Here is a 113,673-nt window from a genome sequence, read left to right on the forward strand (position 1 = left end):
TCGGGTCGAGTACGTGATCCCCGTCGCTGACGATCCCGGCCGCTGGATCAGCATCAATTTCTCCACACCCGGCGACGGCGATCTCGACAGCGAGTTCACCGACGTTCTTGTCGATCTGTTCGACGCGGTGGTCGGAACCTTCAAATGGAGTTATGAGTGAGCTGGCTCAACGTCAAGCACGCCATGCGCTTGGCACCGTGGATTCGTGTCCCACTCATGTGGCCGGAACCGGGCCTCGAAGACGTCGAAGAGGCGCAGTCGCCGGAGGCGTGGGCACGCTACTTCGCAGAAGGCCTCTGGGAGGACTTCGCGGCGAAGAAGCCGGAACCGCACGAGGTCGACCTGCTGACCAACATCCTGGCGATGTATGCCAGGAAGGCGCCCCCGGCCTTTCCGGGATTCGAGGTCTTCCTGCACCTCCCGCACCCCAGGGACATTCCGCTTCCGGCTTACGTCGACCTGGTGGAGATCGAGGAGGGCGAAGACCGGGAAACGGCACTGCGCGAGCTGACCCACGCCGATGCGAGCTACGCCATCGAACCCCCCATCGTCGAGGACTTCGACTCTCCGCACCTGGGAACCGGATTGCGGGTGCTGCGCTATTACCAGGACCCGGATCCGGGCAGCAACGAAGTACACGTCGGCCTCCGTTACGCCTGGCGCTACGAGAAGGGCACGGAAGCGGCGGACGTCCTGATCATCCTGTCCGACCCCTCCGCCAGCCGAATCCTCCAGGCCTTCGAAGACGTCGACGCATTCGCCCGCACCATCCGGATCAGCCCGGACGAAGAAGCGGACACCTGGAACTCCTGATCCTGTCGATGGAGCACAGAATGAGCACGACGTACGCACTCGACTTCACCGAAGACCCGGCGGACGGGTGGATCGCCGTCCCCATCCTTGAGGGAAGGGGCGCCGGCCGGCAGCGGCGGAAGTGGGCGAAGAAGTACGCCGAGTTGCACTGCGCCCTTCTCGTGGACGGGGTTCGCGACAAAACGCAGGAGAAGGAGCTGGCGCGCGTTCTTGCGGGGATCTCCGAGCAGTATCCACAGAGGATCCCCATGCAGTTCCTGTTCGCGTACGCTCCGGACCTCCGCAGGCAGCTCGTGCCGTTCTTCTGCTACGCGACCGCATCGCAAGGGCCGGTGGATCAGGTGCTGGACACGCTGGTGCAACGCGACGAGCCCGGAGCCGTGCAGGGTCCCGAGATCGTGGATTTCACCACCGACAACCTCGGCAAGGGGCGACGCTCCGTCCGCCGCTTCGTACCGAGCGGCGGTGAATCTCTCGGCATCTCGGTCAACTACGGGTGGCGCGTCGACCCCTACGGCATCGACCTGTCCCTGCGCACCGTCAGCGACGACATCGAGTGGGTGTCCGCGAACATCGACGCGTTCGACGCGTTCGCCCGCAACTTGAAGGTGGTGCACCCGGACGACGTCACCGCCGATTGACCGTGCGTGGCAGCCGGTGCCGTCATGCCCGTGTGGGGTGCGGAGCACGGGCGCCCCGCTGCGAGGGGAGTGGCCGTCGCGAGCGAGGCGCCGGCGCGTACCCGGCAGTGGGGTCCAACCCGCCGGGCTGTTCGTTCGGCGCCGTTCCTTCGGTGCGTGGTCGTCATAGCGCGGCTGTCAGTTCCTTCGCCGGGGCCGGGCGGGCGAAGTCGCGGTCGTGGTAGACGAGGGGGGCGCGGGCGGTCACGCCGGTCGCGTCGACGTGGCCGACCAGGATGCTGTGGTCCCCGCCGTCCAGGACGTCGTATCGCGTGCAGGCCAGCCGGGCCACGGCCGAGGGCAGGCCCGGCAGCCCGAATTCGCACGGCACCATCTCGCCGCCGGCGAACTTGTCCGTCCCGGCGCGGGCGAAGCGGGCGGCGATGTCGGCCTGGTCGGCCGCCAGGACGTTGACCATGAAGCGGTCCGCGGTGACGAAGGCGCGGTGCGAGCCGGCGGACTTGGCCGGGCACACCAGGATGAGCGGCGGGTCGAGGGAGAGCGACGAGAACGAGCTGGCGGTGAACCCCCAGTGCCGGCCGGTGGCGTCGGTGGTGGTGACGACGGTGACCGGGCTGGGGACTCTGGACAGGGCCAGGGTGAAGTCGGTGGCAGGGGCGGGCAATGTTCCTCCTCTGGTGGGGCCGGGTGCGCCGGACACGCCGGGCGGACCGGGCACGCCGGCGGGCCGGTGAGGTGCCGGGGAGGGGAGGGGCGGGGTTTCAGGGGTTTCCCCTCCCCGACCGCTTCAGCCAGCAGTGGGCACAGTGGTGGGCAGGCCCGGCACGGCGGGCTCGGCGTCCAGCCAGATGCCCGTGGGGGTGCCGAACCGCTCGCCGTCGCGGCTGTCGTAGATGACCTCACCGCGGCGCACGGTGGCCAGGACGCGCCCGGTGAACGTCCAGCCCTCATATGCCGACCACCCGGCCTTCGCCTGCACCTGACCGGCGTCCATGAGCCAGCCGGCCTCGTCGTCGAAGAGCGTGAGATCCGCATCCATCCCCACCGCGATCCGGCCCTTGCGCCCGGCCAGTCCGAACAGCTCGGCAGGCCGCTCGGCGAGCAGCTGCGCGATCCGCAGCATCGCGTCCTCGGCGGGCAGTTGGGGATAGCGGCGCCGCATGCCGGTGTGCAGGGCGGTGAGCATCTCCTGGGTGCCCGGCAGCCCCGGCGGCGCGTCGGCCGCGGGGAGCAGCTTCTCCTCCTTGGTGTGCGGCGCGTGGTCGCTGCCGACGGTGGCGACCACGCCGTCCATCACCGCGTCCCACAGCCTGCTCTGGTCCTTGAGGCAGCGGATGGCCGGCCGCAGCCGGATACGGGCCCCCAGCCGCTGGGTGTCCGGCGCCGAGAAGGAGAGGTGGTGCGGCGTCACCTCGTAGGTCAACGGCAGCCCGGCCCGGTGTGCGGCCTTGAGCAGGTCGGCCTCCTCCGAGGAGGAGACGTGCAGGATGTGCGCCGCCGTGCCGTACCGGCGGACCAGTTCGATGACCCGGGACACCGCGACGATGCCGCCGCTGCGCGGATGAGCGGACTCGTACGCGTCGTATCCGGTGGGGGGCTCCTGGGTGTCCTCCAGGAGTGAGAAGACTCCGTCGTCCTCGGCGTGCAGCACGAGACGGATGCCCTTCTCCGCGGCGATCGCGAAGATGTCCGCCAGTACCGCCGGGTCGCGGATGATGTGGGGGGCGGTGTGGTGACCCGTCATGAAGACCTTCACCGAGGTCGCCTGGCGCGGTTCGAGCCGGCGCAGATTGTCCACGCCGTCCGCGGTCACCCCCATGTGGAAGCGGTAGTCGACCAGCGATTCGCCCGCCACCATGGCGGCCTTCTCGGCAGCGGCCTCCGGTTCGACCAGCGGCGGCTGCGTGTTCGGCATGTCGATGACGGTGGTGATACCGCCCGCGGCGGCGGCCCGGCTGCCGTGGTGCCAGTCCTCCTTGTGGGTCAGGCCGGGGGTTCGGAAGTGGACGTGGGAGTCGATCAGGCCCGGCAACACGAAGCGTCCGGCGGCGTCGATGTGGCGCCGGGCCTCGGGCCGGTCACCGGGTTCGAGCAGCGCGGCCACGCGCTCGCCCGAGACGGCTATGCCTCCGTGGTGCACGCCTTGCGGGGTCACTACACGGGCGTTGGACACGACCAGGTCGTACGTGACTGTCATCGTTCCTCCGGAGCACTCGTACGGGGCGGAAGGTGAGGTACGGCGGGGGCGGCGGCCCCCGGTGGCGGCGCGGTGGCGCGCGGTCCGGTCAGTCGGCCCACTGCGTGCTCACCAACCGCCGGCACAGGTCGTTGACCGGCCCCATCAGGCCGACCGCCCGAGCGTCCCTGGCCAGCTTGTTCAGCGGGTGCTCCCGCAGGAATCCGGCGCTGCCCAGTAGACGGAGGGCTTCCTGGACGACGTCCTCGCACGTCTGCGAGGCGACGAGCTTGCTGTGCAGCGTGAGGGTGCCGGGATCCGCTGAGTCGCGGCGTCCGGCACTGTCGACCAGGGCGCGGGCCGCCGCCACCTTCGAAGCGAGGTCGACCAGCCGGTAGGCGACGGCCTGTTCGCCGGCCAGCCCGCGGCGCCGGGCGTGGGCCAGGGCGAGGGAGCGGGCCGCCTCGGCGATGCCGAGGGAGACAGCGCCCAGCGTGGCCCCCGACTCCCGCACGCCCGAGATGATCCGTACCGCCTCGCCGACCGGGCCCAGCACGGCGGAGTCGTCCACGCGGCAGGAGCGCAGGTCGACGAAGCCCGTCGCCGAGGCACGCATGCCGACCAGGTCCATGCCGGTGTCGGCGACCAGACCCGGGTTGTCCGACTCGATCAGGTAGAACGTCTGCCCGTCACTGCCGTACGTCGTCGCCGCGCCTGCCGGTTCGGAGGACTGCGCGAGAACCAGGTAGAGGTGGGCCAGTCCGGCGCCCGTGGTGAATGCCTTGGCACCGTCGAGCACCCAGCCTCCCGCGGTGCGGGCGGCCTTGGTCGACAGGTTGCGCTTGTCGGCGGCGGCGCCGCTCTCGCTCCACGCGGACGCCGCCAGCCACTCCCCACTCGCCAGCCGGGGCAGGTAGCGCGCCTTCTGCGCGGGAGTCCCCCACTCCTCGATACGCGCGCTGACCGCGTAGTGCTGGAAGAGGATGATGGCGACCGCCGGGTCGGCGGCTGCCACCTGCTCGATCAGCCGGTTCGTCAGCCGGGCGTCGCCGCCGAGGCCACCGTGCTCGATGCTGATCGCAGCGCCGAGCACGCCGGATTCGCGCAGCGCGGTGAACACCTCGGCCGGCAGCTCGCCGGTGGCATCGGAGGGCAGCGCCCAGCTCTGCAGGGTGGCGTACAGCCCGGCGTACTGCTGGGCGAGTTCGTGGCGCGCGGGCACCTCCGCGGGGATCACACCGCCAGCGGTTGCCATGCCGTTTCCTCCTTGTAGTCGTAGTCCTTCAGCGAGGCGATGCACGCCGGCTCGTCCAGGTGGGCGAGCTTGCGGCTGACGCTGACCCAGTGCAGGGTGTCGGCGCCGTCACCACGTCCGGCGACGGATGCGGCGGCCGCGGTGGAACCGCTCGGGGTGTCGATCTCGATGACTCCGCGGGACAGCCCCGCCGCACGTGCCAGCCGATGCGTGACCGTCCCCGGGACGGCGGTGGCGGCGGCCAGGCACGTGGTGCCCGTCAGCGCGAAACTGGGGTGCCACTTCGGTACGGAGATCGCCCGCACGGCGAGCCGGCCAGGGGTGAAGGCACCGACCGCGGCGATCTTCGGGAAGACGCTGTCGACCGGCCACTTGAGTGCTTCGGCGGCCGCGGCACGGATCTCCAGCATCCGGGCGAACAGGTCGTCGCCCGCGGCGAACAGCTCCTCCTCGTCCGCCATGCCCAACTCCGCGGCGTCGACGAAGACGTACGGGTTCCCCATGGACACCAAGGACGCCTCGTACACGCCGGACCCGGTCAGCAACTGGTCCGTCGCGTCCCGCGTCAGCAGCAGGTCGTTCAGCCGCACGCCGGTGTCCTGGAGGAAGTGCACGGTGAAGCTGCCGCTGCGCCGGCGCGCCTCGTCGACCTCGCACACCACGTGGTCGCCGTTGTTCAGGACCCGTACGCGGACCCGGCCGCCCGGTGCGAGGCGGGGGAGCCAGGCGGCCTCCCCGTCCGCCGCGACGACCGAAGCGAGGATGGAGTGCCCGCAGCTGCCCTGGAAGTCGAAGCGGTCGTTGCCGGCGGCCAGCCCCTGCACGAACCGGTAGTCGAGGTCGAACATGGGGTGGTCGGAGGGCTCCACCAGGGCGAACTTCAAGATGTCCGACCGCCCCTTGAGCTCCAGCCAGTCCCGGACCCGGGTGAGCACCGAGCGGAGCTCGTCCTCCCCGCGCGGCAGCCGCCGCTGGTCCAGGACGAGGGTGGGCGTCGGTGCGCCGATGGCGCGTGCGATGTAGCCGATCATGCCGCCACCTCCTGGCGCTCGCGGCCCGTCGTGGCACAGAACTGGTCCAGCCACAGTTCGTGGATCAGCAGCGACCAGATGGCCATCGCGGCGCGGTCGTCCGGTGCCTGGGCCTGGGTACGGAAGAGCTGGTCCACCTGGGCCGGGTCCAGCTGGCCCCGGCGGCGCAGCCGGTCGGCGCCGAGGACGTCCCGCGCCATCTCCATCAGCGGCTGTCCGGGACGCAGCATCGCGGTGACGGGCAGCGTGAACGGCTGCTTGGGGCGGTGCAGGACGGACGTCGGCAGGTGCTCGGCGGCGGCCGTGTAAAGCACCTTCTTGCGGCGTTCGGCGTCCACCTTCAGAGCGGCCGGCAGCGAACGGGCGTAGCGCTCCACGCTGGGCTGGCAGAACGGCAGGCGGACCTCAACGGAGGCCGACATGCTCAGGTGGTCGACGCGGCGCAGGTGGTAGGCGGGCAGGCGCCGCTCGATCTCGAAGCGGGTCAGCCGATCCATGGTGTCGCCGGCACCGGTACGGAGCTCGCGGACGATGTCGTCCCGGGCCGGGCCGTCGGCACGGACGAAGTCCCGGTAGGCGGGCGCGTACAACTGCTCGCGCAGGGCGTGCGGCACGGCGGCCAGCGCGTCCACGTAACCGGGTATCCAGTCGGTGCCCGGCGGTGCGGTCACGGCCTTGCTGATCCGGTCGTAGCCACCGAAGAGTTCGTCGGCCGCGTCGCCGGTCACGGCCACCTTGAAACCGGCGTCCCGCACCGAGGCGAACAGCGCGTAGGTGGAGAGCGTGATGGGGTCGGCGTTGGGCTGGCCCAGGTGCCACACCACGTCTGGCAGGAGGGCGGGGAACCCGGCGGGGTCGATCTCGACCTGGTGATGCACGGAGCCGGCGCGATCGGCCACTTCGCGTGCGAAGTGGCGTTCGTCCCCGGGCCAGGTGCCGGTGTAGGCGATGTTGAACGTGTGCAGGTCCGCGACCCGTTCGGCCGCGAGCATCGTGACGAAGCTGGAGTCCAGGCCGCCGCTGGTGATGGCGGACACCGGCACGTCGGCCTCGGTCAGCCGATGCACCTCGGTGGTCAGCAGCTGCCGTACGTGGTCCCCGGCCTCCTCCTCGGTGCGGTGCGGGAAGTCCGGGGCCGGCCGGCTGCGGCGGGTGATCCGCAAGCCGTCGGCGCGGGTGACCCGCACTGTGGCGGCGGCGGGCAGGACCTGCACGCCCTCGAACATCGTCTGCTCGCCGAACGGCGTCTTGGTGGTCAGGTAGCTGTCCAGGCCCGCCTCCCACGGAACGGCCGGGACGTCGCGGAAGGAGAGCAGCGCGGGCAGCTCGGACGCGAAGTGCAGCCGGCGGCGCGCCGGGTCCCAGTGGTAGTACAGCGACTTCATGCCGATGTCGTCGGTGGCCAGCCAGAGGGTGGGCTCGCCGCGCAGGTCGATCACTGCGATGGCGAACATGCCGTCGAGGTGCTCCGCGAAGGCCGGTCCGTACTCCGCGTACAGGGCCGGGATGACCGACCCGTCGCACGTGTCGTGGAAGGCATGGCCGCGGGCGCGGAGTTTCTCGCGCAGCTCCTGGTGGTTGTATATCTCGCCGTTGAACACGGCGATGATGTCTTCGCCGAGCGTGTACGGCTGGTCGCCGCCGTCGAGGTCCATGATGGCGAGCCGGTTGTTGCCCAGCGCCCAGCCCTGGCCCACCCGGTGGGTCTGCGCGTCCGGGCCGCCGTGCCGCTGGGCGGCCGCGACGGAGCGCAGCTCGTGCGGGGTGGTCTGGGCGTCGAAGTGTCCGAAGATCCTGCACATGCCGAGAGTTCACCGAACCTTGGTCGGGACGCCGGCGCGCTCGTAGAGCACCGGGTCGAACGGGGTGGGGCCGCCGCACGTCGCGAAGCGCGCGCCGGCGGGGTCGGTCTGCGGGTGCCGGGTGCCGTGCGGCACGCCGGGCGGCGCGAAGAGCACGTCGCCGGGCACGGCGTCGTACCACGTGCCGTCGAGATGGAGCTGGCCCTCGCCTTCGAAGGCGATGAAGGCCTCTTCGCTGCTGGGGTGGACGTGCACGTTGAAGTACTCACCGGGGGCCATGAAGCCGCAGTGCAGGCACAGTTGCGGTGAGCCGGTGCCCGGCCAGAAGAGGAAGTTCATGGTGGCCGTCCGCGCGTCCGGCGCGCTCTGGCCGGTCCCGGTGAAGCCCTTGAGCTGGGTCTCCTCGTTCCACAGCCGGGAGAACCTGCGGGGCTGTGTGCCGGGGGAGCGGTCGGGGCGCAGGACGGTGCGCCACACGTACGCGGTCAGGCCGTCGTCCGCGGCGCGCAGCTCGTACCCGTCGCCGGTCGGTGCGTAGACGGTGTCGGCTCGCCGCACGGGTGCCGACCGGTCGCCGGAGGCGGCGGTGCCGGCGCCGGCGAACACCACGACGACGTTCTCCTCGTCGACGGCTCCGGCGGGATTCCACACGGCGCCGGCGGGCACGCGGACGACGTCCAGCCGGACGATGTGGGCGCCTAGATGTGGGCCGACCGCCTGGGCGACCTGGCAGCCGTCGACGGTGCGGAAGGTGAGGTCGGTGGCGCGGATGATGGTGCCCCGAGTGGTGTCCGTGGGGGCAGTGGGCATGGAAGTGCCTCTCGTTCGATGACGTGCGGGGGGAGTGGTGGGCCGGGCGGTGCCGGCGCGAGCGCGCCGGGGCGGGGCGCGGCTGTCGGACCGGGTGGCCGGTCAGCGGGCGCCGGTCAGCTCGCCCGGGTCGGCTGCGGGGGTGTCGGACCCGTCGCGCGGGCCGGCCGGCATGGTGGCCACGGACCCGGTGACCGCGGGCTTCCGGGAACGGCACAGTCGGCGCATGACCGGCATCTCGACGTAGCGGTAGAGCAGGTACGCGACGCCCAGGGTGGCCACCATCAGCACGGCCGCCACGGCCAGTCCCTCGGGCAGCGTCCAGGCGACTCGGTCGCCCAGCGCCTTCAGGGTGAAGTGCAGGACGAGGTAGTGGACCATGTAGAAGGCGAAGGAGACCTCGCCGAGCCAGATCATGACGCGGCCGCGGAAGGGCGAGCGTCCGGCCTCGATGTCGGCGGCGGCGGCCTTGGCGATGAGCAGGCCCAGCGGGGCGGCGGTCACGGCCATCATGCCGAATTCCGGCGGGACGACGACCATGGCCGCGTAACCGGCGACCATGCCGGCGATGGCGGTCGGCCAGCCGATCCTGATCCAACGGCCCGAGATGACGACCTGGGCGAGCAGCATGCCGAGCAGGAAGTCGAGCATGCGGACCGGCGGCGGGTTGTAGATCGCGAAGAAGTGCCAGAACGGCATGGGCGCCCAGATGATCTCGGGCTCCTTCGGCAGGGCCACGTAGACGAACCCGGCCCAGGCGGCGATGGCCGCCACCACGCCGATCGCCCAGGCCCAGAGTCGTGCGGGCCGAATCTTCCGGACGAGGCGGTGCACGAACGGGAATGCCAGGTAGAAGACCAGTTCACAACAGAGGGACCAGCTGGGCCCGTTGGTGCCGGTCAGCGCGTCCATCCGGGGTATCCAGGTGTGCACCAGGAAAGCGCTCGGGATGACGTAGAAGGCGTTCAGCACCTCACCCGTCACGGCCATCAGGAGGAATCCCGCAAGCCAGGTGACGAGGTGGTTGGGGAAGATTTTCGCGAGCCGACGGCGCCAGAATCCCGTGACCGTGTCGCCCTCCCTGGCGGACCAGGTGAGGACGAACCCGCTGAGGATGAAGAAAAAGCCTACGCCGAGCCAGCCGGCCGGGTTGAACAGGTCGAAAAACCAATTGTTGGTCTGCCCATCGGCGAAAATGCGGTTACCGGCGACATGGGAGACGAACACCAGGGCGGCGGCCACGAAGCGCATTCCGGTCAACGACGGCAGCGCGCAGCGTTTCGCCTGTGGGGTGTAACTGTTCATACGGACACGGACCTTTCGGTACGGGCGCCCTCGACCGGCTGTCGGTCAGGGGCGATATCTGTACTGATCGAATCTTTCGGCGAACTCCGCCAGCTCGTCCTCGGTCGGCAGGTCATCGCGTTCGAGCAGATCGCCCAGGCCGCGGAAGAAACCCTCCCGGCCGCCGCCGGGCGTGAAGGCGATGAGCAGTTCGGCCGGTTGGTCGGAGACGTTGGCGAAGCCGTGGGGGGTGTTGGGTGGCACGTACAGTGCGCTGCCCGCGTGCGCGGTGACCGGTTCGGTGCCGCGCATGAGCTGAACCTCTCCGGAACGGACGATGAAGACCTCGGTCATCTCCTTGTGGAAGTGCGGAGACGCGTACGGGCCGTTGGGCGGCATGCTGAGGGAGAAGAGGCCGAGTTCGCCGCCGGTGACCGTCGTGGGAATCAGCATCCGGCAGGTGTTGGAGCCGATGGTCACCGTTTCCGCGGTTTCCGGAGTGCCCAGGTGCGTGTCGCCGGGCTGGGCGAAGAGCGTCATGCCGTCCCCCGGTCCGCCGCATCGGCCTGCTTGATCTGGACGTCCAGTGGCGTGGGAGCCGGGGTGTCCGGTGCCGGAACGCCGTGCCGGAAGGGATGGTTCTGCGGCACTTCGACGACATAGATCTGGATGCCGTCGGGATCGGCGAGGTGCATCTCCCACAGGCCCCAGGGCTCGGCCTCGGCGTCGCGCGCCGGGGTGACGCCGCGACTGAGCAGCCGGGCGCGGGTCTCCGCGAGGCTGCGGACCTGCAGCCACATGGCGGGTTGGCTGCTCATGGGTTCGGCGGAGCGCCCCACCAGTTCCAGGAACCCGCCGCCGAGGTGGAAGACGGTTCCGCGCTCGGGGCCGCTGCCGAACTCCTGGTACACGGCCAGGCCGAGCAGCTCGCGGTAGAAGGTGCGGCTCGCTTCGGGATCGGTGGGCCGGATGACGATCCGGCTCGCCAGGATTTCCATGTGCGTCTGCCTTTCGGTGGGGCAGTGACGGGGGTGGGAGCCGCCGGCCTTCCGTGCGGGGGAGGCCGGTCGGCCGGCGGCTCGCGGGTTGCCGGCGGACCGGCGGTTCGGGGTGGTTCAGCCGGCGGTGCCGGCCGTCGGCTTGCGCATGCCGATCGCGGCGACGACTGCGCCGACGGCGGCCGCGACGCTGGAGAAGACGAAGGTCGTCAGGTAGTTGCCGGTGCCCGGGTCGGAGCCCAGGATCAGGACGAGCACAGCGAGGCCCAGCGCGGAGAACACGTACTGCGTGGTGGTCAGCATCGCGGCGCCGACGCCCTGGTTCTCGCCGGGGATGTCGGAGGTGGCGGAGATGAACAGGGCGGGGAAGGCGATGCCGTTGCCCACGCCGGACAGCAGCAGGCCCGGGAGCATGCCGAGCACGTAACCGTCCGCGTGCGCGCCGAGGGCGAGCAGGGCCAGCCCCACGGCGGCCACCAGCAGACCGGTGACGACCATCGGCTTGGGACCGCTTCGGGCGATCAGCTTGTCGGTGATCGCGTTGCCGACGATCACCGTGGCGGTCAGCGGCAGGAACGCCAGGCCGGCGCTGAGCGGGTTGAACCCGTGCTCGTTCTGCAGGAACAGGGTGACGAGGAAGAATTCCACGCCGATGCTCAGCACGTAGCACGCGTCGATGAGGCAGGCGACCATCAGGGACCGGGTCTTCCACAGTTGCCGGTCGATCAGCGGGCTGCGGCTGGTGCGTTCCCGGATCACCCAGGCCGCGCCGAGGACGACGAACCCGCCGAGGCCCAACCAGGTGGAGGCGGCACCCGGGCCGACGTCACCGAGCCGGGACAGGCCGAGGACGAGGAGCAGGATCGCGCCGGTACCGAAGACCGCGCTGAGGGCGTTCAGCGGGGTCGGCTCGCCGGCGTCGGAGCGGCGCCCCGGCAGCAGGAAGAAGCCGAGGACGATCACCAGCACGACGAACGGGACGTTGACGAGGAACACCCACTGCCACGCGATGGCGGTCAGCAGGCCGCCCAGCACCACACCGCCGACCAGTCCGATCGCGCCGACCGCACCCCAGACCGTCATGGCCCGGTTGCGCTTCGGTCCGGCCGGGAAGATCTGCTGGATCAGGCCGAGCGTGGACGGGTCGAGCAGGCCGGCGCCGATGCCCTGGAGGGCACGGGCGATGATGAGCGTGGTGAAGTCGTCGGTGAGCGCGGCGGCCAGCGAGCTCGCGCCGAACAGCGCGGTCGCGCCGAGGAAGACCCGGCGGGCGCCGAAGCGGTCGCCGATCCGGCCGCCGGTCAGCAGGAATCCGGCGAAGAAGATCGCGTAACCGCTGACCACCCACTGCAGCGAGCTCTCGCCCAGCTTGAGCGCGTCGCCGATGCTGGGCAGTGCCACGTACACGATCGAGAAGTCGAGAGTGGCGAGGAAGAGCCCGCAGCTCAGCGTGATCAGAGCCCAGATCTGCTTGGGGCTCATCTTGGCCGAGTCGTCGGACGACGGGGCCGGCCCTGGTGGTGCGTCCTGCGGCGCACCTGCCTTCTGCGGTGTCACTTCTGTTGCTTCCTGGGTCATGAGACTTCCTTGTCGGGAGGGGTGGGGGAGGGCGCCGGGGCTAGTGCCCGGCGACACCGGTCGGTTCGGAGACGGAGAGGGCCGTGACCACCTCGGCGAAGGAGCGGCAGAGGCGCGCCGCGTGCGGGGACAGCTCGTCGGCGAAGCCGACGCCATAGGTCACGGCAATCGGAGTCATGCCGGCGGCCGCAGCCATCCGCAGGTCGCCGACGGTGTCCCCGGTGTAGGAGCACCGGTCCACCGAGACGCCGAGCCCGGCGGCGGCCAGGATGCCCATCTGCGGGTCCGGCTTGCCGCGCTCGACCATGTCGTTGCCGATGACGGGGCCGAACAGCGTGCGGATGCCGGTGGCCGCGAGCAGCTTCTCCGCGCTGGCGGAGATCTTGGAGGTGGCGACGGCCAGGCCGAAGCCCTGTTCACCGAGGGCCCGCAGCCCGTCGGCCACGCCCGGGTACAGCAGGTCGGGCCCCAGGGCCAGCACCTCCCGGTCGAAGAGCTCGCGGTACCGGGCCACCGTGTGCACCGTGGCCGAGTCCTCGACCGGGCGGCCGATCAGCCGTGCGACGGAGGGTTCCAACGGCTTTCCGATGGTGGGCGCCACCTGCTGGGGCGTGACCTCGAAGCCGGCCTCCGCGGTCACCCGGACGAGCAGCCGTGCGATGGCGGCGGGGGTGGCGGCGAGCGTGCCGTCCAGATCGAAGATCGCGGCTCGGTTCACTGCTGCTCCCGATTCAGGTCGGCGTAGGCGACGGCCAGTTCGCCGGCCACCCGGGCGGTGCTGATGAGCACGGCTCGGTTGGCCGTCGCGCTGGCGCCTTCGGTGGCCTGCGAGACGGCCTTCATCAGGTACGGCGTGATGGCGGGACCACGTACGCCCGCCGCCTCGGCCGCGGCCAGGGCCTCGGCGATGACCTGCTCCATGTGGTCGCTGTCCAGCGCGTCGGCCTCGCTGATCGGGTGGGTGACCAGCGCTCCGCCGGGCAGGCCCGCGTCCCAGTGCCCGCGCAGGGCCGCCGCAATGGCGGGGAGGTCGTCCAGGCGCTGCGGGTTGGCGAAGCCGGAGGACCGGCAGTAGAAGGCGGGGAAGTCGTCACAGCGGTAGCCCATGACCGGCACCCCGAGGGTCTCCAGGTACTCCAAGGTCAGGCCGAGGTCGAGGATGCTCTTCGCGCCGGCGCAGACCACGGCCACCCTGCTGCGGGTGAACTGCACCAGGTCGGCGGAGATGTCGAAGGTCTCGCCGGCGCCGCGGTGGACGCCGCCGATACCGGCGGTGGAGAAGACCGGGATGCCGGCCAGGTCCGCCGCGACGATGGAGGAGGCGACCGTGGTGGCGCCCAGCCCCCCTCCTGCGAGCACCGGACCGATGTCGCGGCTGCTGACCTTCGGGATCCGGCCGGCGGTGGCGAACTCCTCGATCTGCGCGGAGTCCATGCCCACCACGAACTTTCCGCGGGCCAGGCCGATGGTGGCGGGCACCGCTCCGGCGTCGCGCACGGCCTTTTCGATGGCGATCGCGGTCTCCGCGTTCGCGGGGTAGGGCAGACCGTGCGCGATGACGGTGGATTCCAGGGCGACCACGGGGCGGTGTTCGGCGAGGGCGTCCGCCACCTCTTCGCCGACGTCGATCAACTGCTTCATTTCTTCATCCTTCGTGGGATCGCTGATTTCGGTCCGGGCTTTACCGAAATAGATCCTGCAGGTGTTCGGGTGAAGAAATCCAGTGATTGGCGTGGCTGGTAGTCGCCTGGCGAAAGGTCGCCATCGAACGAGCGTCGAGGTGCCTGACGTGCAGCTCAGAAGGGGTCGCCGCGGTACGTCCAGAGCGTGGTGTTTCCTTTGGCGGGTATTCGCCAGAAGTCGGCGGCCGGTCGCCAAAGGGGGGTCGCGGGAGAATCCCGGGATCTTATTCTTCGGGAATCGGAAACGCATTCCGATGGCCTACCGCGAAATCCCGAGGAGGTACGTCATGCACGAAACGCCACGTACGGCGCAGCAGTCCGCCCGGGACGTCCCGGAGGAGCTCTCCCGGGCGTTGCGCACCATCGAGAGCGCCGACCGGGCGTTCCTCGTCAGTACCGGGCGACCCGAATTGGAGACGCTGGTGTGGCTGTTGCGCAGAGACCTCAAGGAGCTGGTGGCCGCGTACGGTTCGGCGGTCGTCGGCAGGGACGCGCCATGAGGCGCCGCAGTCAGCGCAGCAGCCCCAACTCCTGTGCCTTCGCGCCGGCCTCGAACCGGCTGATGGCGCCCAGGGTGTCCATCGCTCCGGCGACGAGCCGGCTGAGTGTGCGCGGGGAGATCTTCATGACGCGCGCGATCTTGTCGTCCTTCATCCCCGAGCTCATCAGCTGCACCGCGGTGAGCTGCGGACCGGTCAGTACGGCGGTCGGGCCGGCGGGGAACTCCCGGGCCGACCCCCATGACCGCTCGAAGGCCTCGACCAGCAGGGCGACCCCTGCCGGGGTGCGGAACACCTGCTCGCCGATGCCGCCGGCGCCCGACTCCATGGCCATGAAGACGGTGTGCCGGTCGATCACCGCGGTGAACACCGGGTGGGTCGGCAGGAGTCGGCACCGCACGCCCATGGCCGTGGCCCGCTCCATGTGCGCCGCGGCGCCCGGAAGTTTCAGCGCGGCCTCCGGGTACACCGTCCGCACGGTCACTCCGATCGCCCGCAGCTCCTGGTACCACTCCTCGACCTCGTCGAGGCGGTCCGGTGCGGTCGGCACCGAAAGAGTGAACGCCACGTCGGAGCGGGCGGCGAGAACGGCCCGGCGCCCCGACGGATGGCCGGTGCGTGCCGGACGCGGGTGAACCGCGAGGGCCGTCCGGCGGCCTGCGGTCAGCACGCCCGTCTGTCCGGCTGTTCCCTGATGGCCCGTCATGTTCTCCCCCTCTGCTGTGGTGCGTCGTATGCGTCCGCGCTGCGGTGCGGTGCGTGCGGCGTCCCCGCCGTCGCGTCCAGCAGTCCAGCGGCGGTGGAGCCCCAGCATAACAAAAATAATATTCGCTATGTTCTATGCTTGCCCGACCCGGACCTCAACACACGGAGGCGTCATGCCTGTTGTCACGATCGACTGGTGGAGCGGCAGCTCCGCCGCTGCCCGGGCCCGCACCGTACGGCAGGTGACCGATGCCGTCGCCGAGGGAGCCGGCTGCCCGCACGAGGCGGTCACCGTCATCCTCCGCGAGACGGATCCCTCGTTCTGGGCCCGCGGCGGCGAGCTGGCCGGACCGGCACCCGACGAGCCCGCCGCCGGTACCGCCGGCCCCACGGCGTGAGCGCGTGTACGCGAAGCAGGCGCGCGCCGAACAGACTCAGCGGCGGCTGCTGGGAGCGGCCGCCGCCGAGCTCGCCCGGCACGGATACGCCGGTACGTCCCTCTCCCGGGTCTCCGCCCGCGCAGACGTCACGATGGGCGCGCTGACGTTCCACTTCCCGTCCAAGGCCCACCTCGCGGAGGCTGTGCACCGACAGGGGCACGAGGCCACCCGGGCGCTGGTCGGCCGGGTGGCGGCGCGCGGCCTGTCTCCGCTGCAAAGCATCATCGACCTCAGCCATGGTCTGCTGGCCCTGCTGCGGGAGAACGACGCGGTGCGCGCCGCCTGGCGATCCTCCCGGGACGGGGCCGCCCGGGAGGACTGGTACGACGGTTGGCTGCCGTGGACGGAGCAGCGGGCGGTGGTCGCCGGGCGGGAGCATCAGCTCCGGCCCGGCTGCCGCCCGGATCTTCTGCCGCTCTTCGTGGAATGTCTCGTGCCGGGGGTGGCCGAGCGCCTCGACGGCACGTCCGCGCACCATGACCTGCTCACCGCTCTGTGGGCCGGGTTGCTGCCGGGTATCGCGGCGCCCGGGTGCCTCGACTTCCTGCACCCGGGCGGCGCCCCGCCCTGAGGCGCGCGGCGTGTCACTGCGCCGTCCAGCCCCCGTCCACCGGCACGGCGGCACCGGTCACGAAGGAGGCCCGGTCGCTGCACAGCCAGGCGGCGGCGTGAGCGACCTCGGTCGGATCGGCCAGCCGCTGCTGGACGGCGCGCCGGGTGAACGGCTCGGTCAGCGCAGGGTCGTCGGTCAGCACCTGGTCCATCAGCTCGGACCTGGTGCTGCCCACGACGAGGGCGTTGACTCGGATGCTTTGCTGCCCGTACTCCGAGGCAGCTGCCCGGGTCAGGCCGAGCACCGCGTGCTTGGCCGCGATGTACGGTGCGGCCGCCCCGGTGGCCAACATTCCCGCCACGCTCGCCGTGTTGACGATGGCGCCGCCGCCGAGTTCGAGCATGGCGGTGATCTGGTGCCGCATGCAGTGCCAGACGCCCCGTACGTTCACGTCCATGATGCGGTCGTACTCGGCTTCGTCCATCTGGTGCAGTGGAGTGCCGGCCGAGGTCCACCCGGCGTTGTTGAAAGCCGCGTCGAGTCCGCCGAAGGCGTCCACGGCCTGGGCCACCGCCCGCTGAACGTCCTGCGCGCGGGTGACGTCACCGCCCACCGCGAGCGCCCGGCCCCCTGTGGCGTGGATGCCGGCGGCCACCTCCCGCAGCCGCTCCGCGCGCCGGGCCATCAGCACGACCGCCGCCCCCTCGGCCGCGAACAGGCGCCCAGCGGCGGCCCCGATGCCGCTCGACGCGCCGGTGATCATCACGGTTCTGCCGTTCAACAGTCCGCCTTCGGGCCGGTGCTGCGGGCGGTCTCTGTCGGCGAACATCACATCGGTCATCAGATCCCCCGTTCCGAAAATGGTGTGCAGGCATGCTCCGGGCCACGCCCGGAAAGCGCCCGACGCCCTGTCGAGGGCCTCGGTTGCGCCGCTCATTATCTGCGTCTACGCGTCGCTGCGGGGCGACTTCGCACTCCTGGCGAGCGCCTCGACCGTGCGCCCGAGTCGGCTGCGCGGCCGGGAGGCGGGCACGTCGCGGCCCGCCGTCCCGGCTGCTCCGCTCATTCGGGACGCCCCCTTTTCGGGTCGATCTCGATGGTCGCCGCGACCTCCGGGAGGGCGATTCCCGGCAGCAGGTACCGCCACATCCGCACCGTGCGGTCCATGAGGTCGGCGCGCTCCGACGCGAGCTGGGAGTGGAACTGGATGCCTGTGCAGGCGCCGACGACGAACTGGGCGACCTCATCGGGCTGCACGCCGGGCAGCAACTGTCCCTGTTCGCGCGCCTCTTCCAGGTGCGTCGCCATGATCTGCTGCCAGTTCTCGAAGGACGTGTCGTCCTTCATGCCGAACCGGCCCTGCTCGACGGCGAGTCGGACCCCGGCCCGCAGCAGCGGGTCGACCTTCAGTCGCTGTGCCCACACCAGGGTGATGTCCACCAGCCGCTGCACCCCGCGGGAGTCCAGCAGCGGTTCGATCACGTCCGGCTGGGCGTTCATCACCTCCCTGGCCAGCGCCTGCTTCGACGGGAAGTGGAAGTACATGGCGCCCAGGGTCAGTCCGGCGCGTTCCACGATGCGCACCACGCTGGTGCCCTCGTAACCGCACTCGTCGAACAGCTCGGCTGCCGCACGCATGAGGTGACGCCGCGTACGCAGGGCCCTCTCCTGTTTCAGATCTGCCATCTCGTCTCCTCATTCTGCTTATGGACAAAAAAAATAACCACTTTTATGTTAACTCAAGTTCGCAGCACGCGAAGCCGTTCAGGCTCACTGCCCAAGGGGGAAAACGCACATGGTTCCGACTGCACCCGCTCTGGCGACCGCCACTGTGCCGCGGCAGTACGTGCACAAGGCCTCGCACGCCGAGGTGCTGCTCACCGGTCGGCACAGCCGGTCGAGCGATGCTCACATGGTGACGGCCCAGTGGCCCCGCACCCACAGCTTCTACGCACCGACCCACGGCCTGCACGACCCGCTGCTGTTCGCCGAGACCGTGCGGCAGGTGATCCCGCTGCTGTCGCACACCTGCTACGACGTACCGTTCGGCCATCACCTGATCTGGGACAACTTCCGGTACGAGGTCGTGCCCGGGGCCATGGCGGTCGGTGGGACGCCCGCGGAGCTGCTGATGGACATCCAGGGCGTCGACGTGGTGCGTCGCCGCGGGTGCATGTCGGCGATGACCCTGAACGTGGCAACCCGGCGGGAGGGGGTGGTGCTCGGGACGGCGGTGGCCCGGTTCACCGCACACGCCCCCGCCGTCTACCGCAGGCTGCGTGGCGCCCGGGCCGACATGGGGGCCGCCGACGCCGTGCCGCTGAGCGAGCCGGTTCCGCCCGCCCAGGTCGGACGGGACCGTACCGGGGACGTGGTGCTGTCCGCCACCGACCGGGAGGACCAGTGGCTGCTGCGCGTCGACACCGGACACCCGATCCTTTTCGACCACCCGGTGGACCACGTTCCCGGCATGCTCCTGCTGGAGGCCGCCCGCCAGGCCGCGAACGCGATCGCGCACCCGTCCGCCGTCCTGGCAGCGGGCATGAGCACCAAGTTCCACCGGTACGTCGAGCTGGACGCCCCCTGCTTCATCGAGGCCCGAGTGTCGCTGGACTGCGTGCCCGACCGCGTCTGCGTGCACGTCGCGGCGCGGCAGCACGGGGAGGTCTGCCTCTCCACCACCGTCCAGCTGGCCACCGAGTGGTAGGCGTGAGTGGGTGAACCGCCGGAACAGGGGCTCGGGGCTTCGGCTCCGAGCCCCTGAGCCGTGTGATGCACGGGTCCGTCGGCACACCGCCACCCGATCGTCTGCACAAACCCGTCTCCACAACTGCACGAAAACGAGCGGCGGCGCAGGGGGACGGGAGCAGGGCCTCAGAGAAGGAACGGCGTGGAGAGGCCCAGGGCGATCATGCCGGTGCACAGGAGCCAGAAGCTGATGCGGGTGCGGCCGCGGCGGCTCAGTTCGGCGGAGACGGCGCAGAGCGCGATCAGGGCCAGGTACGCGGCGACGGTGTGGGACGAGGTGTGTGCGTCGACGTGTTCGACCAGGGCGCCGATGCCGCCGGCCAGGAAGAGAAGGGAGACGACGAGCTGGGTGATGCGGGCCTCGCGCGGGGTCGACGGCCGGTGGCGACGGCGGCGCAGGATGGCGCGCCGCTCCCGGGGCGTGGCGGACTCCAAAAGGAGCGCAGTCCCTTGGTCATCCAGGTCGTTGTGGGGAGGCATGCGCGGGATCGTACCGAGCGGTCGGCGGATGTGGGGCCCGGCGCGAAAGGGGCGGTGGAGGATGTCGGGGCGGGGTGTGGGGGACGTGTGACGGGGGTGTGAGGGCACGTCGGGGCGGCGGTGCGGGGGCCAGTGCCCCGGTGCGCCCGCCCGTGCTCCGTTGCGGTCCATCGGCCCCGGCCCCAACGGCTCCTGGCCCCCGATCCCAACGGCTCCTGGCCGCCGCCTCAGCGGCTCCTCAGCCCCGCCCGATGAACGGCATGGTGGTCGCCATGACCGTGGCGAACTGGACGTTCGCCTTCAAGGGGAGGGCGGCCATGTGGAGGACGGTGCGGGCCACGTCCGCCGCATCCATCACCGGCTCGACGGCCAGTTCGCCGTTGGCCTGGAGGATGCCGGTCTGCATGCGGCCCGTCATCTCGGTCGCGGCGTTGCCGATGTCGATCTGGCCGCAGGCGATGTCGTACGGACGGCCGTCCAGGGACAGGGACTTGGTGAGGCCCGTCATGGCGTGCTTGGTCGCGGTGTACGCGATGGAGTGCGGGCGCGGCACGTGGGCCGAGATGGAGCCGTTGTTGATGATGCGGCCACCCCGCGGCGACTGCTCCTTCATCGCCCGGAACGCCGCCTGGGCGCACAGGAACGCGCCGTTGAGGTTGACGTCGACGACCGACCGCCAGTCCTCGTAGGAGAGGTCCTCCAGCGGTACGGGCGGGCCGAACGTGCCGGCGTTGTTGAAGAGCAGGTCGACCCGGCCGAAGCGGTCGCGTACCGAAGAGAAGAGCGCGGCCACGTCGTGCGCGTCGGAGACGTCGGTGGGCACGGTGAGGACGGTCGCGCCGTCCCCGGCCAGGGCGGCCGTCTCGTCCAGGGCCTGTGCGCGGCGCCCCGCCAGCGCCACCGACCAGCCGGCGGCCGCCAGCGTCAGTGCCACCGCGCGTCCGATGCCGGAGCCCGCGCCGGTCACCACTGCCGTCTTCGTCGTCCCGGTCGTCGTCCCGGCCGTCGCGCCGGTCGTCGTATCGCTCATGGCCGCAGGGTAAGGCGCGAGCCCCGCCGTGCCGCCGCCGACCTGGCGGTTCCCGCGCTTCGCTGAGCGCCCGGCGGCCGTTCGTCCGCATAAGGCGTCCCGGGCGGGAATTGTCCGTTGCGGTCGCAGTCCTCATCCGGCCGTCATCGTTGCGTCGTACATCCGACGCCACGGCGCCGCCCCCTGCCCCTGCAATCACTGCTGACACCGAGAAGTCCGAGACCACTTCAGGCAGGGCAGGGGCAGATGACTCAGCACTCCGAGCACGACCAGCAGATGCGGGCCGCGGCCGAGCACCTCGGCCGCCGTCGCTTCCTCACCGTCGCCGGGGCCGCGGCAACCCTCGCGTTCGCGACCAACCTGCCGCTCGGCGGCGCGGCGTACGCTGCGGAGGTGGACGGTAAGCGGCTCGCCGGGAACCCCTTCACGCTCGGTGTCGCCTCCGGCGACCCGCTCCCCGGCTCGGTGGTCCTGTGGACGCGGCTGGCGCCCAGCCCCTACGAGCCGGGCAACGGCATGCCGGACGCGCGGGTCACGGTCCGCTGGGAGATCGCGCACGACGAGAAGTTCCGGCGGATGGCCGGCCGCGGCAAGGCCGACGCGCATCCGGAGTTCAACCACTCGGTGCACATCGAGGCGACCGGCCTCGGCCCGGACCGGGTCTACTACTACCGCTTCCGCGTCGGCGACTGGATCAGCCCGGTCGGCCGCACCCGTACCGCGCCGGCCCCCGGTGCGCAGCTGCGGAGCCTGCGGCTGGGCGCCGTCTCCTGCCAGGCGTACCACGACGGCTACTTCACCGCCCACCGGCACCTCGCCGAGGAGGACGTGGACGTCGTCTTCCACCTCGGCGACTACATCTACGAGTACCCGGTGAACGCCGTCGGCGGCGCCCGCAACTACACCGACCGCACGCTGCCCGCGCTCTTCAACAAGGAGACGGTCACGCTGGAGGACTACCGGCTGCGGTACGCGCTCTACAAGTCCGACCCGGACCTGCAGGCCGTGCACGCCGCGCACCCCTTCATCGTCACCTGGGACGACCACGAGGTGGAGAACAACTACGCCGGGGACATCAGCGAGGACGGCCTGCCGCCCGCCGAGTTCCTGGTCCGCCGCGCCGCGGCCTACCGCGCGTACTGGGAGAACCAGCCGCTGCGCCGCCCGCAGCTGCCCCACGGCTCCGACGCACAGCTCTACCGTCGGGTGAACTACGGCCGGCTCGCCCAGTTCGACATCCTCGACACCCGCCAGTACCGCTCCGACCAGGCGTACGGCGACGGCTGGCACGCGCCGGGCCCGGAGTCCACGGACGAGAGCCGCACGCTGACCGGCGCCACCCAGGAGCGCTGGCTGATCGACGGCTGGCGCAACTCCAAGGCGCTGTGGAACGTCGTCCCGCAGCAGGTCACCTTCTCCGAGCGGCGCTCCACCCCCGCCGACACCTACAAGGTGAGCATGGACTCCTGGGACGGCTACGCCGCCTCCCGGGACCGGGTGCTGGCCGGGGCCGAGGCGGCGGGCGTGGACAACCTCGTCGTGCTCACCGGTGACGTGCACGTGCACTACGCCTTCGACATCAAGAAGGACTTCGCCGACCAGAACTCGCGGACGCAGGGCGTGGAGTTCGTCACCACCTCCATCGCCAGCGGCAAGGACGGCGCGGACAAGCCCGCCAACTACGACGCCTACATGGCGGCCAACCCGCACATGAAGTTCTACAACGGCCGCCGCGGCTACGTGACGGTCGAGCTGGACCAGGAGAAGGCGCGGGCCGACTACCGGACGGTGTCCGCCGTGACCACCCAGGGCGCGCCCGTCGCCACCGCCGCGTCCTTCGTCTCCGAGGCCGGCGACCCGGGCCTGAAGCCCGCCTGACCGGGTCCGTACGGAGCCTGCCCGGCCGGGCTCCCGTACAAGGGGCCCTGGGGGGCGAAAAGGGGTCGGAGTCCGCGAGGACATGACACCATGGTGCGTACATCTACAAACCATGGAGACACTCATGTCGGACCCCGGCCCCGCCACGGCCGAGAGCCATCAGAGCCGCCCCAGTCCCCGAACATCCGCCGCGAGCGACGGCCCCACGCCTGCTCCAGTGCCCGCCGCGGCCCGCCGCACCGGCCTCCTGGTCACCCTCATCCTGGGCGGCCTCACCGCGGTACCGCCGCTCTCCATGGACATGTACCTGCCGGCCCTGCCGGCGGTCACCAGGTCCCTGAACAGCCCCGCCGCCACCGTCCAACTGACCCTCACCACCTGCCTCGCCGGCATGGCGCTGGGACAGCTGGTGGTCGGCCCGATGAGCGACAAGTGGGGGCGCCGCCGCCCGCTGCTCATCGGCATGGTCGTCTACGTGCTGGCCACCGCGGTGTGCGCGGTCGCCGGCAACGCCGAGTTCCTGATCGCCGCCCGGCTCGTCCAGGGCCTGGCCGGCGCCGCCGGCATCGTCATCGCCCGGGCCGTGGTCCGCGACATGTACGACGGCGTGGCGATGGCCCGCTTCTTCTCCACCCTGATGCTGATATCCGGCGTCGCGCCGGTCGTCGCCCCGCTGATCGGCGGGCAGATCCTCCGGGTCACCGACTGGCGCGGCGTCTTCGTCGTGCTCACCGTCATCGGGGTGCTGCTCACCCTCGTCGTCTGGCGCAAGCTGCACGAGACACTGCCGCCCGAGCGGCGGCACGCGGGCGGCCTCGGCGCCGCGCTGCACACCATGCGCGGGCTCATCACCGACCGGATCTTCGCCGGGTACCTGCTGGTCTCCGCCTTCGCCTTCGCCGCGCTCTTCGCCTACATCAGCGCGTCCCCGTTCGTGATCCAGGAGATCTACGGCGCCTCCGCGCAGACGTACAGCATGCTCTTCGGCATCAACTCCGTCGGCCTGGTCCTGCTCGGCCAGATCAACGGAAAGGTGCTGGTCGGGCGGGTCTCACTGGACAAGGTGCTGGCGATCGGGCTGGGCCTGATCACGCTCGCCGCCGTCGCCCTGCTGCTGATGTCCGCCGGCGTCTTCGGGCACGTCGGGCTGGTGCCGATGGCCGCCGGGCTGTTCGTGCTGATGGCCTCGATGGGCCTGGTCATGCCGAGCACCAACACCCAGGCGCTGCTGCGCACCTCGCACGCGGCCGGCTCCGCCTCGGCCCTGCTCGGCACGTCCACCTTCCTGATGGGCGCGGTGGCCTCCCCGCTGGTCGGCATCGCCGGCGAGCGGACGGCCGTGCCGATGGCCGTCGTCCAGTGCTCCTGTGCACTTCTGGCGCTCGCGTGCTTCCTGGGACTGTGCCGTCCGTGGCAGCGTAGGGGGGAGTCCATGGAGGACGGCACGACCGGCGAAGGGAACCGGCTCTGAACGCACCCGCACCACTGCGCCACGGCACCCCCGCCCAGGCAGGGCTCGATCCGGCCTGGACCCGGCGGCTCGTCGCGGAGATCCGCGCGCTGCCCGAAGGCCCGGCGCCCTGCTGCGCGGGCGTCGTGGCGGTGGCCGGGCGCGGCCCCGTCGTCGCGGTCGAGGAGGCCGCCGGGTGGGCGCTGCGGTACGGGTCGTACGACGTGGCACGCGGCCGCGGGGTACCGCTGGCCCGCGAGCGGTGGGAGCCGGTGCGGGCCGGCACGGTCTTCGACCTCGCGTCGCTGTCGAAGCTGTTCACGGCCGTCGCGGTGCTGCAGCGGGTGGAGCGCGGGGCGCTCGGCCTGGACGATCCGGTGGCCCGGTATCTGCCGTCCTTCGCCCCTGCCGTAACGATCCGCCACCTGCTCACCCACACCTCCGGGCTGGCCGCCGAACTGCCGCTGTACGACGGTCCCGTCGACGGCGTCCCGGGCGGCCGGCTCGGGCCGCTGTGGGCCGAGGCCGCCGGTGCCGTACCGGGCCCGTTCCGCTACTCCGACCTCGGCTTCATCGCGCTCCAGCTGCTGCTGGAGAAGGTCGAGGGGGAGCGGCTCGACGCCCTCGTCCGGGACGGCATCACCGGCCCGCTCGGCATGATCAGCACCTCGTACGGGCCGCTGGCCCCGGCCGGGGTGGCCGCCACCGAGGCCGAGGCGCTGCTCAAGGCCCGGCGGCCGTCCTGTACGGGCGGCGTGGTGCGCGGCGAGGTGCACGACGAGAACGCGTACGCGTTGGGCGGCGTCGCCGGGCAGGCCGGGCTCTTCGCCACGGCACAGGACCTCGCGGTGCTCTGCCGGGCGCTGCTCACCGGGGGCGGGCCGGTCCTGCGCCCGGAGACCGTGGACCTGATGCTCTCCCCGCCCGGCCTCGGGTTCCGCGTCGCGCAGCCCGGCTTCATGGGCGAGCTGGCGGCGCGCGGCGCCGCCGGACACACCGGCTTCACCGGCACGAGCCTGGTGCTGGACCGGGCGTCGGACACGTTCTTCGTGCTGCTCACCAACGCGGTGCACCCGCGCCGCGGCGGCGAGCCGGTTCCCCGGGCGCGGCTGGCGACCTGTCTGGCGCGGGCGTCGGCGGGCTGACCGCCGGGACGCTCAGGAGCCCCCGCTCCCGGCCCCCTTGTCGGTCCAGCGGGCGTCGTTCTCCCACTCGGCGTTCCGTTCCCGGGCCGTCTCCATCGCGTGCGCCGCCTCCTCGCGGCTCGCGTACGGGCCCATCCGGTCGGCAGCCCGGCACTCCGGGCCCTCCTCGACGGTGCCGTGCTTGAGGCAGTAGTACCACTCACCGGGCTTCCCCGCCGTACCCCGCTTGAACAGTGCCATCCCGGCCTCCTCCGCCAGTGGGCGCCTTGCCTGACGCCATCCTGCCCGATGGGTCGCGGATACACTCGCTGGCATGTCTGGCCAGTCGCTTCTTGTCCCGGGGACCATCTCCCCGCCGCGCCCCGTCCCCGCTTCCATCCCGCGCCCCGAGTACGTCGGCAAGCCCGGGCCCACCCCGTACACGGGCCCCGAGGTGCAGGACGCCGACACCATCGAGCGGATGCGCATCGCGGGCCGGATCGCGGCCCAGGCGATGGAGGAGGCGGCCAAGCTCATCGAGCCGGGCGTGACCACCGATGAGCTGGACCGCGTCGCGCACGAGTACATGTGCGACCACGGCGCCTACCCCTCCACGCTCGGCTACCGCGGCTTCCCCAAGTCGCTGTGCTCCTCGGTCAACGAGGTCATCTGCCACGGGATCCCGGACTCCACCGTCCTGCAGGACGGCGACATCGTGAACCTCGACGTGACCGCCTTCATCCACGGCGTGCACGGCGACAACAACGCCACCTACCTCTGCGGCAACGTCGACGAGGAGTCCAAGCTCCTGGTCGAGCGGACCCGCGAGTCGCTGAACCGCGCCATCAAGGCCGTGAAGCCGGGCCGGCAGATCAACATCATCGGCCGGGTCATCGAGTCCTACGCCAAGCGCTTCGGCTACGGGGTCGTCCGCGACTTCACCGGCCACGGCGTGAACACGTCCTTCCACTCCGGCCTGATCGTGCCGCACTACGACAGCCCGCACCACACCACCGAGATCAAGCCCGGCATGACCTTCACGATCGAGCCGATGCTGACGCTGGGCACGTACGAGTACGACATGTGGGAGGACGGCTGGACGGTCGTCACCAAGGACCGCAAGCGCACCGCGCAGTTCGAGCACACCCTCGTCGTCACGGACAGCGGCGCCGAGATCCTCACGCTGCCCTGAACGAGGGGTCTCCGAGCGCGACCACGGGTAGGCTTTTACCGACAAGCTGTCGGGAACCGATTGACTTAGGTAAGCCTAAGTTGCCACAATCGGTTCCCGGCCGCCACCCACCGGTCCCTGGAGGCCCGCCATGGACGCGCACAGCCCCGCCCTGCCCACGCCCTTCTCGACGCTGATCCGCACGGCGTCGCACGAGGCCCACACCGAGGCGGAGAACTCCTCGTTCATGGGTGACATGCTCGGCGGGCGGCTCGGCGTCACCGCCTACCGCCGCTACACCGAGCAGCTGTGGTTCGTCTACCGCGCCCTGGAGCGATGCGCGGACACCCTCGCCGCCGACCCGGTCGCGGGCCCCTTCATCCAGCCGGAGCTGACCCGCACCCCCGAGCTGGAGCGCGACCTCGCGCACCTCGCCGGGCCCGCGTGGCGCAGCGAGGCCCGGCCGCTGCCGGCCACCGAGGCGTACGCGGCACGGGTCGCCGAGTGCGCCCGCGACTGGCCGGCCGGCTATGTCGCCCACCACTACACCCGCTACCTCGGCGACCTCTCCGGCGGTCAGATCATCCGCGGCACGGCCGAGAAGACCTGGGGCTTCGCGCGCAAGGGCGACGGCGTCCGGTTCTACGTCTTCGAGGGCATCGGCAACCCGGCCGCGTTCAAGCGCGAGTACCGCGCGCTGCTCGACGCGCTGCCGGTCGACGACCTGGAGAAGCAGCGGGTGGTCGACGAGTGCAAGCGCGCGTTCGCGCTGAACACCGCGGTCTTCCGCGAGCTGGGCGAGGAGTTCGGCGGCGACGGCCGCAGCCCGCTGAGCGCCTGAGGCCCGCCCGGCGGCGCTAGGGCAGTCGTCGTACGTCGCTCAGCACGACCCGCCCGCCGAGGTCGACCCACCCGCCGGGGAGTGGTCGGGTCAGGAGCTGCGAGCCGCGCCCCTGCCGGATGTCCAGCGCCCGCCCCAGCGCGTGCGTGAGCTGCAGGGCCGCCGCGCCCGTCGCCTCGTCCTCCGCGATGCTGTCGCCGCGCCGCGGGAAGCCCCGCGCCCGCACCCGCCCCGCGCCCTCGTCCTCCCATGCCCAGGCGTACAGCCACCCCTCGCCCGGGGGTGGCGCGGGCAGCGCGGCCACCTCGGCGGGCGAGGCGTACTCGTGCGGCGTGCGCCCCGTGGCCCACTCCGCGCGGCCGCGCACCCAAGTGCGCTCCTCTTCGTACCGCACCGCCACCTCCCCGGCTGGTGGCCGCAGCGTGTCCACCGGCTCCCCGAGGTGGCGCAGCAGCCAGGCGGTGCCGACCAGCGGATGCCCGGCGAACGGCAGCCGCAGCGTGGGCGTGCGGATGTCGACGGTGCCGCGGCCGGCGTCGTCGACGAACACCGTCTCGCTGAACCCCAGCTCCGCCGCGAGCGCCTGCCGCGCGTCGTCTCTCGGTACGGCCGCGCCGTCCCGCACCACTCCCAGCGGATTTCCGCCCCCGCCGGCCGGCCCGCAGAACACTCGCATCACGTGAAGTTCGGTCATGCGGTCATTTAAGAGGAGTGACAGCTCACCGGGGACTGCGGCCCTTACCTTGACCGACCCATTACCTGTTCGTGGAGCGGCGTTGGGCGGCCCGTTATGGGGCCGTTCTTCATGAGAGGGGGATCACTGGACAGTCGGGTTGTGATCAGGTAAGCCTCAGATAAGTTAGGTGCGCCTTAGTGGAAGAACCGACGCGCGCCGGGCCCGTCCCCCTTGTCCGAGCGCCACCCGAACCTGCCTGGAGCCCGCATGCGAGCCCTCCGCTCCTCGACCATCGCCGCGATCACCGCGGCCGCCGCCCTCACCGCAGCCGGCTGCGCCGCGAAGAGCGAGGTGGCGGGAGCCGGGAAAGCCGGTGCCGTGCAGGTGACGGCGTCCGACGACGCCTGCAAGCTGTCGCGTACGAAGTTCCCGGCCGGGCACGTCCGGCTCGCCGTCGAGAACAAGGGCAGCAAGGTCACCGAGGTGTACGTCTACGCGCCCGGCGACCGCATCGTCACCGAGCGGGAGAACATCGGCCCCGGCACCAAGGCCGCCATCACCGCCGAGGTGAAGGCCGGTGCGTACGAGATCGCCTGCAAGCCCGGCATGAAGGGCGACGGCATCCGGCAGAAGATCACCGTCACCGGCAAGGGCGCCGCGGCGCAGCGGAACCCGAAGCTGGACGCGGCGGTCGCCGAGTACCGCAAGTACGTGCAGCAGCAGGCCGATGAGACGCTGCCCAAGGCGAAGAAGTTCGCCGAGGCAGTCAAGAGCGGCGACCTGGACGCGGCGAAGAAGGCGTACGCGCCCTCCCGCATCGGCTGGGAGCGCACCGAGCCGGTCGCGGAGTCCTTCGGGGACATCGACCCCAAGGTCGATGTCCGCGAGGACGGCCTGGAGGACGGCCAGAAGTGGACCGGCTGGCACAAGCTGGAGCAGTCCCTGTGGAAGACGAAGAAGATCTCCGCGGACGACAAGAAGCTCGCCGACCGGCTGATCACCGACCTGAAGGACTGGCAGCAGCGGGTCGGCAAGGCCGAGATCACCCCCACCAGCATGGCCAACGGCGCCAAGGAGCTGCTGGACGAGGTCTACACCGGCAAGGTCACCGGTGAGGAGGAGCGCTACAGCCACACCGACCTGGTCGACTTCGAGGCCAACGTCGAGGGCGCGAAGAAGGCGTACGACCTGCTGAAGCCGGTCGCGAAGAAGAACGACCCGGCCCTGGTCAAGGAGCTGGACAAGCAGTTCGAGGCCATCGGGAAGCAGCTGGACGAGTACCGCGAGGGCGACGGCTTCGTCGCCTACGACACCGTCTCCAAGGGCGACCGCAAGGACCTGTCCGACGGCGTGAGCGCGCTGGCCGAGCCGCTGTCGAAGCTCGCCGCCGCCGTGGCCGAGTAGGAGGACCACATGGCACCGGAAACCGAGGAGACCACCCGGAGCACGGAGGACGCGCGGGAGACGACCGCGCGTACCCCGTCCCGCCGGGCGCTGATCGGCTGGGGCGGCGCCGGGCTCGCGCTCGGCGCGGTCGCCGGCGGCTCCACCGCCGCGGCGCTGAGCGCCGACCCCACACCGGCCGCCGCGGACGGCGGCGCCGCCGTCCCGTTCCACGGCGCCCACCAGGCCGGCATCGCCACCGCCGTCCAGGACCGCCTGCACTTCGCCGCGTTCGACGTCACCACCGACGACCGCGAAGCACTGATCGACCTGCTCAAGGAGTGGACGGCCGCCGCCGCGAAGATGACGGCGGGGCGGCCGGTCGGCGAGGGCGCGGTCGGCGGCCTCGCCGAGGCGCCGCCGGACGACACCGGCGAGGCGCTGGACCTCAAGCCGTCCCGGCTCACCCTGACCTTCGGCATCGGCCCGACGCTCTTCGAGAAGAAGGGCAAGGACCGCTTCGGCCTCAAGGACCGGCGGCCCGCGGCGCTGATCGACCTGCCCAAGTTCCCCGGCGACAACCTCGAAGCCGCCCGCAGCGGCGGCGACCTGTGCGTCCAGGCCTGCGCCGACGACCCGCAGGTCGCCGTGCACGCCATCCGCAACCTCGCGCGCATCGGCTTCGGCAAGGTCGCGGTGCGCTGGTCGCAGCTCGGCTTCGGCAAGACCTCCTCCACGACGCCGGACGCGCACACGCCGCGCAACATGTTCGGCTTCAAGGACGGCACCCGGAACATCGCCGGCACGGACACCGGCGAGCTCGACAAGCACGTCTGGGTGGGGAAGAGCGACGACAAGGGAGCCGGGGCGTGGATGGCCGGCGGCTCGTACCTCGTCGCGCGCCGTATCCGCATGCACATCGAGACCTGGGACCGCACCTCGCTCAAGGAGCAGGAGGACGTCTTCGGCCGCAGCAAGGGCGAGGGCTCACCCGCGGGCAGGCAGCGGGAGTTCGACGAGCCGCACCTGAAGTCGATGCTGCCGACCGCACACGTACGGCTCGCGCACCCCGACTCCAACGGCGGCACCCGCATCCTGCGCCGCGGCTACTCCTTCACCGACGGCACGGACGGCCTGGGCCGGCTGGACGCGGGGCTGTTCTTCCTCGCGTACCAGCGGGACGTACGGGACGGCTTCGTGCCGCTGCAGAAGAATCTGGCGCGCCACGACGCGCTCAACGAATACATCCAGCACGTGGGTTCGGCCGTGTTCGCCGTCCCGCCGGGCGTCCGTGACAAGGACGACTGGTGGGGCCGGACGCTCTTCGCCTGACACCCGTCGCACACGAGAGGGAACCGACGTGTTCGGTAACTACCTGATCGGACTGCGCGAGGGGCTGGAAGCCAGCCTCGTCGTCTGCATCCTCATCGCCTACCTGGTCAAGACCGACCGCCGGGACGCGCTGAAGCCCATCTGGCTCGGCATCACGGCCGCCGTCGTGCTGGCGCTCGCCTTCGGCTCCGCGCTGCAATTCGGCTCCCAGACGCTGACGTTCGAGGCACAGGAGGCGCTCGGCGGCTCGCTGTCGATCATCGCGGTGGGCCTGGTGACGTGGATGGTCTTCTGGATGCGGCGCACCGCGCGGCACCTGAAGTCCGAACTCCACGGCAAGCTGGACGCCGCGCTCGCCATGGGCACCGCGGCGCTGGTCCTCACCGCTTTCCTCGCGGTGGGCCGCGAGGGCCTGGAGACGGCGCTGTTCGTCTGGGCGGCGGTGCAGGCGAGTTCGGACGGCACGCCCAAGCCGCTCATCGGGGTCGTGCTCGGCCTGCTCACCGCGGTCCTGCTGGGCTGGCTGTTCTACCGCGGCGCGCTGAAGATCAACCTGGCGAGGTTCTTCACCTGGACCGGCGGCATGCTCGTCGTGGTCGCCGCCGGCGTCCTCGCGTACGGCTTCCACGACCTCCAGGAAGCGCGCTTCGTCCCGGGCCTGGGGAGCAAGGCTTTCGACATCAGCGAGCAGATCCCCGCCGACAGCTGGTACGGGACGCTGCTGAAGGGCGTCTTCAACTTCCAGCCCGATCCGACCGTTGTCCAGGTGGTCGTCTGGTGCCTCTATCTGATCCCCACGCTCCTCTTCTTCTTCGCCCCCGGTAGGGTTGCGCAGAATCGAGCCACCCCGGCGGCCGCGGACGCCGCCCCGGTCGCCCAGAAGGAGCCCGAGCCCCATGACACGCAGGTCGCCGTTCCGGGTGCCCGTCGCGATGATGACCGCGAGCGCGGCACTGCTGACACTGAGCGGGTGCATGACGGTGCACGGCGAACGGGAGAAGATCCCGGCCCTGTCGAAGGCTGAGGCCGGCAAGGCCCTGAAGCAGTTCGTCGCCGGGTACAACGAGGCCAACACGGCCAAGGACCCGGCGGCGACGGCCACGTACGAGACGGGCCCGCTGCGCGACATCGACCAGGCCGTCATCAAGGTCGAGCGCCGGAAGGGCGTCGGCTTCGGGCCGCTGGAACTGAGCGACGCGAAGTTCGTCATCCCGAAGATGGCGGGCTGGCCGAAGTTCTTCGTGGCCGACGCGCTCAGCAACCGCAAGAACACCCGCTGGACCCTGGCCTTCACCCGTAACGGACCGCAGGAGAAGTGGAAGGCCGCCTACCTCCTGACGTTGCCCAAGAACCGGACGCCGGAGTTCGCCACCGACAAGGACGGCTACGCCGAGGCGGTACCGGCCGGCAAGGGGAGCGGCGGCCTGACGATCGACCCGGCGAAGCTGAGCTCGACGTACGCGACGTACCTCAAGGCCGGCGAGGGCGACACCTTCGCGCCCGGACCGGCCACCGACGGCCTGCGGCGCGACCGCGCGGCCGAAGCCGACGGCCTGGGCCGGCACATCGACACCGTCGACCAGCCGTACAAGTTCCCGGCCATGGCGCTGCGCACGAAGGACGGCGGTGCGCTGGCCTTCTTCGGCACGCGTTACTACCAGCGCAAGACGCTCTCCGCGGGCAGCACGATCGCCTACACCCCCGAGACCGAGGCACTGCTGCAGGGCCAGAAGAAGAAGACCAACAAGATGACCTACACGACCGTCTCCGAGCAGGCCGTGAAGGTACCGGCCGAGGACGCGGGCGGCCGGGTGGCCTTCCTTAGCCGGCTGGAACAGAAGACGGCCGCCAAGGCGGAGTAGGCCCCGGCCTCAGCGGCCGATGGGCCAGGCCGCCGACTCGTGCTCGTTCTCACCCGCGTACGCGGCGCAGGAGTCGGTCAGCGCCTCCAGGAGGGTCAGCGGGTCCGGCAGCGGGCGCTCCGGGCCGCGCAGCCAGGACACCGGCGGCTGATCCCCGCCGAGCCGGGAGGGCGGCAGCAGGACGTAGCTGCCGCGGCAGTGCCAGCGCAGGCCCGGATGCTCGTCCATGGTCTCCGGGTGGCAGTCCAGCTCGCACGGCCACCACTCGTCCTCGTCGTCCGGGGTGCCGCGGGTGGCGGTGAAGAAGAGCATCCGGCCCTGTCCGTACCCGGCGCCGCTCAGCGCGACCGGGCCGACCTCGACGCCCTCGCCCTCCAGCCGCTCCAGCGCCGCGCGCCCGGCGTCCAGGGGCACGTCCAGTACGTCATGGGCGATGCCGGTGGCGGTGACGAAATTGGCCTGCGGGTGTTTGAGCAGCCACTGCCGGACCTTCTCGCGGTCGGTCGTGGCGACCGTCTGCCAGCCGAAGGAGATCGGATGGCGGCCCGGGGTGGGACAGCCGATGCGTTCACAGGAACAGCCGTAGCCGGACGGGTGCGCCGCGGGGGCCAGCGGGAAACCCGCATCGGCCGCTGCCAGCAGCAGGTCCTCGCGGCCGCCGGCCGCGGATCCCGTGTCCGTATCGACGCCGTCCGAACCGCTCCTCGGCCGGCGCAGCCACTGGGAGAACCTGCTCTTGCGTTCCATCTATCCCCTCACTTCGAGCGGTGGTCTGGGATCAATGCTGCCACCATCCTCCTCCTAGGGTGACCGGAGCGGAGATTCGGGGTGTACGGGACGCGTTGTAAAGGGGGCGCATCCGGCGCTCAAGAGGGGCGCGGACGGAAGCCCGCGAGCGCCGTATCGACAAGGCTGTCGGTGAACGCGTACGTCAATTCGCCGGTCCGCATCAGCCAGCGCTGTGAGAAAGGACTCAGTACCATCTCCGCCGCGATCCGCGGGTCCACCCAGGCCGCGATCTCCCCGGCCTCCTGGGCCGCCCGCAGCCGCTCGACGTAGGCCCGCATGCCGGGCTCCAGCAGCCGCTCGACGAAGCGCGCCGAGAGCTGCTCGTCGGCCGCCCCGGCGGCGGCCAGCGCCCGGTACGGCGCCTGGAAGGCCGAATCCCGGAACTCGTCCACCGTGGCCCGCAGCACCGCTTTCAGATCCGCCGCGAGATCCCCGCTGTCCGGCAGCCCCGCCGCGTACCCCTCGACGTCCGCGTCCGCCGTGAAGGCGTCCAGCAGCACATCGGCCTTGGACGGCCACCAGCGGTAGATCGTCTGCTTGCCGACCCCCGCCCGGGCGGCGATCCCCTCGACCGTGAGCCGCTGGTACCCGACCTCCCCGACCAACGACAGCGCGGCCTCGAAGATGGCCCGCCGGGAGCGCTCACTGCGCCGCGCGGCGTCCGGGGCCTTCCTGTCCACGTCTACTCCTCGCCCGGCACGGTGCCGCCCCACGAGGCGTCCCGCGCCGCGCGGTACACGGTCCCCTGCCGCTTGGTGACCGTACGCCGCCCCAGCCCCTCGGCCGTGCACACGTCCAGCAGCACCTGCCCCTTGCGCAGCTGCGGCTTCCGCACGATCCGGGCCGCGGCCGGCTCCGCCGCCACGCGGGTCGCCGCGACGTACGCGTACTTCTCGTCCTCGTACGGCAGCGACCCGCCCTTCACCTGCCGGTGCAGCGAGGACCGGTTCACCCGCGCCGAGAAGTGACACCAGTCCTCACCCGGAGCAATGGGGCACTCCGCGCTGTGCGGACACGGCGCCACGACCCGCAGCCCCGCCGCCACCAGCTGCTCACGGGCGGCGCGGATCCGCGCGAACCCCTCGGGGGTGCCCGGCTCGATCAGCACGGCCGTACGCGCCCGGCCCGCGGCCGCCACGACCGCCTCCCGGTCCTCGTCGGTCAGCTCGCCGAGCACGTACGAAACGGTCACCAGGTCGACGTCCTCCGGAACGGCCGGCCCCGTGCCGATCACCCGACGCTCCCAGCGCGTCTCCGCGAGCCGCCCCTCGGCCAGCTCCCGGCCGAGCGCGAGGGCCGGCTCGGCCCAGTCCCACACGGTGGTCCGCAGCCCCGGCCAGACATCGGCCGCCGCCCAGGCCGCCGCGCCCGTCCCGCCACCGATGTCCAGATGCGAAAGGGGCGCCCAGCCCGGCACCCGCGCCGCCGACTCCGCCAGCGCGCTCCGCACCGCCTCGAACGTCGCGGGCATCCGGTACGCGGCGTACGCGGCGACGTCCGCCCGGTCCCGGAGCACCGGCGCGTCGGTCGGCGTACGCCCCCGGTAGTTGGCGATCAGCCGCTCGACGGCCGCCGTGGCCTGCTTCGCAGGCAGCCCGTCGAGGACCCCGCCCAGGGCCCCGCGCAGTTCTTCTTGCATGCACCGAATTCTACGGCCCGGCCCCCCGGCCGATCGTAGGCAGTTACTGGCAGGGAACCACCGCGGACCGTCACCGCCACCACCGTCCACAAAGGCGGGCACCCGCACCCACCGGAAGCCGGAAGCCGGCATCCGACCCGCACCCGGTGGAGACGCACGTCACCACCGGGCCGGCGGCGGCGCGGTCAACTGATCCGCAAGCCGAGACAGCCGATCACGGAACCGCCGATGCCGCCGCGGCGCCGGCAAGCTGTTCTCGCCGGCCGCCGCGCTCACCAGATGCTGCACGGTGTCCAGATCCAGATCGGCGGGCTCCGCCGCCATCGGCACGGACAGTGCGTCGTGCGCCAGCGCCCCCAGCTCCCGGTCGCCCGAGTCCAGCGCCAGCACCGTCGCACCGTTGCGCCGCGCGTCGTGCACCCGCTCCAGCAGCCCGCCCCCCGGCGCGTCCGGCGCCACCACCAGGAGCGTCTCGCCCCGCCGCGCCGTCTCCAGCCGCCCGAGCCCGACCGACAGATGCGCCGGGACGCCCAGCGGCACCCGGTGCCGTACCAGCGTCGGGGAGAGCTCCGGCAGCCCGGACCAGGCGGCCTCGTCGTCCAGATGCGCCGCCAGGTGCCACGGCTCGTACTCCGCGCTGCCGACGAGCAGCAGCCCGCCGCCGTGCGGCGCGACGGAAGCGCGCAGCGACCCGGCGAAGCGGCGGGTGGCCTGGATCCACTCGGTACCGGCGAGGACTTCACGCAGCAGCGCGACGCGTACGGCATCCATGGCGGCATCCTGCCGCCGTACGCCCCGCGCCGCCGCGCCGTTCGAACGCCGTCACCCGTACGGGGTGTGCCCGCGCGGCACGGGGCCGACGGCCGCTACGCCTGATGCCGCACCCGCCCGCCCGGCCCGGTGCCCTCCGCGCCTGGTTCCGTGCCCGACTCCGTGCCCGACTCCACCGCCGACTCCGCCGCCAGGTGATCGCGGGGCGCGTCCGGGACCAGCAGCCGGTTCAGCCGGGCCGGCACGTCGAAGCCGACCAGCAGCACCACCAGCACCGTGCCCGCGAACGTGAGCAGCGCCAGCGCGCTGCCCAGCGACCGGCCCTCGGCCAGGCTCGCGCCCAGCACCGGCGCGACCGCGCCGCCCAGCGCCCCCACGTTGTACGTGAAGCCCAGGCTCGCGGCCCGGGTCTCGGTCGGGAAGTGCCCGCCGATGTACCGCGGCAGCAGCCCCGATATGCCGAAGCTGAGCGCCTGCAGGACGAAGAGCAGGACCCCGAGGAGCAGCAGGCTGTCGCGCGCGGCGAAGACCGGGAAGACGAAGACCAGCGAAGCGAGCAGGGTGACCGCGTACGCCTTCTGCGCGCCGATCCAGTCGCCGACGAACCCCGCCAGCCAGCAGCCCGCCATGGTGCCGAACCCGGCGAAGAACAGCACGTTGGTGACCTCGCCGGGCGCGTAGTGCAGCTCGGTCTTCAGGTACGTCGGCAGCAGCGCCTGGATGGGCCAGGTGTAGAGGAAGGCGACGAAGACGGTGACGATCAGGGAGAGGTACAGCAGCCACCCGCGGCGCCCGCCGAGCTGGACCGCGAGCCCGCAGAGGGCGAGCGTCGCGAGGACGGCGAGCACCGGTATCGCGCCCGCGCCCACCGGCGTGAAGACGCCGAAGAGGGCGAGCGTGGCGACGACCGTCAGCACGGTGTTGACCGTGGCGCGCACCGGCGTCGCGAACAGCGGCCGGAACGGGTTCGGCTTCGTCTCCCGCGCGGCGACCGTCGCGGTCCACTCATCGGCCTCCGGCAGCGCCCGCCGCACCCACAGGGCGATCAGGATCGGCGCCAGCCCGATGTAGAACATCCAGCGCCAGCCGAGCGCCGGCACGACCCACTTGTAGCACTCGGCCGCCAGCACCGAGCCCACGGAGAAGCCGGAGATCAGGAAGCCGCTGGCCCGGCCGCGGACCCGGGACGGCCAGCTCTCCAGCACGTACGTCGCGCTGGCGCTGTACTCGCCGGCCATGCCCATGCCGATCAGCAGCCGGGCCACGAAGAGGCTGGTGTAGTCCCAGGCGAAGCCGCACGCGAAGGTGCCGAGGGAGTAGAGCAGGATGCTCGCGATCATCGACGCCTTGCGGCCGAACCGGTCGCCGAGCGCGCCGAGGACCGCGCCACCGAGCCAGCGGGTGATGAAGGCGCCGGAGACCAGGCTCGCGCCCTGCACCGTGCTGAGGCCGAACTCGGCGCTGATCTCCGTCAGCACCAGGGTGATCAGGACGAAGTCGAAGCCGTCCAGGACGTAACCGATCCAGGCGGCGAAGAACGCCTTCCAGCGGGCCGGGGTCACCTCCCGGTACCAGGGCAGGGGCGACCCGGCCGGCCGGCGCGCGGGACGCGCGGCCCCGGTCAACGGACCGGCTCCAGACCCGCGGCGGTCAGGTGCCGGGCGACCTCGGCGACGGCGTCCGGGCCGAGCGGGAGCTGCGGCGCCGCGGTGGCCGGGTGGTCGATGACGCCGAGCAGGTGCAGGGCCGCCTTGAAGGAGCCCAGCGCCGAGGAGCTGCGGCCCATCTCCGCCTCGGGGCCGACGTCGACCATGCCGAAGAGCGCGACCAGCCGCTCCTGCTCGGCCGCCGCGGCCGCCCAGTCGCCCGCGCGGCAGGCGTCGTGGAGGCGGACGTACGCGGCCGGGTCGACGTTGCCGATGCCCGGGACCACGCCGTCGGCGCCGGCCAGCAGCGCCGCGTCCACGGTCAGCTCCGCGCCGGTGAGCACCGCGAAGTCCGGCGCCGGGCCGGTGCGCCGGCCGTCCCGGCCGCCCAGCTCGACGAGGAGCCGGCGCAGCCCGCCCTCGTCGCCGCTGCTGTCCTTGAGGCCGGCCAGCGTGCCGTCCTCGGCCAGTTCCCGCACGAGTCCGGGGGAGAGCTTGCTGTGCACGGACACCGGGATGTCGTACGCGAAGAGCGGCAGGTCCACGGCGGCCCGGAGCGCGCGGAAGTGCCCGGCGATCTCCTTCGGATGTGTACGGGTGTAGAAGGGCGCGGTGGCCACCAGCGCGTCGGCGCCCAGCCCGGCGGCGGTACGGGCGTGCTCGACGACCCGGGCGGTGGTGGTGTCGATGACCCCGGCCAGCACCGGCACCCGGCCGTCCGCCGCCTTGAGCACGGTGGCCAGCGCCGTGGCCCGCTGCGCGTCGGTGAGGTAGGCGACCTCGCTGGTGGAGCCGAGGGCGAAGAGACCGTGCACGCCGCCGTCGACCAGGTGCTCCACCAGCCGCCCGAGGGAGCCGGTGTCGACCTCGCCGTGCGGGTCCAGGGGGGTGCAGACCGGCGGTACGACACCGGTCAGCGGGGTGGGCAGTGCCATGACGGGCTCCAGAACGGCCAGAGGTCGGATGTGGGACATGGGATGTCCGATGTCTGGGTCACAATAGACCCGGCCCGGAGCGGCCGGTCAAGAGGTCGCCGGCCGGATCATCCGGATCCACCCCGGCGATCCACCCCGGCGATCCACGCCGGCAACCCCGGCAATCCACCCCGGTGAGACGGAGAGGCAGACACATGGCGCGCGGCACGATGTCCGAGGACGTCCAGGCGCAGATCAAGCGGCTCATCCTGCGGCGGAAGCTGGTGCCCGGCGATCCGCTGCCCACCGAGGCGGAGCTGGTCGAGCTGCTCGACGTCAGCCGGAACTCCGTGCGCGAGGCGCTCAAGGCGCTCCAGGCCATGCGCATCGTCGAGATCCGGCACGGCTTCGGCACGTACGTCGGGTCGCTGACCCTCGACCCGCTCGTGGAGGGCATCGCCTTCCGGGCCGCGGTCCGCCACCACCAGGGTGAGGCCAGCCTGTACGAGCTGATGGAGGTGCGGGAGGCGCTGGAGGCCGGGCTGATCGCCTCGGTCGCGCGCAGCCTGCCCGCCGAGGACCTGGCCGTGCTGCGCGGCCTGGTCGACCGGATGGAGAAGGAGGCGGCGGTCGGCCGGGTGGACGGCGCCACCGACCGCGCCTTCCACCTCGCGCTCTACCGCTCGCTCGGCAACCACCTGCTCAGCGAGGTGCTGGACGCCTTCTGGGACGCGCTGCGCCGGGTCCGCAAGGACCTGGACGACAGCAGCCAGGACCCCGAGGTGACCTGGCGTCAGCACCAGGAGATCGTCACCGCGCTGGAGACGGGCGACGGCGACCGCGCCGTCGAGGCGATGCACCGGCACTTCGACGGCATCCGGGAGCGCCTGAAGGAAGCCGTGTAGGCAGCCGCGGGCGAGCCCGCGCCGGGTCGCGTAACGGGTCAGGAGGCGGCGCGCTCCAGGAAGTCCGCCGCCTCCTGACCCCTTGCGTACAGCCGGAGTTCACCCGCAGTTCCCTCCGATGTGGCATACGCGCGAGACGGGCGACACGGGGCATGTCGGGTGCCTTGACGCCCCGTTGGGCGCTCCCTATGGTCACCGCAAGACAAGGGACGTCCTACGTCCGGTCGTTGCATCCGGCCGTTAGGGGCTGCCGTGGCGTACGAGACTTCGCAACCCTTCCGAGCGGGGACCGGCGGCTACGCCAGTTTCCGCATCCCCGCCGTGGTCGTGACGGAGGCCGGTACCCTGCTGGCCTTCGCCGAGGGGCGCGTCACCTCGGCGTCCGACACCGGCGACATCGACCTCGTCCTCAAACGCTCCACCGACGGCGGCCGGACCTGGGGCCCGCTGAGCGTCGTCGACAACAACGGCACCGGCACCGCCGGCAACCCGGCCCCCGTCGTCCTGCACACCGGCCCGCACCGCGGCCGCGTCGTACTCGTCCACGTACGCAACGCGGGCAGCGCCACCGAGAGCGCCATCCTGCGGGGCGAGGTCTCCGCCGCCGACGGCCGCCGGGTCTGGCTCCAGTACAGCGACGACGACGGGCTGACCTGGAGTGCCCCGCGCGAGATCACCGCACAGGTCAAACGGTCGAACTGGCGGTGGTACGCCGCCACCCCCGGCCACGCGCTCCAGATCCGCGAGGGCGCCCACGCCGGCCGGCTGGTGGTCCCCGCCAACCACTCCATCGCGCCGACCGAGCCCGGCGACACCGGCGAAGAGGGCCGCTACAACGGCGGCCACGTCCTGCTCAGCGACGACGACGGGGAGACCTGGCGGATCGGCTACACCGACTCCAACCCCAACGGCTACATCAACGCCAACGAGACCACCGCCGCCGAACTCCCCGGCGGCCGTCTCTACTTCAACTCCCGCAACGACTCCGACGCGCCCGGCACCAGGGTCGACGGCTACTCCGCCGACGGCGGCGACCACCTGGAGAAGCCCCTCCGGGCCCAGGCCGGCCTCGCGGCCCCCGTCGTCGAGGGCAGCGTGCTCCACCTGGGTACCCCGGACGTGCTGCTCTTCTCGGCCCCCGCCGACCGCGAGTCCCGCGCCCTGATGACCGTACGCGCCAGCCGCGACCAGGGCCTGACCTGGTACGACGCGCACACCGTCAGCGGTCTCCCGGCCGCCTACTCCGACCTCGTGCGGATCGATCCCGACACCGTCGGACTGCTCTACGAAACCGGCGACTTCAGCGCCTACTCGACGATCACCTTCCGCCGCATCCCCGTGGAGGAGCTGGCATGAGGACGTACGACACGAACCCTTCGGGCGGCGCACGCCGCAGATCCGTGCTCGGCGGGGCCGCCGCCGTGGCCGCGGGCTTCGCGCTGGCTGGGTGCGGGGGCGGTGCCGAGGACAAGAAGAACGCGCCCAAGGAACGCAAGAAGGGCCAGAAGATCACCCTCACCTTCTGGTCGTGGGTGCCCGGCATCGACAAGCCGGTCGACCTCTGGAACAGCAAGCACCCCGAGGTCCAGGTCCAGGTCGAGAAGGTCTCGGCGGTCAACGGCGCCCAGTACGCGAAGATGCACGCCGCGATCAAGGCGGGCAACCCGCCCGACCTCGGCCAGATCGAGTTCCCCGTCGTGCCGAGCTTCCTGCTCGACAACGGGCTGCTGGACCTGACCACCATCGGCGGCGAGCGGTACAAGAAGGAGTTCGTCGGCTGGCAGTGGCAGCAGTCCGTCTTCGGCAAGGGCGTCTACGCCATCCCGCAGGCGTCCGGCCCCATGGGCCTCTTCATCCGCCGGGACCTCTTCGACAAGTGGGACATCGAACCGCCCGCCACCTGGGACGACTACGAGGCCGCCGCCAAGAAGATCCGCAAGAAGGGCGCCTGGATCGAGACGTTCGCGCCCACCAACGGCAACCGCTTCGCGGGCTACGCCTGGCAGGCCGGCGCCAAGTGGTACGCCGCCGAAGGGGACACCTGGACCGTCGCCATCGACGACGAGCCCACCCGCAAGGTCGCCGACTACTGGGAGGGACTGGTCAAGCAGAAGCTGATCAAGACCATCCCGGACCGCCAGAACGCCTGGTACAAGGACATCCAGACCGGCGCCATCCTCGCCTGGCTCGGCGCCAGCTGGGGCGACGCGCTGCTGGTCGGCAACGCCCCCGACACCGAGGGCAAGTGGCGCGCCGCGCCCCTGCCGCAGTGGACGAAGGGCGCGAACGCGCAGGCCAACTGGGGCGGCTCGACCACCGCGGTGTTCGCCGGCGCCACCTACCCCAAGGACGCACTCGACTTCGCCGTCTGGCTCAACACCGACCCCGAGGCGATCAAGCTGCTCATCGAAGGCGGCTACGGCTTCCCCAGCGCGAAGAAGGGCTACGAGACCAGCGACCTGGACGTGCACAAGGACTTCTTCGGTGGGCAGGCGTACAGCCAGGTCTTCCGGGAGGCCGGTGACCACGTCGACACCAGCTGGCAGTGGGGCCCCGGCGTCGACACCCTCTACCAGCGCCTGGGCGACGCCTTCACCGAGGCGCTGAGCAGCGGCGACTCCTTCCGCTCGGTACTGAAGAAGGTCCAGGCCCAGACCGTGAGCGACCTCAAGGGCAAGGGCCTGAAGGTGGCGAGCGGCGGGTGAGGCGGCCGACCCGGACGGAGGCCCGCAACGCCCGCGCGGCGGCGGGCTTCCTGCTCCCCTTCCTCGCGCTGTTCCTCCTCTGCTTCGTCGCACCCATCGTGTACGCCGTCTGGCAGAGCCTGCACAGGACCGAGCGCACCGGGCCGCTCGGCCTCGGCGGCGGGGAGCGAGAGGTCTTCGCCGGGCTGGTCAACTACGGCCAGGCGCTGGCCGACGACCGTTTCCTCGCCGGCTTCGGCCGGGTGCTGCTCTTCGGTGCCGTACAGATCCCCCTCATGATCATCCTGGCGACCGCCCTCGCGCTGCTCCTGGAGAGCGCCAGCGCCCGCTGGGTGACCTTCTTCCGCAGCGCGTTCTTCCTGCCGTACGGCGTCCCCGGCGTCATCGCGTCCATCCTCTGGGGCTTCCTCTACGTCCCCGGGATCAGCCCGCTGGTGAAGATGGCCGAGGCGGTCGGCTGGGACGTGGACTTCCTCTCCCGCGGCGCCGTCCTGTGGTCCATCGCCAACATCGTCACCTGGCAGTTCACCGGCTACAACATGCTCGTCCTGATCGCCCAGCTCAAGGCCGTACCCCAGGAGCTGTACGAGGCGGCCCGCATCGACGGCGCCAACGCCCGGCAGGTCGCCCTGCACATCAAGATCCCGCTGATCCGTCCCGCGCTCGTCCTGACCTGCGTCTTCTCTATCATCGGCACGCTCCAGCTGTTCGCCGAGCCGATGGTGCTGCGGCCGCTCGCCTCCTCCATCGACTCCGGCTACACGCCCAACCTGCACGCCTACAGCGAGGCGTTCGTCGGCAACAACCAGCACCTCGCGGCCGCCGAAGCCGTGCTCCTCGCGCTGGTCGCCTGCGTCCTGTCGTTCGGCTTCCTGCGGCTGGTCGGGCAGCGGGGGAAGGGGGACGGCCGGTGACCCCCGTACAGCTCCGCCACCGCATCCTCACCTGCACCCTGCTGACCGTCGCCGCCGTCTACTTCCTCATCCCCGTCTACTGGCTGGTGGTCTCCGCCACGAAGAGCAGCGGCGACCTCTTCGGCAGCTTCGGCTTCTGGTTCGCCGACCCGCGCCCGATCCAGTACCTGAGCGACGTCCTCACCTACGACCACGGCATCTACGTCCGCTGGTTCGCCAACTCCCTGCTCTACGCGGGCGTCGGCGCGCTCGCCGCGACCCTGCTGTCCGCCGCAGCCGGCTACGCGCTCGCGAAGTTCCCCTTCCCGGGCCGGGAGGGCGTCTTCAACGTCATCCTGGCCGGCGTGCTGATCCCCGGTACGGCGCTCGCCCTGCCGCTGTACTTCCTCTTCAGCGGCTTCGGCATGTCCAACACCTACTGGTCCGTGCTGATCCCCAGCGTGGTGAGCCCGTTCGGCGTCTACCTCTGCCGGATCTACGCGGCCGCCGCGGTGCCCGACTCGCTGCTGGAGGCGGCCCGCATCGACGGCGCGGGGGAGTGGCGCATCTTCTCCGGCCTCGGCCTGCGGCTGATGGTCCCCGCGCTGGTCACCGTCTTCCTGTTCCAGTTCGTGCACATCTGGAACAACTACTTCCTGCCGCTCGTGATGCTCTCCGACTCCGACCTCTACCCGATCCAGCTGGGCCTGACGTCCTGGACCGGCTACGCCGACCGGCAGCCGGAGCTGTACCAGTACACCGTCGGCGGCGCGTTCCTCTCCGTCCTGCCGCTGATGATCCTGATGACGGTGTTGCAGCGGTACTGGCGCACCGGGCTCACCGAAGGCAGCGTCAAGGCGTGACCGGCGGGGCGGGCGCCGGACCGTGATCACCGGCACGCCGCGTCCCGCTGCCCGGTGCGGGCGGGGCGTGCCAGTATCGCTGTCATGACTACTCCTGACGATGCGCAGCCCACACCTCCCGTGAACGTCGCGACCGAAGCGAAGAAGGCGCTCAAGAAGGACCCGTGGGACCTGCCGGACGTGTCCGGCCTGGTGATCGGCGTGCTCGGCGGCACGGGGGACCAGGGCCGGGGGCTGGCGTACCGGTTCGCCCGGGCGGGCCAGAAGGTGATCATCGGCTCGCGCGCCGCCGAGCGGGCGCAGGCGGCGGCGGAGGAGCTCGGCCACGGCGTGGAAGGCGCGGCGAACGCGGAGTGCGCGCGCCGCTCCGACGTGGTGATCGTCGCCGTGCCCTGGGAGGGCCACGCCAAGACGCTGGAGTCGCTGCGCGAGGAGCTGGCCGACAAGCTCGTCGTCGACTGCGTCAACCCGCTCGGCTTCGACAAGAAGGGCGCCTACGCGCTGAAGCCGGAGGAGGGCAGCGCCGCCGAGCAGGCCGCCGCCCTGCTCCCGGACTCCCGGGTGACCGCGGCCTTCCACCACCTCTCGGCGGTGCTCCTGCAGGACCCGGAGGTCGCGGAGATCGACACGGACGTGATGGTGCTCGGCGAGAAGCGGGCCGACACGGACGTCGTACAGGCGCTGGCAGCGCGCATCCCCGGCATGCGCGGCGTCTTCGCCGGCCGGCTCCGCAACGCCCACCAGGTCGAGTCCCTGGTCGCCAACCTGATCTCCACCAACCGCCGGTACAAGGTGCACGCGGGCCTGCGACTGACGGACATGTGAGACGACCGGCCCCTGGGCCTGTGGGACGACCGGCCGACCCGGCCCACGGACCCGTGGGACGGCCGGCTGACCCGGTTCATGGACCTGCGAGGCCCGGGGCGGGGCATCCGGCGGGCCGGAGTCGGGCGGAGCGGGGCATGGGGGACACTGGAGGGGACCGCAGTACCGCAGTACCTCGACAGGAGCCCCCTCCCATGCCCGCCCTGCCTCCGCCCGGCCCGGCCCGGCGCCTCGCCGTCTTCGCCCTCGTCGTCTGCGTCCTCGCGGTCGTCGCGGCCGTCGTCTCCTTCGTGGCGGGCAACCTCATCGGCATCGCCTGGGTCCTGATGGCCGGCGTCTCCAGCAACATGGCGTGGTTCTACCTGCGCCGCGCCAAGCAGGAGCGGGCCGCCGCCGAGGCCGCTGCCGAGGCCGCGGCCCAGGACCCGGTGCAGACCCAGGGCTAGGCCCGCGGCGGGGGCTCACCCCGTTGAACGGCTACGGCTCACGCCGCCAGGAGGGCTGCGGCCCACCCCGCTGGAACGGCTGCGGCCCATCCCGCTAGAACGGCTGCGGCTCGCCCTGCCAGAAGCGGAAGAGTTCCTGCCCGAAGAAGACGTCGTTGCCCGACACGCCCAGCGCCGCCAGGATCGCGTGCACCGCCTGGAAGAACACCTGGTTCACCCCCGGCACCCACAGCAGGGCGAACACCGCGATCAGGCCGAACGGCGCGAACGGCTCGACCTGCCGCCGCACGCCGTGCGACAGCCACGGCTCGATCACGCCGTACCCGTCCAGCCCCGGCACCGGCACGAAGTTCAGGATCGCGGCCGTCACCTGGAGCAGCGCCAGGAACGCCAGCGCGTACCGGAACGTCTGCGGTACGCCGTCCATCGCGCCCAGCCAGAACGGCGCGGTCACCACGGCGGCGAACAGGACGTTCGTCAGCGGGCCCGCCGCCGAGATCAGGCTGTGCCGCCAGCGGCCCCTGATCCGGCCGCGCTCGATGAAGACGGCGCCGCCCGGCAGCCCGATCCCGCCCATGATCACGAAGATCACCGGCAGCACGATGCTGAGCAGCGCGTGCGTGTACTTGAGCGGGTTGAGCGTCAGATAGCCCTTGGCGCCGATCGAGATGTCGCCGCTGTGCAGCGCCGTACGGGCGTGCGCGTACTCGTGCAGGCACAGTGAGACGATCCAGCCCGAGACCACGAACAGGAACACGGCGAAGCCGGTGTTCGCGGCGAGCCTCCCCGTCCACACGGCCCAGCCCGAGACCGCCATGACGGCGACGAGCGCGAGGAAGACGGGACTGACGCGCTGATCCGCGCGCCGGGCTGCGGTGGTCATCGTGCGGTGCTCCTGAGGGGGACGAGGGGTGGGGTGGCGGATCGTACTCGGAGAGGGCGGTGGACCGTACCCGGAAAACGACGAGCGGGATGCCGCTGGTTCCAGGCAGTCTGGTGTCATGTCCCGCCGCGAAGCCGCATCCGCCACGAACGTCCCTCCCCCGAACCCCGCCGACGATGCACGTCCCGACGATGCACGTCCCGGTGAGGCCCGCCGCGAGATCCGGCGGGTCTTCTACGCGGACTGGGAGATGGAGTGCTGCGGCACGCCCTTCTCCGTGGGGGACCGGGTGACCTGGACGCTGCACCGCACGGAGTCGCCGGACCCGATGTGGGAGTGGGAGATCACGAACCACGGCCCGGACCCCGCGGACGAGGATTCGGTCACCGGCCTGGTCCGCTCGATCAACGTGCTGATCCAGGGCTACCGGCGGCCGGCGGGCAGCCGTACGTACGAGGAGGTGGCGGGCGAGCGCGAACTTCGTCCGGTCCGTACCTGCCCGAAGTGGTTCTCCCGCGTACCCGGCGGGACGGACGACCGGCCCGACCACTACGTGGAGGAGAGCGGCGCCCTGGTCGAGCTGGAGATACGGTCACCGGACGGCCGAGGGGGCACGGCCGCGCGGCAGCGCTGAGGAGCACCGGGGGACGGACGGGGCCACGGGGGACGGACGGGGCCACGGGGATGACGGGAACGCGGGGGATGACGGGGAAACGGACACGGGTGGGGACAGCGGTGGGGGACGGGCGAGGCAGCCGGGCCGTGCACGACAATGGGCCGGTGCGCTACGGAATCCTCGGAACGACCCGAGCCCGCCGGGACGACGGAACCGACGTCGCCCTCGGCGGCGCCCGCCTGCGCGCACTCCTCGCCGCCCTCGCGCTCACGCCGGGGCGCCCCCGCACCCCCGACACCCTGATCGCGGACGTCTGGGGCCCGGGCCCTGACGGGTACGCGGCGGGGGACGGGGCGCCCGGTACCGGCCTGCCGAAGGACGCGGGCGCGGCGCTGCAGGCGCTCGTCGGCCGGCTGCGGCGGGCCCTCGGCCATGCGGCGGTCGTCTCCGTGACCGGCGGCTACTACCTCGCCGCCGACCGTGACGACATCGACCTGTACCGCTTCGAGCGGCTGGCGGGCGAGGGCGAGCGCGCGCTCGCGGACGGCGATCCCCGGAAGGCCGCCGCCCTGCTGGACGACGCGCTGGCGCTGTGGCGCGGGCCGGCCCTCGCCGATCTCCCGGACGCGGTCGCGGAGGCGGCCGGCGCCGAGCGGCTGCACCTGGAGGCGCGGCGCGCCCGGCTCGCCGCCGATCTCGCGCTCGGCCGTGCGGACGAGGCGCTGCCCACCCTCACCGCGCTCTGCCGCCGGCACCCCCTCGACGAACCGCTGCACCTGCTGCGGCTGCGCGCCCTGCGCGACACGGGCCGCACAGCCGAGGCGCTGGACGCGTACGCCCACCTCAGCGCCCACCTCGCCGACCGCCTCGGCACCGACCCGTCCCCGTCCCTGCGCGCCCTGCACACGGAACTGCTGACGATGGAGACCGAGGGGCCGGAGGAGACGGAGGAGACGGCGCGGCCGGAGGGGACGAAGGGGCCGGCGGGGACGGAGGGGCCGGCGAGCGGGCTGGCGTCGGAGCCGAGCCCGAGGTCGGGAGCGGACTCGCGGCCCGCCGCGGCTTCCGACCCGGGGCCGACGCACGCGGCGGGCCCGCGGACCGGCCGTGCGCAGGCGCGGCGGGCCGGGAACCTGCGGGCTCGGCTGACGTCGTTCGTCGGGCGCGAGGCGGAGCTGCGGAACTTGCGCGACGACCTGACGGCGCACCGCCTCGTGACACTGCTCGGGCCCGGTGGCGCCGGCAAGACGCGGCTGTCGCAGGAAGGCGCCGAGGCGGCGGCGGCCGGCGAGCCCGAGGCCTGGCCGGACGGCGTGTGGTTCGCGGAACTGGGCCCCGTGCAGGACCCCGGTACGGTGCCGGAGGCCGTCCTCACCGCGCTCGGCGCCCGCGAGACCGTCGTACGCGGCAGCGCCGCCGAGGGGCTGCGGGCCGCCGCCGACCCGCTCGCGTTCGACCCGCTCGCGCAGCTCGCCGAGCACTGCGCGGGCCGCCGCATGCTGCTCGTACTGGACAACTGCGAGCACGTCATCGACGCGGCCGCCCTGCTGGCGGAGCGGCTGCTGGCCGAGTGCCCGGACGTGAGCGTGCTGGCCACCAGCCGGGAGCCGCTCGCGGTCCCCGGGGAACTGGTCCGGCCGGTGGAACCGCTGCCCGACCCCGTCGCGCTGCGCCTGCTCGCCGACCGGGGCGCCGCCGCCCGGCCCGGGTTCCGCATCGAGGACGCACCGGAGGCGTGTGCCGAGATCTGCCGCCGGTTGGACGGCCTGCCGCTGGCCATCGAGCTGGCCGCGGCCCGGCTGCGGTCGCTCTCGCCGCGTCAGCTCGCGGACCGCCTGGACGACCGCTTCCGGCTGCTGACCAGCGGCAGCCGTACGGTACTGCCGCGCCAGCAGACGCTCCGGGCCGTCGTCGACTGGTCCTGGGACCTGCTCGACGCCCCGGAACGCGCGGTCCTCCGCCGCCTCTCCGTCTTCTCCGGCGGCGCGGACCTCACGGCAGCGGAATCCGTCTGCGCGGACCTGCCGGAGAGCCAGGAGCCTCGGGGCGGCTCGCGCACCCCCGGGATCCCGGACGGTCGTCCGGAGATGCCGGGAAGCCCGATCGCCTCGAGGGCGCCGGAGAGATCCACCGCTTCGGAGGCGCCGGAGAGCCTGACCGCTTCGGAGGGCCACCCGGCTACGTCGGTCGGGTCCGAGTCGCCGACCGCGACCACGAGCAAGGCCGAAACCGGGATCGAGACCGAGACCGTGACCGCCCCGCTCGTCGTGCCCGGGGACGTGGCGCCGCTGCTCGGGTCGCTCGTCGACAAGTCGCTCGTCGTGGCAGGCCCGTCCGCGAACGGGGAGATGCGGTACCGGCTGCTGGAGACCGTCGGGGAGTACGCCAGGGAGCGGCTGGACGAGGCGGGGGAGCGGGCCGCGGCCGAGCGGCGGCACCTCGTGGCCTACCGGGAGCTGGCCCGTACGGCGGACCCCCTGCTGCGCGGGCCCCAGCAGCACCACTGGCTGGACCGGTTGGAGCAGGAGCACGACAACCTCCGTACCGCCCTGCGCCGCGCCGTCGCCGCGCGCGACGAGCACGAGGCGCTCTGCCTCGTGCTCTCCCTGCAGTGGTTCTGGATGCTGCGCGACCACCGCGGCGACGCCCGTACCTGGTCCACGGCCGCCACCGAGCTCGGCCCGAACCCCTTCCTGCCGCCGGTCGTGCCCGCGCCGCCGCTGGCGGCGCGCCCCATCGACGCCCCGCCGCCGCTGCCGCCCGAACAACTCCTGGAGGCGCGCCGGCAGGTTCGACTCGTCGCGCTGGCCGGCCGGGAGAGCGACATGGACACGCTGCTGGACGACGAGGAGCAGGAAGAGCTGCGGGGGATCGCCGCCGCCTACCGTGGCGGGCTGCCGCAGACCTGTCGGGTGCCGGGCGTGATGTGGTTCTACGCCGTCATGATGACCGGCCGGTTCGAGGAACTGATCACCCTGATGGACGCGACCGTGCGCGGCTGCCGGGAGTTCGGTTACGACTGGGAGCTGGCGTTCGTCCTCCAGCTGCGGGCGAAGATCCAGAACGACCGGCCCGGCGGGCTGCCGCAGGCGACCCGCGACGTCGACGAGTCGCTGGAGATCTTCCTCAGGATCGGCGACGCCTGGGGCGTGGCCGAGGCCCTGGCCGGCCGCGGCGAGGCCCGCGAGGGCCGAGGGGAGTACGGCTCGGCCGCCGACGACTACCGCGCCGCGATGCGCTACGCCGCCGACCTCGGCGCGCACGGCCAGCTCCCGCTGCTCAAGGTCCGGCTGGGCGGCGCGCTCATCGAGGCGGGCGAGGTGGACACCGGGGAACGGCTGCTGCGCGAGGTGCTGGAGGAGGGCCAGCACAGCAGCCGGGACGCCGTGCCGTTCGCCCAGATCCAGCTGGCCACCTGGCTGGCGACGGTCGGTCGGACCGCCGAGTCCCGGGACCATCTGCGGCAGGTGCAGGCGGAGTTCGTCGAGCGTCCGGTGCCGCAGTTGTTCCTCGGGATGGTCGAGGGGGCGCTGGCCGCGCTGGATGCGGACGAGGGGCGGTACGACGGCGTGCTGGAGGCCGTGCGGGGGGCCGTCGCCAGGATGGACGACAGCCTCACCCGGGCCGTGGCACCCGACGTCCCGCTGTCCCAACTCCTCGTCGCCGCACGGGCGTTGGCTGTCACCGGCGGGACGGCCGGGGCGGCGGACGGGGCGCGGCTGCTCGGCGCCTTCGACGCGCTGCGCGCCGCCCGGTTGCACGCGTCGCGCATCGTGCGGCACTCCCGCGCGACGGCGGAGGAGGCCGTACGCGCCGTGCTCGGTGCGGCGGAGTACGCGTCGGCCCACGCCGAGGGTGCCGCCTTCACCCTCGACGAGGCCCTCTCGCTGATCTGAGCACGGCACCCCCGCCCGGCCGGGCGCTCCGGTCTCGCAGCGGTACGTCCGGTCTCGCAGCGGGACGTCGGATCTCGAAGCGGGACGTCAGGTCTTGGAGCGGAACTTCCGCACCGCCAAGGGCATCGTGACGGCCGTGATGCCTATGGCCCAGACCAGGGTGATCAGCGTCGGGTGGGCGAGGGGGCCGTGGCCGCCCAGCAGGTTGCGGGCCGCGTCGGCGAGGTTCGACAGGGGGTTGACCTTCGTGAACCCCTCCAGCCAGCCGGGCATCGACGAGGTGGGCGCGAAGATCGACGAGCCGAACTGCAGCGGCATCAGCACCAGCATCGCCATGCCCTGCACGGCCTGCGGCGTCTTCACCGTCAGCCCCAGCAGGATGAAGATCCACATCAGCGCCGCGCCGAAGACGGTCGACAGCACGATCGCCCCGACGAACTCCAGCACCGAGCCCTTGATCTCCAGGCCGAGCAGGAAGCCCATGCCCAGCAGGATCGCGGTGGCGACCAGCATCCGGCCGATCTCGACGACGATCTTGGCTATGAGGACCGAGGACCGCGCGATGGGCATCGTACGGAAGCGGTCCATCACGCCCTTGCGGAAGTCCTCGTTGACGCCCGTGCCGACCGCCATGGCGATGTTCATGCCCATCATGGCCATCATGCCGGGGACCAGGTACTGGACGTAGTCCTGCTGATTGCCCTTGCCGGCGATCGCGCCGCCGAAGACGTACACGAACAGCAGGATGAAGATGATCGGCATCAGCAGGACGTCGAACATCGACTCCGGGTCGTGCTTGATCTGCAAGGCGTTGCGCCGCACCAGCGCGCCGATGTGGCGCAGGTTGGCGCGCAGGCCGATCCGGCCCTCCGCGGCCCCGGGCTTCGCGACCGGCGCCGTGATCGTTGCGGCGCTCATGCCGCGACCTCCTCGTAACGGGCGTCCGCCGGCTCGGCGGGCGCGTCGGTCTCGGACGTCTTCTGGCCGGTGATGGCCAGGAAGACCTCGTCCAGACTGGGCAGGTGGGTGTTGATGCCGGCCAGCGCGAAGCCGCGCTCGCCGAGGACGTTGACCACCGCGGTCAGCTGCTCGTCGCTGACGATCGGGACGTTCACCACGCCGTCCTCGTGGTCCGCCGTGGCGCCCGCTATGCCGTCCAGGCCGGCCTGCGCGATCGCGCCGACCATCCGGTCCAGCTCGCCGCGGACCGCCGGGCGGATCTGCAGCGTGCGCCCGCCGACCTTGGCCTTCAGCTCGTCCACCCGGCCCTCGGCGATCACCTGGCCGCGGTCGACGACGGTCAGCTCGTCGGCCAGCTGCTCGGCCTCTTCCATGTACTGCGTGGTCAGCAGCACCGTGGCGCCGTCGCGGACCAGCTGGTTGACCTCGTCCCAGACCTCGTTGCGAGTGCGCGGGTCGAGGCCGGTCGTCGGCTCGTCCAGATACAGCACGGCGGGCTTGCCGATCATCGAAGCGGCCAGGTCGAGCCGGCGCCGCATGCCGCCGGAGTACTTGCCGGCGGCGCGCTTGGCGGCCTCGGTGAGCGAGAACCGCTCCAGCAACTCGTCCGCGCGCGCCCGGGCGTCCTTGCGGGAGAGGTCGAGCAGCCGGCCGATCATGTAGAGGTTCTCCCGGCCGGAGAGCTTCTCGTCCACGGAGGCGTACTGCCCCGTCAGGCCGATCGTCCGGCGCAGGGCGCGCGGCTGGCGCACGACGTCGTACCCGGCCACGACGGCCGTGCCGGCGTCCGGCACCAGGAGCGTGGAGAGGCAGCGGACGAGGGTCGTCTTGCCCGCGCCGTTCGGTCCGAGCACGCCCATGACCGTGCCTTCCCGCACGTCCAGGTCCACCCCGTCGACGGCCTTGACGTCGCCGAAGTGCTTGACCAGGCCACGGACTTGGACGGCTGCTCGGCCGCCGGCGGAGTGTGTGTTCTGCGTCATGGGACCACAGTGACAGCCACCACTGACAACGCTCCGACAGAGCGCCTACAGCCAGGTCCGGACGGTGGCCGTACGCCGACAGACCACCGACAGGGCGCCGGCACGGACTGCCGGCGCCCTGGCATCCCGCGGCCGGAGACCGGCCGGGCGGACCTCAGTGGAAGGTGTGCTCCGCCGCCGGGAAGGTGCCGCCCACGACCTCCTCGGCGAACTCCTTCGCCGCGCCGCCCAGCGCCTCGCGCAGCTGCGCGTACTGCTTCACGAAGCGCGGCACCCGGCCCTTGGTCATGCCGGCCATGTCCGTCCAGACCAGAACCTGCGCGTCGCAGTCCAGGCCGGCGCCGATGCCGACGGTGGGGATGTGCAGGGTACGGGTGACCTCGGCGGCCAGTTCGGCCGGTACGGCCTCCAGCACCACCGAGAACGCGCCCGCGTCCTGCACCGCCTTGGCGTCCCGGAGCAGCTGCTGGGCCGCCTCCTCGCCGCGGCCCTGCACCGGGTAGCCGCCGAAGGCGTTGACCGACTGCGGGGTGAGCCCGATGTGGGCCATCACCGGGATGCCGGCGTCGACCAGCAGCTTGATCTGGTCGGCCGAGCGTTCGCCGCCCTCCAGCTTCACCGCGCCCACGCCGGCCTCCTTGACCAGCCGGGTCGCGTTGCGCAGGGCCTGGACGGGGCCTTCCTGGTACGCGCCGAAGGGCAGGTCGGCGACGACGAGGGCGCGCTCCGTGCCGCGTACGACGGCGGCGGAGAGCAGCGTCATCCCGTCCATCGTGACCGGCACGGTCGACTCGTACCCGAGGTGGCAGTTGCCCATGGAGTCGCCGACGAGCAGGACGGGGATGCCCGCCTCGTCGAAGACGGAAGCGGTCATCGCGTCGTACGCGGTGAGCATGGGCCACTTGTCGCCGCGGGCCTTGGCGGCGGCGATGTCGCGGACGGTGACGCGGCGGGAGCGGACGCCGCCGTACAGCGACTTGTCCCCGGCGGGCTTCGCCGCGGTGCCGGGATTCCGGCCCTGCGCGCCCTGCGTCCCCTGCTGTTCGTCCTGCGTCTGGGCAGGCGAGATCTGCGTCATGACGACGGCTCCTCTTCGGTCATCTCGAGGCGCCCTGACGGCGTCCCCGGACTCATCGCCCATGCTGACACGCCGGTGCGCAGCGGTGGAAGAGGACCCGGCGAGGTAGCTGTGCGATACAACCAGCGATACGGAACGGTGCCGTATCGAAAATGGCGTACGCTGGTTCTCATGGCGCGTTCTTTCGAATCTTCACCCGGCGGCGGGGCCGCCGGGGCTCCGGCCGGAGCGGGCATATCCGCTACCGCGGCCGCCCGGCAGGTCCCCGAGCACATTCACCGCCGCCGATGGGTGATCCTCGCGGTGCTGATGCTCAGCCTGCTCATCGTGGTGCTGGACAACTCGATCCTGAACGTGGCGATGAAGACGATCGCCACCCCCGCCCCCACCGGCCTCGGCGCGAGCCAGAGCCAGCTGGAATGGGCCATCAACTCCTACACGCTGGTCTTCGCGGGCCTGCTGTTCACCTCGGGGCTCCTCGGTGACCGGCTGGGCCGCAAGAAGGTCCTGCTGACCGGCCTGGTGATCTTCGGTCTCGGCTCCGTGCTGGCCGCCGTCTCCGCCTCGCCGGGCCAGCTGATCACCTTCCGCGCGGTGATGGGCCTCGGCGGCGCGCTGGTCATGCCGGCCACCCTCGCCATCCTGATGAACGTCTTCGAGCGCGACGAGCAGCCCAAGGCCATCGGCATCTGGGCCGGCGGCGTCGGCCTGGCCATCGCGATCGGCCCGATCGCCGGCGGCCTGCTGCTCTCCCGCTTCTGGTGGGGCTCGGTCTTCCTGGTCAACGTGCCGATCGCGCTGATCGCGCTGACCGCCATGGTGCTCCTGGTGCCGAACAGCAAGGATCCCCGGCCCGGCCGGCTGGACCCGGTGGGCGTGGTGCTGTCCGTCGTCGGCCTCGTGCTGCTGGTGTACGGCATCATCAAGGGCGGCCAGCTCGCCGACTTCACCGACCCGCAGGTGCTCGGCTCGATCCTCGGCGGCCTGTTCGTCCTGGCCGGCTTCGTGCTCTACGAGAAGCGCATCGATCACCCGTCGATCGACATCGGCTACTTCCGCAAGCCCGCGTTCTCCGCGGCCGTTGCCGCCATCGCGCTGGTCTTCTTCGCGCTGATGGGCGTCACGTTCTTCATGGTCTTCTACACCCAGAGCGTGCGCGGCTTCTCGCCCCTCCAGGCGGGCCTGCTGCTCCTGCCGCTGGCCGCCGCCCAGATGATCTTCGCGCCGCGGGCCCGGCACGTCGTCGACCGCTTCGGCGCCAAGGCCGTCTGCACGGTCGGCATGCTGCTGGTCGCCGTCACGATGTCGGGCTTCGTACTGATGGGCACCGACACCCCGATCATCGTGCTGGAGGTGCTCTTCTTCCTCCAGGGCACCGGCATGGCGCACATCATGCCGCCGGTCACCGTCTCGATCATGCAGTCCCTGCCGCGTGAGAAGGCCGGTTCGGGGTCGGCGCTGAACAACACGTTCCGGCAGGTCGGCGGCACGCTCGGGGTCGCCGTACTGGGCTCCGTGCTGTCCGCGAACTACCGCAACGGCATCGAGGGCACGCTGAACGCCGTACCGGGCCTGCCGCCGGCGGCGCGGCACGCGGCCGGCGAGTCCATCGAGGCCACGCTCGGCGTCGCCGACCGGCTGGGGCCCGCGGGGCGACAGCTGGCCGCCGCGGCGAACGACGCCTTCGTGCACGCCATGCACGTCACGGCGCTCGGCTCCGCCGGCGTCGCCCTCGTGGGTGCGCTGGTCGTCGGGCTCTTCCTGCCCGGCCGGCCTGCCGCCCGGCCTGCCGCCCCGGCCCAGGAGGCGCCGCGAGAGACTTCTCCCGCGGGGCAGCGGCCGTAGCGGCGGCGCCCCGAGCCCGGCGGTACGGAATGAGAGGCGGACCAGGCGTGACGCGCGGAAAACGGGACGGGGCACCGGCCGAGGGGGCGGAGCGGACCACTGCGGAGGCTGCCGCGCCCGGGGCTGACTGTGCCGGCCGGCGGCCCGGGCGGCCGCGGAACGAAGCGCTGGAGTCCACGATCATCGAGAGCGTGCTGGACCTCCTGGAGCGCGACGTCCCGCTCGCCGACCTGTCGATCGAGCGCATCGCCAGGGAGGCGGGCGTCGGCAAGGCCACGGTGTACCGGCGCTGGTCCGGCAAGACCGGCCTGATGCTCGACGTCATGCGCTCCCTGGAGGAGGAGAACCCCGAGCTCTCAGGGGAGTCGGTCCGCGACGACCTCGTGTCGCTGCTGGAGTTCCTGCGCCGCCGCGGCCTGGCCAAGCGCAACTCCGCGCTGATGCGGACGGTGATCACCCAGGCCAAGGCGCAGCCCGAGCTCTGGCGGGAGTACCACGAGACGGTCGTCCAGGCCCGCCGGGACGCGCTGCTGGCGGTCCTGCGGCGGGGCATCGCGAGCGGCGAGGTACGCGGGGACTGCGACATCGAGGTCCTCGCCGACCTCTTCGCGGCGCCGATGCTCTCCCGGGCGTTGCTGCACGAGTGGAAGGAGCTGCCCGAGGGCCTCGCCGAGCAGATCGTCGACACGGTCCTGGACGGCGTCCGGCCGCGCGGCTGAGGGGCACCGGAGGCGGCAGCCCGGCGTTTGCGGCGGGTCCGGGACGGCAGGCAGAATGATCTTCCCGGCACCCGGAGCCGACCCTTGGACGAGCTGTATCCGACCGCTCGGTGAGCTGTATCCGACCGTTCGGTGAGCTGTATCCGACCGTTCGGTGAGCTGTATCCGACCGTTCGGTGAGCTGTATCCGACCCGCTCGATGAGCTGCATCCAACCGCTCGATGAGCGGAACATGCCCGTTCTGTCACAGCACCTGTCGGGGCGGGCACCTGCGGAACTTCCGGCCATCGGCGCTTCGTCCCCTGAGGGGACAGCACAGGTTGCGCATCGCCTATGGTCAAGGGCTGGGAGCCAGGGCCAGGCGGGGCGCACGAGCACGGCAGTGAGGGCATCGGGATGACGCAGGCGTACATGTCGGAGGCGGGGCGGGGCGAGGGCCCCGGCGGGACCGGCCGCCGGACGGGCCGCTCGACCGGTTGGTGGCCCCGTGCGGGCATGTGGCGGCGCGGGATCGTGCTGGCCGTGCTCGCCGTGCTGCTGGGCCTGCTCATGGTCCTCCACGCCGACGTACCCAATTCGGTGGGCAATCTCGGCAGCCTGCTGGAGACGTTCCTGCCGTGGGTGGGGCTGGGCATCCCGGTGCTGCTCGTCGCGGCCCTGCTGCGGCGCTCGGCGACCGCGCTGGTCGCGCTGGTGCTGCCGGTGGTCGTCTGGGCGAACCTCTTCGCCGGGCAGCTCACCGACAAGTCCGGCCCGGCCGGCAATCTGACGGTGGCCACGCACAACGTGGACGCGGCCAACCCGGACCCGGCCGGCACCGCCCGCAAGGTCGCGGCATCCGGGGCCGACGTGATCGCGCTGGAGGAGCTGACCGGCAAGGCGCTGCCCGCCTACCGGACGGCGCTGGCCAAGCAGTACCCGTACCACTCGGTGCAGGGCACGGTCGGGGTGTGGAGCAAGTACCCGCTCTCCGACGCGCGCCCGGTGGACATCAAGATGGGCTGGACACGGGCCCTGCGCGCCACGGTCACCACGCCCGACGGGGAGCGGGTCGCGGTCTACACCGCGCACCTGCCGTCGGTCCGGGTGAAGGTCAAGGCCGGCTTCACCGCGAACCAGCGGGACCGCAGCGCCGACGCGCTGGGCGAGGCCATCGCGCACGAGACGCTGTCCAAGGTCGTGCTGCTCGGCGACCTGAACGGCACGATGAACGACCGCTCGCTCGCGCCGGTCACCGCGCAGATGCGGTCGGCGCAGGGCGCGGCGGGCGACGGCTTCGGCTTCAGCTGGCCGGCCGCGTTCCCGATGGCCCGGATCGACCAGATCATGGTCAAGGGGCTGGACCCGGCGTCGGCGTGGACGCTCGCGTCGACCGGCAGTGACCACCTGCCGCTGGCGGCGTCCTTCAAGATCTGAGACCGGCGGGCACCGGTCGTACGGCGGGGGGGGGGGGGGGGGGGGGGGGGGGGCCCCCCCCCCCCCGCCGTGTTCCGTACCGGGTTTCCCTCATTTTTCCCTCATCCAGGCCCTGACTTGTCCCTGTAACGCCTTGTTCGCGCGCCGGAATGAAATCCCTGAGACACTTTGTTCCGGAAGAGAACTTAAGGCTGTCCCTGTCTCGCGCGCGTCACCACGAACGCGCCCCCCTTTGATCCTGAAAGGTCACTCATGCCCTTGGCTCTGCTCGCACTCGCGATCTCGGCCTTCGGTATCGGCACCACCGAGTTCGTGATGATGGGCCTGCTGCCCAACGTCGCGGACGACCTGGGCACCTCCGTGCCCACCGCCGGCTACCTCGTCTCCGCCTACGCCCTCGGTGTCGTCATCGGCGCCCCGCTGCTGACCGCGCTCGGCTCGCGCATCCCCCGCAAGCGGATGCTGCTGCTCATGATGGCGGTCTTCACGGTCGGCAACCTCGCGTCCGCGCTCGCTCCGAACTTCGGCCTGCTCGTCGCGGGCCGGCTGCTGGCCGGCCTGCCGCACGGCGCGTTCTTCGGCGTCGGCGCGGTCGTGGCGGCCCGCCTGGTCAAGGAAGGCCGGCAGGCCCGCGCGGTCGCCACGATGTTCCTCGGCCTGACCGTCGCCAACATCGTCGGCGTGCCCGCCGCGACCCTGCTCGGCCAGCACCTCGGCTGGCGCGCGACCTTCCTGGTCGTCGCCGCCATCGGCCTGATCGCCATGGCCTCGCTGGCCAAGCTCGTCCCGCACGTGCCGCGCGACGAGCAGAACGGCGTGAAGCACGAGCTGCGCGCCCTCGGCAACCGTCAGGTGCTGCTCGGCCTGCTCACCGCGGTCTTCGGCTTCGCCGGCGTGTTCGCCGTCTACAGCTACCTCGCGTCGATGATGACCAAGGTCACCGGCTTCGGCGAGGGGACCGTGCCCATCGTGCTCGCGCTCTTCGGCATCGGCATGACCCTCGGCGCGCTCGCCGCCGGCCCGCTGACCGACCGGGCGCTGCGCCCGACGCTGTACGGCTCGCTCGCGGCGCTGGCCGTCACCCTGGTCCTCTTCCACTTCACCGTGCACGTGCAGTGGGCGGCCCTGGTCACCGTCGTGGTGCTGGGCGCGGTCGGCTTCATGACCACCACGCCGCTGCAGATGCTGGTGATGAACAAGGCCGAGCACGCCCCGACGCTCGCCTCCGCCTCCAACCACTCCGCGTTCAACCTCGCGAACGCGGGCGGTGCCTGGCTCGGCGGCGTCGCCATCGCCGCGCACTGGGGCTGGACCTCCCCGACCCTGGTCGGTGCGGTTCTGGCGGTCGTCGGCCTCGCCATCGCGGTGACGGCCGGCCTGATGGACCGCACCCCGACCCGCTCCCGCATCGTCGCCACCAGCGACGACAAGGTCCGCCAGGAGCCCGCCCGGCTCGGCTGAACCCGCCCGGTCCGACGGCCGGTCCGGCGCCCGCGCGGCGCCGGACCGGCCGTGCGCGTTTCCGGCGCCGGGGTCACCGCGGCAGTACCGGCTCCACGCCCTCGGGCAGGAGTGGCGGCTGTCCCGTGGTCCAGAGCGCCTCGACGGACATCCGGGAGATCCGCCAGCCCTCGTCCGTGCGGCGCAGCTCGGCGTCGTAGCGGCCGCCCACGGTGAACAGCGGGTCGGCGCCCGGGCCGCGCCGCTCCAGCGTGGCGGGGTGGTGCACGTGGGTCATGTGCGCGTTCCAGGACGCGGTGGCCGTTCCGGAGGCGGCGTCGACGTCGACGAGGACATCGGCGGAGACGTGCTGGGTACGGGCGAACCGCCGGATCGCCTCCTCCGTGTGCCGCACCGCGTCGGCGCCCTCGGCCAGGCCGATCGGGGTCACCGTACGGATGTCGTCGGTGACGTAGGCGCGGGCCCACCCCGCGGCGAACTCGCGCGCGTCGAGGGCGCGGAAGAAGCGGCTGACGAGCAGGGCGATCTCGCCCTGGTCCTGTGCGGTGATCGTGGGTGCCGTGGTCATGGATGTGGTGGTCATGGGTGAAGCCTGCTTCCTCAAGCGGACTTGAGGTCAAGCGTGATCCGGTACGGGATGGTTCACCCCTCCCGCCACCGGTTGGTCACCGGCAGGCGGCGGTCCTTGCCGAACCCCTTGGCGGAGATCTTCGTGCCCGGCGGGTACTGGCGGCGCTTGTACTCGGCGGCGTCGACGAGGCGGAGGACGCGGGTGACCAGCTCCGGGTCGTGGCCCCGGGCGATGATCTCGTCGTGGCCGAGGTCGCGGTCGACGTACAGGTCCAGGATCGCGTCGAGCGTCGGGTAGTCGGGCAGGGAGTCGGTGTCGACCTGGCCGGGACGCAGCTCCGCGCTGGGCGGCTTGCTGATCGAGCGCTCCGGGATGGGCGGTGTCTCACCGCGTTCGACCGCCGCCCGGTTGCGCCACTTCGCGAGCTGGAAGACGACCGTCTTGTAGACGTCCTTGATCGGACCGTACGCCCCTACGGAGTCGCCGTAGAGGGTCGAATAGCCGCACGCCAGCTCGGACTTGTTGCCGGGCGCCAGGACGAGGTGGCCCTCCTGGTTGGAGAGCGCCATCAGCGTCGTGCCGCGGATGCGGGACTGGAGGTTCTCCTCGGCCAGGCCGGTGAGCGGCAGCGACCCCAGGTACGCGTCGAACATGGGCCCGATGGGGATCGTGCGGTGGTGCAGGCCGGTACGGCGGGCCAGTTCGGCGGCGTCGTCCTTGGAGTGCTCCGAGGAGTACCGGGAGGGAAGCGAGACACCGTACACGTTCTCGGGGCCCAGGGCGTCGACGGCGAGGGCCGCGACCAGCGCCGAGTCGATGCCGCCGGACAGGCCGATGACGACGCTGCGGAAGCCGTTCTTGGTGAGGTAGGCGCGCAGCCCCATGACCAGCGCGCCGTAGATCTCCTCGGCGGCGTCCAGGCGCGGCGCCGGCGCGGGCATCGGCAGCGGCTCGTACGGGGGCAGCGGGTCGGCGGAGAGGGTGACGTGGTCGACGCGGAGGCCGTCGTCGACGACGCCGGCCGGCGGCTCCGCCGCGGCGGCCGGCAGGTCCAGGTCGAGGAGCAGACACTCCTCGGTGAACTGCGGGGCCCGGGTGAGCACCTCGCCGGACGCGTCGACCACGATCGAGTCCCCGTCGAAGACCAGATCGTCCTGGCCGCCGGTCATCGCCAGGTACGCCGTCGTGCAGCCGGCCTCCTGCGCACGCTTACGCACCAGTTCCAGCCGGGTGTCGTCCTTGTCCCGCTCGTAGGGGGAGGCGTTGACGGACAGCAGCAGGCCCGCGCCGGCCGTCCGGGCCGCCGGGACCCGGCCGCCGTCCTGCCAGAGGTCCTCGCAGATGGCGAGCGCGATGTCGACGCCGTGCAGCCGTACGACGGGGAGCGTGTCGCCGGGCACGAAGTACCGGAACTCGTCGAAGACGCCGTAGTTGGGCAGGTGGTGCTTGGCGAAGGTGAGCGCCACCCGGCCGCGGTGCAGCACGGCGGCGGCGTTCTGCGGGGCGCCCGCCGGGCGCCCGTACCGCGGCGCGGCATGCTCGCACCGGTCCAGGTAGCCGGTGACGACGACGGTCTCGCCGAGGCCCTCGGCGGCCAGTCGCGTGGCGAGGGCGCGCAGCGCCGCACGGCTGGCGGCCACGAAGGAGGGGCGCAGCGCGAGGTCCTCCACGGGATAGCCGGTCAGCGCCATCTCGGGGAACGCGACCAGGTGCGCTCCCCGCCCGGCCGCCTCCCGGGTGCGGCGCACGACGGTTTCGGCGTTCCGGGCGAGGTCGCCCACCCAGAAGTCGGCCTGATGCAGAGCGAGGCGAAGTCGAGGCACGCGGCCGAGTGTATTCGTCGGTTTGACGTTATGTGTGGCGTCCGTGTTTCGGGAGTGTTGCCGTTGCCGTTGCCGTTGCCGTTGCCGTTGCGGGGGCGGGTCCCTGGCGTACGCCGGAGCCCCGCCCCGCCCCCGCCCCCGGTCCGGCTACCTCCGGTAGCCGAGGACCGTCATCATCCCGGACTCCGAGTGGTAGATGTTGTGGCAGTGGAGCATCCACAGGCCCGGATTGTCGGCGTCGAAGTCGGCGTGCACGGTCTTCCCGGGCAGCACGATCGCGGTGTCCTTGCGCGGGCCGCTGCCGCCGCCCAGCGCGAAGGTGTGGCCGTGCAGGTGCATCGGGTGCCACATCGTCGTCGTGTTGCGGAAGGAGAGCCGTACGCGTTCCCCCGCGCGGACCGGATAGCGCTGGTCCGGGTCGTACGGCCGGCCGTTGAGCGCCCAGTCGTACTTCGCCATCGAGCCCGTGAGGTCCAGCGTCACGGTGCGGTCCGGGTGGCGCGAGCGCAGCCGCACGGCGGGATCGGCCGTCAGCCGGTCGGCGGTGAGCAGTTTCCCGGACAGCTCGGCGGGGCGTACGGAGGCGTCGGGCGCCGCGCCGCCGCCGGTGCGCAGCACGGCGAGACCGGCCCGCTTCTTGCCCTCGGCGACCGCGATGAGCGGGAAGGCGCCGTCCTTGACGGTGACCAGCACGTCGTAGCGCTCGCCCATGCCCAGCAGCAGCGCGTCGGTGTCCCGGTGCCGTACGGGGAAGCCGTCGGTGTGGGTGATCGTCATCGCGTGGCCGCCGAGCGCGACCCGGAAGGCGGTGTCGCCGCCCGCGTTGATCAGGCGGATCCGGATCCGGTCGCCCGGCCGCGCCCTGAACGTCTCGGGATCCGTCGGCGTACGCCCGTTGACCAGGTAGTACGGGTAGGCCACATCGCCCGCGTCGCCGCCGAGCAGCTTGCTGGTGGCGCCCATCATCATCCGGGACGGGCCGCCGCTCGGGGTCGGCTTCGCCGCGGCCGTCATCGGCATGTCCGTCCTCGACATGTCCGTCATCGACATGCCCGCCATGTCGTGGCCCATGTCGCCATGGTCCATGCCCCCGTGGTCCATGCCCCCGTGGTCCATGGAGCCGTCGCCGTGGTCCATGGAGCCCATGCCCATGCGGAGTTCGGCGAGCACGGCGTCGGGAGTGGAGCCGTCCACCCCGTCGACCCAGTCGTCCAGGACGACGACCCACTCCTTGTCGTACTTCAGCGGCTCCTTGGGGTCCTCGACGATCAGCGGCGCGTACAGGCCCCGGTCCTGCTGGGTGCCGGAGTGCGGGTGGAACCAGTACGTGCCGGGGTGGGCCGTGACGAAGCGGTACTCGAACGACCCGCCGGGCTTGACGGCGCGCTGGGTCAGGTCCGGCACCCCGTCCATGTCGTTGCGGAGGGCGAGGCCGTGCCAGTGCATCGACGTGGCCTGCGGGAGGTGGTTGGCCAGGGTGAGGGCGAGGGTGTCGCCCGCGGTGACCCGGACCTCCTTGCCGGGCAGCGCGTCGCCGTACGCCCAGCTGCGGACCGTGCGATCGCCGAGGTCGAGGCGGGTGGCGGCGGCGGTGAGGGCGACCTTCCGGACGGTGGAGCCCTTGGTGGCCCTGGCCTTCTCCGCCGCGGCGACCTCCGCGCCGTCGGGGGAGACGAAGCCGCCGGGGCCTTCGGGGCGGCTCGTGGTCCGGCCTGCGTGGTCCTGGTCCGACGTGCCGGCGGAGCCGGACGCGCAGGCGGTGAGCAGGGTGCCGCCGGCGGCGGCGATGCCCGCGCCGAGGACGGCGCGGCGGGTGTGCGTACGCATGGGAGTAACACCTCGTGTGGTGGTGCGGGTGAAGGAGCGGGCGCGGGACCGCTGACGGGTACGGCGGGGGTGCCGGTACGCACGTCGGCGGCCGGGCGCTGCTACACGCGCAGCACGGAGAGGCGGGCGAGGTGTTTGTGGCGGGGGAGCGGTGGCGGAATCGGCCAGAGGGCACGCAGCAGCCGGGCCAGGGCGGCGGCGGAGAGCCCGGCGGGGCGCCGACGGCGGACGAGCAGTCCGGCCGCGGCCAGCAACGCGCACGACCAGGCCGAGAGCACGGCCAGGCAGACCGAACCGGGATCCATGCCGTGCGGCCCGGGCGCGGCGGCGTGCCGGTGGCCGTCGTGCGCCGCGGCCTGCGTCACAGGGACGTGGGCTGCCGGGGAATGGGCCGCCGGCGCGGCGGCCGTCATGGGGGCCGCCGTCATGGGGGCGGCGTTCCCGTGCCCTTCGCCCGGCATGGGGTGGCCGAAGGTGTGCATGGTGACGATGCCGGCCACCAGCGCCGCGAACAGCAGCAGCCGGCCGCACCAGGCGGCGGCCTTCCACTGCGCGCGCATCGGGGCTCCCACGGGGGCAGGCGTACGGTCGGTCTCTCGTCCGCCACCTTACCCCCACGGGGTATCGGAACGCGCCCCGGGTTGGCTTCCAGGGCGGACGCAGGTGTGCGGGACTTCCAAGTTTCCTACTTTTTTGACACTATGGGGTTCATGTCCGAGACGACGTACAGCATCGGGGAGGGGCCGGCGACCAGGGTCAGCCTCTCCTTGCCCGAAGGGACCGCGGAGGCCATCCGTGCCCGGGTGGGGAAGCGGGAGTTCTCCGCGTTCATCGCCACGGCCGTTGAGCGGGAGTTGCGCGGGCAAGTGCTGGATGAGTACCTGGCGGACTACGAGGGCCGTAAGGGGCCGATCTCTGAGCAAGCACGGCAGAAGGCGCGGCAGGTCTTCGACGAGGTGTTCGCCGAGGAATTCCAGTGGCCCGCCACAAGCTGAGTCACGAGGGGACGCTTGTCCTCGACAGTGAGGGGTTCTCCAAGCTGCTCGGCGATGACGAGACGGTGGTGGCCCTGGTCGCGGAGGCGCGTTCCCGGGGCATGGAGGTGGTGATCTGCGCGCTCACCATCATCGAGGCCGTCCATGGGCGAACGAACAAGGCCCGGTTGAACTGGGTACTGTCCGGCCTTCGCGCCGTTCCGGTGGGCGACGAGGAGGCGAAGGCGGCCTCGTCGCTGTTGCTGCAAGCTGGGCTCCACGGTCACGAGTACGCCATCGACGCGGCAGTGGCCGAAGCTGCCATGCGTCAGCAGCGCCCAGTAGTCATGCTGACCTCTGACATCGACGACATGACCAAGCTCTGCGGTGACCGGGTCAGGCTTGTGGCTGTGTGAGGTACAGGTGGCTTCGTGCCTGCGATGACTCCGGTCCCGTGTTGGCGCGTCGATACGGGGACCGGAGTCTCCGCAGGCCGGAGAGGTGACGACTTCGGGTCAGCTCTCCTGGGCCTTGTCGTACAGGTCCTTCGCGTCGTTGCCGAAGTACGGGCCGAACATCGTGTTGGGCAGGAAGGAGTAGCCGAAGCTGTTCACCGAGGCCTGCTGTCCGGTGCCGGTCTTCTCGTCGAACGTCCGGAACCACGGGCCGCCGCTGGACCCGCCCGTCATGTTGCAGGTCAGCGCGTGGTCCTTCGAGAAGAACGGGTCCTTCGTGGTGGTGCCGCTGCAGTAGATGAGCTTGGTGCCGTCGTACGGAGCTGCCGCCGGGTAGCCGAACGCGTACATCTTCTGGAGGTAGCCGGAGTTGAAGGAGACGCCCTGGCCGCCGACCGTGTCGGTGAGCCGCTTGCCGTTCAGCGGGGCGACGACCGCGGCGCCGACGTCGTAGTTGATGTCCTCACTCGCCGTCCACTGCGGGGTGGCGAGGGTCTTGCTCGCGCCCCACTTGCCGTACGGGGCCGCGCCGTCCTTGTAGCCGGGCACGAAGACCCAGTTGGTGTGCCAGGCGCCGTCCAGCTTCACGCAGTGTCCCGCGGTGAGGATCGTGCTGCCGTTCTTGCTGGTCACGGCGTCACCGGAGCAGGAGGCCTGGCGGCCCTGGTAGGTGAAGAAGACCCGGCCGGTCGTCATCACGACCTGGCCGCCGCCGGTCCACGGACCGCCGGGCTGCGGGAAGGCCTTCAGCGCGGGGAGCGGCAGGGACGGCAGCGGCAGCGTGGGCGGGACGGCCGTCGCCCTGCCGCGCGGCACCGCGTCCGTCGTGGCGTGGGCGGCCGCTGCGGAGAGCTTCCGCCGGGCGACCGACAGCAGGTCCAGCGGCTTCGCGGCGCGCATGCGGGCGGCGGTCCAGTAGGCGACCGCCTTCCTCGCGTCGTGTTTCTTCGCCGCGGGCGGCTTCTTGTCCGGCGTGGACGCGGCCGGCGTGGACGCGGCCGGCGTGGAGACGGCCGGTGGGGTGCCGGGCCGGTCGGCGGCCGCGGCCGGAGCGGCGAGCGCCGTGGTGCCGAGCGTGCCGGCGACGAAGAGTGCCGTAACGGTTCTGCGGGCCGTGCGGACGGCCGTGCGGGAGCGGGAGCGCCGGGCGGTGCCGGGGCCCAGGTCGGTGAATCTCACGCGTACCCCCTGGTGCGATGGCCGCGCGGGTGCCGCGGGCCACGACGTACGGGCAGCCGGCCGGCGGCCCGGAGCGGAGCGGGCGGTGCGGATGTACGACGGATGCACGACGCCGTGCAGAGGTCGTGCGGAGGTCATGCAGAAGGCAGCGTCCCACCGTCCCGACGGCACTGTCAGGAGCGCGTCAACGGTTTGGCCGGAACGGCGGGGGAACCACGAAACCCCGTGCATCCCCCGGGCCTGCCCGAAGGGGCCGCGACAACGTAATGTGACGGTAACCCCCGCACGCGATACTGGCGTGCCGCGCCCCGTCAAGGGCGATGGGCGTGGACAGGCCGTTCGACCTGCAAGGATTGGTGAACATGGACAAGCAGCAGGAGTTCGTGCTCCGCACGCTGGAGGAGCGCGACATCCGCTTCGTACGGCTGTGGTTCACCGATGTGCTCGGTTTCCTGAAGTCGGTCGCGGTGGCCCCCGCCGAGCTGGAGCAGGCCTTCGACGAGGGCATCGGCTTCGACGGTTCGGCCATCGAGGGCTTCGCGCGGGTCTACGAGTCCGACATGATCGCCAAGCCGGACCCGGGGACGTTCCAGATCCTGCCGTGGCGCGCGGAGGCCCCCGGCACCGCCCGGATGTTCTGCGACATCCTGATGCCGGACGGCTCCCCCTCCTACGCCGACCCGCGCTACGTCCTCAAGCGGATTCTGGCCAAGACCTCCGACCTGGGGTTCACCTTCTACACCCACCCCGAGATCGAGTTCTTCCTGCTGAAGGACAAGCCGGTGGACGGCGGGCGGCCCACCCCCGCCGACTCCTCCGGCTACTTCGACCACACCCCGCAGAACGTCGGCATGGACTTCCGGCGCCAGGCGATCACGATGCTGGAGTCGATGGGCATCTCGGTGGAGTTCAGCCACCACGAGGGCGCCCCGGGCCAGCAGGAGATCGACCTGCGCTACGCCGACGCGCTCTCGACGGCCGACAACATCATGACGTTCCGGCTGGTCATGAAGCAGGTCGCGCTGGAGCAGGGCGTGCAGGCGACCTTCATGCCGAAGCCGTTCTCGGAGTTCCCCGGCTCCGGCATGCACACCCACCTCTCGCTCTTCGAGGGCGACCGCAACGCCTTCCACGAGTCGGGCGCCGAGTACCAGCTCTCCAAGGTCGGCCGGTCCTTCATCGCGGGCCTGCTGCGGCACGCCGCCGAGACCTCCGCGATCACCAACCAGTGGGTGAATTCCTACAAGCGGATCTGGGGCGGCGCCAACCGCCCGGCGGGCGCCGGTGGTGAGGCCCCCTCGTACATCTGCTGGGGCCACAACAACCGCTCGGCACTGATCCGGGTCCCCATGTACAAGCCCGGCAAGATGGGTTCGACCCGGGTCGAGGTGCGCTCCATCGACTCCGGCGCCAACCCCTACCTGACGTACGCGGTGCTGCTCGCCGCCGGCCTCAAGGGCATCGAGGAGGGGTACGAACTCCCCGCCGGCGCCGACGACGACGTGTGGGCCCTGTCGGATGCCGAGCGGCGCGCGCTGGGCATCGAGCCGCTGCCGCAGAACCTCGGCGAGGCCATCTCCCTGATGGAGCGCAGCGAACTGCTCGCGGAGACCCTGGGCGAGCACGTCTTCGACTTCTTCCTCCGCAACAAGAAGCAGGAGTGGGAGGAGTACCGCTCCGAGGTCACCGCCTTCGAGCTGCGCAAGATGCTGCCGGTGCTCTAGCGGCCTCCCGCGCGGTCCGTTCATCCGAAAAACCGATCCGGCAGGTTCTCCGAGAGGCAACCGCCCGATGGCACTTCCCGCTCCGCAGGGACGGCGGAGCAGCACGTTCACCCGGCTGCTGCGGCACGGTTTCACCGATCCGCAGGCAGCCGGGGAGCTGCTGGACGCCCCCGAACTGTCTTCCGTACGGTCCGACTCGGTGCTCCTCGAAGCACTCGGGGCCACCGCCGATCCGGACCAGGCGCTCAGAGGCCTGGTCCGGCTGGTCGAGGCGCAGCCGGCGGGGGACCAGCAGCGGTTGTTGTCCACCCTGGTCACCGCCAAGCCGCTGCGGGACCGGCTGCTGGGCGTGCTGGGCGCCTCCGAGGCGCTCGCCGACCACCTCGTCCGGCACCCGGCGGACTGGGAGACGCTGGCCACGTACGAGTCGGCGGACCTGCACCCCACCACGCCGGAGTTCGAGCAGGCGCTCGCCGAGGGCATCTGGGGCGACCGGGGCGCCGGCCTCAGCCGCGAGGACGCGCTGCGGGCCACGTACCGCCGGGCACTGCTGGGCATCGCGGCCCGTGACGTGTGCGGCACGACGGACGTGGCGGAGACCGCGGCGGAGCTCGCGGACCTGGCCACGGCCACGGTGCGGGCCGCGCTGGAGATCGCCTCCGAGGAGCAGCCCGGGGACGCGGCCGTCAGCCGGCTCGCCGTCATCGGCATGGGCAAGTGCGGCGGCCACGAGCTGAACTACGTCTCCGACGTGGACGTCATCTTCGTCGCCGAACCGAAGGACGGCGTCGAGGAGTCCGACGCGATGCGGGCCGCCACCCGGCTCGCCGCGCGCATGATGCGGGTCTGCTCCGACGTCACCCCCGAGGGCACGATCTGGCCCGTCGACGCCAACCTCCGCCCCGAGGGCCGCAACGGCCCCCTCGTCCGCTCCCTCAGCAGCCACCTCGCGTACTACCAACGCTGGGCGAAGACCTGGGAGTTCCAGGCGCTGCTGAAGGCCCGCCCGATGGCCGGCGACCCGCAGCTCGGGCAGGAGTACGTCGACGCCGTCACCCCGCTGGTCTGGCAGGCCGCCGAGCGCGAGAACTTCATCGCCGACGTCCGCCAGATGCGCCGCCGGGTCGTCGCCAACATCCCCGCCGCCCAGGTCGACCGCGAGCTCAAGCTCGGCCCCGGCGGGCTGCGGGACGTGGAATTCGCCGTGCAGCTGCTGCAGTTGGTGCACGGCCGCAGCGACGCCACGCTGCGCAGCGCCACCACGCTCGACGCGTTGAAGGCGCTCGCCGCCGGCGGGTACGTCGGCCGGCAGGACGCCACCGCGCTGGACGCGGCCTACCGCTTCCTGCGCACCCTGGAGCACCGCATCCAGCTGCACAAGCTGCGCCGTACGCATCTGATGCCGGAGGAGGACCACGAGCTGCGCCGGCTCGCCCGCTCGCTCGGCATGCGCACCGAGCCGGTCGACACCCTCCGCAAGGAGTGGCGGTGGCACGCGCGCGAGGTGCGCCGGCTGCACGAGAAGCTGTTCTACCGCCCGCTGCTGGACGCCGTCGCCGTGCTGGAGCCGGGCGAGATCCGGCTCTCCGCGAAGGCCGCCGGGCAGCGCCTGGAGGCACTGGGCTACGAGGACCCGGTCGCCGCGCTGCGCCACCTGGAGGCGCTGGCCTCCGGCGTCACCCGCAAGGCCGCCATCCAGCGGACCCTGCTGCCGGTGCTGCTGGGCTGGTTCGCCGACTCCGCCGATCCGGATGCCGGGCTGCTGGGCTTCCGCAAGGTCTCCGACGCGCTCGGCAAGACCCCTTGGTACCTCCGGTTGCTGCGCGACGAGGGCGCGGCCGCCGAGAACCTCGCCCGCGTGCTGTCCGCCGGGCGGCTCGCCCCCGACCTGCTGCTGCGCGCCCCCGAAGCGGTCGCGCTGCTCGGCGCGCCCGACGGGCTGAAGCCGCGCGGCCGGGCCGCGCTGGAGCAGGAGGTGCTGGCCGCCGTCGGCCGCGCGGACGGCGCGGAGCAGGCGGTGGCGGCGGCCCGCGGGGTGCGCCGCCGCGAGCTGTTCCGTACCGCGGCCGCCGACCTGATCGGCGCGTACGGCACGGAGTCCAGCCCGGCGGAGGAGGACCACGGGCAGGCGGTGGACGCGGTGGGCTCGGCGCTGTCCGACCTGAACGCGGCGACGATCGCGGGCGCGCTGCGGGCCGCGGTGCGCGAGCAGTGGGGCGACACCCTGCCGACCCGCTTCACCGTGATCGGCATGGGTCGCTTCGGCGGGCACGAGCTGAACTACGGCTCGGACGCGGACGTGCTGTTCGTGCACGAGCCGCGCGAGGGCGCCGACGAGCAGGAGGCCGCCAAGGCGGCGTTCGCGGTGGCCAACGAAATGCGCCGGCTGCTGCAGCTGCCCTCCTCCGACCCGCCGCTGATGATCGACGCGGACCTGCGCCCGGAGGGCAAGACCGGGCCGCTGATCCGCACGCTCGCCTCGTACGCCGCGTATTACCGCCGCTGGTCGCTGACCTGGGAGGCGCAGGCGCTGCTGCGGGCCGAGCCGGTCGCGGGCGACGCCGAGGTCGGGCAGCGGTTCATCGAGCTGGCGGACCCGCTGCGCTACCCGCGCGAGGGGCTGCGCGAGGACGCGGTACGCGAGATCCGCCGGCTCAAGGCGCGCATGGAGTCCGAGCGGCTGCCGCGCGGCGCCGACCCGACGATGCACACCAAGCTGGGGCGCGGCGGCCTGAGCGACGTGGAGTGGACCGTCCAGCTGCTCCAGATGCGGCACGGCCACGAGTTGCCGGAGCTGCGCACCACCCGCACCCGGGTGGCGCTGGCCGCGGCGCGCGAGGCCGGGCTGATCGGCGCGGACGACGCGCGGACGCTGGACGAGGCGTGGGTGCTGGCCACGCGCGTGCGGAACGCGGTGATGCTGGTACGCGGCCGGCCCGGCGACACCTTCCCCGGCGATGCCCGGGAGCTGGCCGCGGTGGGGCGCTACCTCGGGTACGAGGAGGGGCACGTCGGGGAGATGCTGGACGACTACCGGCGGACCACGCGGCGGGCGCGCGGCGTGGTGGAGGAGTTGTTCTACGGGGCGTGAGCCGGGCCGGTTCGCAACAGTTCCCGGCAGTGGCCGAGGAAACCGGTCAGGGTCAGGTCGAAGGCCCGGTCGGCGCGGGCCGGGCCGGTGACGGCCTGAGCAGCGGCGAGCCGGGGCACGTCCGGGCCCGCGCTGACGTCCCACATCGTGTCCGGGGCCGACATGTCCAGGGCCGAGCCCAGGACGATGTTGTCCAGGCCGGTGACGATCGGCAGGACGAGCGCCGGATCGAAGCCCGCGGCCAGCAGCAGCCCGGCCACGGTCTCGTACTGTGCGAGCACCCGCGGCGCGCGCACCGGTGCGGTCATGAGCATCGGGATGGTCCGCGGGTGGGCGGCGAACGCCGCGCGGTAGGAGCGCGCCCAGTTCTCCAGGGCCACGTCCCAGTCCACGCCGGCGAGCGTGCCGGGGTCGATCGCGTCGGTGACCCGCTCCCGCAGCAGTTCGATCACGCCGGCCCGGCCGTCCACGTGGTGGTACACCGAGGCGGTCTGCACGCCGAGTCGGCGGGCCACCTCCGGCACGCTGAAGTCGCCCGTCTCGTCGACGAGTTCGAGCGCCGTCGCACCGATGCGCTCCCGGTCCAGCAGGGCCTTCCGCGGCCGCCCCATCTTTGATCTCCCGCCCGTGAGGTCTTCCGGAATCGTACGGCGGCGACTACATTGCCGAAAACCGAAAGGCTTTAGGTTTCGCCGCGGTCGCGCTGCCGTTCCACCCACGTACGTGCCGGACCGCTCCACCCCTCTCCCGCAGCAGAAGGGCAGCAGAGCGCATGACCGCAGAGTCCGGGGCCCGCAACGGGGCACCGCAGCACACCGCACCACCACCCGCCGAGGGCGCCCCCGCGCTGCGCACGGGCACCCTCGGCGTCGCCGACATCGCCTTCTTCGTGGTCTCCGCCGCGGCCCCGCTCACCGTCATGGCCGGCGTCGCGCCGCTGGCCATCGGCATCGGCGGCATCGGCGCGCCGGTCGGCTACCTCCTCGCCGGCGCCACCCTCGCCCTCTTCGCGGTCGGCTTCACCGCGATGACCCGGCACGTCCGGCACGGCGGCGGCTTCTACGCGTTCATCACCCGGGGCCTCGGCCGCCCGGCCGGCTTCGGCGCCGCCACGCTGGCCCTGCTCGCCTACAACGGCATGCAGATCGGCGTCTACGGCCTGCTCGCCACCGGCACCCAGGACGCGCTGGCGGCGCTGTGGGGGATCCACGTGCCCTGGCAGCCGATCGCGCTCGGCGGCGTCTTCGTCATCTGGTACCTGGGCTACCGGTCCATCGACTTCGGCGCGAAGGTCCTCGGCGTCCTGCTCGTCGCCGAGACCGGCATCCTCGTCCTGCTGGCCGGCGGAGTGCTGCTGCACGGCGGCGCGGACGGCCTCGCGCTGGACTCCTTCACGCCCGGCAGCGTCCTCGTGCCCGGCACCGGCGCCGTCCTGGCCTTCGCCTTCGCCGCCTTCACCGGCTTCGAGTCCACCGCCATCTACCGCCGCGAGGCCCGCGATCCGGGCCGCACCGTCCCGCGCGCCACCTACATCGCCGTCGGCTTCCTCGGCCTCTTCTACGCGTTCAGCGTCTGGATCGTCATCCAGGCGTTCGGCGGCACGAAGGTCCTCAAGGCGGTGGCCACCGACCCGGCGGGCCTCTTCTTCACCGCGACCACGCACTACGTCGGGGCCTGGGCCGCCGACCTGATGCACGTCTTCATCGTGACCAGCATCCTCGCCTCCCAGCTGGCCTTCCACAACGCAATCAACCGCTACGGGCTCTCGCTGTCCCAGGAAGGCGTCCTGCCGCCCCTTCTCGGCCGGGTGCACCCCGAGCACCGCTCCCCGTACGTCGCCGGGGCGCTGCAGAGCGTCCTCGCGCTGCTGGTCGTCGCGGGCTTCGCGCTCGCCGGCGCCGACCCGTACCACCAGCTCCTGCTGTGGATGAACACCCCCGGCATGCTCGGCCTGTTGACGCTCCAGGCGCTCACCGCCGTGGCGGTGCCCTGCTTCTTCCGCCGCATCCGGCACACGGAGGGCCGCTGGCGCACCCGGTTCGCACCGGCCGCCGCCACCGTGCTGATGGCGGGCGCGCTCTGGCTGGTCATCGCCAAGATCGGGCTGATGACGGCGGCGCCGTTCGGCACCAACGCCGTGCTGGTCCTCACGGTCCCCGCCGCCTTCGCGATCGGCGTACTGATCGCCCTGCGGATCCGCCGCAGCCGCCCCCGGGTGTACGCGGAGTTCGCCGCCGAGCCGCCCGAGCCGCCCGAGCCGTCCGAGCCGTTCGAGCCGTCCGAGCCGTTCGAGCCGTCCGAGCCGTCCGTGCACGCGCCGTCCGCCGCGCCCGACTGACCGGCCGTCGCCCGTACCGACCCCGTATCGCCCCTCCCGTAAGGAGACCCCCGTGTCCCAGCCCGTCACCGCCGCCGACACCGTCCTGACCGGCGCCCGCGTCCGCACGCTCGACCCGGAACGGCCCTGGGCCTCCGCCGTCGCGGTCAAGGACGGGCTGATCACGGCCGTCGGCGAGGAGCGCGACGCACGGGACTGGCGCGGCGCGCACACCGAGGTGATCGACCTGGCCGGGGCGACCCTCACCCCCGGCCTGGTCGACGGGCACAGCCACCCGGTCTGGGGCGTGGAGATGTCCACCGGGCTCGACCTCTCCGGCTGCCGCGACCTGGCCGGGCTGCGGGAGGCGCTGGCCGGTGCGGCGCGCGCGGCCGGCCCCGGCGGCTGGGTCCTGGCGTGGGGCCTGGACCACAACGTCTTCGGCGGCCGGCCCGTGCACCGCGAGCTGATCGAGCCCGCGCTCGGCGGGGTGCCCGCCTTCATCCGGCTGTACGACGGGCACTCCGCGCTGGCCAGCGGGCCCGCGCTGGCCGCCGCGAAGATCGACGGGCCGCGCGCCTTCGACCAGCGGGCCGAGGTCGTCTGCGACGCCGACGGGCAGCCCACCGGACACCTCGTCGAGCACGCCGCCATGGATCTGATGGGCCCGGTGCTGCCCCGCCCGACGGCCGCCGAACGGCGCGCCCGGCTGCTCACCCTGCTCGGCGACATGGCCGCCACCGGCCTGACCGGCGCGCACGTCATGGACCTGGAGAGCACCGACGCCCTGGACCTGCTCGCCGGTATCGAGGACGGCGGCGACCTTCCCGTACGGCTGCGGATCGCCCCCTGGTGCATGCCCGGCGCGGACACCGGGACGCTGGACGAGCTGATCGCCCTGCAGCGCCGGGCCGGGCGGCGCTGGCGGGTGGGCGGCGTGAAGTTCTTCATGGACGGCACCGTCGAGGGCGGCACCGCCTGGCTGGAACACGCCGACTGCCACGGCCAGGGCACCGAGGCGTTCTGGCCCGATCCCGCCGCGTACACCCGCGCCGTCCACCACCTCGCCCGGGCCGGCGTACGGACCGCCACGCACGCCATCGGCGACGCCGCGGTCCGGCACGTGCTGGACACCGTCGAGGCGCTGGGCGACCCGGGGCAGCGCGGGCTCCACCGCATCGAGCACATCGAGACCGTGCCGGACGCGCAGCTGCCGCGCTTCGCCGCGCTCGGGGTGACCGCCTCGATGCAGCCCACCCACACCGCGTACACCCGCGCCGACCACACCGACGAGTGGTCCAAGCGGGTGGGCGAGGAGCGCGCCGGCCGGGCCTGGCGGTGCCGGGACCTGCGGGACGCGGGCGCCGTCCTGGTCCTCGGCTCCGACTGGCCGATCGCCCACTACGACCCGCGGGGCGTGCTCGCCACTGCCCGGCTGCGCCGCCCCGCCGGCGCGCCGGACACCGCGCCGGTCACCGTCGAGCAGGCGCTCACCGGCGAGATGGCGCTGGAGGGCTGCACCTCGCATGCCGCGCTCGCGGCGGGCGAGGAGGCGTACGCGGGACGTATCGCGCCCGGCTTCCGGGCCGACCTCACCGCGCTGGGGGTGGACCCGGTGACGGCGCCGGCCGACGAGGTGGGGGAGGCGCCGGTGGCGCTCACCATGACCGGTGGCGTCGTCGTCCACCGCGCCGTGGGCTGAGCCTCAGGCGCCCGACGGGCTCGGTTCCGACGGACGGGTCGGGGCCGGGCCCGGCCGGGGCAGCCGGGAGAGCGAGGCGCCGTACCAGAGGCGGGCGACCGTGAACGCGAAGGCCAGGCAGAGCACGCCGCCCACCGCGTCCAGCCAGAAGTGGTTGGCGGTGGAGATGATCACCACCAGGGTCAGCACCGGGTACAGGACGCCCAGCACCCGCGCCCAGCGGGCCCGGGCCAGCAACGCGATGGTGATGCCGCACCACAGGGACCAGCCGATGTGCATCGACGGCATCGCCGCGTACTGGTTGGACATGCTGGCCAGGTTGCCCGAGGCCATCGAGCCCCACGTGTCGTGCACCAGCACGGTGTCGATGAAATCGCCGCCCGGCATCAGGCGGGGCGGCGCGAGGGGGAAGAAGTAGTAGCCGAGCAGGGCGACCGCGGTGGTGAGGAAGAGGACCAGCCGGGCGGCGGCGTAGCGGCCGGGATGCCGGCGGTAGAGCCAGACCAGGACGCCGACGGTGACGATGAAGTGCAGCGTGGCGTAGTAGTAGTTCATCGCCACGATCAGCCACGTCACGGCGTTCATCGCGTGGTTGACGGTCTGCTCGACGGCGATGCCGATGCTGTGCTCGATGCGCCACACCCAGTCGGCGTTTCTCAGCGCCTCGGCCTTCTGCTCGGGCACGGCGTTGCGGATCAGGGAGTACGTCCAGTAGCTGACCGCGATCAGCAGGATCTCGAACCAGAGTCGAGGTCTGGCCGCGCCGCGCACCCGGGCCGCGGCCACCCGCTCGCGCGCCGGTACGGTGCGCTGCGATGGGGGCGGCGGTGCGCTTCTCCGGCCTTCCAGAATCCTCGCCTTGGCATCACCCATAGTGCGACAGTTTGCCAGAAACCGGGATAGAGCGGATCATCCCGTAGTCGGGTCCTGGACAGCCCCTCTCGCCCTGGAGGGGGAGGCTATACCCCGCCCCGCGTCGGGGTCGGCACGCCGCGCCGAGGCCGTCGAACCCCGCACCACCAATTCCGGATGGAAGACGAACTCGCTCCGCAGCGGCGCCCGCGAGGACTCCTGCGGTCCCTCCGGCAGGTCGGCCCCGACCTCCTCCAACAGGGCCCGCACCGCCGCCTGCCCCATGGCCTGCACCGGCTGCCGGATGGTGGTCAGCGGCGGATCGGTGAACGCGATCAGCGGGGAGTCGTCGTACCCCACCACCGAGACGTCGTCGGGCACCCTCAGGCCGCGCTGCCGGGCCGCCCGGATCGCGCCGAGCGCCATCATGTCGCTCGCGCACACCACCGCCGTGCAGCCGCGCTCCAGCAGTGCGCCGGCCGCGGCCTGCCCGCCTTCGAGGGTGTAGAGGGAGTGCTGCACGAGCTCGCCGGCCTCGGCCGGGCCCATGCCGAGCTGCTCGCGCATGCTGCGCACGAAGCCCTCGATCTTCCGCTGCACGGGCACGAAGCGGCGCGGGCCGACCGCGAGGCCGATGCGTTCGTGGCCGAGTGCCACGAGGTGGGTGACCGCGAGGGAGATCGCCACCCCGTCGTCCGGCGAGATGAAGGGCGCCTGCACCTTGTCGGAGAAGCCGTTGATCAGGACGAACGGCACGCCCTGACCGCGCAGCGCCTCGTACCGCCCCATGTCGGCCGTGGTGTCGGCGTGCAGCCCGGAGACGAAGATGATGCCGGCCACCCCGCGGTCCACCAGCATCTCGGTCAGCTCGTCCTCGGTCGAGCCGCCGGGCGTCTGCGTCGCGAGCACCGGGGTGTACCCCTGGCGGGTCAGGGCCTGGCCGATGACCTGCGCGAACGCCGGGAAGATCGGGTTCTCCAGCTCGGGCGTGATGAGCCCGACCAGCCCGGCACTGCGCTGCCGCAGACGTACCGGGCGCTCGTAGCCCAGGACGTCCAGTGCGGCGAGTACGGACTGGCGGGTGGTGGCGGAGACGCCGGGTTTGCCGTTGAGCACCCGGCTGACGGTGGCCTCGCTGACACCCGCCTGTACTGCGATGTCAGCCAGGCGCGCGGTCATGGACAGCGACCTTACCGGTCGGGATCCGGCTTGCCCACCACGCGCAGGATTCGCCGGGCAGGCACACCCGGCCGTCCGCCGCGCGGAGCGGCGCGCTGGCGAGCAGCAGTTCGCCCTCGGCCGTCACCTCCACCGGCCGGGTACGGGTGTTCAGTACGCACAGGAATCCGTGCCGGCGCAGCGCGAGCACGCCGTCCGGCGCGTCCAGCCACGTCATCCGGCCGTCCCCGAGGCCGGGCAGGGCCCGTCGCCAGGCGAGTGCGGAGCGGTACATCTCCAGGGTGGCGGCCGGGTCGCCGGTCTGTGCCTCGACGCTCAGCTCCGCCCAGCTCGCCGGCTGCGGCAGCCAGCTCCCGCCGGATCCGAAGCCGTACGGCGCCGCCGTGCCGGACCAGGGGAGCGGCACCCGGCAGCCGTCGCGGAAGCCGTCCTGGCCGTCGCCGCGGAAGAACGCCGGGTCCTGGCGGACCGCGTCGGGGATTTCGGTGACCTCGGGCAGGCCGAGCTCCTCGCCCTGGTAGAGGTAGGCGGAGCCGGGGAGCGCCAGCATGAGGAGGGTGGCGGCGCGGGCCCGGTCCCGGCTGCCGAGCCGGGTGGTGTGGCGGACCACGTCGTGGTTGGAGAGCACCCAGGTGGTGGGCGCGCCGACCAGCGCCGTGGCGGCCAGCGAGTCGTCGATGACGGCGCGGAGCGCCGCCGCGTCCCACTCCGCCTGCAGGAAGTGGAAGTTGAACGCCTGGTGCAGCTCGTCGGGGCGTACGTACCGGGCCAGTCGGCGGGCGTCGGGGGCCCAGGCCTCGGCGACGGCGATCCGCTCGGCCGGCAGTGTCCCGGGCCGGTGGTCGCGCGAGTAGGCGTCCAGCAGCCGGCGCCAGCGGCGGTGGATCTCGTGCACGCCGTCCTGGTCGAAGAAGGGCAGCACATCGGTGCCGATGAGGCGGGCCTGCTGCCGGCGGCCGACGTCGGGCAGGCCCGCGGCCTTGACCATGCCGTGCGCCACGTCGATGCGGAAGCCGTCGACGCCGCGGTCCAGCCAGAACCGCAGGATCGCGTCGAACTCGTCGTGCACCTCGGGGCGGTCCCAGTCCAGGTCCGGCTGCTCGGGCGCGAAGAGGTGGAGGTACCAGTCGCCGCGCTCGGTGCGGGTCCAGGCCGGGCCGCCGAAGACCGACTCCCAGTCGTTCGGTGGCAGCTCGCCGTGGGTGCCGCGTCCGGGCCGGAAGACGTATCGCGCGCGGGCGAGGTCGGGGTCGCGGAACCACGGGTGCTGGTCGGAGGTGTGGTTCGGGACGATGTCGACGATGACGCGCAGGCCCAGTTCGTGGGCGGTGTCCAGGAACGCCTGGGCGTCGTCGAGGGTGCCGAACAGCGGGTCGACGGCGCGGTGGTCCGCGACGTCGTATCCGCCGTCGGCCTGCGGTGACGCGTAGAACGGCGTCAGCCAGACCGCGTCGGCACCCAGCTCCTTCACGTAGGGCAGGCGGGCGCGGGCGCCGGGGAGGTCCCCGATGCCGTCGCCGTCGCCGTCCCCGAAGGAGCGCACGTAGATCTGGTAGATGACGGCCTCGCGCCACCAGCCCGTGCCGGGGCGGTCGGGGGCCGGCGGGGCGGCGGGCGAGGGAAAGGTCAGCTCATCGGTCATCGGCCGTCCTTCGGTCGATCGGGCTACAGGAAGATCAACGCCCGGGCGGTCCCCGGGGTGACGGGTCTTGGTAACCGGGCTGCAACATCTTCCGGTGTGCTTGCAGAAATTTGCCGCAAGCTCTTTCGGTTTCTTTTCGCCGCTGTTACGTTCCTGACGCCCACTCGGGCGTTTCCCTGCGTAGCTCGTGCGTATCTCGGCGTTTTGCAGAAGGAGTTCACATGCGACGTGGCATAGCGGCCACCGCGCTGTTCGCGGGTCTGGCACTGACGGCGACCGCGTGCGGCGGCGACGGCGGTGGCGAGCAGAAGAGCGGAGGTGAGCTGTCGGGCACCGTCACCTTCTGGGACACCTCCAACGACGCGGAGAAGGCGACGTACAAGCAGCTCGCCGAGGGCTTCGAGAAGGCCCACCCCAAGGTCGACGTCCAGTACGTGAACGTGCCCTTCGGCGAGGCCAACGCCAAGTTCAAGAACGCGGCGGGCGGCAACTCCGGGGCCCCCGACGTGATGCGTACCGAGGTCGCCTGGGTCGCCGACTTCGCCAACCTCGGCTACCTCGCGCCGCTGGACAACACCCCCGCGCTGGACAAGAACGAGGACTTCGTCGAGCAGGCGGCCGGCTCCACCCGCTTCAAGGGCAAGACCTACGCCGCGCCCCAGGTGATGGACACCCTGGGCCTCTTCTACAACAAGAAGCTGCTGAAGGAGGCCGGCGTCGAGGTCCCGAAGACCTTCGACGACCTCAAGGCCGCCGCCAAGAAGATCAAGTCGAAGACCGGCGCCACCGCGCTCTACCTGCGCGGCGACGACCCGTACTGGTTCCTGCCCTACCTCTACGGCGAGGGCGGCGACATGGTCGACACCAAGACCAAGCAGGTGGCCATCGACGACCCGGCCGGCGTCAAGGCCTTCGCGACGATCAAGGACCTGGTGGACTCCAAGGCCGCCGTCACCGACGCCACCGACGGCCAGGAGAACCAGCTCAAGGCCCTCAAGGACGGCGACGTCGCGATGGCGATCGACGGACCCTGGGACATCGAGGGCGCGCTGGCCGGCAAGGAGTTCAAGGACAAGGCCAACCTCGGCGTCGCCCCGGTGCCCGGCGGCAGCAAGGCCCAGGGCGCCCCGCAGGGCGGCTGGAACCTCTCCGTCTACGCCGGGTCCAAGAACCTCGACGCCTCCTACGAGTTCGTGAAGTACATGAGCTCCGCCAAGGTCCAGCAGCAGACCACCGAGAAGCTGAGCCTGCTGCCGACCCGCACGTCCGTCTACGACGTGCCGTCGGTCAAGGACAACACGATGGTGAAGTTCTTCCGGCCCGCCGTCGAGAAGGCCGTCGAGCGCCCGTGGATCGCCGAGGGCAACTCCCTCTTCGAGCCGATCAAGGTCCAGATGAACAAGGTCCTCACCGGCAGCGCCACCCCCGACCAGGCCGCCAAGGCCACCGGTGACGCCTACCGGAAGCTGCTCAAGGACTACAAGTGACCACGCTCGCTCCCCCCAAGAGCCGTGACGACCGGGCGGCGCGCACCGCGCCGCCCGGCCGGGTGCGCCGTGCCCTGAGCACCCACTGGTACGCCTGGACCATGGTCGCCCCGGTGGTGCTCGTCATCGCGGTGATCATCGGCTATCCGCTGGTCCGCGGGCTGTACCTGTCGCTCACCGACGCCACCGAGGCCAATGTCGCCCGCGACATCGGCATGAACCACATCCCGGCGACGTACAAGTTCGTCGGCCTGGACAACTACACGGCGGTGCTCGGCGACAACGTCTTCTGGAGCCGACTGGGCTGGACCGTGGTGTGGACCGTCGCCTGCGTCGGGATCACCTTCACGCTCGGCCTCACCCTCGCCAACCTGCTCAACCGCAAGCTCAAGGGCCGCACCTTCTACCGCCTCGCGCTGATCCTGCCCTGGGCGATCCCGGCCTTCATCTCCGTCTTCACCTGGCGGCTGCTCTACAACGAGAAGCACGGCCTGCTCAACAAGCTCCTCCAGGGCGGCGGCATCGACGCGATCCCGTGGCTCAACGACCCGACCTGGGCGAAGCTCTCCGTCATCGCCGTCAACGTCTGGCTCGGCGTGCCCTTCATGCTCGTCGCGCTCCTCGGCGGACTGCAGTCCATCCCGGGCGAGCTGTACGAGGCCGCCGAGATGGACGGCGCCACCGCCTGGCAGCGGTTCCGGCACATCACCGTGCCGTCCCTGCGCTCCGTGTCCAGCACGGTGATCCTGCTCAGCACGATCTGGACCTTCAACATGTTCCCGGTGATCTTCCTGCTGACGCGGGGCGGGCCCGGCGACGCCACCGAGATCCTCGTGACGTACGCCTACCGGCTCTCCTTCGTCGACAGCCCGCGCAACTTCTCGGAGTCGGCAGCCTGGGGCGTGCTGATCCTGCTGCTGCTCTCGGCCGTCGCGGTCGTCTACCGGCGCAGTCTGCGCAAGCAGGGCGAGGTGTGGTGACCATGCGCGACAAGAAGAGAAGCCCGCTGGCCTCCGTCGGGCTGCACACCACCCTGATCGTCGCCTCCGTCGTCGCGGTCTTCCCGCCGCTGTGGCTGCTGGTGACCTCCTTCAAGCCGAAGAACGACGCCTTCACCACCGCGCCGGTCACCCACTTCACCCTCGGCAACTACACCCACGTACTGGCCGAGACCTCGTTCCTGACCTGGTTCGGGAACTCCGTGGTGGTCGTCGGCGTGACCACCGTGCTCGGCGTCTTCCTCGCCGCGACCACCGGCTACGCCGTCAGCCGCTTCCGCTTCCCGGGCATGCGCCCGCTGATGTGGCTGCTGCTGATCACCCAGATGTTCCCGGTGGCCGTGCTGATCGTGCCGCTCTACAACCTGCTGGCGGGGCTGGGCCTGCTCAACCAGCCGGCCGGCCTGGTCGTCACCTACCTCACCATCGCCGTGCCGTTCTGCGCCTGGATGATGAAGGGCTTCTTCGACACCATCCCGGTGGAGATCGACGAGTCCGGCCGGGTCGACGGGCTCAACCCGTTCGGCACCTTCTGGCGGCTCGTCCTGCCGCTGGCCCGCCCAGGGCTCGCCGTGACCGGCTTCTACACCTTCGTCACCGCCTGGGCCGAGGTCGCCTACGCGTCGGCCTTCATGACCGGCGACCAGAACATGACCCTCGCCGGCGGCCTGCAGACCTTCGTCAGTCAGTACAACAACGACTGGGGATCGATGACCGCCGCCGCCGTGATCGTCGCGGTACCCGCCGCACTCGTCTTCGCCTTCGCCCAACGCCACCTCGTCGCCGGACTGACCGCCGGTACGACCAAGGGCTGACCACGACCAAGGGATGACATGACCCAGCAGACCGACGGTACTTCTGTCACCTCTACCGCCCCCGCCGCAGCGCCCGCCACCGGCTGGTGGCGCGACGCGGTGATCTACCAGGTGTACCCGCGCAGCTTCGCCGACGGCAACGGTGACGGCATGGGGGACCTGGCCGGCATCCGCGAGCGGCTGCCACACCTCAAGGAGCTGGGCGTCGACGCCGTCTGGCTCAGCCCCTTCTACGCCTCGCCGCAGGCCGACGCGGGCTACGACGTCGCCGACTACCGTGCCATCGACCCGATGTTCGGCACCCTCGCCGACGCCGAGGCCGTGATCCGCGAGGCCCACCGCCTGGGCCTGCGCATCATCGTCGACATCGTTCCCAACCACTGCTCGGACCAGCACGAATGGTTCCGCCGCGCGGTGGCCGAAGGGCCCGGCTCGACGCTCCGCGACCGCTTCCACTTCCGCAAGGGCCGCGGCGAGAACGGCGAGGAGCCGCCCAACGACTGGGAGTCCATCTTCGGCGGCCCGGCCTGGACCCGGCTCCCGGACGGCGAGTGGTACCTCCACCTCTTCGCGCCCGAGCAGCCCGACTTCCACTGGGACCACCCCGCCGTCCGCGACGAGTTCCGCTCCGTCCTGCGCTTCTGGCTGGACCTCGGCGTCGACGGCTTCCGCGTCGACGTGGCGCACGGCCTGGTCAAGGCCGAGGGGCTGCCCGACATGGGCCACGGCGAACAGCTCAAGCTGCTCGGCACCCAGCAGCTGCCCTTCTTCGACCAGGACGGCGTGCACGAGATCTACCGCTCCTGGCGCCAGGTCCTGGAGGAGTACGCGGGGGAGCGGATCGCGGTCGCCGAGGCGTGGACGCCCAGCGCCGACCGTACCGCGCTCTACCTGCGCCCCGACGAGCTGCACCAGGCCTTCAACTTCCACTACCTGAACACCGGCTGGGACGCCGCCGAGCTGCGCAGGGCCATCGACGAGTCGCTGGACGCCATGCGGCCGGTCGGCGCGCCGACCACCTGGGTGCTCTCCAACCACGACGTGGTCCGGCACCGCACCCGGCTCGGCGGCGGCCTGCCGCGCGCCCGCGCCGCGGCGCTGCTGATGCTCGCGCTGCCCGGCTCCGCCTACGTCTACCAGGGCGAGGAGCTGGGCCTGCCGGAGGTCACCGACCTGCCCGACGAGGTCCGCCAGGACCCGTCCTTCTTCAAGGAGAACGGGCAGGACGGCCTGCGCGACGGCTGCCGGGTGCCGATCCCGTGGTCCGGCACGGCAGCCCCGTACGGCTTCGGGGCCGGCGGCAGCTGGCTGCCGCAGCCGGCGGAGTGGGCGGAGCTGAGCGTCGCGGCGCAGACCGGCGACCCGGACTCCACGCTGGAGCTGTACCGCACCGCGCTCCGGATCCGCCGGGAGCACCCGGCGCTCGGCGCGGGCGACGCGGTGGAGTGGCTCCCCGCGCCCGAGGGCGTGCTCCACTTCCGCCGCGCGGGCGGCTTCACCTGCGCCGTGAACACCACGGCCGAGCCCGTACGGCTCACCGTGCCCGGCCGCCCGCTGCTGTCCAGCGGCGTGCTGCCCCAGGAGATCCCGGGCAGCGCGGACACCTACGAACTGGCCGCCGACACGGCGGTGTGGTGGACCGAGTGACCCAGCCCCCGAGGCTCTCGGACATCGCCGCACAGGCCGACGTCAGCGAGGCCACCGTGAGCCGGGTGCTCAACGGGCGGAGCGGGGTGGCCGGGGCCACCCGGCAGCGGGTGCTGGCCGCACTGGACGTGCTCGGGTACGAGCGTCCGGTGCGGCTGCGGCGGCGCAGCGCGGGTCTGGTCGGGCTGGTCATCCCGGAGCTGACCAACCCGATCTTCCCGGCGTTCGCGCAGATCATCGAGCAGGCGCTGGCCGGGCACGGCTACACGCCCGTGCTCTGCACGCAGATGCCGGGCGGCGCGACGGAGGACGAGCTGGTCGAGCAGCTGGAGGCGCGGGGCGTCACCGGCATCGTCTTCCTGTCCGGGCTGCACGCGGACACCGGCGCCGACCCGTCCCGCTACACCCGCCTCACCGCGCGCGGCGTGCCGTACGTCCTGATCAACGGCTACAACGCGCACGTGCAGGCGCCGTTCGTCTCGCCCGACGACCGGGCCGCCGCGCGGATGGCCGTCACCCACCTCGCCGCGCTGGGGCATACGCGGATCGGGCTGGCCGTCGGGCCGGCCCGGTACGTGCCGTCCCGGCGCAAGGCGGAGGGGTTCACCGCGGTCATGGGCGAGCTGTTCGGCCTGGCGGAGGGGGAGGCCGAACGGCTCGTCCAGCACACGCTGTTCAGCGTCGAGGGCGGCCACGCGGCCGCCGCGGCGCTGCTGGACGCCGGCTGCACAGGGGTGGTGTGCGGCAGCGACCTGATGGCGCTGGGCGTCGTACGGGCGGCCCGGCAGCGCGGGCTCGCCGTGCCGGGCCAGCTGTCGGTGGTCGGGTTCGACGACTCGCAGCTGATCGCCTTCGCCGATCCGCCGCTGACCACCGTGCGCCAGCCCGTACATGCGATGGCGACGGCCGCGGTCGGCGCGCTGATCGAGGAGATCCAGGGCAATCCCGTGCAGCACACGGAGTTCGTCTTCCAGCCGGAGCTGGTGGTGCGGGGCTCCACGGGGCCGGTGCCGAGGGAACCGGCCCGGCCGGCCGGGCGCGTGGGGCCCGCGTGACAGCGGGCCCCCGGCCGGCCGGACCGGAGCTTGCGGGGTTGACGGTAACACCGTTGCAATGGCTTGCGTAAGGTCTTGCAACATCTGGGTGTACGGGGCTACAACTGCAGCGGCCTTACGGGCATGGCGCGTTGCCGGGCAAGGCCTTCCATCCCCCTCAGGAGGAACCCATGCCCCATCGCAGTTTGCCGGTCCGCCGCAGACCCCTGGCCCGTGGCTGTGCGGCCGCGGCCCTCGCGCTCACCGCGACGGCCCTCGCCGTCCCTGCCCAGGCGGCGCCGCCCGGCACCAAGGACGTCACCGCCGAACTCTTCGAGTGGCGCTACGACTCCGTGGCGCGCGAGTGCAAGGACACCCTCGGCCCGGCCGGTTACGGCTACGTCGAGGTCTCCCCGGCCACCGAGCACATTCAGGGCGGCCAGTGGTGGACCTCGTACCAGCCCGTCAGTTACAAGATCGCTGGGCGGCTCGGCGACCGCACGGCCTTCAAGAACATGGTCGACACCTGTCATGCGGCCGGCGTGAAGGTCGTCGCGGACGCCGTCATCAACCACATGACGTCCGGGTCCGGCACCGGCACCGGCGGCTCCTCGTACTCCAAGTACACCTACCCCGGCATCTACCAGCCGCAGGATGCGGACGACTGCACCGCGCAGGTCAGCAACTACCAGGACCGCTGGAACGTGCAGCACTGCGAGCTGGTCGGCATGGCCGACCTGGACACCGGCGAGCCCTATGTCCGCTCCCGCATCGCGCAGTACCTCAACGACCTGCTCTCGCTCGGCGTGGACGGCTTCCGCATCGACGCTGCCAAGCACATGCCCGCCGAGGACCTGGCCGCCATCAAGGGGCAGTTGAGCAACCCCGGCGTGTACTGGAAGCAGGAGGCCATCTACGGCGCGGGCGAGGCGGTCTCACCGAGCGAGTACCTCGGCAACGGCGACGTGCAGGAGTTCCGCTACGGCCGCGACCTCAAGCGGGTCTTCCAGAACGAGAAGCTGGCCTACCTCAAGAACTTCGGCGAGGGCTGGGGGTACATGGCGAGCGGGAAGTCCGGCGTCTTCGTCGACAACTGGGACACCGAGCGCAACGGCTCCACGCTCAACTACAAGAACGGCGCCGACTACACCCTCGCCAACGTCTTCATGCTGGCCTGGCCCTACGGCTCCCCGGACGTGCACTCCGGCTACGAGTTCTCCGACAACGACGCGGGACCGCCCAACGGCGGCACGGTCGACGCCTGCTGGCAGGACGGCTGGAAGTGCCAGCACAAGTGGCCCGAGATCAAGTCCATGGTGGCCCTCCGCAACACCGCCGCCGGCACCGCCGTCACCAACTGGTGGGACAACGGCAACGACGCCATCGCCTTCGGGCGCGGCGCCAAGGCGTACGTCGCGATCAACCACGAGGGCTCGGACCTGAGCCGTACGTTCCAGAGCTCGCTGCCCGCCGGGAACTACTGCGACATCCAGAGCGGCCGGACCGTCACGGTCGACGGGTCGGGGCGGTTCACCGCCACCCTCGCCCCGAACACCGCCCTCGCCCTGCACACCGGCGCCCGCAGCTGCGGCTGACCCCGTGAAGGAGACCCCTGACGTGACCGGCACCCTCCGCCGAACCGTCACCGCGATCGCCGCGGCGCTCTGCGCCGCGGCGGCCGCCGCCCTGCCCGGCGCCGGCCCCGCGACGGCGGCCGAACAGCCCTACCCCACCAAGGCCGAAGCCCAGTGGATCGACCGGGACACCGTCGTCTGGAAGGGCGCGCCCGACCCGGCCGGCGGCACCCTCCAGCTCGAAGCCGGCCCCGACGGCGACCGGCGGCTGCGCCTGACCCCCGGCGCCCTCACCCCGGCCGAGCGCGCCAAGTACCCGCACCTGAAGGACTTCCCCGCCTTCACCGTCGACGCCGGTGACCGTGGAGAGGCCGCCACGGCCCTGCGCGACCGGCTCGTCGCCACCCGCCGGGCCGCCGACGGCTCCCTGCGCGAGACCACCGGCGTGCAGATCCCCGGCGTCCTGGACGACCTCTACGGCGCCGCCGCCTCCAAAGAGCGGCTCGGCCCCGTCTTCGACCACGGCCGTCCCACCCTCGCCGTCTGGGCGCCCACCGCCCGTACCGTCGCCCTGGAACTGGCCGGCCGTACGGTGCCGATGACCCGTGACGACCGGACCGGGGTGTGGTCGGTGCACGGCGAGCGCGACTGGACCGGCAAGCCGTACCGCTACGCCGTCACCGTCTTCGCGCCCGCCGCCGGGCGGACCGTCACCAACAAGGTCACCGACCCCTACGCCACCGGCCTCACCGCCGACTCCGCGTACAGCCTGGTCACCGACCTCGCCGACCCCCGTCTCGCGCCCCGCGGCTGGAACCGGCTGACGAAGCCCGCCGCCGTCCCGCTGCGCGACGCCCGCATCCAGGAACTGCACGTCCGCGACTTCTCGATCGCGGACCGCACCTCGAAGCACCCGGGACAGTACCTCGCCTTCACCGACCGGTCCTCCGCCGGCATGAAGCACCTGCGCGCCCTGGCCCGTACCGGCACCACCCACGTCCACCTGCTGCCCGCCTTCGACCTCGGGACCGTCCCCGAGAAGCGCGCCGACCAGGCCGAACCGGACTGCGACCTCGCCGCCTACCCGCCGGACTCCGAGAAGCAGCAGGAGTGCGTCGCGAGGACGGCCGCGAAGGACGCCTTCAACTGGGGCTACGACCCGCTGCACTACACCGTGCCCGAGGGCTCGTACGCCTCCGACCCGGACGGCACCGCCCGCACCGTCGAGTTCCGCCGGATGGTGCAGGGGCTGAACGGGGCCGGGCTGCGCACCGTCATGGACGTCGTCTACAACCACACCGTCGCCGGCGGCCAGGACCCCAAGTCCGTGCTGGACCGCATCGTCCCCGGCTACTACCACCGGCTCCTGGACGACGGCACCGTCGCCACCTCCACCTGCTGCAGCAACACCGCGCCCGAACACACCATGATGGGCAAGCTCGTCGTCGACTCGATCGTCACCTGGGCCAAGCAGTACAAGGTCGACGGTTTCCGGTTCGACCTCATGGGCCACCACCCCAAGGCCAACATCCTCGCCGTACGCAAGGCCCTGGACGCGCTGACGCCGGCGAAGGACGGCGTGGACGGCAAGTCGATCGTCCTCTACGGCGAAGGCTGGAACTTCGGCGAGGTGGCCGACGACGCCCGCTTCGTGCAGGCGACGCAGAAGAACATGGCCGGTACCTCCATCGCCACCTTCGACGACCGGTCCCGCGACGCGATCCGCGGCGGCGGCCCCTTCGACGCCGACCCGCGCGTCCAGGGCTTCGCCTCCGGCCTCTACACCGACCCCAACTCCTCGCCCGCCAACGGCACCCGGGACGAGCAGAAGGCCCGCCTGCTGCACTACCAGGACCTGATCAAGGTCGGCCTGACCGGCGGCCTCGCCGACTACACCTTCACCGACACCGCGGGCCGCACCGTCAAGGGCTCCCAGGTCGACTACAACGGCGCCCCCGCCGGTTACGCGGCGGCCCCCGGCGACGCGCTGGCCTACGCCGACGCCCACGACAACGAGACCCTCTACGACGCCCTGGCCTACAAGCTCCCGCAGGGCACGAAGGCCGCCGACCGGGCCCGCATGCAGGTGCTCGCGATGGCCACCGCCACCCTCTCCCAGGGCCCGGCGCTCTCCCAGGCCGGCAGCGACCTGCTCCGCTCCAAGTCGCTGGACCGCAACTCCTTCGACAGCGGCGACTGGTTCAACGCGCTGCACTGGAACTGCGCCGACGGCAACGGCTTCGGCCGCGGCCTGCCGCCCGCCGCCGACAACAAGGACAAGTGGCCCTACGCCCGGCCGCTGCTCGCCGACCCCGCGCTGCGCCCCGGCTGCGACGCGATCACCGCCGCCTCCGCCGCGTACCGGGACCTCACCCGCATCCGCGCCACCGAACCGGACTTCGGCCTGGCCACCACCGATGAGGTGCAGCGGGCGCTGTCCTTCCCGCTGTCCGGGGCCGACGAGACGCCCGGAGTGATCACCATGCGGCTCGGCCGGCTGGTCGTGGTCCTCAACGCCACCCCGGAGCGGCAGCGGCAGACCGTCCCGGCCGCGGCCGGGACGCCGTACACCCTGCACCCGGTCCAGGCCCGCGGCGCCGACCCGGTGGTGCGGACCGCCGCGTACGACCGCGGGACCGGCACCTTCACCGTGCCGGCGCGTACCGTCGCGGTCTTCACCCGCGGCTGACCCGCCGCACGGCGCCCCGGCTCAGGCATGTTCGCCCGTCCGTTCGCCCGGTCCACGCAGCGTGGGAAAGGACGGCAGGACGGTGCGGACGTCCGGCTGGCACAGCAGGAGCGCCAGGTCGTCGGGGAGCGGCCCGGCCGTGTGCGACATCAGCAGGGCGTGCAGCTCCTCCAGCGCGTCGTCGAGCGCGGGGCGGGTCAGCGCCGCGCGGACCCGCGCGTCCAGCGGAAAGGGTGCGCCCTGTGCGTCGAGCGCTTCGATGAGGCCGTCGGTGTACAACAGCAGCCGCTCGTTGGCGGCCAGCCGGAACCGCTGCCGGCGCGGCGTCGGGTCCAGGCCGAGCGGCAGGCCGGGCTCGTCGGGGGCCAGCGGCTCCAGCAGGTCCCCGACCCGCAGCGGCGCCGGGTGTCCGCAGTTCACCAGCCGCACCTCGCCCGGCGCGAACTCGGCGAGCACCGCCGTGACGAAACCTTCCGCATCCAGCTCGGCGGCGAGCCCGGCGTTCAGGATGCCGGTCAGCGCGACCAGGTCGGGCGTGGTCGCGGCGTGGTCGCGGAAGCAGCCGATGGTGATCGCCGCGAGCCGCGCCGCCTCCAGGTCGTGGCCGCGCACGTCACCGACCAGCACCCGCAGGCCGTACGGGGTGAGGGCGACGTTGAAGAGGTCGCCGCCGACCAGGACGTTCGCCGCGGCGGGGAGATAGCGGGCGGCGAAGCCGACATCGCCCAGCTCGCCGGACATGGGCCGCAGCAGCGCCTGCTGCGTGGCCTGCGCGACCGCTCCCAGCGCGGCTTCCTGCGTGTCGCGGGCGGCCGGGGGGCGTTCCAGGGGCGGGGCGGGGTCGGACCGGCGGATGCTCCGTGAGCGCAGCGCGGCAAGGAAGCCGCAGCCCAGGCCGGCGGCGAATCCGGAGCCGTATCCGAGCAGTGCGCCGATGAAACTCATGCCGGTCAACCCCGTGTCCCTCCCACGCCGTGGCGGTGGGAGGGACACTCTGACATCGCCGCGAAGGGCGGCGAAGGCGAATGCCAGAAGGTGGTGAGAGCCGATCGTCCAGCGGTCGGATGTGTCGGAGGATGGCGCGAAGACGGTCGTTTCCGGAGGTCAGGCGCACTGTGAAGCGCGTACGGTCACACTGGCCGGATCCCGGTGAACGGGCGCCGGGACCCGTGGCCGGCCCATCGGGGAGGAGCGGACGTGAACGGCACCTTCATCGGACGCACCGCCGAGCTGACGGCGTTGAGCACGGCTCTCGGGGAACAGCGCCTGGTCACGCTCAGCGGGGTCGGCGGCGTGGGCAAGACGCGGCTCGCGGCCCGCGCGGCACACGCCCGGCGCGCCGACCACCCCGACGGAATCCACATCGTCGAGCTCTCCCCGCTCCAGGACCCGGCCCTGCTCGCCATCACCATCGCCGAGAACGTGCGGCTGGCCGACCAGACGACCCGGCTCCAGACCGAGGTGCTCTGCGAATGGCTCGCCGACAAGCGCCTGCTGCTCGTCCTGGACACCTGCGAGCACCTCCTCGGGGCCTGCGGCGAACTGGCCGAGCTGATGCTCGACGCCGCGCCGGGCCTGACCGTGCTCGTCACCAGCCGCCAGCCGCTGGGCCGGGACGCGGAGCACGTCCTCCCACTGCGGCCGCTCTCGCTGCCCGCACCCGGCAGCACCGACCCCGACGCGAGCGACGCACTCGCCCTGCTGCGGGACCGCGCCGAAGCGGCCGCCCCCGGCCGGCGGCTCACCGAGCGGTACGCGGCGGAGTCCGCCGAGCTCTGCCGCCGCCTGGACGGCATCCCGCTCGCCATCGAACTGGCCGCCGCCCGGCTCAACGCCTTCACCGTGCCCGACCTGCTCGCCCGGCTGCACGCCCGCTTCGAGGTACTGACCGCCGACAGCCGTACGCCGCGGCGCCACCGCACCCTGCGCACCACCATCGGCTGGAGCCACGAGCTGTGCGAGCCGCTGGAACGCCTGCTGTGGGCCCGGCTGTCCGTCTTCCGCGGCGGCTGGACACCGGAGGCCGCGAGAGCGGTCTGCTCCGGCGGCCCGCTGCCCGAGAGCCGGATCGAGTCCGTCCTGCGCGGGCTCGCGGAGAAGTCCGTCGTACAGTGCGAGCGGTCCGCGGAGCCGCCGCGGTACCGCATGCTCGACACCCTCCGCGAGTACGGCGCCCAGTGGCTCGCCGAACTGGGCGAGACCACCGCCGTGCGGGACCGGCACGCCGCGTACTTCCGCGACCTCGCCAAGGCCGGTGACGTCGCCTGCATGGGCGCGTCCCAGGTCGCCTGGCACCGGCGCCTGCACGCCGAGCACGCCAACCTCCGCGCGGTCCTGGACTTCCTGCTGGCGCGCGGCGACGGCCGGGCCGCGCTGGAGGTCGCGGGCGCGCTGTGGTTCTTCTGGTTCGGGTGCGGCCGCCAGCGCGAGGGCCGCGGCCATCTGCGGCGCGCCCTGGAACTGGTGCCGGAGGACTGCCCGGAGCGCACGAAAGGCCTGTGGAGCCACGGCACGCTCGCCCTGATCCAGGGCGACCTGGAGGTCGCGGCGGTGGCCGGCCGGAAGTTCGCCGAGGCCGTGGCCGGGCAGGACCACCCCGACACCCGGCATGCCGTGACCTACCTCGTCGGCGGCACCCACTGCCTCAAGGGGAACCAGCGCGCCGCGTACGAGGTGCTGGACGCGGCCCCCCGGAGCCCGGGCGACGGCGGCAGTTATCCCGCGGCCTGGCTGCTCACCCGGCTGCTGCGGCACTTCGTCCAGCTGCAGTGCGGGCAGTTCGCCGAGGCGGCGGCGGACGCGGCGGTGACCCGCGCGGAGTGCGAGCGCCGCGGCGAGCTGTGGGTGCGCTGCTTCGCCGGGTACATGCAGGCCACCGCCGAACTGGGAATGGCCGACATCGGCTCGGCGCTGGCGCACGCGCGCGAGGCGCTGGCGGGGATGCGGATCCTGGAGGACAGCCTGTGCACGGCGATGATCCTGGACGTGCTGGCGGCCGCGCTGGCCGCGGCGGGCAGCGGGCCGGCGGGGGCCCGGCTGCTCGGCGTCGCCGACGCGATCTGGCTCACCGTGGGCCGCCGTCAGTTCGGCGCACCCGAGCTGTCCGCCGCGCGCGCCGACTGCGAGCGGCGGCTGCGCGAGGCCCTCGGCGACACGGCGTACGAGAAGGAGTTCCGGCGAGGCCTCGAGGCAGGTGCGGAGGACGGCGTCGCGTACGCGCTGGGCGAGCCGGCGCTGCTCGCGTCGGGGGACTGACCGCCGCTTCCCGGGACGCTCCGGGGCCGGGCTCCGCTCAGACCTCGGTCGGGACCAGCGCGAAGAGGCGGGCGGCCAGCTCCGCGAAGGGACCGTCGATCGGTTCGGCGGCGAGGATCGCCCGCAGCGTCCCCGCCATCTCCTCGTCGTACGCGGCGCTCACCGCGGCCAGCGCGGCGAAGTCGTGCACCAACTGCCGTTCCAGCTCGGCGCGGGGGATGCGCTTGCCGTCCAGCCACTGCAGGGCGGTGGACTCCGCGAGCGAGATCCAGGAGCGGATCACCAGCTCCATGCGCGGCGCCGGGACCGTCAGGCCCAAGTGGTCGACGATCTGCTCGTAGGCGGACTGCCGGACACCGTTGATCATCGCGCTGGTGCGGCTGGACCCGACGGCCGGGCCGCCGCGCATCAGCGCCGAGAAGCCGGGCCCGTGCTCGTCGACGAAGTCGAAGAAGCGGCCCATCACCCGCAGCAGCCGCTCGCCCAGCGGGCCCTCGCGCGGCTCGACGAAGCGTGCGGCCAGCTCGTCGGCGGCCCGGCCCAGCGCCGCCTCGTACAGGCTCTGCTTGCCGGGGAAGTAGTGGTAGACCAGCGGCCGCGAGATGCCCGCGGCCTCGGCTATCTCGTCGATGGACACGTCCTCCGGGGCGCGGTGGCTGAAGAGGCCCAGTGCCACGGAGATCAGCTGTTCACGGCGTTCCTCGACACCCATCCTGCGGCGCACCCCGGTCGTCATGCGAACACCCTAACGACCGGGGTGCGGCAGCGGTATGCCAGCGGCGGTGACCGGCCGGACCCGCGCTACAGGTCCAGCACCAGGCGTTCTCCGTGGCACCGTGAGACGCAGATCAGCATCTGCTCGTCCCGCTCGGCGTCGGTCAGCAGCTCGTCGCGGTGGTCGATGTCGCCCTCGACCACGTGCTGCCGACAGGTGCCGCAGAACCCCTGCTCACAGCTGTACGGCAGGTCCGGCAGCGCCTGTTCGCGGAGGGCGCGCAGGATGCTCCGGTCCTCGGCCACCGTGACCGTTCGGCCGGTGCGCCGCAGCTCGACCTCGAAGGCGCCGCCCGCCGCGCCGGCGCCCGCGGCAACCGGCGCGAACGCCTCGGTGTGCAGCTCCAGTCCGTCCGGCAGCAGCCCGGCGACCGCGTCCATCAGGGGCTGCGGGCCGCAGCAGTAGACGGCGGAGTGCGGCGGCGCGTCGGCCAGCGCGGCGGCCGGATCCGGCCGCCCGTCCTCGTCCTCGGCGACGATCGTCACCCGGTCCCCGTCCGCGCCCGCCAGCTTCTCGATCTCCGCGAGGAACGGCATCGAGGCGCGCGACCGCCCGCCGTAGAGCAGCCGCCAGGGCACGCCCTCGCGCTCGGCCTGCCGGAGCATCGGCAGGATCGGCGTGATACCGATGCCGCCCGCGATGAAGAGGTAGGCGTGGGACTCGGCCAGCCGGAAGCGGTTGCGCGGCCCGCGCACCGTCACGACCGTGCCTTCCTGGAGCTGCTCGTGCACCTCGCGCGAGCCGCCCCGGCCGTCCTCGACGAGCCGGGTGGCGACGGTGTACGTGCCGGTGTCGGCCGGGTCGCCGCAGAGCGAGTACTGCCGCACCGCGCCCGAGGGCAGTACCAGATCGATGTGCGCGCCCGGCTCCCAGCCCGGCAGCGACTCGCCCTTCAGCCGCAGCCGTACGACACCCTCGGCCTCTTCGGCGCGCTCGACGACGAGGAGTTCGCGGCGCCCGGTGCCGGTCCGGCCGGTGCCGGATATCGGCTGCTCCAGGGCCGGCATCGGCCACAGTGGGGAGTCCTTGACCCGGCGGCGCAGGGCCCGGGTGACGAGCACGGCCGCGCCGGTGGCGACCACGGCGGCGCGCAGACGCCGGGAGCGGAGGACGGTGGTCATGTCAGGCGATTCCACGGGTGCGGGCGTCGGCTGCGGTCGCGGCGGGGGAGGCGGCGAGGTAGGCGGCGGCCTGCGCTGTGCTGCCGTACTGCGAGGGGTGGTACGTGCGGTGCAGGTACTGCGGGATCGTGCGGGCCACGGCGCCGGTGGTCGGCAGCACGCCCTGCCGCCCGGCGCGGAAGAACTCCTTGAAGGACGCCTTGCCTTCGAGGAGCGTCGGGTCGTTCGCCATGAAGAAGCGCACGCCGCGCTGCCACAGGAAGACCAGCGCGGCGAAGGCGGTGGCCCAGGTGCGGGTGCGGCGCCGGTAGCCGCCGTCGAGGTGCACGAAGAGGTCGAAGGCGACCGAGCGGTGCTCGACCTCCTCGGCGCCGTGCCAGCGCAGCAGGTCCAGCATGGTCGGATCGGCGCCCTTGGCGTCCAGCGCCTCGGCGTTGAGCACCCAGTCGCCGAGGAACGCGGTGTAGTGCTCGATCGCGGCGATCAGCGCGACCCGCTCCAGCAGCCACCAGTGCCGGGCCCGGCCCGGCGGCAGGGTGCGGTCGCCGAGCAGCTTCTCGAAGAGCCAGTCGACCTGGGCCGTGTACGGCGTGGGGTCCAGCCCCTGTTCCTTCAGGTGCGGCAGTACGTCGTCGTGGGCCTGGGAGTGCATCGCCTCCTGGCCGATGAACCCGATGACGTCGGCGCGCAGCCGCTCGTCCCGGATGGAGGGCAGCACCTGCTTGTAGACGTGCACGAACCAGCGCTCGCCGGCCGGCAGCAGGAGGTGCAGCACGTTGATGGTGTGGGTGGTGGCCGGGTCGCCGGGGACCCAGTGCAGGGGCGTCCCGCTCCAGTCGAAAGCGACGTTGCGGGCCTTCAGCGGAGTGTGTTCCGACGCGACCGGCGCGGGCCGCAACGAGGCCTTGTTAGACATGACGTCAATGTACTGGCGAGTAAGAAGGAGCGACAGCCCCTTGCGAGAGGTTTTCCCGTCGGCACGCGAACCGGTTCACGTACCGGCACGTGAACCGGCACGCGAAAGGGGTCACGGGCCGCGCCCGTGGCCCCTTTAGCGCTCCCGCTCCCACGCCCGCTCCGGCTCAGTGCAGCGCCGTGAACCTGCCGCCGTCCGGCAGCCGCGCCGACAGCCGCGCGTGCGCGCCCGCCGCCGCCCGCACCGCCAGCAGCCGGCCCTTCGTACGGCCGGCCACCCCGCCGTCCGCCGTCACCCCGCGCACCTTCCCGCTGCCCGCCGCGACCAGCCACCAGTGCCCGGCCGCCGACTTCCACAACACCCCGGCCAGCGCGTGCGGCGACCGCGGCCCGCAGGCCCGGCCGCCCTCCGCGCGGGCCGCCACCGCGCCCGGCGGATGGCGGCGCGCGCGCGGCCCGTCGTCGCCGCCGCCGTCACCTGCCACCGGCGCCTGGAACTGCGCCATCGTCCGGCTGCCCGGCCCGCGCCAGGTCTCGGCGCGGATGCACAGCCACGTCGCCGTCCCGCCGCGCTCCGGCAGCCGCTGGCGCGCGTACTCCCAGGCGTTCACCTCCCGCACGCCCAGCGCCCGGACGGCCGGCAGCCGGCAGGCCGTCCGCGCCCACGCGGTCCGCGCCGCCCGCCCCGTCGGCTCGTCCGCGCGGCCCGGCTGCCCGTACGTCAGCCGGGCCGGGGTCAGCTCGCCGAGATCGGTGTAGAGGCGCCCGGCCATCGTCAGCGCGGGCCAGCGGGTGCAGGACGGCCCGGGCGCCGGTGCGGGGGCGGTCACGCCGTCCGCCGTGCGGGGCAGCGCCGAGGCCCGCCCCTCCGGGCCGCCGGCGAGGTCCGCGCGCGTCACCTCGCGGACCCAAGGAGCCGTCAGATAACGCACGTTGCCGTCCGTGCGGCTGACCACCAGCGCCGCGGCGCCGGCCGTGTCCGCGCCGTCCGTGCGCGCGAAGTCCAGCACCGCGCCGCCGCCCGGACCGGCCACCGGCTCCGCGTACCGCACCACGCGCAGCCCGTCGTACAGCAGCACCACGGCCGCCCGGTCCACCTCGCCCGCGTACAGCAGCTGCGCGGGCCCCGCCGCGGGCCCGGTCGGGGTGCCGGGCGTCGCGGAGACCTGCACCCGGTCGCCGGGACGGGCCCAGGCGGCCAGCGCGCGGCGCAGCAGGGCCGTGTCGTGCGACCGGCCGCCACGCGCCGGCCAGACGGAGAAGTCCTCCCGCGCCGCGGTCCGCCAGGCGTCACCGGGGGCGCGGGTCAACTCGCCCGGATCCAGCGCCGCTTCGGCCGCGGCGTTGCGTGCGTACGGCGGCGTCGCGGCCCCGTCCCGACCCCAGCCGTCGCCCGGGAGCGCCAGCAGCGCCCCGCACACCACCGCGGCGACGCCTGCGGCCAGCGCGACGCGGACGTGCTGCCGCCGCCGGATCAGATCCGTCGGCCGCGCCTGCAGGGAGCAGGGGTCGAACTCGGCGGAGTCCAGCAGCGATCCGTCCCGGCTGCCCGCCGGGGCCGCGGCGCCGTCCGCCTCGGCCAGCGCGTCCCGCGGCTCCGCCACGCCCACCGCCGCCAGCACCCGCCGCACCTCGCGGTCGCCCATGCCCTCCAGGCCGCGCAGTGCGTACGCCGCGCGGGCCGGGGCCGACAGGGCGGAGAGCGCCTGGTCCAGGGCGAGTTCGTCGGCGCCGCCGGAGCGCGGGAAGAGCCGCAGCCCCCACACCTGGGGGAGCGGCGGCGGGAGCTGGGGGAGCGGCAGCCGCAGGCGCCCGAGCCGCAGCGCCGGGCGGTCGGCGGCGAGCGCCGCGCGCAGCACGCGCTGCCGGACGAAGGCGTAGCCCGGGTCCGGCGCGGGCCGGCCGTCGGCGCGCTGCGGGGGCAGCACGGTCCCCTCGGCGCCGGTGCGGTGCCGGGGGAGAGCCCGCTGGGTGACGGCGTGCGCGGTGAGCACCCGGCGGTTGCGGCCGAGGCGGGGCGGCAGGACCAGGTAGGCCAGCCGGACCAGCCGGGGATAGTGCTCCACGAGCGCGGCTTCCGCCTGTTCGACGTCGATGACGCCGAGCGGGGAGGTGCGGTCCGGTGGCGGGGTTATTGCCTGCTGCTGCTCCACGTTCCGTAGAACGAGTGATTCATGGGATGGTCACGTTGACCGCCCCGGCTCTGCGCGGTCCTCGGGTCAGCGCTGGCGGTCGAGGTCGAACTCGCCGTCCCGGGCGCCCAGCACGAAGGCGCGCCACTCGCCCTCGGTGTACCGCAGCACCACGTCGGGGTCGGTGGAGTTGCGCATGGCCACGGCGCCGCGCTCCAGGAACGCGATCTCCACGGCCTCCTCGGCGTCGCCGGGGGCGCGCTGCCAGACGGCGTCGGAGATGTCGAGGGCGTAGAGCCACTCCTTCTCGGCTGCGGCGCTCATGCGGTGCACTCCTCGCGATAGCCCGGACGGTACGGAGGTCAGCGTACGCCGCACGGGCCGGCCACGGGGAGCGAACGGACGACCCCGGACAGTGCCGCACCGTCCGGGGTCGCCGCCGCATTTCCGACGGTGTGTCAGTCCGTCCGCCAGTCGCTGAACTCCGCCCGGCCGCGGGCGCCCGAGCCGCCGTTGGCCGCCGTCATGTGCAGGCCGGCGTCCTGCGTGGCGGCCGTGCCGGGCACGGTGGCGGTGGCCACGGTCCGCCAGGTGGCGCCGTCGTCCGTGGAGAACTCGCCCTTGAACGCGCCGCCCGCGTCGCGGGAGAGCCGCAGCGTCACCGGCGCCTTGACGCCCGTCACGCGGTCGTAGCGGTCCAGCGTGCCGTCGCCGTCGGTGTCGTAGGACAGTGCGACGCCGTTGTCCGGCGTGACGGAGAGGTTCACGAACCCCGTCGAGTTTCCGGCGCCCAGGCTGTTGCGGACGACGATCCCGGCCCGTGCCCACGGCCCGCTCGCGGACTGCTCGGTGACCTTCACCGTCACCGAGCCGCCTGCGCGCAGGGCCCCCGGGCGGTAGACGGCGCCGAACTCGGCGGTGGCCTTCCACAGGTCGGTGCCGGCGCCGTCGATGGCGAACCGCCCGTCCAGTTGACCGAAAACCGCCTCGTTGGTGGTGACCGTGCGCAGCTCCTCGTCCAGCGGTCCGGCCACGAAGAGCGAGCCGGACTGCACCGCCGAGACCGCCGTCTCGCCCTTCGGCCCGTAACTCACCGTCAGTTCGTACGGCATCGGCTTGAGCGGCGACGTCAGTGGCTCGGCGGGTGCCGCGATCCGCCAGTCGACGTCTCCCTTGCCGCCGGCCGGTATCGACGGCAGCGAGACGGGGCCGCGGTCCTCGGCGTCCAGCCCGCTCAGCGCGAAGTCCACCCGGCCGGTGTCCCGCAGCCCGCTGAGGTTGTGCAGGGTCGCGGTGAGGGTGGTCGCGCCGCCCGGCTCCATGGTGGCGGGCTCGGCGGCGACGACGACCCGGCCCTGGTACGGGGCCCTGGCGAGCACGTCGTACACCTTCCGGGCGGTGCGGTAGGCGTCGGTGGTGGGGCGCAGCGGGTAGTCCTTGCGCTCCCGCGTCCACGGCTCCTCGATCGCGTACCAGTCGAACGTCTTCGGCTTCCGGTCGGCGGCGAGCGCGTCCTCCAGCTCGTCGAGGTACCGCTGCCACTGCGGGAGGTGGAAGTCGCCGATCAGACCGTGCCAGTCGCGGTTGGCGTAGTTGGCGAGCTTCCCGCCGTCCACGGTGGCCCGGTCCGCCCAGGTCGTGATCAGCACCCGCGCGGTGCGCTCCAGCTGCGCCTGCTCCTTTGCGCCGGTCGCCATCCGCTTGGCGGCGTCCAGCCAGGGACCGAGGAGGAAGTGGCGGTGCGCGCCGGTCATGTCCTCGCTCAGCCGCATGAGTTGCAGCCACAGCTTGGCGAGCTTGCGGAAGGCGTCCAAGTCCTTGCGCTTGTACGCGTCCTGGAGCTGGGGGATCAGCTGCCAGGAGCGATTCGCCAGGGCCTGCCGGGCCAGGTCGGTCAGGTCCAGGCGGTAGGCGTCGCTGTTGCGCAGCGCGGGCCGGACGCCCAGCAGCGCGGCGAACGCGACGTCGAACCGGCCCAGATCGAATGCGGGCGTGTGGGTGGCGTAGTGCGTGCCGGACCGGGCCGACAGGGACGGGCGCGCCGCGAAGATCGAGTCGTGCGGACGGCCGTCCTTGCTGCTGATCTCGTACGCGCTCTCCCGGAGCGCCGCGAACGTCGCCCGGGCCTTGGCGTCCCGGCCGCCGTACCGCGCGTCCGCGTACCCCTCGAACCACGACGTGCGGTCCACCGGATCGTCCCGCCAGGCCAGCTCGCTGAACAGCTCGAACGCGGCCGGGTCGCGCTCGGCGGCCTCGGCCATGTACGCCGTGCCGACCAGCTTGCTGCCCTTCTTGTCCCGCCATGTGGTGAATCGCTCGGACCACATGTGGGTCTTGGCCCCTATGGTCGTCCGGCCGCCGAAGTTGGGGATGGTGCCGAACGCGTACGGGACGTCGCCCCAGTCCGCCTCCCGGTCCTTGACGGTCTCCAGGTCGGAGAGGCCGTCCACAATCAGCAGGTGCTTGTGGTCGACGGCGTCCAGCAGGTCGCGCCGCGGGTTCTCCTGCCAGCCGAGGATCACCCAGACGGCGTCCTTGTGCGCGGCCAGCATCGCCTTCTCCACGGCCTTCGCCGCGGCCGGCACCGGCACGTCGCCGGGGTCGCCGCCCTCGTGCAGCAGGTCCATCTTGAAGTGCCGGACGGTCCCGAAGACCTCCTTCTGGTGGCGGTAGAAGGACCGCGCCACCTTCCCGAAGACCGCGGTACGCGGGTCCAGCCAGTCCGGGCGCTTCAGGCCCGACCAGGTGCCCTGCGGCACGACCCGGGCGCCCGGGTTGCGCTTCACGAAGCCGTCCGGGACGGTGCCGAAGTAGCCCGGCAGGACCGGATGCATCCCCAGCGACCGCAGCCGGTCGGCGATCCGGCGGCCCAGCGCGGTGCGCTTGGCGAGCAGCGCCTTGCTGACCGGGCCGCCGTAGCCGCTCATGTTCTGCAGCAGCCACCACGGCTGGTGGGTGGGGGCCGGCAGCCAGGCCCGCGCCTCGGCGTCGGAGTACCCGAAGTCCTGGAGCAGCCGGTGGTACACGGCCTCCGAGCCCGCGGTGACCAGCACCTCGTTCACGCCGTGCAGCGCGAGGACGTCGATGGTGCGCTCCCAGTGCGCCCAGTCGGCGTACGGCGCGGTGTAGCCGTCGTGCGTGTCGTTGAGCGCGAAGCGGTGCGCGAGTTTCGTGGCGCGTTCCAGCGGTGCCTTGGGCGCGGGGAGCTTCGCGGGGAGGTTCAGCTGCTCGCCGGCCCAGGAGATGTGGGCCCGGCAGACGTACTTGAGGTACCAGTTGACGCCGGTCAGCATCGCGGCGGGACTGGTGCCGGCGACCTCGATGCGGCCGGGGGAGCCGGTGACGCGGAACCGCTCGGAGGTGCCGGCGGCTCGTTTCTGCGGGGTGAGGCGGAACTGGTCGGCGTGGCGGGGGAGGAGGCGCTGGAGCGCGGCGCGCGCGGGTGCGGTGTCGAAGAGAGCTGCGAGGGGGGAGCGGCCCGTAGGGCCCGCGGGGCGCGCCGGCTCCGGTACGGCGGAGGCGGCCATGGCGGGGGTATGCCCGCCGACCACGGCGGCGACACCCAGGGCGCCGGCGGTACCCAACACGTTGCGTCTGGTGACGTGGCTCACGCATGCCCCCACTGCTCGGCAGTATCAACGGTTACGTGCGAGGGAAAACGCTAACGGTCGATCAGCTCGTAACCAAGGATGCTGATACGACCAGAACGCGCCGAATGTCGCTGCTGTGGGCCGGTGGAGTGAATGGGGGCGCGCGTGCTCGCGGGCACGCGTGTGTCCGCGGCGCCGGACGTTGGCCGGGCCCTTCGGGGGCCAGTGTTCGGCGGTTTCTTACCCGCGCTCCTCCTGGGCTTCACGCGACGGGGCGGCGGGCGGGGGAACAGTCGACCGGGCGGACCCCGCTCAACCGGATCGGAGCTGTCATGTCCACATCTCTTCCGACGACGACACCGTACCCGCAAGCCCGTCCCACGCCGCGCGTCCCCGCCGCGTACACCACCGCCATCGCCGACTCCACCGCGCAGATCCGCGCCGCGCAGCGGCTGCGTCACCTGGTCTTCGGCGAGGAGATGGGCGCCACCCTGCACTCCCCGCTGCCCGGCCACGACATCGACGACCACGACGACCTCGCGGACCACCTGATCGTGACCGAAACCGCGACGGGCGACGTGGTCGGCACCTACCGGCTGCTGCCGCCGGGCCGCAGCGAACGGCTCTACTCCGACGGCGAGTTCGACCTCGCCGCGCTGGCCGACCTGCGCCCCTCGCTCATCGAGGCCGGCCGCTCCTGCGTCCACCCCGACCACCGCACCGGCGCCGTCATCAACCAGATGTGGGCCGCCCTCGCCCGCTACACCCTGCTCTCCGGCCACCGCTACCTCGCCGGCTGCGCCTCCGTCCCGCTCGCCGACGGCGGGCAGTGCGCCCGGGCCGCCTGGGAGCTGGGCCGGACCAAGCACGCCGCGCCCGAGGAGCTGCGCGTACGGCCGCTCTGCCCCTGGCTGCCGGACGCGGGAACCCGGCCCGCCGCGACCGGTGCCGCCGCCTACGCGCAACTGCCGCCCCTGCTCCGCGGCTACCTGCGGGTGGGCGCCTGGGTGTGCGGGGCGCCCGCGCACGACCCCGAGTTCGACGTGGCCGACTTCTTCGTGGTGCTGGACATGGACCGGCTGAGCGACCGGTACCGGCGCTTCTTCCTGGGCGACCAGCGGTGAGCGCCCACAGCGCGGCCCCCGGCGCCGCCCGGCCCGGCGTCTGGGACACCCTCTCCACCTGCACGTCCGGCTGCATCGCGCACGGCGCGCCCCGGGTGCCGCTCGCCGGGACCGCGCGCCGCGCCGCGTCCTTCGCGCACGTTCTGCTGCGGGCCGCGGCCGACCGGGACCGGCTCGCCGAACCCGGCCGGCTGCGGCGCCACGCCCGCGCCGCACTCGGCGCGCTGGAGGTGGCGCTCGCCCACGAAGGCCCGCTGCTGACGGTCGGGCCGGAGGAGGCCGGCGGCGCCGCCCGGACCGGCACGCTCGTCGTCGCCAACCACATCTCCTGGCTCGACATCCTCGCGCTGCTCGCCGTCGAACCGGTCCCCATGCTCGCCAAACGCGAGGTCGCCGGCTGGCCCGTCATGGGCCCGCTCGCCCGGCGCGCCGGCACCCGCTTCCTCGACCGCGGCAGTCCGCGCGCCCTGCCGCTCGCGGTGGCCGACCTCGCGGCGGCGCTGCGCGGCGGCCGGTCGGTGGTGGTCTACCCGCAGGCCACGACGTGGTGTTCGGCGACCGACGGGGACTTCCGGCGGGCCACGTTCCAGGCGGCCGTCGACGCGGGCGCGCCGGTACGGCCGGTCACCGTCCAGTACCTGCAGCACGGCACGCCCTCCACGGTGGCCTCCTTCGTCGGCGAGGAGGATCTGGCGTCCTCGCTGCGCCGGGTGCTCGCGGCGGGCGGGCTCACCGCCCGGGTCACGGTGCACGCGCCGCTGCTGCCGGACGGCCGGGACCGGCGGGAACTGGCGGCCGCCGCCCAATCGGTGGTGCTCGGCCGCCGGTACCGGGAGCCGGCCCGCCACGTGTGACGCCGCCCGGTGCGGCCACCCGGGAGTCGGCGGGCCCCGCCCGGGTGACAGGATGGCGGCCCGTGACCTCCGATGCCCGCCCGCCGTTCCGCGCCGTGCGCGCCGCGCTCTTCGCGGCCGTGTGCGTGGTGCTGGCGGCGGCCGGGCACGCGGCCATGTCCGGGCACGGCATCCCGCCCGGTGTGCTGGGCGCGGCCCTCGCCGTCGTCGGCGCGGCGGCCTGGCTCGCCGCGGGCCGGCAGCGCGGCCTGCCCGCCATCACCGGCGGCGTGCTGACCGTACAGGCCGCCCTCCACCTGGCCTTCGCCGCCGCACAGGGCCCCGGGGCCGCGCACGCGGCCGGCGCCCCGATGACCTGCGGCATGTCCGGTACGGCCGGGACGCACGGCGCCATGGGGGCGCACGGCGTCATGGGCATGCACGGGATGACGGGCATGCCCGGTGCGACAGGCGCGCACGCCGCTCACGGCATGGGCGCCGGGCACGGCATGGGCGCCGGGCACGGTATGGGCGCCGGGCACGACATGGCAGGCGGGATGTCCGTCGGCATGACGGCCGCGCACCTCCTCGCCGCCCTACTCTGCGCGCTCTGGCTCCGGCACGGCGAGGCCGCCTTCTTTCAACTGCTGCGGTGCGTGGCGGCGCTGGCCTTCCGGGCGCTGCGGCTGCTCGTCGCGGTCTGCCGCGGGCCGGCGCCGGACCGCCGGGTACGCGTCCCGGCCCGTACCCGGCCGCGCGTGCCCCGCTGGGAACTGCTCACCGACGCCGTCAGCCGGCGCGGCCCGCCATGGGGCGCGGTGCTCCGTATCACCGCGCCCGCCGGACCGCCCCTGCCCTGCTGACGACCGGGCCGGGACACGGCCGCGGCGCGGACATTCCGCATGTTCGCCGCTGAAAGGTGAAGCCTCACCATGTCCGTACTCGACCCTGCCCGCACACCCGCGGTCGCCGAGCCGCCGCCCCGGTCCGCCGGATGGCCCGCGCTGCGCCCCCTCGTGCTGCGGCTGCACTTCTACGCGGGGCTGCTGATCGCCCCGTTCCTGCTCGTCGCCGCCGTGACGGGCCTGCTCTACGCCGGTTCCCTCCAGGCGGAGAAGATCGTGTACGCGCACGAACTCCGCACCGAGCCCGGCGGTACCGCCCTCCCGCTCTCCCGCCAGGTGGCCGCGGCGCTGCGCGCGCACCCCGAGGGCACGCTGACGGCGGTCCGGCCGCCCGACGGGCCGGACGCCACGACCCGGGTGATCCTTGACGCCCCGGGCCTGAAGGACGACAACTCCCTGGCCGTCTTCGTCGACCCGTACACCGGCGAGGTGCGCGGGTCGCTGGAGAGCTACGGCAGCTCCGGCGCGCTGCCGCTGCGTGCCACCCTCGACCACCTCCACCGCGACCTGCTGCTCGGCGAGCCCGGCCGGCTCTACAGCGAACTGGCCGCCAGCTGGCTGTGGGTGGTCGCGCTCGGCGGGGTGCTGCTGTGGCTCGGGCGGCGGCGCTCCGCACGGCGGCTGCGCGGCACGACGGGCCGGCGGCGCACGCTGTCCTGGCACGGCACGGTCGGCCTGTGGTCGGCGGTGGGCCTGGTCGCCCTGTCGGCCACCGGCCTGACCTGGTCGGCGTACGCGGGCGGGCACATCGGCCGACTGCAGGACGCGCTCGGCGGCGCCACCCCCGCCGTGTCGACGCAGGTCCCCGGCGCCGCGGAGATGCCGGGCACGGACCACGGCGCGCACGCGGGCCACGAGGGACATGCCGGGCACGAAGGGCACGCCGGGCACGAGGGGCACGTAGGCCACGCGGGCGGTTCCGGGGCCGACGGGCGCACCGGCCTCGACGCCACCTTGCGCACGGCGCGGCAGGAGGGGCTGTCCGGCCCCGTCGAGATCCGCGTACCGACCGCCTCGGCACCGGCCTACGTCGTCCAGCAGACCGACAAGCAGTGGCCCGAGCGCCTGGACTCGATCGCGGTCGACCCGGCGAGCGGGCAGGTCACCGACCGGCTCGACTTCGCCGACCATCCGCTGCTCGCCAAGGCCACCCGGTGGGGCATCGACCTCCACATGGGCCTGCTGTTCGGCCTCGCGAACCAGGTGGCGCTGGCCGCCCTGATGGTCGCGCTGATCCTGCTGATCGTCTGGGGCTACCGGATGTGGTGGCAGCGCCGGCCGCGCCGGGCCGCGGGCCCTCGGGGCGGCCGTGCTCATCCGCGCGGGGCCTGGCGGCGGGTGCCGCTCGCGGTGCTGCTGCCGCTGGCCGCGGCGACGGCCGTACTGGGCTGGTTCATGCCGCTGTTCGGCATCCCGCTGGCCGGGTTCCTGGTGCTCGATGCGTGCGCCGGGGCGGTGACCCGGCGGCGCGCACGGGCCGCCTGACCCGGCGGGCCGTGCGGAGGGCCGTGGGGTCCGGCCACACCGGTCGGGCCCCACGGCCCCGGGTCAGGAGACCGGCACGTACTTGTAGCCGACGCGGCGCACCGTCACGATCGACGAGCGGTGCGCCGCGCCCAGCTTGCGGCGCAGCCGGGCGATGTGGACGTCGACCGTGCGGCCGTCGCCGACATGGCCGTAGCCCCACACCGTCGTCACCAGCTGGTCGCGGGTGTGCACCCGCTGCGGGTGCGCCACCAGGTGGGCCAGCAGCTCGAACTCCAGGAAGGTGAGCTCCAGTTGGCGGCCCTGGACGTGGACGGTGCGGCGCTCGGGATCGACCTGGACGCCGCCCTCGCCGTAGACGGTGGCCGGGACGTTCGGAGCGACCGGTGCGGCCGGTGCCTCGGACTCGGGCTGCGTCTTCTCGGCGGCCGGTACGAGCACGAGGTAGCCGACCATAGGGGGCCGGCCCGGCAGCTCGGGCAGGGTGTGCGGGGGAGCCGGCAGCCAGGTGGCGTCGGCGCCGAGGAGGTCGGCGACCGGCGGAACTTCGCCGGGTGCCACGGCACGCAATCGGGGCGGGGCGGGAACGGTGGCCGTCGGAGGAGTGGCAGGAAGGGTTCGGACGTTCGTCATGGGGTCAGCTCTTTCGCGCAGAGGGGCGTCGGGGACGTCGTCGTGCGCGGGGCTGCCGCTTCAGCTGCGTTGCGGGCCCGCGCTCAATGCGCGCGGCAACACAGACGGTCGAAGAGGTGATCCTGCCGGGACGGCCAGAACGGCTCGAGGTCGGTGCGACCCGTCGCGTTGTGGTGGAAGCTGGCCATGCCCCTATTGAACCAGACCGGGCGTGATCTGTCCTTCGTCCACCCGCCGTACGGGCCCGCATGCGCGAGGGGCGCCCCGCGTCAAGCGGGGCGCCCCTCAAGGGAGTTGCGGCGGCCGGGAGCCACCACCCGGCCGGTCCGGCCGGCCCCGGATCAGACCTGGAGGGCCTTCTCCAGCGCGGTGCAGCAGGTGTCCACCATCAGGCGGGTGACCACATACGGGTCGACGTTGGCGTTCGGGCGGCGGTCCTCGATGTAGCCCTTCTTGTCCCGCGCGACCTGCCACGGGATGCGGACCGAGGCGCCGCGGTCGGACGCGCCGTAGCTGTACTGGTCCCAGGGGGCGGTCTCGTGGGCGCCGGTCAGGCGGTCCTCGATGCCGGTGCCGTACTGGCGCACGTGCTCCAGCGGCTTGCCCTCCTGGCCCAGCGCCTCGCACGCGGTGATGATCGCGTCGTAGCCCTCGCGCATCGCGCGGGTGGAGAAGTTGGTGTGCGCGCCCGCGCCGTTCCAGTCGCCCTTGGCCGGCTTGGCGTCCAGGGTGGCGGAGATGCCGTAGTCCTCGGCGGTGCGGTAGAGCAGCCAGCGCGCGACCCACATGTGGTCGGAGACCTCCAGCGGCGGCAGCGCGCCGACCTGGAACTCCCACTGGCCCGGCATGACCTCGGCGTTGATGCCGGAGATGCCCAGGCCGGCGGCGAGGCAGTTGTCCAGGTGCTTCTCGACGATCTCGCGGCCGAAGATCTCGTCGGCGCCGACACCGCAGTAGTAGCCGCCCTGCGGGGCGGGGAAGCCGCCCTCGGGGAAGCCGAGCGGGCGGGTGCCCTCGAAGAAGGTGTACTCCTGCTCGATGCCGAAGATCGGCTCCTGGTCCGCGAACTTCTCGGCGACCTCGCGCAGGGCGGCGCGGGTGTTGGAGGGGTGCGGGGTCATGTCGGTGTTGAACACCTCGCACAGGACGAGGATGCTCTCGCCGCCGCGGATCGGGTCCGGGCAGCTGAAGACGGGCTTGAGCACGAGGTCGGAGGCGTGACCCTCGGCCTGGTTGGTGCTCGAACCGTCGAAGCCCCACAGCGGCAGGTCGGCCAGCTCGGTGCGCTCGGCGAGGATCTTGGTCTTCGAGCGGAGCTTCGCCGTCGGCTTCGTGCCGTCGATCCAGATGTACTCGGCCTTGATGGTCACGGGGGCTTGCCTTCCTGCGGGGCAGTACGAATACGCGTGCGGGCGTACTGCTGCACCCTGGCAACGGGCCGTTTCCCGGCCATTGCTCGAATGTGAACCCCGTGTTACTCGGGCCCTCACGTGACGCACCCCACCCCGAGCGGGGGTGGGGCGTTCGCGGAGGTAACCGGGCATTGCGCCCGGTTATTCGACGACGATCTCCACGGGAATGTTGCCGCGGGTCGCCTTCGAGTACGGGCAGACCTCGTGCGCCTGCTCCACCAGCCGGGCGCCGGTCCCGTCGGCCAGCGCGTCCGGGAGCTCCACGCGCAGCGTGACGGAGAGGCCGAAACCGCCGGCCGGGTCCGAGCTGATGCCGACCTCGGCGGTCACCGACACGTCCTTGGTGTCCACCTTCGCCTGCCGGCCGACCAGGCCCAGCGCGCTGGCGAAGCAGGCCGCGTAACCGGCCGCGAACAGCTGCTCCGGGTTGGTGCCCGCGCCGTCGCCGCCGAGCGCGGGCGGCATGGCCAGCGTCAGGTCCAGCTGCCCGTCGGAGCTCACGGCCCGGCCGTCCCGTCCGCTGGCGGTGGCCACGGCGGTGTACAGAGCGCTCATCAGAACCATCCCTCTCGGAGATACGGGACCGGTCGGCCGTCCGTCCGGCCACCGGTCTCCCTGGTGGTGCCACTAGAGCACACAATTAAATGGTGCACAACTTAAATGCGAGTAACTATGACGTGTGCAATCGGGCTGCGGGCGATCAGAGAGCGCGCAAAGCAGGCGAAGGTAGGGTGGCGGCATGGTGGAGACGGAGGAGAAGATGACCGGCCGGACGGAAGCGGGCCCGGCGGCCGAGGCCGCGCCGCAGGACTACCTCCGGCTCGACCAGCAGATCTGCTTCGCGCTGCACGCGGCGACCCGCGCGTTCGGCGGCCTCTATCGCACCGCCCTGCGCGACCTCGGCCTCACCTACCCCCAGTACCTGGTCATGCTGGTCCTCTGGGAGCACGGCGAGCTGCCCGTGAAACAGATCGGCGCCCACCTCCGGCTCGACTCCGGCACCCTCTCCCCGCTGCTCAAGCGCCTGGAAGCGGCCGGCCTGGTACGCCGGGAGCGCAGCGCCGCCGACGAGCGCTCCGTCACCGTCCACCTCACCGACGCCGGCGCGGCCCTGCGCACGTCCGCCGAGGAGGTGCCCCGGCGGATCGCTGCCGCAACCGGCCTCCCCCTCGCCGAACTCGCCGATCTCCGCGGCCGGCTGACCGCGCTCACGGCGTCCCTCGACGCCGCCTCCCTCGACGGTCCGGACTGCGACTGACCCCGCCCGCGGCGGCCCGACGTCGGAGTTTCCCCGTCCACACCCCACGCCATGCCCGGGGGACCCGTGTGCCGTGTCACAGTCGCAAAGTGTCCCTGTGCTACGTCAACTGCGTTACTCATCCGTAGAGTTGGGGCGTCCGCCCCGCGTGGAGAGGATCGCATGAGCACTCTGGAAGCCACGACGCTCGACCAGGTGGTCGACACGACCCGCTACCCCCTGACGGAACTGGACGGAGCCGACGGCCGGGCCGTGATCGCCCGGGCCCGCCGCGACCTGGCCGGGACCGGCTGCACCGTACTGCCGAACTTCGTCCGCCCCGCCCTGCGCGACCTGCTGCGACAGGAATGCTCCGCACTCGCCCCCCGAGCGCACTACGACGTCGAGACGGTCAACGTCTACAACATCGCGGTCGACGCCTCGCTGCCCGCCGACCACCCCGGCCGCATCCCCTTCGAGCGGGGGAACGCCTTCGTCGCCCGGGACCGCATCCCGAGCGCCGCGCTGATCAGCCAGCTCTACACCCACGAAGCGTTCCGCACGTTCATCGCCCGCTGCTTCGGCCTCGCCGAGCTGCACGAACTCGCCGACCCGCTCGCCGGACTCGTCCTCAACGTCGTCGAACCGGGCCGGGAGCACCCCTGGCACTTCGACACCAACGAGTTCACCGTCAGCATGCTCACCCAGGAAGCCGAGGACGGCGGCGCCTTCGAGTACTGCCCCGGCATCCGCTCCGCCGACGACGAGCACTTCGACGACGTCCGGGACGTCCTCTCCGGGCGCGGCGAACACCTGGTCCGCCGCCTCCCGCTGCACACCGGCGACCTCCAACTGTTCAAGGGCCGCTACTCCCTGCACCGCGTGAGCCCCGTCGCGGGCGCCACCTCGCGGCACTCGGCGATCTTCGCGTACAGCGAGCGCCCCGGCGTCGTCGGCAGTGTGGCCCGCACCCGCCAGCTCTTCGGTCGGGTGCTCCCCGAACACCTCGCCGCAGCCGAGAAGCGTGCGGTACGGGGCGACCAACTGCTGGACTGAGCCCCCGCGGGGCATCCTGCATACGACAGGGCGCCCCGCCGCACACCGCAGGACGTTTTCCCATTCGCGATCCACGGAGGAGCAACCCCGTGCGCTTCGACACGACCGGAAAAGTCTCGCTCGACCACATCTACACGCAGCCCGACCCGCGTGCGTACTTCACCGTGCTGCGCACACTGGACTACTGCGTGCCGCAGCTCGCCAAGCCGTACTTCGCCAAGCTCGTCAAGGAGTACCGCGAGGACCACCGGGTGGCGGTGCCGAAGGTCGTCGACATCGGCTGCTCGTACGGCATCAACGCCGCCCTGCTCAAGTACGACGTGAGCATGGACGAGCTGTACGCGCGCTACGGCGACGAGGCGGTCGCCGGCCTCGCGCGCGAGCAACTGCTGGCCCGGGACCGCGAACTGTCCCGCGCCCGCCGGCCCGCGCACCCCACCCGCGTCGTCGGCCTGGACGCCTCCGAGAACGCGCTGTCGTACGCGCGGGAAGCCGGGTTCCTCGACGACACCGTCCACGCCGACCTGGAGAGCGGTGACCCCACGCCGGACCAGCGCGCCCGGCTGGCAGGCGCCGACCTGGTGTTCTCCACCGGCTGCATCGGCTACGTCACCGAACGCACGCTCACCCGCGTCGTCCGCGCGCAGGGCGGCCACCTGCCCTGGATGGCCCACTTCGTCCTGCGGATGTTCCCCTTCGACCCGGTCGAGCGCGCGCTGGCCGCCCTCGGCTACGAGACCACCCGCGTCGACGGCATGTTCAAACAGCGGCGGTTCGCCTCCCCGGAGGAACAGACGCTCGTCCTGGACACGATGTCGGCGGCCGGAGTGGATGCCACCGGGCTGGAGGCGGAAGGCTGGCTGTACGCACAGCTCTACGTCTCCCGGCCGTACGGCCCGGCAGGACACGCCAGGCCCCTCGGACGCACCAGGTCCCTTGATCGTCACGACCCGAATCGAGAGCAGCTTTGAACCCCAGTCGGTCCACGGCCACCGCCCCCTCGGGCAGCGCAGTCCCGTCCGTCTCCGCACCCCCCGCACCCCCGTCCACCGCTTCCACCTTCGCCCACGAGGACACCCTGCCGCGGGTGCCGCTGCCGACCCTGGCGGACAGCTGTACGCGCTTCCTCTCCTGGTGCGGCCCGCTGCTGACCCCTGAGGAGCGGGCGGCGACCGAGGCGGAGGTGGCCGCCTTCAGCGGTCCGGACGGGCCGGGCCCGGTCCTGCAGGCGGCGCTGGAGGAGTACGACCGCACCCCCGGCGTGCACAGCTGGCTCGACACCTTCTGGCCGTACCGCTACCTCGGCCGCCGGGACCGCATCGCCCTCAACGCCAACTTCTTCTTCCTCTTCCAGGACACCGGACAGCCGCAGGTGGAGCGGGCGGCCGGGCTGATCGGCGCGGCCGTCGCCTACAAGAGGCGGCTGGACCGGGAGGAGATCCCGCCCGTGGTGCTGCGCGGCGCGCCGCAGACCATGGAGCAGAACAAGTACCTCTTCTCCACCACCCGCATCCCGGGCGCCCAGCAGGACACGGTCCGCCACCCGTACTCCGAGGAATGGCCGGGCCCCTCCGACGCGCGCCACGTCGTGGTGTTCTTCCGGGGCGCGATGTACCGGATGGATGTACTGGGCCCCGACGGCACCCCGTACGCACTCGACGACCTGGCGGCGGGGCTGTCCGCCGTCATGAAGGCGGGCGCGGAACCGGCGGCGCCGGACACCTCCGTCGGCCACCTCACCACCATGGCCCGCGCCGACTGGGCGGCCACCCGCGAGACGCTGCGCGCGCACCCCGGCAACGCGGCGGCCCTGGACGACATCGAGACCGCCCTCTTCTGCGTCTGCCTGGAGGACTTCGCGCCTGCCGACACCCAGGAGACCTGCGACGAACTCCTCTACGGGGACCGCGGCAACCGATGGTTCGACAAGGCCGTCTCCTTCGTCGTCTTCGCCGACGGCCGGGCCGGCATCAACGTCGAGCACTGCGGCCTGGACGGCACGACGATCCTCAGCTTCGTCGACACCCTCCTCGGCACGCCGGCCGGGGAGCAGTCCCGGGAGTCGGGCGCCCGCGTCCAGGGCCGCCCGGAGTTCTCCGCCCTCACCTTCGAGCTGGACGACGCCCTCCAGGCCCGCATCCGGACCGCCGCCGAGGCGTTCGCCCAATACGGCGCGGACACCGCCACCCGGACCGTCTCCTTCGAGGACTTCGGCTCCACCGCGGCCAAGGCCCTGCGCGTCTCGCCGGACGCCTTCGTGCAGCTCGCGTACCAGCTCGCCCACCAGCGCGCCAAGGGCAGGCTGGGCGCCACGTACGAATCGATCGCCACCCGGCAGTGGCGGCGCGGCCGTACAGAGGCCATGCGCGTCGTCACTCCGGAGATCCAGGCGTTCGTGGCCGCGATGGAGGACCCGACGGCCGACGCCGCGGCGCGCCGCGCCGCCTTCCGCACGGCCGCCACCGCGCACGTCACCCGCGCCAAGGAGTGCCAGGCGGGCGACGCACCCGAGCAGCACCTCTGGGAGCTGGAGCTCATCCAGCGCCGCCGCGGCGCCGAGCTCGGCATCACCGAACAGCCCGCCCTCTACCGCTCGCCGGGCTGGCAGATCATGCGCGACGACTACCTGAGCACCAGCTCGGCGCCGTCCGAGCACATCCAGTACTTCGGCTTCGGCTCCACCAGCAGCCGCTGCATCGGCATCGCGTACGTCCTGCTGCCCGACCGCTTCAACCTCTACCTGAGCACCCCGCGGCCGGTCGCGGACCAGATGCACGCCTTCGCCGACCACCTCCGCACGGCGGTCACCGAGCTCCGCGAACTGCTCGCGGGGGAGTAGCGCACGGCGCCATCCACCGTCCTTCACCGCATGAGGGCCGCCACTCGGAACGGGTGGCGGCCCTCATGGATGCATCACCCACGAATGGGTAGGAGAGGTGGATTTGCCCCGGCCCCGGGGCGGTGTGTCACAGTGGGCCGTCCCGGTCCGCCGGGCGCGCGCGTGCGCGCCGCTGCCGGGAACCCCCTTTTCAGACGGACTGCCCGGTCGTGCCCCCAGCGCGCCCGGAATGTCGGAGTCTGTACCCTTCGGTACTTCCCCTGCACACCCTCCCGTACCTCCCCTCCCTCAGAGAGCGATGCTGGCAACGACTCTTGTCCCCCGGACCGCCGACCTGTTCGACCAGGGCCTGGAGAGCCGCACCGGCGCGGCCCTGCTGCGCTTCGGCGCCGCGCGACAGCGCCCTGCCGACCGGATCGGCTGGACCGGCGAAGGCGCCGCCGCCTGGCTCGACGAGGCCCGCGGCCATGTCTGGAGCGTCGGCGAACCGGAAGCCGCCGCCGGCCTCGTCCTGCGCGCGGCACTGACGATGCCCGACCGGATACGGGAGTTCACCGGCCCCCGCGGCACCGAGACCCTGGTCGGCCGCCACCTGCCGGTGACCGGCATTGTCGAGTGGATCTTCCGCTGGACCGTGGACGAGCCGCCCGTCCAGCGCGGCGAGGACCGGGTCGTCGCCCTCGACGAGTCCCACCACGACGAGCTGCTCGCCTTCCTCAACACGCACAGCCCCGCCCACTCCACCGGCCCCGGCGCCGAGGGCGTCAGCCTGTGGGCCGGCATCCGCGACGCGGACGGCCGGCTGGTCGCCTGCGGCGCCCTGAGCAGCCTCCGCGACAGCGGCGCCCCGCTCATGGCCTCCGTCGCCACCGACGCCGCCCTCCGCGGCCAGGGCCTCGGCGCGGCGCTCACCTCCTGGCTCACCCGCCACGCCGTCCGCCGCCACGGCTTCTGCACCCTCTGGCAGCTCACCGACAACACCCCCGCCGAGCGCCTCTACGACCGCCTCGGCTACCGCAACGAGGACCCGTGCGTCTCGGCACGGATCACCTGAGCCCCGCGCGTCTCGGCAGGGATCGCCTGACGAGTCAGCTGTCGGGGCGCCTGGCGGGGCAGTCATCGAGGCGCCTGGCGGCTCAGCCATCGGGGCGCCTGGCGGCTCGGTGACCGGATCGCCTGACGGGGGCGGTGATCCGTACTCGGTAACCGGTGGTCGGTAATCGATGGTCAGCCATCGGTGGTCGGTAACCGGTGGTCAGTAATCGGTGAGGTCCACCACGCGTGCGCAGTGCGGATCGCCGGCGTCGGCCGAGGTGCGCCACTCCTCGTCGAGCATCGACGGCAACACGGCCAGCAGCGCCGTGAGCGCACCTCCCGGCCGCACGTCGGCAGCGGTCACGCCGGGCACGTCCGCGCCGTCGAGATAGAGGCGCAGCCGGTCCCGCCCCCGGAACAGGAACCCGCGCAGGCGCACCGCCGGCCGCTCCTCGGACGACGGCTGCGCCAGACACCGCAGGAGCGTACGGGCCCAGTCGTCGACGGTGAACGGACCCGCCCCGACGGCCGCGGGATCCACCCGGATCAGCGGCATGCCCATGACCATGCCGACTCTCTCGTACGCATGGCTGCGCGCCCCTGCGTGCACCGCACGCAGAACCCCGACGACGTCGTGCGGGGTGAGCAACTCGTCACCCGAGCGGAGCGCAACCTCGTACGCCGTCAGCCGGCCGGGATCAGCCTCCCCGCGCCCCCCGACGACCACACGGACGGCCCCGGCGGCCGGCGGCACGGGCAGCACACCCCGCACATGCCGCTCCCCGACCAGCGGCGCGTACACGTGGTCCAGCAGCAGCCCCGCCACGTCCGCCTGCTGCTCCTCGATCTCTTCGATGGCCTCTTCGATGTCGTCAGTGCGCTCTTCGATGTCGTCCGTCACGGTCACTCATTGTGGCGCGGCCGGTGGGCGGTGACCGGCGGCCGGTCCCGTCCCGCGCCCGCAACGCGCGAGGGCCGGCACCCCGATGCGGGGTGCCGACCCTCATACGCTGCGGAAGCCGCGCTCCTCAGCGGAAGCCGCGCTTCTTAGATGTCGAAGTACAGCTCGAACTCGTGCGGGTGCGGGCGGAGCTGGATCGGGGCGATCTCGTTGGTGCGCTTGTAGTCGATCCAGGTCTCGATCAGGTCCGAGGTGAAGACGCCGCCCTGCTGGAGGTACTCGTTGTCCGCCTCCAGGGCGTCGAGGACCGCCGGGAGGGAGGTCGGGACCTGGGCGACGCCCGCGTGCT

The 113,673-nt window shown here is 72.4% G+C and carries 100 protein-coding genes and 2 pseudogenes (2 of these 102 only partly in view); 52 read left to right on the forward strand and 50 right to left on the reverse strand.

From position 1 onward, the window contains the following. The 3 genes in view from IF20_RS15055 to IF20_RS15065 are tightly spaced (at most 20 nt apart) and all read left to right on the forward strand, a layout consistent with a single transcriptional unit that may run on beyond the window. Positions 1-160 carry the end of a hypothetical protein gene (locus tag IF20_RS15055; RefSeq protein ID WP_199896608.1) on the forward strand. 524 nt of this gene lie to the left of the window's left edge, so 160 of the gene's 684 nt are visible here — the last part of the coding sequence; its start codon lies off the left edge, out of view; the stop codon is at positions 158-160. Further along, positions 157-813, forward strand: coding sequence for a hypothetical protein (locus tag IF20_RS15060; protein ID WP_052865664.1), 657 nt, complete (start codon positions 157-159; stop codon positions 811-813). Before IF20_RS15055 ends, IF20_RS15060 begins: the two co-directional genes overlap by 4 nt. 20 nt (positions 814-833) lie before the next feature. Then, positions 834-1,454 carry a hypothetical protein gene (locus IF20_RS15065; protein ID WP_052865665.1) on the forward strand — a complete coding sequence of 207 codons (621 nt, stop codon included), beginning with the start codon at positions 834-836 and terminating at the stop codon, positions 1,452-1,454. A 163-nt stretch (positions 1,455-1,617) separates the two neighbouring features. Here the strand turns inward: IF20_RS15065 and IF20_RS15070 are convergent, their stop codons facing one another. The 12 genes and pseudogenes from IF20_RS15070 to IF20_RS15125 form a co-directional block, all read right to left on the reverse strand. After that, complete coding sequence (locus IF20_RS15070) at positions 1,618-2,118, reverse strand: flavin reductase family protein (RefSeq protein ID WP_052865666.1); 501 nt, start codon at positions 2,116-2,118, stop codon at positions 1,618-1,620. A gap of 123 nt (positions 2,119-2,241) precedes the next feature. Beyond that, complete coding sequence (locus tag IF20_RS15075; RefSeq protein WP_052865667.1) at positions 2,242-3,651, reverse strand: dihydroorotase; 1,410 nt, start codon at positions 3,649-3,651, stop codon at positions 2,242-2,244. 88 nt (positions 3,652-3,739) lie between these two features. Beyond that, positions 3,740-4,885, reverse strand: coding sequence for an acyl-CoA dehydrogenase family protein (locus IF20_RS15080; RefSeq protein ID WP_110944178.1), 1,146 nt, complete (start codon positions 4,883-4,885; stop codon positions 3,740-3,742). Continuing rightward, positions 4,864-5,916 (reverse strand): PrpF domain-containing protein, encoded by a 1,053-nt coding sequence (locus tag IF20_RS15085; protein ID WP_052865668.1) that lies wholly within the window; start codon positions 5,914-5,916, stop codon positions 4,864-4,866. The genes IF20_RS15080 and IF20_RS15085 overlap by 22 nt, the downstream gene beginning before the upstream one ends. Further along, positions 5,913-7,718, reverse strand: coding sequence for an asparagine synthase (glutamine-hydrolyzing) (gene asnB / locus IF20_RS15090; protein WP_052865669.1), 1,806 nt, complete (start codon positions 7,716-7,718; stop codon positions 5,913-5,915). Before asnB ends, IF20_RS15085 begins: the two co-directional genes overlap by 4 nt. Positions 7,719-7,727: 9 nt before the next feature. Further along, the gene (locus tag IF20_RS15095) at positions 7,728-8,528 is read right to left on the reverse strand and encodes a cupin domain-containing protein (protein WP_052865670.1); all 801 of its coding nucleotides are present in this window, start codon (positions 8,526-8,528) and stop codon (positions 7,728-7,730) included. Positions 8,529-8,630: 102 nt separating this feature from the next. After that, positions 8,631-9,833, reverse strand: a complete 1,203-nt coding sequence (locus IF20_RS15100) for an acyltransferase family protein (RefSeq protein WP_110944179.1) — start codon at positions 9,831-9,833, stop codon at positions 8,631-8,633. 45 nt (positions 9,834-9,878) lie between these two features. Further along, positions 9,879-10,352, reverse strand: coding sequence for a cupin domain-containing protein (locus tag IF20_RS15105; protein ID WP_052865672.1), 474 nt, complete (start codon positions 10,350-10,352; stop codon positions 9,879-9,881). Positions 10,353-10,435: 83 nt separating this feature from the next. Further along, positions 10,436-10,810 (reverse strand): annotated as a pseudogene (locus tag IF20_RS15110) (VOC family protein); the annotation flags it as partial. A gap of 117 nt (positions 10,811-10,927) precedes the next feature. Next, the gene (locus IF20_RS15115) at positions 10,928-12,388 is read right to left on the reverse strand and encodes an MFS transporter (protein WP_199896609.1); all 1,461 of its coding nucleotides are present in this window, start codon (positions 12,386-12,388) and stop codon (positions 10,928-10,930) included. Positions 12,389-12,428: 40 nt separating this feature from the next. After that, the gene (locus IF20_RS15120) at positions 12,429-13,106 is read right to left on the reverse strand and encodes an HAD family hydrolase (RefSeq protein ID WP_052865675.1); all 678 of its coding nucleotides are present in this window, start codon (positions 13,104-13,106) and stop codon (positions 12,429-12,431) included. Then, the gene (locus IF20_RS15125; protein WP_052865676.1) at positions 13,103-14,029 is read right to left on the reverse strand and encodes a pseudouridine-5'-phosphate glycosidase; all 927 of its coding nucleotides are present in this window, start codon (positions 14,027-14,029) and stop codon (positions 13,103-13,105) included. Before IF20_RS15125 ends, IF20_RS15120 begins: the two co-directional genes overlap by 4 nt. Before the next feature lie 328 nt (positions 14,030-14,357). Here IF20_RS15125 and IF20_RS15130 point away from each other — a divergent pair, with 328 nt between their 5' ends. Continuing rightward, the gene (locus tag IF20_RS15130; RefSeq protein ID WP_199896610.1) at positions 14,358-14,570 is read left to right on the forward strand and encodes a hypothetical protein; all 213 of its coding nucleotides are present in this window, start codon (positions 14,358-14,360) and stop codon (positions 14,568-14,570) included. A 10-nt stretch (positions 14,571-14,580) separates the two neighbouring features. Here IF20_RS15130 and IF20_RS15135 read toward each other — a convergent pair whose 3' ends face one another. Next, positions 14,581-15,120: a response regulator transcription factor gene (locus IF20_RS15135; RefSeq protein WP_199896611.1), complete on the reverse strand. Its 540-nt coding sequence runs from the start codon at positions 15,118-15,120 to the stop codon at positions 14,581-14,583. 328 nt (positions 15,121-15,448) lie between these two features. Between IF20_RS15135 and IF20_RS15140 the strand changes: the two genes are divergently transcribed. Continuing rightward, positions 15,449-15,673, forward strand: coding sequence for a tautomerase family protein (locus tag IF20_RS15140; RefSeq protein WP_052865679.1), 225 nt, complete (start codon positions 15,449-15,451; stop codon positions 15,671-15,673). Positions 15,674-15,677: 4 nt separating this feature from the next. Beyond that, on the forward strand, positions 15,678-16,286 hold the full coding sequence (locus IF20_RS15145) for a TetR/AcrR family transcriptional regulator (protein WP_052865680.1): 609 nt from the start codon (positions 15,678-15,680) through the stop codon (positions 16,284-16,286). A gap of 13 nt (positions 16,287-16,299) precedes the next feature. Here the strand turns inward: IF20_RS15145 and IF20_RS15150 are convergent, their stop codons facing one another. Together IF20_RS15150 and IF20_RS15155 are read right to left on the reverse strand one after the other, a co-directional pair. Further along, positions 16,300-17,109, reverse strand: coding sequence for an SDR family NAD(P)-dependent oxidoreductase (locus IF20_RS15150; RefSeq protein WP_234426663.1), 810 nt, complete (start codon positions 17,107-17,109; stop codon positions 16,300-16,302). 221 nt (positions 17,110-17,330) lie between these two features. Continuing rightward, positions 17,331-17,954: a ScbR family autoregulator-binding transcription factor gene (locus IF20_RS15155; protein WP_052865681.1), complete on the reverse strand. Its 624-nt coding sequence runs from the start codon at positions 17,952-17,954 to the stop codon at positions 17,331-17,333. A gap of 109 nt (positions 17,955-18,063) precedes the next feature. On the opposite strand from IF20_RS15155, the gene IF20_RS15160 reads away from it, so the two are divergent. Then, entirely contained in the window at positions 18,064-18,975 is a 912-nt protein-coding gene (locus IF20_RS15160) for a ScbA/BarX family gamma-butyrolactone biosynthesis protein (protein ID WP_052865682.1), read from the forward strand. 167 nt (positions 18,976-19,142) lie between these two features. Here the strand turns inward: IF20_RS15160 and IF20_RS15165 are convergent, their stop codons facing one another. Then, a complete protein-coding gene (locus IF20_RS15165) occupies positions 19,143-19,496 on the reverse strand; it encodes a hypothetical protein (protein WP_199896612.1) in 354 nt (117 codons plus the stop codon). Between the two features lie 238 nt (positions 19,497-19,734). After that, positions 19,735-20,526, reverse strand: a complete 792-nt coding sequence (locus IF20_RS15170) for an SDR family oxidoreductase (RefSeq protein WP_052865684.1) — start codon at positions 20,524-20,526, stop codon at positions 19,735-19,737. Between the two features lie 246 nt (positions 20,527-20,772). On the opposite strand from IF20_RS15170, the gene IF20_RS15175 reads away from it, so the two are divergent. The 3 genes from IF20_RS15175 to IF20_RS15185 all read left to right on the forward strand — a co-directional run bounded on the left by IF20_RS15175 (position 20,773) and on the right by IF20_RS15185 (position 24,999). After that, positions 20,773-22,404, forward strand: a complete 1,632-nt coding sequence (locus IF20_RS15175; RefSeq protein ID WP_052865685.1) for an alkaline phosphatase D family protein — start codon at positions 20,773-20,775, stop codon at positions 22,402-22,404. 124 nt (positions 22,405-22,528) lie between these two features. Continuing rightward, the gene (locus tag IF20_RS15180; protein ID WP_052865686.1) at positions 22,529-23,875 is read left to right on the forward strand and encodes a multidrug effflux MFS transporter; all 1,347 of its coding nucleotides are present in this window, start codon (positions 22,529-22,531) and stop codon (positions 23,873-23,875) included. Positions 23,876-23,889: 14 nt separating this feature from the next. Further along, a complete protein-coding gene (locus tag IF20_RS15185; RefSeq protein WP_407702512.1) occupies positions 23,890-24,999 on the forward strand; it encodes a serine hydrolase domain-containing protein in 1,110 nt (369 codons plus the stop codon). A gap of 12 nt (positions 25,000-25,011) precedes the next feature. Here IF20_RS15185 and IF20_RS15190 read toward each other — a convergent pair whose 3' ends face one another. Continuing rightward, positions 25,012-25,239 carry a hypothetical protein gene (locus IF20_RS15190; protein ID WP_052865688.1) on the reverse strand — a complete coding sequence of 76 codons (228 nt, stop codon included), beginning with the start codon at positions 25,237-25,239 and terminating at the stop codon, positions 25,012-25,014. A gap of 73 nt (positions 25,240-25,312) precedes the next feature. Between IF20_RS15190 and map the strand changes: the two genes are divergently transcribed. Both map and IF20_RS15200 read left to right on the forward strand, forming a co-directional pair. Beyond that, positions 25,313-26,170: a type I methionyl aminopeptidase gene (gene map, locus IF20_RS15195; protein WP_052865689.1), complete on the forward strand. Its 858-nt coding sequence runs from the start codon at positions 25,313-25,315 to the stop codon at positions 26,168-26,170. 130 nt (positions 26,171-26,300) lie between these two features. Beyond that, complete coding sequence (locus tag IF20_RS15200; protein ID WP_052865690.1) at positions 26,301-26,990, forward strand: biliverdin-producing heme oxygenase; 690 nt, start codon at positions 26,301-26,303, stop codon at positions 26,988-26,990. 16 nt (positions 26,991-27,006) lie between these two features. Here the strand turns inward: IF20_RS15200 and IF20_RS15205 are convergent, their stop codons facing one another. Next, a complete protein-coding gene (locus tag IF20_RS15205) occupies positions 27,007-27,684 on the reverse strand; it encodes a PhzF family phenazine biosynthesis protein (RefSeq protein WP_052865691.1) in 678 nt (225 codons plus the stop codon). Between the two features lie 249 nt (positions 27,685-27,933). On the opposite strand from IF20_RS15205, the gene efeO reads away from it, so the two are divergent. Genes efeO through IF20_RS15225 form a run of 4 tightly spaced genes read left to right on the forward strand, consistent with a single transcriptional unit; the run spans position 27,934 to position 32,243 of the window. Next, positions 27,934-29,070 carry an iron uptake system protein EfeO gene (gene efeO / locus IF20_RS15210; protein ID WP_052865692.1) on the forward strand — a complete coding sequence of 379 codons (1,137 nt, stop codon included), beginning with the start codon at positions 27,934-27,936 and terminating at the stop codon, positions 29,068-29,070. A gap of 9 nt (positions 29,071-29,079) precedes the next feature. Beyond that, positions 29,080-30,381, forward strand: a complete 1,302-nt coding sequence (efeB, locus tag IF20_RS15215) for an iron uptake transporter deferrochelatase/peroxidase subunit (protein WP_052865693.1) — start codon at positions 29,080-29,082, stop codon at positions 30,379-30,381. Between the two features lie 28 nt (positions 30,382-30,409). Beyond that, positions 30,410-31,405 (forward strand): iron uptake transporter permease EfeU, encoded by a 996-nt coding sequence (gene efeU / locus IF20_RS15220; RefSeq protein WP_052865694.1) that lies wholly within the window; start codon positions 30,410-30,412, stop codon positions 31,403-31,405. After that, positions 31,356-32,243 (forward strand): hypothetical protein, encoded by an 888-nt coding sequence (locus IF20_RS15225; RefSeq protein WP_052865695.1) that lies wholly within the window; start codon positions 31,356-31,358, stop codon positions 32,241-32,243. Before efeU ends, IF20_RS15225 begins: the two co-directional genes overlap by 50 nt. Positions 32,244-32,252: 9 nt before the next feature. Here the strand turns inward: IF20_RS15225 and IF20_RS15230 are convergent, their stop codons facing one another. From IF20_RS15230 to IF20_RS15255, 6 genes are all read right to left on the reverse strand, one after another. After that, positions 32,253-32,990 (reverse strand): bifunctional DNA primase/polymerase, encoded by a 738-nt coding sequence (locus tag IF20_RS15230; RefSeq protein WP_052865696.1) that lies wholly within the window; start codon positions 32,988-32,990, stop codon positions 32,253-32,255. A gap of 119 nt (positions 32,991-33,109) precedes the next feature. Beyond that, a complete protein-coding gene (locus tag IF20_RS15235) occupies positions 33,110-33,712 on the reverse strand; it encodes a TetR/AcrR family transcriptional regulator (RefSeq protein ID WP_052865697.1) in 603 nt (200 codons plus the stop codon). Positions 33,713-33,714: 2 nt separating this feature from the next. After that, on the reverse strand, positions 33,715-34,671 hold the full coding sequence (locus IF20_RS15240; RefSeq protein WP_052865698.1) for a small ribosomal subunit Rsm22 family protein: 957 nt from the start codon (positions 34,669-34,671) through the stop codon (positions 33,715-33,717). Between the two features lie 159 nt (positions 34,672-34,830). Further along, positions 34,831-35,442 carry a hypothetical protein gene (locus IF20_RS15245; RefSeq protein ID WP_052865699.1) on the reverse strand — a complete coding sequence of 204 codons (612 nt, stop codon included), beginning with the start codon at positions 35,440-35,442 and terminating at the stop codon, positions 34,831-34,833. A gap of 95 nt (positions 35,443-35,537) precedes the next feature. Then, positions 35,538-37,067, reverse strand: a complete 1,530-nt coding sequence (locus IF20_RS15250) for a sialate:H+ symport family MFS transporter (RefSeq protein ID WP_052865700.1) — start codon at positions 37,065-37,067, stop codon at positions 35,538-35,540. Further along, on the reverse strand, positions 37,064-38,023 hold the full coding sequence (locus tag IF20_RS15255; RefSeq protein WP_052865701.1) for a dihydrodipicolinate synthase family protein: 960 nt from the start codon (positions 38,021-38,023) through the stop codon (positions 37,064-37,066). The genes IF20_RS15250 and IF20_RS15255 overlap by 4 nt, the downstream gene beginning before the upstream one ends. A 194-nt stretch (positions 38,024-38,217) precedes the next feature. Here IF20_RS15255 and IF20_RS15260 point away from each other — a divergent pair, with 194 nt between their 5' ends. The 7 genes from IF20_RS15260 to IF20_RS15290 all read left to right on the forward strand — a co-directional run bounded on the left by IF20_RS15260 (position 38,218) and on the right by IF20_RS15290 (position 44,639). After that, complete coding sequence (locus IF20_RS15260; RefSeq protein WP_052865702.1) at positions 38,218-38,907, forward strand: FadR/GntR family transcriptional regulator; 690 nt, start codon at positions 38,218-38,220, stop codon at positions 38,905-38,907. 252 nt (positions 38,908-39,159) lie between these two features. Next, on the forward strand, positions 39,160-40,263 hold the full coding sequence (locus tag IF20_RS15265; RefSeq protein ID WP_052865703.1) for a sialidase family protein: 1,104 nt from the start codon (positions 39,160-39,162) through the stop codon (positions 40,261-40,263). Then, positions 40,260-41,612: an ABC transporter substrate-binding protein gene (locus tag IF20_RS15270; protein ID WP_052865704.1), complete on the forward strand. Its 1,353-nt coding sequence runs from the start codon at positions 40,260-40,262 to the stop codon at positions 41,610-41,612. The genes IF20_RS15265 and IF20_RS15270 overlap by 4 nt, the downstream gene beginning before the upstream one ends. After that, complete coding sequence (locus tag IF20_RS15275; protein WP_052865705.1) at positions 41,609-42,526, forward strand: carbohydrate ABC transporter permease; 918 nt, start codon at positions 41,609-41,611, stop codon at positions 42,524-42,526. Before IF20_RS15270 ends, IF20_RS15275 begins: the two co-directional genes overlap by 4 nt. Next, complete coding sequence (locus IF20_RS15280; RefSeq protein ID WP_052865706.1) at positions 42,523-43,368, forward strand: carbohydrate ABC transporter permease; 846 nt, start codon at positions 42,523-42,525, stop codon at positions 43,366-43,368. Before IF20_RS15275 ends, IF20_RS15280 begins: the two co-directional genes overlap by 4 nt. An 84-nt stretch (positions 43,369-43,452) precedes the next feature. Continuing rightward, positions 43,453-44,193, forward strand: a complete 741-nt coding sequence (npdG, locus tag IF20_RS15285; RefSeq protein WP_052865707.1) for an NADPH-dependent F420 reductase — start codon at positions 43,453-43,455, stop codon at positions 44,191-44,193. 194 nt (positions 44,194-44,387) lie between these two features. Next, the gene (locus tag IF20_RS15290; protein WP_052865708.1) at positions 44,388-44,639 is read left to right on the forward strand and encodes a hypothetical protein; all 252 of its coding nucleotides are present in this window, start codon (positions 44,388-44,390) and stop codon (positions 44,637-44,639) included. A gap of 94 nt (positions 44,640-44,733) precedes the next feature. Here the strand turns inward: IF20_RS15290 and IF20_RS15295 are convergent, their stop codons facing one another. Next, entirely contained in the window at positions 44,734-45,522 is a 789-nt protein-coding gene (locus tag IF20_RS15295; RefSeq protein ID WP_052865709.1) for a site-2 protease family protein, read from the reverse strand. A 118-nt stretch (positions 45,523-45,640) separates the two neighbouring features. Here IF20_RS15295 and IF20_RS15300 point away from each other — a divergent pair, with 118 nt between their 5' ends. Together IF20_RS15300 and IF20_RS15305 are read left to right on the forward strand one after the other, a co-directional pair. After that, a complete protein-coding gene (locus IF20_RS15300) occupies positions 45,641-46,156 on the forward strand; it encodes a DUF6578 domain-containing protein (RefSeq protein WP_052865710.1) in 516 nt (171 codons plus the stop codon). A gap of 146 nt (positions 46,157-46,302) precedes the next feature. After that, positions 46,303-50,034, forward strand: a complete 3,732-nt coding sequence (locus IF20_RS15305; RefSeq protein WP_052865711.1) for an AfsR/SARP family transcriptional regulator — start codon at positions 46,303-46,305, stop codon at positions 50,032-50,034. Between the two features lie 87 nt (positions 50,035-50,121). On the opposite strand, the gene IF20_RS15310 is transcribed toward IF20_RS15305, so the two are convergent. From IF20_RS15310 to panB, 3 genes are all read right to left on the reverse strand, one after another. Next, positions 50,122-50,952 (reverse strand): ABC transporter permease, encoded by an 831-nt coding sequence (locus tag IF20_RS15310; RefSeq protein WP_052865712.1) that lies wholly within the window; start codon positions 50,950-50,952, stop codon positions 50,122-50,124. Further along, a complete protein-coding gene (locus IF20_RS15315; RefSeq protein WP_052865713.1) occupies positions 50,949-51,977 on the reverse strand; it encodes an ATP-binding cassette domain-containing protein in 1,029 nt (342 codons plus the stop codon). Before IF20_RS15315 ends, IF20_RS15310 begins: the two co-directional genes overlap by 4 nt. 154 nt (positions 51,978-52,131) lie before the next feature. Continuing rightward, positions 52,132-53,055 carry a 3-methyl-2-oxobutanoate hydroxymethyltransferase gene (gene panB, locus IF20_RS15320; protein WP_110944183.1) on the reverse strand — a complete coding sequence of 308 codons (924 nt, stop codon included), beginning with the start codon at positions 53,053-53,055 and terminating at the stop codon, positions 52,132-52,134. A 171-nt stretch (positions 53,056-53,226) separates the two neighbouring features. Between panB and IF20_RS15325 the strand changes: the two genes are divergently transcribed. The 4 genes from IF20_RS15325 (at position 53,227) to IF20_RS15340 (ending at position 58,496) form a co-directional block, all read left to right on the forward strand. Further along, a complete protein-coding gene (locus tag IF20_RS15325; RefSeq protein ID WP_110944184.1) occupies positions 53,227-54,900 on the forward strand; it encodes an MFS transporter in 1,674 nt (557 codons plus the stop codon). Between the two features lie 29 nt (positions 54,901-54,929). Next, a complete protein-coding gene (locus IF20_RS15330) occupies positions 54,930-55,619 on the forward strand; it encodes a TetR/AcrR family transcriptional regulator (protein ID WP_110944185.1) in 690 nt (229 codons plus the stop codon). A 495-nt stretch (positions 55,620-56,114) separates the two neighbouring features. Next, entirely contained in the window at positions 56,115-57,035 is a 921-nt protein-coding gene (locus IF20_RS15335; RefSeq protein ID WP_407702513.1) for an endonuclease/exonuclease/phosphatase family protein, read from the forward strand. A gap of 252 nt (positions 57,036-57,287) precedes the next feature. Continuing rightward, positions 57,288-58,496 (forward strand): MFS transporter, encoded by a 1,209-nt coding sequence (locus IF20_RS15340; RefSeq protein ID WP_052865716.1) that lies wholly within the window; start codon positions 57,288-57,290, stop codon positions 58,494-58,496. Positions 58,497-58,569: 73 nt separating this feature from the next. Here IF20_RS15340 and IF20_RS15345 read toward each other — a convergent pair whose 3' ends face one another. The 4 genes from IF20_RS15345 to IF20_RS15360 all read right to left on the reverse strand — a co-directional run bounded on the left by IF20_RS15345 (position 58,570) and on the right by IF20_RS15360 (position 63,277). Then, the gene (locus IF20_RS15345) at positions 58,570-59,079 is read right to left on the reverse strand and encodes a nuclear transport factor 2 family protein (protein WP_110944186.1); all 510 of its coding nucleotides are present in this window, start codon (positions 59,077-59,079) and stop codon (positions 58,570-58,572) included. Between the two features lie 59 nt (positions 59,080-59,138). Next, on the reverse strand, positions 59,139-60,890 hold the full coding sequence (locus IF20_RS15350) for an NAD+ synthase (RefSeq protein WP_110944187.1): 1,752 nt from the start codon (positions 60,888-60,890) through the stop codon (positions 59,139-59,141). A 147-nt stretch (positions 60,891-61,037) separates the two neighbouring features. Continuing rightward, the gene (locus IF20_RS15355; RefSeq protein ID WP_052865717.1) at positions 61,038-62,717 is read right to left on the reverse strand and encodes a multicopper oxidase family protein; all 1,680 of its coding nucleotides are present in this window, start codon (positions 62,715-62,717) and stop codon (positions 61,038-61,040) included. Positions 62,718-62,818: 101 nt separating this feature from the next. After that, entirely contained in the window at positions 62,819-63,277 is a 459-nt protein-coding gene (locus IF20_RS15360) for a hypothetical protein (RefSeq protein WP_052865718.1), read from the reverse strand. 150 nt (positions 63,278-63,427) lie between these two features. Between IF20_RS15360 and IF20_RS15365 the strand changes: the two genes are divergently transcribed. Then, the gene (locus IF20_RS15365) at positions 63,428-63,712 is read left to right on the forward strand and encodes a hypothetical protein (protein WP_052865940.1); all 285 of its coding nucleotides are present in this window, start codon (positions 63,428-63,430) and stop codon (positions 63,710-63,712) included. Next, positions 63,694-64,107: a DNA-binding protein gene (locus IF20_RS15370; protein ID WP_052865719.1), complete on the forward strand. Its 414-nt coding sequence runs from the start codon at positions 63,694-63,696 to the stop codon at positions 64,105-64,107. Before IF20_RS15365 ends, IF20_RS15370 begins: the two co-directional genes overlap by 19 nt. 99 nt (positions 64,108-64,206) lie before the next feature. Here IF20_RS15370 and IF20_RS15375 read toward each other — a convergent pair whose 3' ends face one another. Continuing rightward, entirely contained in the window at positions 64,207-65,325 is a 1,119-nt protein-coding gene (locus IF20_RS15375) for a trypsin-like serine peptidase (protein ID WP_052865720.1), read from the reverse strand. A 362-nt stretch (positions 65,326-65,687) separates the two neighbouring features. Between IF20_RS15375 and glnA (IF20_RS15380) the strand changes: the two genes are divergently transcribed. Both glnA (IF20_RS15380) and IF20_RS15385 read left to right on the forward strand, forming a co-directional pair. Beyond that, positions 65,688-67,049: a type I glutamate--ammonia ligase gene (gene glnA / locus IF20_RS15380; RefSeq protein ID WP_030617823.1), complete on the forward strand. Its 1,362-nt coding sequence runs from the start codon at positions 65,688-65,690 to the stop codon at positions 67,047-67,049. A gap of 67 nt (positions 67,050-67,116) precedes the next feature. Then, positions 67,117-70,140: a bifunctional [glutamine synthetase] adenylyltransferase/[glutamine synthetase]-adenylyl-L-tyrosine phosphorylase gene (locus tag IF20_RS15385; RefSeq protein WP_052865721.1), complete on the forward strand. Its 3,024-nt coding sequence runs from the start codon at positions 67,117-67,119 to the stop codon at positions 70,138-70,140. Here IF20_RS15385 and IF20_RS15390 read toward each other — a convergent pair. Further along, positions 70,128-70,751, reverse strand: a complete 624-nt coding sequence (locus tag IF20_RS15390; protein WP_052865722.1) for a TetR/AcrR family transcriptional regulator — start codon at positions 70,749-70,751, stop codon at positions 70,128-70,130. The two genes, IF20_RS15385 and IF20_RS15390, sit on opposite strands and share 13 nt — an antisense overlap. A 161-nt stretch (positions 70,752-70,912) precedes the next feature. Here IF20_RS15390 and IF20_RS15395 point away from each other — a divergent pair, with 161 nt between their 5' ends. Both IF20_RS15395 and IF20_RS15400 read left to right on the forward strand, forming a co-directional pair. Further along, entirely contained in the window at positions 70,913-72,478 is a 1,566-nt protein-coding gene (locus IF20_RS15395) for an APC family permease (RefSeq protein ID WP_110944188.1), read from the forward strand. A 52-nt stretch (positions 72,479-72,530) separates the two neighbouring features. After that, a complete protein-coding gene (locus IF20_RS15400) occupies positions 72,531-74,159 on the forward strand; it encodes an amidohydrolase (RefSeq protein ID WP_052865723.1) in 1,629 nt (542 codons plus the stop codon). Positions 74,160-74,162: 3 nt separating this feature from the next. Here the strand turns inward: IF20_RS15400 and IF20_RS15405 are convergent, their stop codons facing one another. The 3 genes from IF20_RS15405 to IF20_RS15415 are packed head-to-tail and all read right to left on the reverse strand — an operon-like array spanning position 74,163 to position 77,832. Beyond that, positions 74,163-75,032 (reverse strand): phosphatase PAP2 family protein, encoded by an 870-nt coding sequence (locus IF20_RS15405; protein ID WP_110944189.1) that lies wholly within the window; start codon positions 75,030-75,032, stop codon positions 74,163-74,165. A 36-nt stretch (positions 75,033-75,068) separates the two neighbouring features. After that, entirely contained in the window at positions 75,069-76,190 is a 1,122-nt protein-coding gene (locus IF20_RS15410) for a LacI family DNA-binding transcriptional regulator (protein WP_052865725.1), read from the reverse strand. Continuing rightward, the gene (locus IF20_RS15415; RefSeq protein ID WP_052865726.1) at positions 76,171-77,832 is read right to left on the reverse strand and encodes a glycoside hydrolase family 13 protein; all 1,662 of its coding nucleotides are present in this window, start codon (positions 77,830-77,832) and stop codon (positions 76,171-76,173) included. The genes IF20_RS15410 and IF20_RS15415 overlap by 20 nt, the downstream gene beginning before the upstream one ends. 221 nt (positions 77,833-78,053) lie before the next feature. On the opposite strand from IF20_RS15415, the gene IF20_RS15420 reads away from it, so the two are divergent. The 7 genes and pseudogenes from IF20_RS15420 to pulA form a co-directional block, all read left to right on the forward strand. Further along, positions 78,054-79,319 carry an extracellular solute-binding protein gene (locus IF20_RS15420; RefSeq protein ID WP_052865727.1) on the forward strand — a complete coding sequence of 422 codons (1,266 nt, stop codon included), beginning with the start codon at positions 78,054-78,056 and terminating at the stop codon, positions 79,317-79,319. A gap of 101 nt (positions 79,320-79,420) precedes the next feature. Then, positions 79,421-80,299, forward strand: a complete 879-nt coding sequence (locus IF20_RS15425) for a carbohydrate ABC transporter permease (RefSeq protein WP_052865941.1) — start codon at positions 79,421-79,423, stop codon at positions 80,297-80,299. A 2-nt stretch (positions 80,300-80,301) separates the two neighbouring features. Then, positions 80,302-81,132: a sugar ABC transporter permease gene (locus tag IF20_RS15430; RefSeq protein WP_199896613.1), complete on the forward strand. Its 831-nt coding sequence runs from the start codon at positions 80,302-80,304 to the stop codon at positions 81,130-81,132. Between the two features lie 18 nt (positions 81,133-81,150). After that, a complete protein-coding gene (locus IF20_RS15435) occupies positions 81,151-82,779 on the forward strand; it encodes a glycoside hydrolase family 13 protein (protein ID WP_052865729.1) in 1,629 nt (542 codons plus the stop codon). Then, entirely contained in the window at positions 82,776-83,834 is a 1,059-nt protein-coding gene (locus IF20_RS15440) for a LacI family DNA-binding transcriptional regulator (RefSeq protein WP_052865730.1), read from the forward strand. The genes IF20_RS15435 and IF20_RS15440 overlap by 4 nt, the downstream gene beginning before the upstream one ends. Positions 83,835-84,004: 170 nt before the next feature. Continuing rightward, complete coding sequence (locus IF20_RS15445; RefSeq protein WP_052865731.1) at positions 84,005-85,408, forward strand: alpha-amylase; 1,404 nt, start codon at positions 84,005-84,007, stop codon at positions 85,406-85,408. 106 nt (positions 85,409-85,514) lie between these two features. Continuing rightward, positions 85,515-88,076: pseudogene (gene pulA, locus IF20_RS15450) on the forward strand (pullulanase-type alpha-1,6-glucosidase); the annotation flags it as partial. 21 nt (positions 88,077-88,097) lie between these two features. Here pulA and IF20_RS15455 read toward each other — a convergent pair. Next, positions 88,098-89,021 (reverse strand): PP2C family protein-serine/threonine phosphatase, encoded by a 924-nt coding sequence (locus IF20_RS15455; RefSeq protein ID WP_199896614.1) that lies wholly within the window; start codon positions 89,019-89,021, stop codon positions 88,098-88,100. 252 nt (positions 89,022-89,273) lie between these two features. Here IF20_RS15455 and IF20_RS15460 point away from each other — a divergent pair, with 252 nt between their 5' ends. Further along, a complete protein-coding gene (locus IF20_RS15460) occupies positions 89,274-91,331 on the forward strand; it encodes an ATP-binding protein (RefSeq protein WP_052865733.1) in 2,058 nt (685 codons plus the stop codon). A gap of 37 nt (positions 91,332-91,368) precedes the next feature. On the opposite strand, the gene IF20_RS15465 is transcribed toward IF20_RS15460, so the two are convergent. From IF20_RS15465 to IF20_RS15490, 6 genes are all read right to left on the reverse strand, one after another. After that, positions 91,369-92,067 carry a TetR/AcrR family transcriptional regulator gene (locus tag IF20_RS15465; RefSeq protein ID WP_052865734.1) on the reverse strand — a complete coding sequence of 233 codons (699 nt, stop codon included), beginning with the start codon at positions 92,065-92,067 and terminating at the stop codon, positions 91,369-91,371. A gap of 65 nt (positions 92,068-92,132) precedes the next feature. Continuing rightward, complete coding sequence (locus IF20_RS15470) at positions 92,133-93,227, reverse strand: PDR/VanB family oxidoreductase (RefSeq protein WP_052865735.1); 1,095 nt, start codon at positions 93,225-93,227, stop codon at positions 92,133-92,135. Position 93,228: 1 nt separating this feature from the next. Beyond that, positions 93,229-94,143 (reverse strand): metal-dependent hydrolase, encoded by a 915-nt coding sequence (locus tag IF20_RS15475; protein WP_052865736.1) that lies wholly within the window; start codon positions 94,141-94,143, stop codon positions 93,229-93,231. Between the two features lie 166 nt (positions 94,144-94,309). Then, positions 94,310-96,295, reverse strand: a complete 1,986-nt coding sequence (locus IF20_RS15480) for a hypothetical protein (RefSeq protein WP_052865737.1) — start codon at positions 96,293-96,295, stop codon at positions 94,310-94,312. 66 nt (positions 96,296-96,361) lie between these two features. Beyond that, on the reverse strand, positions 96,362-96,598 hold the full coding sequence (locus IF20_RS40505; protein ID WP_030256868.1) for a DUF397 domain-containing protein: 237 nt from the start codon (positions 96,596-96,598) through the stop codon (positions 96,362-96,364). 134 nt (positions 96,599-96,732) lie between these two features. Further along, complete coding sequence (locus IF20_RS15490; protein WP_052865738.1) at positions 96,733-99,885, reverse strand: alpha-N-acetylglucosaminidase; 3,153 nt, start codon at positions 99,883-99,885, stop codon at positions 96,733-96,735. A 311-nt stretch (positions 99,886-100,196) separates the two neighbouring features. Between IF20_RS15490 and IF20_RS15495 the strand changes: the two genes are divergently transcribed. The 4 genes from IF20_RS15495 to IF20_RS15510 all read left to right on the forward strand — a co-directional run bounded on the left by IF20_RS15495 (position 100,197) and on the right by IF20_RS15510 (position 104,211). Further along, positions 100,197-100,988: a GNAT family N-acetyltransferase gene (locus tag IF20_RS15495; protein ID WP_052865739.1), complete on the forward strand. Its 792-nt coding sequence runs from the start codon at positions 100,197-100,199 to the stop codon at positions 100,986-100,988. Then, a complete protein-coding gene (locus tag IF20_RS40510; RefSeq protein WP_267881132.1) occupies positions 100,985-101,842 on the forward strand; it encodes a lysophospholipid acyltransferase family protein in 858 nt (285 codons plus the stop codon). The genes IF20_RS15495 and IF20_RS40510 overlap by 4 nt, the downstream gene beginning before the upstream one ends. Positions 101,843-101,904: 62 nt before the next feature. After that, complete coding sequence (locus IF20_RS15505) at positions 101,905-102,684, forward strand: hypothetical protein (RefSeq protein ID WP_052865740.1); 780 nt, start codon at positions 101,905-101,907, stop codon at positions 102,682-102,684. Positions 102,685-102,753: 69 nt separating this feature from the next. Beyond that, positions 102,754-104,211, forward strand: coding sequence for a PepSY-associated TM helix domain-containing protein (locus tag IF20_RS15510; RefSeq protein WP_052865741.1), 1,458 nt, complete (start codon positions 102,754-102,756; stop codon positions 104,209-104,211). A gap of 63 nt (positions 104,212-104,274) precedes the next feature. On the opposite strand, the gene IF20_RS15515 is transcribed toward IF20_RS15510, so the two are convergent. The 3 genes from IF20_RS15515 to IF20_RS15525 all read right to left on the reverse strand — a co-directional run bounded on the left by IF20_RS15515 (position 104,275) and on the right by IF20_RS15525 (position 106,811). Beyond that, a complete protein-coding gene (locus IF20_RS15515; protein WP_052865742.1) occupies positions 104,275-104,844 on the reverse strand; it encodes a winged helix-turn-helix domain-containing protein in 570 nt (189 codons plus the stop codon). Positions 104,845-105,185: 341 nt separating this feature from the next. Continuing rightward, positions 105,186-106,214 (reverse strand): glutamine synthetase, encoded by a 1,029-nt coding sequence (gene glnII / locus IF20_RS15520; RefSeq protein WP_052865743.1) that lies wholly within the window; start codon positions 106,212-106,214, stop codon positions 105,186-105,188. A gap of 183 nt (positions 106,215-106,397) precedes the next feature. Further along, entirely contained in the window at positions 106,398-106,811 is a 414-nt protein-coding gene (locus tag IF20_RS15525; protein ID WP_052865744.1) for an organic hydroperoxide resistance protein, read from the reverse strand. 205 nt (positions 106,812-107,016) lie between these two features. On the opposite strand from IF20_RS15525, the gene IF20_RS15530 reads away from it, so the two are divergent. From IF20_RS15530 to IF20_RS15550, 5 genes are all read left to right on the forward strand, one after another. After that, positions 107,017-107,514 (forward strand): MarR family winged helix-turn-helix transcriptional regulator, encoded by a 498-nt coding sequence (locus tag IF20_RS15530; RefSeq protein ID WP_052865943.1) that lies wholly within the window; start codon positions 107,017-107,019, stop codon positions 107,512-107,514. 162 nt (positions 107,515-107,676) lie between these two features. Next, positions 107,677-108,549 carry a HalD/BesD family halogenase gene (locus IF20_RS15535; protein ID WP_052865745.1) on the forward strand — a complete coding sequence of 291 codons (873 nt, stop codon included), beginning with the start codon at positions 107,677-107,679 and terminating at the stop codon, positions 108,547-108,549. An 89-nt stretch (positions 108,550-108,638) separates the two neighbouring features. Next, positions 108,639-109,520 (forward strand): methyltransferase domain-containing protein, encoded by an 882-nt coding sequence (locus tag IF20_RS15540; RefSeq protein WP_234426665.1) that lies wholly within the window; start codon positions 108,639-108,641, stop codon positions 109,518-109,520. Between the two features lie 116 nt (positions 109,521-109,636). Continuing rightward, entirely contained in the window at positions 109,637-111,388 is a 1,752-nt protein-coding gene (locus IF20_RS15545) for a choline/carnitine O-acyltransferase (protein ID WP_052865746.1), read from the forward strand. Between the two features lie 298 nt (positions 111,389-111,686). Continuing rightward, positions 111,687-112,442, forward strand: a complete 756-nt coding sequence (locus IF20_RS15550; protein ID WP_052865747.1) for a GNAT family N-acetyltransferase — start codon at positions 111,687-111,689, stop codon at positions 112,440-112,442. 201 nt (positions 112,443-112,643) lie between these two features. Here IF20_RS15550 and IF20_RS39190 read toward each other — a convergent pair whose 3' ends face one another. Continuing rightward, positions 112,644-113,324 (reverse strand): hypothetical protein, encoded by a 681-nt coding sequence (locus IF20_RS39190; protein WP_199896616.1) that lies wholly within the window; start codon positions 113,322-113,324, stop codon positions 112,644-112,646. 146 nt (positions 113,325-113,470) lie between these two features. Then, a protein-coding gene (gene glnA, locus IF20_RS15560; protein WP_052865748.1) for a type I glutamate--ammonia ligase crosses the window boundary here: on the reverse strand, positions 113,471-113,673 show its final stretch. The gene runs 1,207 nt beyond the window's last position; the window shows 203 of its 1,410 coding nt (coding positions 1,208-1,410); the start codon falls outside the window, past its right edge; its stop codon occupies positions 113,471-113,473.

The sequence above is a fragment of the Streptomyces niger genome, from assembly GCF_000718305.1.
In the GTDB taxonomy this organism is placed as follows: domain Bacteria; phylum Actinomycetota; class Actinomycetes; order Streptomycetales; family Streptomycetaceae; genus Streptomyces; species Streptomyces niger.

What these genes read in the sequence shown, in the direction of transcription:
- IF20_RS15510 (WP_052865741.1), top strand. Translation starts at nt 102,754, where the DNA reads ATGTCCGTACTCGACCCTGCCCGCACACCCGCGGTCGCCGAGCCGCCG.
- IF20_RS15535 (WP_052865745.1), top strand. Translation starts at nt 107,677, where the DNA reads ATGAGCACTCTGGAAGCCACGACGCTCGACCAGGTGGTCGACACGACC.
- IF20_RS15245 (WP_052865699.1), bottom strand. Translation starts at nt 35,442, where the DNA reads ATGGATGCCGTACGCGTCGCGCTGCTGCGTGAAGTCCTCGCCGGTACC.
- IF20_RS15260 (WP_052865702.1), top strand. Translation starts at nt 38,218, where the DNA reads ATGGCGCGCGGCACGATGTCCGAGGACGTCCAGGCGCAGATCAAGCGG.
- IF20_RS15095 (WP_052865670.1), bottom strand. Translation starts at nt 8,528, where the DNA reads ATGCCCACTGCCCCCACGGACACCACTCGGGGCACCATCATCCGCGCC.
- IF20_RS15530 (WP_052865943.1), top strand. Translation starts at nt 107,017, where the DNA reads ATGACCGGCCGGACGGAAGCGGGCCCGGCGGCCGAGGCCGCGCCGCAG.
- IF20_RS15360 (WP_052865718.1), bottom strand. Translation starts at nt 63,277, where the DNA reads ATGCGCGCGCAGTGGAAGGCCGCCGCCTGGTGCGGCCGGCTGCTGCTG.
- panB (WP_110944183.1), bottom strand. Translation starts at nt 53,055, where the DNA reads ATGACGCAGATCTCGCCTGCCCAGACGCAGGACGAACAGCAGGGGACG.
- IF20_RS15165 (WP_199896612.1), bottom strand. Translation starts at nt 19,496, where the DNA reads ATGCCTCCCCACAACGACCTGGATGACCAAGGGACTGCGCTCCTTTTG.
- IF20_RS15100 (WP_110944179.1), bottom strand. Translation starts at nt 9,833, where the DNA reads ATGAACAGTTACACCCCACAGGCGAAACGCTGCGCGCTGCCGTCGTTG.
- IF20_RS15415 (WP_052865726.1), bottom strand. Translation starts at nt 77,832, where the DNA reads ATGACCGATGAGCTGACCTTTCCCTCGCCCGCCGCCCCGCCGGCCCCC.
- IF20_RS15465 (WP_052865734.1), bottom strand. Translation starts at nt 92,067, where the DNA reads ATGACGACCGGGGTGCGCCGCAGGATGGGTGTCGAGGAACGCCGTGAA.
- IF20_RS15160 (WP_052865682.1), top strand. Translation starts at nt 18,064, where the DNA reads ATGGTTCCGACTGCACCCGCTCTGGCGACCGCCACTGTGCCGCGGCAG.
- IF20_RS15525 (WP_052865744.1), bottom strand. Translation starts at nt 106,811, where the DNA reads ATGAGCGCTCTGTACACCGCCGTGGCCACCGCCAGCGGACGGGACGGC.
- IF20_RS15075 (WP_052865667.1), bottom strand. Translation starts at nt 3,651, where the DNA reads ATGACAGTCACGTACGACCTGGTCGTGTCCAACGCCCGTGTAGTGACC.
- IF20_RS15475 (WP_052865736.1), bottom strand. Translation starts at nt 94,143, where the DNA reads ATGTCTAACAAGGCCTCGTTGCGGCCCGCGCCGGTCGCGTCGGAACAC.
- IF20_RS15080 (WP_110944178.1), bottom strand. Translation starts at nt 4,885, where the DNA reads ATGGCAACCGCTGGCGGTGTGATCCCCGCGGAGGTGCCCGCGCGCCAC.
- IF20_RS15065 (WP_052865665.1), top strand. Translation starts at nt 834, where the DNA reads ATGAGCACGACGTACGCACTCGACTTCACCGAAGACCCGGCGGACGGG.
- IF20_RS15345 (WP_110944186.1), bottom strand. Translation starts at nt 59,079, where the DNA reads ATGACCACCACATCCATGACCACGGCACCCACGATCACCGCACAGGAC.
- IF20_RS15175 (WP_052865685.1), top strand. Translation starts at nt 20,773, where the DNA reads ATGACTCAGCACTCCGAGCACGACCAGCAGATGCGGGCCGCGGCCGAG.
- IF20_RS15330 (WP_110944185.1), top strand. Translation starts at nt 54,930, where the DNA reads ATGAGAGGCGGACCAGGCGTGACGCGCGGAAAACGGGACGGGGCACCG.
- IF20_RS15390 (WP_052865722.1), bottom strand. Translation starts at nt 70,751, where the DNA reads ATGGGGCGGCCGCGGAAGGCCCTGCTGGACCGGGAGCGCATCGGTGCG.
- map (WP_052865689.1), top strand. Translation starts at nt 25,313, where the DNA reads ATGTCTGGCCAGTCGCTTCTTGTCCCGGGGACCATCTCCCCGCCGCGC.
- IF20_RS15405 (WP_110944189.1), bottom strand. Translation starts at nt 75,032, where the DNA reads ATGGGTGATGCCAAGGCGAGGATTCTGGAAGGCCGGAGAAGCGCACCG.
- efeB (WP_052865693.1), top strand. Translation starts at nt 29,080, where the DNA reads ATGGCACCGGAAACCGAGGAGACCACCCGGAGCACGGAGGACGCGCGG.
- IF20_RS15495 (WP_052865739.1), top strand. Translation starts at nt 100,197, where the DNA reads ATGTCCACATCTCTTCCGACGACGACACCGTACCCGCAAGCCCGTCCC.
- IF20_RS15190 (WP_052865688.1), bottom strand. Translation starts at nt 25,239, where the DNA reads ATGGCACTGTTCAAGCGGGGTACGGCGGGGAAGCCCGGTGAGTGGTAC.
- IF20_RS15335 (WP_407702513.1), top strand. Translation starts at nt 56,115, where the DNA reads ATGTGGCGGCGCGGGATCGTGCTGGCCGTGCTCGCCGTGCTGCTGGGC.
- npdG (WP_052865707.1), top strand. Translation starts at nt 43,453, where the DNA reads ATGACTACTCCTGACGATGCGCAGCCCACACCTCCCGTGAACGTCGCG.
- IF20_RS15395 (WP_110944188.1), top strand. Translation starts at nt 70,913, where the DNA reads ATGACCGCAGAGTCCGGGGCCCGCAACGGGGCACCGCAGCACACCGCA.
- IF20_RS15150 (WP_234426663.1), bottom strand. Translation starts at nt 17,109, where the DNA reads ATGACCGATGTGATGTTCGCCGACAGAGACCGCCCGCAGCACCGGCCC.
- IF20_RS15385 (WP_052865721.1), top strand. Translation starts at nt 67,117, where the DNA reads ATGGCACTTCCCGCTCCGCAGGGACGGCGGAGCAGCACGTTCACCCGG.
- IF20_RS15365 (WP_052865940.1), top strand. Translation starts at nt 63,428, where the DNA reads ATGTCCGAGACGACGTACAGCATCGGGGAGGGGCCGGCGACCAGGGTC.
- asnB (WP_052865669.1), bottom strand. Translation starts at nt 7,718, where the DNA reads ATGTGCAGGATCTTCGGACACTTCGACGCCCAGACCACCCCGCACGAG.
- IF20_RS15085 (WP_052865668.1), bottom strand. Translation starts at nt 5,916, where the DNA reads ATGATCGGCTACATCGCACGCGCCATCGGCGCACCGACGCCCACCCTC.
- IF20_RS15550 (WP_052865747.1), top strand. Translation starts at nt 111,687, where the DNA reads ATGCTGGCAACGACTCTTGTCCCCCGGACCGCCGACCTGTTCGACCAG.
- IF20_RS15230 (WP_052865696.1), bottom strand. Translation starts at nt 32,990, where the DNA reads ATGGAACGCAAGAGCAGGTTCTCCCAGTGGCTGCGCCGGCCGAGGAGC.
- IF20_RS15430 (WP_199896613.1), top strand. Translation starts at nt 80,302, where the DNA reads ATGCGCGACAAGAAGAGAAGCCCGCTGGCCTCCGTCGGGCTGCACACC.
- IF20_RS15310 (WP_052865712.1), bottom strand. Translation starts at nt 50,952, where the DNA reads ATGAGCGCCGCAACGATCACGGCGCCGGTCGCGAAGCCCGGGGCCGCG.
- IF20_RS15425 (WP_052865941.1), top strand. Translation starts at nt 79,421, where the DNA reads ATGGTCGCCCCGGTGGTGCTCGTCATCGCGGTGATCATCGGCTATCCG.
- IF20_RS15270 (WP_052865704.1), top strand. Translation starts at nt 40,260, where the DNA reads ATGAGGACGTACGACACGAACCCTTCGGGCGGCGCACGCCGCAGATCC.
- IF20_RS15170 (WP_052865684.1), bottom strand. Translation starts at nt 20,526, where the DNA reads ATGAGCGATACGACGACCGGCGCGACGGCCGGGACGACGACCGGGACG.
- IF20_RS15255 (WP_052865701.1), bottom strand. Translation starts at nt 38,023, where the DNA reads ATGGCACTGCCCACCCCGCTGACCGGTGTCGTACCGCCGGTCTGCACC.
- IF20_RS15140 (WP_052865679.1), top strand. Translation starts at nt 15,449, where the DNA reads ATGCCTGTTGTCACGATCGACTGGTGGAGCGGCAGCTCCGCCGCTGCC.
- IF20_RS15420 (WP_052865727.1), top strand. Translation starts at nt 78,054, where the DNA reads ATGCGACGTGGCATAGCGGCCACCGCGCTGTTCGCGGGTCTGGCACTG.
- IF20_RS15315 (WP_052865713.1), bottom strand. Translation starts at nt 51,977, where the DNA reads ATGACGCAGAACACACACTCCGCCGGCGGCCGAGCAGCCGTCCAAGTC.
- IF20_RS15340 (WP_052865716.1), top strand. Translation starts at nt 57,288, where the DNA reads ATGCCCTTGGCTCTGCTCGCACTCGCGATCTCGGCCTTCGGTATCGGC.
- IF20_RS15290 (WP_052865708.1), top strand. Translation starts at nt 44,388, where the DNA reads ATGCCCGCCCTGCCTCCGCCCGGCCCGGCCCGGCGCCTCGCCGTCTTC.
- IF20_RS15225 (WP_052865695.1), top strand. Translation starts at nt 31,356, where the DNA reads ATGACGGTGCACGGCGAACGGGAGAAGATCCCGGCCCTGTCGAAGGCT.
- efeO (WP_052865692.1), top strand. Translation starts at nt 27,934, where the DNA reads ATGCGAGCCCTCCGCTCCTCGACCATCGCCGCGATCACCGCGGCCGCC.
- IF20_RS15180 (WP_052865686.1), top strand. Translation starts at nt 22,529, where the DNA reads ATGTCGGACCCCGGCCCCGCCACGGCCGAGAGCCATCAGAGCCGCCCC.
- IF20_RS15105 (WP_052865672.1), bottom strand. Translation starts at nt 10,352, where the DNA reads ATGACGCTCTTCGCCCAGCCCGGCGACACGCACCTGGGCACTCCGGAA.
- IF20_RS15115 (WP_199896609.1), bottom strand. Translation starts at nt 12,388, where the DNA reads ATGACCCAGGAAGCAACAGAAGTGACACCGCAGAAGGCAGGTGCGCCG.
- IF20_RS15240 (WP_052865698.1), bottom strand. Translation starts at nt 34,671, where the DNA reads ATGCAAGAAGAACTGCGCGGGGCCCTGGGCGGGGTCCTCGACGGGCTG.
- glnA (WP_030617823.1), top strand. Translation starts at nt 65,688, where the DNA reads ATGGACAAGCAGCAGGAGTTCGTGCTCCGCACGCTGGAGGAGCGCGAC.
- IF20_RS15295 (WP_052865709.1), bottom strand. Translation starts at nt 45,522, where the DNA reads ATGACCACCGCAGCCCGGCGCGCGGATCAGCGCGTCAGTCCCGTCTTC.
- IF20_RS15325 (WP_110944184.1), top strand. Translation starts at nt 53,227, where the DNA reads ATGGCGCGTTCTTTCGAATCTTCACCCGGCGGCGGGGCCGCCGGGGCT.
- IF20_RS15355 (WP_052865717.1), bottom strand. Translation starts at nt 62,717, where the DNA reads ATGCGTACGCACACCCGCCGCGCCGTCCTCGGCGCGGGCATCGCCGCC.
- IF20_RS15435 (WP_052865729.1), top strand. Translation starts at nt 81,151, where the DNA reads ATGACCCAGCAGACCGACGGTACTTCTGTCACCTCTACCGCCCCCGCC.
- IF20_RS15155 (WP_052865681.1), bottom strand. Translation starts at nt 17,954, where the DNA reads ATGGCAGATCTGAAACAGGAGAGGGCCCTGCGTACGCGGCGTCACCTC.
- IF20_RS15300 (WP_052865710.1), top strand. Translation starts at nt 45,641, where the DNA reads ATGTCCCGCCGCGAAGCCGCATCCGCCACGAACGTCCCTCCCCCGAAC.
- IF20_RS15205 (WP_052865691.1), bottom strand. Translation starts at nt 27,684, where the DNA reads ATGACCGAACTTCACGTGATGCGAGTGTTCTGCGGGCCGGCCGGCGGG.
- IF20_RS15455 (WP_199896614.1), bottom strand. Translation starts at nt 89,021, where the DNA reads ATGAGTTTCATCGGCGCACTGCTCGGATACGGCTCCGGATTCGCCGCC.
- IF20_RS15200 (WP_052865690.1), top strand. Translation starts at nt 26,301, where the DNA reads ATGGACGCGCACAGCCCCGCCCTGCCCACGCCCTTCTCGACGCTGATC.
- IF20_RS15515 (WP_052865742.1), bottom strand. Translation starts at nt 104,844, where the DNA reads ATGACGAACGTCCGAACCCTTCCTGCCACTCCTCCGACGGCCACCGTT.
- IF20_RS15130 (WP_199896610.1), top strand. Translation starts at nt 14,358, where the DNA reads ATGCACGAAACGCCACGTACGGCGCAGCAGTCCGCCCGGGACGTCCCG.
- IF20_RS40505 (WP_030256868.1), bottom strand. Translation starts at nt 96,598, where the DNA reads ATGAGCGCCGCAGCCGAGAAGGAGTGGCTCTACGCCCTCGACATCTCC.
- IF20_RS15470 (WP_052865735.1), bottom strand. Translation starts at nt 93,227, where the DNA reads ATGACCACCGTCCTCCGCTCCCGGCGTCTGCGCGCCGCCGTGGTCGCC.
- IF20_RS15125 (WP_052865676.1), bottom strand. Translation starts at nt 14,029, where the DNA reads ATGAAGCAGTTGATCGACGTCGGCGAAGAGGTGGCGGACGCCCTCGCC.
- IF20_RS15410 (WP_052865725.1), bottom strand. Translation starts at nt 76,190, where the DNA reads ATGACCGCGCGCCTGGCTGACATCGCAGTACAGGCGGGTGTCAGCGAG.
- IF20_RS15445 (WP_052865731.1), top strand. Translation starts at nt 84,005, where the DNA reads ATGCCCCATCGCAGTTTGCCGGTCCGCCGCAGACCCCTGGCCCGTGGC.